This window comes from Streptomyces sp. NPDC107546 (genome assembly GCF_055639175.1).
The window spans coordinates 396,984-500,471 of sequence record NZ_JBVKBA010000002.1 but is presented as its reverse complement, the minus strand read 5'-3'; the positions used below and the strand labels follow the sequence as shown (position 1 = coordinate 500,471).

Here is a 103,488-nt window from a genome sequence, read left to right as displayed (position 1 = left end):
GGGGGTGGATGGAAGGGCCTCCCCAAGTGATGTCTCTCAGTGCTGTGGTCGTTCAAGTCGCCCCGTCCCTGCTGGTTTCCCGCCCCCTCCCCCGATGCCAGGGGTCGGAACTCTTCGGAGCTCCTACTCGCTGGGCGCCCAGTAGTCGAGCAGGGTGGCCGTGCCCGGTTCCAGCGCCTTCCAGGAGCCGTCGAAGGAGAGCACGGCGAAGGCGGCGGCCGGGAAGCCGCGTCGGCTCATCCGCTCGCGGGCATCGCCCTCGGTCGCACCGGACAGGACGTCGGCGAGGCCCTGGATGCCGGGGTTGTGACCGATCAGGACCACGTTCCGCACGTCCTCGGCGGTTTCGTTGAGCACGGCGATCAGCTCGCCGGGCGAGGCCTCGTAGAGCCGCTCCTCATAGACGGTCTTCGGCCGATGCGGCAGCTCCTGGACGGCGAGCTTCCAGGTCTCGCGGGTGCGGACGGCGGTGGAGCACAGGGCCAGGTCGAAGGGGATGCCGGTCTCGGCCAGCTTGAGTCCGGCGGCGGCCGCGTCCTGGCGGCCCCGGTCGGCGAGCGGACGCTCATGGTCGGGAACCTGCGGCCAGTCGGCCTTCGCATGCCGGAAGAGGACAATCCTGCGGGGTTCTGCGGAGCTCATGAGTCCCAGCTTCGCATGAAACAGGCCAACGAGCGCAGGGAGTTGGCAGCGCCGCGATCTGCCTGCTCACCGGCCGGATCCGCGGGAAGCGCACCGCGTACACCCGGGCGGTGTCACGACCCGGTCCGGCCGGGTCACTGCGCGTGGTGCGTCACCGCGTGCTGGACACGCTCGAGGAGGTGGCTGAGGGCCGGGTCGCCGCCGGCGCTCGCGTCCGCCGGGTTGAGTATCAGGGCCAGCAGGGCGATGAAGGCGAGCGCGGGCAGGGCGAGGGCCCACCAGGGCAGCCGGATGTCGACGCCGCCCGTGGGTGCCGGGCGGGGCCGGGTGTGCGTGCGGGCCGACATGGCTGCCTCCGTGGGTCCTCGAGTGGTCCATGGGCCGCTCTCGCGACCACATCTCGAAGGTACGGACGGGGCGGCCCTCAACCCATCCGGTGATCCACCCACTTGACCCTGACACTCTCCCCCTAGGGGATGGTGGGGCCGGCACCACCATGGGACGTCACCGGTGCGTGAACGGCGAGGCGATCGTCGCGACGACGGGGATCGTCACGGCGAGGCGATCGTCGCGACGACGGCGATGATCGCGAAGATGGCGAAGAACGCGCCGAAGACGAGCAGCATCTTCTTCTGGCCGTTCCGGGGATTCGGTTCGAGCACGGGCATACGCCCAGTTTCGCACCCCTCCCCCGCCCGGGCCGCGGCGGGGGAGGCTCGTCGCTCAGCGCGTCGCCTCGTCCTCCACGATCCGGTCGCGGCCTGCCAGGACGCCCACCGCGATCTGCGGGAGCATGAGTCCGGCCATGAGCGCGAGCGGCCGGCCCCAGCCGCCGCTGTGCTGGTAGAGGACGCCGACCAGCAGCGGCCCCGGGATGGACAGCAGATACCCCGTGCTCTGCGCGAACGCCGACAGCTTGGCCACGCCCGCGCCGGTGCGGGCCCGCATCCCCACCATGGTGAGCGCCAGCGGGAAGGCGCAGTTGGAGATGCCGAGCAGGACCGCCCATGCCCAGGCCCCGCCCGCCGGGGCCCAGTACAGGCCCGCGTATCCGGCCAGACCGCAGACACCGAGCGCGATCACGATCGGGCCCTGGTGCGGCAGCCGGGCGGCCAGCCGCGGGATGACGAAGGCGAGGGGCACGCCCATCACCATGGTGACGGCCAACAGCACACCGGCCGTGCCGGCGGGCACCCCGGCGTCGCGGAAGATCTGCGCCATCCAGCCCATCGTGATGTAGGCCGCCGTGGCCTGGAGCCCGAAGAAGACGGCCAGCGCCCACGCGGTACGGCTCCGGGTGATCCTCAGCCCGTCGGGTTCCACGCGCGCCGAGGCGGTATCACCGTCCGGGGAGGCGGTGTCGCTGTCCGCCGGACGGGCGTCGCGCGCTCGTGCGAACGGGATCCACGGCAGGACGGCAGCCGCCGCCGGCGCCGCCCACACGGCGAGCCCGGACTGCCACCGTCCGCCCAGGGCGTCGGTCATGGGCACCGTGAGGGCTGCCGCCAGGGAAGTGCCCAGGGCGAGCGCCATGGAGTACAGGCCCGTCATGGAGCCCACCCGGTCGGGGAACCAGCGCTTGACGATCACGGGCATCAGGACGTTGCTGACCGCTATGCCCATCAGGGCGAGCGCGCTCGCCGCCAGGAAGCCGGCGGTGTTCCCGGCGTACGGGCGGATCACCAGGCCGGCGGTGATCGCGGCCATTCCGGCGCACACCACGGCGCCCGGCCCGAAGCGGCGGGCGAGTCGGGGCGCCATGACGCCGAAGACGGCGAAGCAGAGGGGCGGCACGGAGGTGAGCAGGCCCGCGACACTGCCGCTCATGCCGAGCCCGTCGCGCACCTCTTCGAGGAGGGCGCCGAGGCTGGTGATGGCGGGCCGCAGGTTGAGGGCGCTGAGGACGATGCCGAGGACCAGCAGACGCGTCCGCCACGCGCGCGTGGCGGAGGCCCCGGCATCGACCCGCTTCCCCTCGGAAACGCGTATCGGTGCGGACGTCGTTGTGCCGGTCTCTTCGGGTGCCATGCGCACCATCATAGAATCATAGGATGATTATAGGTGCGGGGGGCTGCGTTACGCTCCGCTCATCCGGCCTCGCTCCCGGGCCCGCACGAAGGACGGTCATGCCGCTGAGCCACCCCCGCAGATCCGCGCTGTCCGAGCAGGTCATCGCCGAGCTGCGGAACCAGATCACCTCGGGTGAGTGGCCGGTGGGCTCCCGCATCCCCACCGAGCCGGAACTGGTCGAGCAACTGGGAGTCGCCCGCAACACGGTCCGCGAGGCCGTCCGGGCGCTCGCGCACAACGGCCTGCTGGACATCCGCCAGGGCTCCGGCACCTACGTGGCGGCGACGAGCGAACTGGCGGGCGTGATGCACCGCCGCTTCGCCGGCGCCGACCCGAACCACATCGCCGAGCTGCGGCGCACCCTGGAGTCGAGCGCCGCCCGGCTGGCGGCCGAGCGGCGCACCGAGCGGGACCTCAAGCAGCTGGACGCCCTGCTCCTGCGCCGTACGGAGGCGTGGGAGTCCGGGGACGCGGAGGCGTTCGTGACCGCGGACGCGACCTTCCACCTGGCCGTGGTGGCCGCGTCGCACAACGACGTGATGACCGCGATGTACGCGGACCTGGGCGAGGTGCTGCGGGACTGGCTGCGCGGCGACGTCGGCGAGGAGCTCACGCCGGAGGCGTACATGGACCACACGGCGCTCGTGGACGCGATCCGCGCGGGCGACGCCGACGCGGCGGGCGCGGCGGCGGCGAGCTACCCGCGCATGTGCGGTCCGGGGCACCCGGAGTCCGTCGGCCGCTGAGGCCCACTCATCTCTGGTGGGTGACCCACGCCGAGCGCACCGCCTCCCAGCACCGCCCGGTCAGCCGTACGGTCATCGCGGGCCCCGCGTCGGCCGGGGCGGTGTCGGTGTCGATGTCCCACCACTGGGCGCACTCGATGTGCAGGCTCACGTGATCGGTGTCCGGATAGGGGTTGTGGCAGTACGCGACGACATGGGCGCCGGTGACACGGACCCGGCACTCCGAGCCGAAGGGCGCCGGGTCGGCGGACTTTCCGGCGTCCTCGTGCGCGTGCGAGGCGGTGTGCTTCCCGTGCGACGGCAGGGCGTCGTACGGCAGGACCGTCACCAGGGCGAGCGAGAGGAAGGCCGGGGCGAAGCGGTGGGACAAGCGCACAAGGGAACCTCCTCGGCCGTGCGGCGTGCGGGGCGGTGCGTTGCTCCCAGCGTGGGTCCCGGGCGGCCCGGCACGCCCGGTCAGGTACTCCGAACGGGCGACGCCCCGCTCCCCGCGCGCAGCGGGAAACGGGGCGTCGGCCTCGTACGACCGGGCGATGCGGGCGCGTAAGCGATTGCGCAATCGCTTACGCGGGCCGAGAGCGCATGTTCACGCACTCCACGGCGTACCCGCGGCGCGGACTCAGGCGCCGATGGCGTGCAGTCCGCCGTCCACGTGGACGATCTCGCCGGTGGTCTTCGGGAACCAGTCGCTCAGCAGGGCGACGATGCCCCGGCCGGCCGGCTCCGGGTCCTTCAGGTCCCACTCCAGCGGGGAGCGGCTGTCCCAGACGGAGGCCAGCTGGTCGAAGCCCGGGATGGACTTGGCGGCCATGGAGCCGAGCGGGCCTGCGGAGATGAGATTGCAGCGGATGTTCTGCTTGCCCAGGTCGCGGGCGAGGTAGCGGCTGGTGGCCTCCAGGGCGGCCTTGGCCGGGCCCATCCAGTCGTACTGCGGCCAGGCGAACTGGGCGTCGAAGGTGAGGCCGACGACCGAGCCGCCGTTCTGCATCAGCGGCAGGCAGGCCATGGTCAGCGACTTCAGGGAGTACGCCGAGACGTGCATCGCGGTGGCGACCGACTCGAACGGGGTGTTGAGGAAGTTGCCGCCGAGCGCGTCCTGCGGGGCGAAGCCGATGGAGTGGACGACGCCGTCGAGGCCGCCCAGCTCCTCGCCGACGATGTCGGCGAGGCGACCGAGGTGCTCGTCGTTGGTGACGTCCAGCTCGACGACCTTGGTGGGCTTCGGCAGCTTCTTGGCGATGCGCTCGGTCAGGGTGGGCCGCGGGAACGCGGTCAGGATGACCTCGGCGCCCTGCTCCTGGGCGAGCTTCGCCGCGTGGAAGGCGATCGAGGCCTCCGTCAGCACACCGGTGATCAGGACGCGCTTGCCCTCGAGAATTCCGCTCATGGTGATCAGTGACCCATTCCCAGTCCGCCGTCAACGGGGATGACGGCTCCAGTGATGTACGAGGCGTCGTCGGAGGCGAGGAACCGCACCGTCGCGGCGATCTCCTCCGGCTGCGCGTACCGGCCGAGCGGCACCTGCGACACGATGCTCTCGCGCTGCTCGTCGGTGAGCGCCCGGGTCATGTCGGTGTCGACGAAACCAGGGGCGACGACGTTGAAGGTGATGTTGCGCGAGCCCAGCTCACGGGCGAGGGAACGCGCGAAGCCGACCAGGCCGGCCTTGGAGGCGGCGTAGTTGGCCTGCCCCGCCGAGCCGAGCAGTCCGACGACCGAGGAGATCAGCACCACGCGGCCCTTCTTGGCACGCAGCATGCCGCGGTTGGCGCGCTTGACGACACGGAAGGTGCCGGTCAGGTTGGTCTCGATGACGGAGGTGAAGTCCTCCTCGGACATCCGCATCAGAAGCTGGTCCCGGGTGACGCCGGCGTTGGCGACGAGGACCTCGACCGGGCCGTGCTGGGCCTCGATCTCCTTGTAGGCCTGCTCCACCTGCTCGGTGTCGGTGATGTCGCACTTGACCGCGAGGCAGCCCAATTCCTTCAGGGCGGCCGGCGGCTCACCCGAGCGGTACGTGATCGCGACCTTGTCGCCGGCGTCGGCGAACGCGCGGGCGATGGCGAGGCCGATGCCCCGGTTGCCTCCAGTGACGAGAACCGAGCGGCTCAACGGATCACCCTTTCGTTAGCGGTCTGGAACCCCTGCAGGACAGGCGCCTACGTCGAAAACCTATCGGTCCACCCGGCCGCGCGGACAATCGGGCACCGACAGTGGCGTAAGGGACTCACTGTCGGGTCCCTACAGAAGCGTCCGCCGCGGAGACGGTCCCGGACGGCTGGGTCCGGCCACCGGACGCAAAGGTGTGGTCCCTGCGCCCGCCCGCGCGACATGATCGGACCCGACAGGCCACGACAGCAGGGAGACCTCCGTGCCTCATTCCATCGACGAAGCCTTCACGGCACTGCCGCTGCGGGCCCTGGCGGACGCCGCGCTGGCACGCGCGCGGTCGCTCGGGGCCGAGCACGCCGACTTCCGGCTCGAGCGGGTGCGCAGTGCCGCCTGGCGGCTCAGGGACGGCAGGCCCGCCGGGTCCTCGGACACGACCGACCTGGGGTACGCGGTGCGGGTGGTGCACGGCGGGACCTGGGGGTTCGCCTCGGGTGTCGATCTGACCCAGGACGCCGCAGCCAAGGTCGCGTCGCAGGCCGTGGCGATGGCCAAGCTGTCGGCGCAGGTGATCAAGGCGGCGGGGTCCCAGGAGCGCGTCGAGCTGGCGGACGAGCCCGTGCACGCCGAGCGGACGTGGGTGTCGTCGTACGAGATCGATCCCTTCACCGTGCCCGACGAGGAGAAGACGGGTCTGCTGACCGAGTGGAGCGGGCGGCTGCTCGCGGCCGACGGCGTCAACCACGTGGACGCCTCCCTGCTCACCGTGCACGAGAACAAGTTCTACGCCGACACCGCCGGGACCGTGACCACCCAGCAGCGCGTGCGGCTGCATCCGCAGCTGACCGCCGTGTCGGTGGACGAGTCCACGGGTGAGTTCGACTCCATGCGCACCCTGGCGCCGCCGGTCGGGCGCGGGTGGGAGTACCTGACGGGCACCGGCTGGGACTGGGACGCGGAGCTGGAACAGATTCCGGGGCTGCTCGCGGAGAAGATGCGCGCGCCGAGCGTCCAGGCCGGGGTGTACGACCTGGTCGTCGACCCGTCCAACCTGTGGCTGACCATCCACGAGTCCATCGGGCACGCCACCGAACTGGACCGGGCCCTCGGCTACGAGGCCGCGTACGCCGGCACCTCCTTCGCCACCTTCGACCAGCTCGGCAAGCTCAGGTACGGCTCCGAGCTGATGAACGTCACCGGCGACCGCACCGCCGAGCACGGGCTCGCGACGATCGGGTACGACGACGAGGGCGTGCAGGCCCAGTCCTGGGACCTGGTCAAGGACGGGACGCTGGTCGGCTACCAGCTGGACCGGCGCATCGCGAGGCTCACCGGCTTCGAGCGGTCCAACGGGTGCGCGTACGCCGACTCCCCCGCGCACGTGCCGGTGCAGCGCATGGCCAATGTGTCGCTGCAGCCGGACCCGGCCGGGCTGTCGACGGAGGATCTCATCGGGGGCGTGGACCGGGGCGTCTACGTCGTCGGGGACCGCTCCTGGTCCATCGACATGCAGCGCTACAACTTCCAGTTCACCGGGCAGCGGTTCTTCAGGATCGAGAACGGGCGGATCACCGGTCAGCTGCGGGATGTCGCCTATCAGGCCACGACTACGGACTTCTGGGGCTCCATGGCGGCCGTCGGCGGCCCCCAGACGTACGTTCTCGGCGGCGCCTTCAACTGCGGCAAGGCCCAGCCGGGCCAGGTCGCGTCCGTCTCGCACGGCTGCCCGTCCGCTCTCTTCAGGGGCGTCAACATTCTGAACACCACGCAGGAGGCCGGTCGATGAGGGTCGGCTGCGGAATCGGCCGGGGGTCCGGGGGTCGCCCCCCGGGAAAGCACATTCTGAACACCACGCAGGAGGCCGGTCGATGAGGGTCGGCTGCGGAATCGGCCGGGGGTCCGGGGGTCGCCCCCCGGGAAAGCACAGTCTGAACACCACGCAGGAGGCCGGTCGATGAGTGCCCGTACGAACAAGCCGCACGAGATCGTCGAGCGTGCTCTCGAGTTGTCCCGCGCGGACGGGTGCGTCGTCATCGCCGACGAGCACTCCACCGCCAACCTGCGGTGGGCGGGCAACGCGCTGACCACGAACGGTGTCACGCGCGGGCGGACCCTCACCGTCGTCGCGACCGTCGACGGCAAGGAGGGCACGGCCTCGGGGGTCGTCTCCCGCTCGGCGGTCACCGCGGACGAGCTGGAGCCCCTGGTCCGGGCCGCGGAGGCCGCCGCGCGCGGCGCCGGGCCGGCCGAGGACGCGCAGCCGCTGGTCACGGGAGTGGCCGAGTCGCCGGACTTCACGGACGCGCCCGCCGAGACCTCCTCCGCCGTCTTCACGGACTTCGCGCCGGCGCTCGGCGAGTCGTTCGCCCGAGCCCGTGCGGGCGGGCGCGAGCTGTACGGCTTCGCCAACCACGAGCTCGTGTCGACGTACCTGGGCACGTCGACCGGGCTGCGCCTGCGCCACGACCAGCCCAACGGCACGCTGGAGCTGAACGCGAAGTCCCCGGACCGTACGCGTTCGGCATGGGCGGGGCGTTCGACCCGTGACTTCAAGGACGTCGACCCGGCGGCGCTGGACACGGAGCTGGCCCAGCGGCTGGCGTGGGCGGAGCGCAGGATCGAGCTGCCCGCGGGCCGCTACGAGACGCTGCTGCCCCCGACGGCGGTCGCGGACCTGCTGATCTACCAGCTGTGGTCGGCGTCGGCCCGGGACGCGGCCGAGGGCCGTACGGTCTTCAGCAAGCCCGGCGGCGGCACCCGCGTCGGCGAGAGGCTCTCCGAGTTGCCGCTGACCCTGCGCAGCGATCCGAACGAGCCCGGTCTGGAGACACCGCCCTTCGTGGTCGCGCACGCCTCCGGCGACGACATGTCGGTGTTCGACAACGGGCTGCCGGTGCGGGCCACCGAGTGGATCGGCGGCGGCGAGCTGAAGCACCTGACGACCACCCGGCACACCGCGGCCCTGACCGGGCTGCCGCTCGCGCCCGCGATCGGGAACCTGATCCTGGACGGGGGTGCCGACCGCTCCCTGGAGGAGATGGTCGCCGACACCGAGCGCGGGCTGCTGCTGACCTGCCTGTGGTACATCCGTGAGGTCGACCCGGCGACCCTGCTGCTCACCGGCCTGACCCGGGACGGCGTCTACCTGGTCGAGAACGGCGAGGTCGTCGGCGAGGTCAACAACTTCCGGTTCAACGAGTCCCCGGTCGGCCTGCTGGGCCGCGCCACCGAGGCCGGGCGCACGGAGAAGACCCTGCCGCGCGAGTGGAGCGACTGGTTCACCCGGGCCGCGATGCCGCCGCTGCGGGTGCCGGACTTCAACATGAGCTCGGTCAGCCAGGGAGTGTGAGCCCTGGGGCACGCAGGGCTGGAAGGAGGGGCGCTCCCGTCATGGGGCCGCCCCTTCGCCGTGCCGTCATGCCCGCTGTCTGCTGCCCCTGCGTGTCATGTACGCCATCTCGCCGACGAAGACGAGGAGGACCGCCGCGGCGAGCTGGAGGCCGTGGCGGCCCCAGTCGATGCCCGGGGTGGCGGCGATGCCGATCGCGCGGGCGACGGCGTTCCCGACGAGGCCGCCGATCGTGCCCAGGAGGGTGGTCAGCCACAACGGGCTGTGCTGCTTGCCCGGCAGGATGAGCTTGGCCAGCAGGCCCAGCACGAATCCGACGATGATCGCCCACAACCAGCCCATGGCTGCCTCCTCGAATCCTCGCACGGTTGTACGGCTCGACCTGAGACGTGAGCAGTACGCCCAGTCTCGGACCGCCCGCCGTACGGCGCACGCCGGGATCACCCGTACGCGGGGTCCGCGGCGCGTTCGCGCAGGCAGGAGATGCCCCGGTCTCGATGGCGCCCGGGGCGCGGCGTAACGTGGTGAGTGTTCGGGCTCGGGTCCTGACCGGCTACGCGGCAGGTACGGGCCGGGGAGAGTCCGAGACAGGCGGGTGGTGTGGTGTGATGCGGAAGCGGAGCGGCGGCGGCAGCGCCCAGGTGTTCCGGATCACGGGCGCCCGGCAGGGGCTCGAGGCGGACGTGCGCGGCCGGCAGCGCCGTTATGTCGTGTCGATGAGCGTCCGTACGGTGTCGGTGATCCTCGCGGCCACCCTGTGGAACGTGGAGCGGCCCGTCGCGATCGTCGCGCTGGTGCTCGGCGCTGTGCTGCCCTATATCGCCGTGGTCATCGCGAACGCCGGGCGCGAGAACGCGCCGTCGCTGCCGTCGACGTTCATCAACGTGCCGGTGCGTCCGATGATCGCGCCGCCGGCGGCGGACGCGTCGAAGGAATCCGGCCAGGACGACGCCCCGGCGGAGCCCACGGCCGGAGTCCCGGGCGAACCACGCGAGCGGACCTGACCACGTCGGATGCCGGGCAAGCGGAATCGCTCCCCGCACCAAGCTCAGGAAAAGCTCAGATCAATCATGTTGTTCCGGTGCCGGGTACTGGGTTACCCGTGACATACTTCGTACGCGCTCCGCATCCCCCGTCGGAGCGACAGACCGACGCCGGGCAGCTCCCCCCGTGGCTGCTCGGCGTCGCCTTGTTTGCCGTGGCTGTGAGACGAAGCTGTGACTGACGAAACCCCGATCTGCTCCGCCAAGGGCTGCCGTGCCGAAGCGGTGTGGGTGCTGGCGTGGAACAACCCGAAGATCCACACGCCGGAGCGCCGCAAGACGTGGCTGGCGTGCGAGGAGCACCGGGAGCACCTGTCGCAGTTCCTCGGTGTGCGGGGGTTCCTGAAGGACGTCGTCGAGCTGGAGGACTGGGAAGCGCCCGAGGGCGCCTGACACCCCGGCGGTCCTAACCTCCGATCGCCGACATCGGCCGGTCCGGCTGGACGAACGACGGGTCGTCCAGGCCTGCGCCCGCCTTCTTGCCCCACATCGCGAGCCGCCAGATGCGGGCGATCTCCTCGTCCGGAGCCCCGGAGCGGAGTGCGCCGCGCAGGTCGGTCTCCTCGGTGGCGAACAGGCAGGTGCGTATCTGGCCGTCGGCCGTCAGGCGGGTGCGGTCGCAGGCCGCGCAGAACGGGCGGGTCACTGAGGCGATGACGCCGACCCGGTGCGGACCGCCGTCGACCAGCCAGCGTTCGGCCGGGGCCGAGCCGCGCTCCTCGGCGTGCTCCGGGGTCAGCTCGAAGCGGGTGCGCAGCGAGGCGAGGATGTCCCCGGCGGTGACCATGCCCTCGCGCTTCCAGCCGTGCTGGGCGTCCAGGGGCATCTGCTCGATGAAGCGCAGCTCGTAGTCGTGCTCGATCGCCCAGGCCAGCAGGTCCGGGGCCTCGTCGGCGTTCAGGCCCGGCATCAGGACCGCGTTGACCTTGACCGGGGTCAGGCCGGCCTCCCGGGCGGCCGTCAGGCCGTGGAGGACGTCCTTGTGCCGGTCCCTGCGGGTGAGGGTCTTGAAAACGTCCGGGCGCAGGGTGTCCAGCGAGACGTTCACCCGGTCCAGGCCCGCCGCCTTCAGGGCCGCCGCCGTGCGTCCAAGGCCGATGCCGTTGGTGGTGAGGGACATCTGGGGGCGGGACCGAAGGGCCGCGACCCGCTCCACGATGCCGACCAGGCCGGGGCGCAGCAGCGGCTCGCCGCCGGTGAAGCGGACCTCCTCGATGCCCAGTGAGGTGACCGCGATGTCGATCAGGCGGACGATCTCGTCGTCCGTGAGCAGGTCGGGCTTGGCCAGCCACTGCAGGCCCTCCTCGGGCATGCAGTACGTACAGCGCAGATTGCACCGGTCGGTCAGCGAGACCCTGAGGTCGGTGGCCACCCGGCCGTAGGTGTCGATGAGCACGTGGACCCCCTCCCTCGTCGCGGATCACACATTCTGCGTCACCCGCACCATCATCTGCGAGCCTACGTGACGCCACCGACAACGACAGCGGCCCGTGCCCACGAGGGACGACGCGGCCGCGTCGCAGGACCTCACGATCCTGACGACGCGGCCGTCGGCGAGAAGCGGATCTCAGTGCGCCCCGGCGCCGGTCAGCGACCGCACCTCCAGTTCGGCGTACTTGCCGGCGTCGGGCTCCTCCTTCGACAGAAGGGTGCCGAGCCAGCCCAGCAGGAAGCCGACCGGGATGGAGATGATCCCCGGGTTCTCCAGCGGGAACCAGTGGAAGTCGGCGTCCGGGAACATCGACGTCGGCTTGCCCGAGACCACCGGCGAGAACAGCACCAGGCCGACGGCCGTGACCAGGCCGCCGTAGATCGACCACAGGGCGCCGGAGGTGGTGAACCGCTTCCAGAACAGGCTGTAGAGGATCGTCGGCAGGTTGGCGGAGGCGGCGACCGCGAAGGCCAGGGCGACCAGGCCGGCGACGTTCAGGTCACGGGCCAGGGCGCCGAGGACGATGGAGACGGCGCCGATGCCGACCGTCGCCCAGCGGGCCGCGCTCACCTCCTGCTTCTCGGTGGCGGTGCCCTTCTTGATGACGTTCGCGTAGATGTCGTGCGCGAACGACGAGGAGGAGGCCAGGGTCAGGCCGGCCACCACCGCGAGGATGGTGGCGAAGGCGACCGCGGAGATGGTGGCCAGCAGGATCGCGCCCCAGCTGGAGTCCACCCCGCCCAGGTGCAGGGCGAGCAGGGGCGCGGCGGTGTTGCCCGCCTTGTTGGAGGCGATGATCTCGTCCGGTTTGATGAGCGCGGCGGCACCGAAGCCGAGGGCGAGCGTCATCAGGTAGAAGGCGCCGATGAGGCCGATCGCCCAGTTCACGGACTTCCGGGCGGCCTTGGCGGTGGGCACGGTGTAGAAGCGGATCAGGATGTGCGGCAGGCCGGCGGTGCCGAGGACCAGGGCGATGCCGAGTGAGATGAAGTCCAGCTTGGTGGTGCCGGTGGCGCCGTACTTCAGGCCGGGCTCCAGGAAGGCGGATCCCTTGCCGCTGTTGACGGCGGCCTTGCCGAGCAGGTCGGAGATGTTGAAGTGGAACTTCAGCAGCACCAGGAAGGTGAGCAGCAGGGCGCCCGCGATCAGCAGCACCGCCTTGACCATCTGCACCCAGGTGGTGCCCTTCATGCCGCCGATGGTGACGTACACGATCATCAGCACGCCGACCAGGGCGACGATGCCGATCTTGCCGCCGTCGCTGGTGATGCCGAGCAGCAGTGAGACGAGGACACCCGCGCCCGCCATCTGTGCCAGCAGGTAGAAGATCGACACGACGATCGTGGAGGTGCCGGCGGCGGTGCGGACCGGGCGCTGGCGCATGCGGTAGGCGAGGACGTCGCCCATGGTGTAGCGGCCGGAGTTGCGCAGTGGCTCGGCGACCAGGAGGAGGGCGACCAGCCAGGCGACCAGGAAGCCGATGGAGTACAGGAAGCCGTCGTAGCCGAAGAGGGCGATGGCGCCCGCGATGCCGAGGAAGGACGCCGCGGACATGTAGTCGCCGGAGACGGCTAGGCCGTTCTGGAAGGCGGTGAACTGCCGTCCGCCCGCGTAGAAGTCGGCGGCGTCCTTGGTCTGACGGCCCGCCCAGACGGTGATGACGAGGGTCGCGGCGACGAACACCGCGAACAGGGTGATGATCAGCGGCCGGTGCTCGCTCGCCTCACCGGCGGCCAGGACGAGTGCGGGGCTCATGCGCGGCCCTCCATCCGGGACTTGATGGCCTCGGCCTTGGGGTCGAGCTGGGCGGCGGCGTGCCGCGCGTACCACCAGGCGATCAGGAACGTGGTGAGGAACTGGGCGAGGCCGAGCACCAGGGCGACGTTGACGTTGCCGAAGAGCTTGGTGCCCATGAAATCGCCCGCGTAGTTCGACAGCAGGACGTAGGCCAGGTACCAGGCGATGAACGCCACGGTCAGCGGGAAGGCGAACGAGCGGTGGGAGCGGCGCAGTTCGGCGAACTCGGCGCTCTGCTGCACCGCGCCGAACTCCTCGGCGGACGGCAGGACGTGTTCGGCCCTGGAGGGGGGAGGTGCGTCGGTGGCCACGGTGTCTCCTCGCGTTGCGGGTGGGGTGACGGCGATCACGTAACCGGTTGCGACCGTAGCGCTCCGGATAGTGATCCGACAGGGGCCCTCGGCCGTGTTCGGGCCCTCTGCCCTGGGTCACGGCGCCGCGCGGAGGCCGGTTCAACTCGCTTTTTTTCTTTCGCTTGAACTTGTTGCTGGCCGGCCGGGGCGGCGGATAGCTTCACCCTGCACCACTCGTCATGTACCTGCCGGTCGCATAACCCGTGTCCGGCAGGTTCACGTTTTCCGGATGATGTGGAGACCCCATGGCTCATCGCCGTTCGAGACGCCGCCTGGCCCTGGCCGTACCCGTCGTGCTGTCACTCACCGCCTCGCTGGGCTTCCTGCCTGGGGCCGCGTCGGCCGCCCCGCGCACCGCCGGCACCGCCCAGACCGCCGAGGGGCAGGAACTCGCCTACGTCGTCAACACCCGGACGGACCGTCACACGCTGTCGACGGTGCGGCAGGCGATAGCCGCGGCCGGTGGCACGATCGTGGTGACGTACGACAGGATCGGCGTGATCGTCGCGCACTCCGCCAATCCGGACTTCGCCCGTACCCTCCGGGCCGTCCGCGGAGTGCAGTCCGCGGGCGCGACCCGGACCGCCCCGCTGACGGCCGCCGGCACGACGGACGAGGGCGCCGCGCAGTACCTGACGACGGCGGAGGCGGCGCAGGTCACGAAGGCCTCGGCGAGCGCGGACGGCAGCGAGCCCCTCGAGGCCGACCAGTGGGACCTGCGCGCGATAGGCGCCGACAAGGCCGCGAAGATCAACCCGGGCAGCCGCAACGTCACGGTCGCCGTCATCGACACCGGCGTCGACGACACGCACCCGGACCTCGCGCCGAACTTCTCCGCGTCGCAGTCCGCGAACTGCGTCGGCGGCAAGGCGGATACCTCCTACGGCGCCTGGCGGCCGGCGAAGCCCGAGCACTACCACGGCACCCATGTCGCCGGCGAGATCGCGGCGGCCCGCAACGGCATCGGCGTCGCCGGTGTCGCCCCGAACGTCGAGGTCTCCGCCATCAAGGTGGCCGACCCGGTCAACGAGCTCTTCTACCCCGAGAGCGTCGTCTGCGCGTTCGTGTTCGCCGCCGACCACGGCGTCGAGATCACGAACAACAGCTACTACGTGGACCCGTGGCTGTACAACTGCATGGACGACCCGGACCAGCGGGCCATCGTCGACGCGGTCAACCGGGCCCAGCTGTACGCCCAGCGCAAGGGCACACTCAACGTCGCCTCGGCGGGCAATTCCAACGACGACCTCGACTCCCACGCCCTGGTCGACGACTCCAGCCCCGACGACTCGACCGCGGTGACCCGCACGGTCGACCCGCACGAGTGCTTCGACGTGCCGACCCAGCTGCCGGGCGTCGTCACGGTCAGCGCGACGGGGGTCACCAACGCCAAGTCGTACTACTCCAGTTACGGCGACGGCGTGATCGACGTCGCCGGCCCGGGCGGAGACAAGTATCAGATCCCGGACACACCGTCGAAGAACGGGCGCATCCTCTCCACGATGCCGAACGGCCAGTACGGCTTCCTGCAGGGCACGTCGATGGCGTCGCCGCACGTCGCGGGCGTGGCCGCGCTGCTGAAGTCCGCGCACCCGTGGGCGACCCCGGCCCAACTCCAGGCGCTCCTCAAGGCGCAGGCGGACAACCCGGGCTGCCCGACGGCCCCCTACGACGGCGACGGCGACGGGGTCGTGGACGCGACCTGCGTGGGCGGCAAGCGCGTGAACGGGTTCTACGGCTTCGGCATCGTCAACGCCCTGCGCGCGGTCAAGTAGTCGCCGGCAGCCAGACCGCTGAAGCCGCGCAGAAGGGGCCGGGCCTATGCACGGCCCCTTTGCGTGCCGATCCTGTCCACAGGGCATAGTGCCCACCATGACGGACACGGAAGTGGCGTGGGCGGCACTGGGCGGCGATCCCGCACTGTTGCCGAGGATCACGACGGTCGTACGCGAGGGGGCGCTGCCCTCTCGTCTGCCCGTTCGGGAGGTGGCGCGAGCCTGTGTGGGCGCGTGCGCGCTGGCCGCCGCCGAGTGGGCGGCGCGGCGGGCCGGGCCGGCGGAGGTGCCACAGGTGCGGGTCGACGACGGGGCCGTGGCGACCGCCTTCCACAGCGAGCGGCATCTGCTGGTCGACGGCCGCGAACCGATCAACTTCGCGCCGCTTTCGCGGTTCTGGCGCACGGCGGACGGTTGGGTGCGCACGCACGCGAACTATCCGCACCACCGGGAGCGTCTGCTCTCCGCTCTGGGACTGGCGGCGGACGCCTCCGTGGAGACCGTGGCCGCCGCGCTCGCCGAGCGGCCGGCCGTCGAGGTGGAGGAGAGCGTGTACGCGGCCGGCGGGCTCGCGGTCGCGCTGCGCACGCCCGGGGAGTGGGCAGCGCATGAACAGGGTCGCGCCGTCGCCGCGCACCCGCTGGTGGGCCGTGAGCGGCTGGACAAGGCGCCCGTACGCCCCCTGGTGCGGCTGGGCGGTGGCCCGCTGCTGCCCCTGGCGGGCGTCCGCGTCCTGGACCTCACCCGGGTCATCTCGGGCCCCGTGGCCACCCGCACGCTGGCGCTGCTCGGCGCGGACGTCCTGCGCATCGACAGCCCGCACCTGCCCGAACTCCCCGACCAGCACGCCGACATGGACATCGGGAAGCGGTCCGCCGCCCTGGACCTGACGGCGTCCGCGGACCGTCGGACCTTCGAGGATCTGCTGGTGGCGGCGGACGTGGTCGTCACGGGCTACCGGCCCGGCGCACTCGACCGGTTCGGCATCTCCGCCGAGCAACTGGCCGAACGCCGACCCGGCCTGGTCGTGGCGCAGTTGTCGGCGTGGGGCGCACACGGGCCGTGGGGCGGACGGCGGGGCTTCGACAGCCTGGTGCAGGTCGCCACCGGGATCGCGGCGACCGAGGGGGCGCCGGAGCGGCCGGGCGCGCTGCCCGCGCAGGCCCTCGATCACGGCACGGGGTATCTGCTGGCCGGGGCGGTCCTGCGGTCCCTGACCGAGCAGACCGAGGAGGGCGGGACCCGGGTCGTACGGCTGGCGCTGGCACGGACGGCGGCCTGGCTGACGGACGGGACCGTCCGGAACGCCGGGGGCGCGGAGGACGCCGGGGGCGGGCAGGTGTACGACGGCCCCGAGCCCTGGCTCGCCGAGGCCGACAGCCCGTTGGGCCGGCTGCGGTACGCCCTGTCGCCGGTCCGCTTCGCGGGCGGGCCGGTCGACTGGGCGCGTCCGGCGGGGCGGTGGGGGCAGGACCCGGCGCGGTGGCAGCCGGGCCCGCGCGGGAACTGAGTCACCGGTGGCCGACATCGCGCCCGTGGGCGGAATGCGTTCCCTCAGTTGATTGACTTCGGTTGCCCGGTTCTGTGGCGACTGGCGAAGATCCTGACGTGAGCTCGATACGTCCCGCTGCCCAGCCCGACGGCTCAGACTCCGGCTCCGGCTCCGGCATGACGCCCGTGCCCGCCCCGGTCGCCGTGCCCGTCCCGCGCCCCCCGGCCCGCCGGGCCGTCGCCGCGCTCGTCCTCGTGACGGCCGCCGCCCTGGTGCCGCTGCTCGGCCCCTCGGCCGCACTGCACGGCACGGGTGAGGCGGCCGCGCCGGGGGCCGGTGGCATCGGCCTGCTGCGCGCGGTGCTGTTCGCGGCGCTGTGCATACCCGTGGGCGAGCTGTTGGTCGCCCGCCTGGCGCGTCGGACGCCGGGCGCGCCCGTGGCGGAGGGGCCGCGCAGCTGGGCGCCCTGGGCGGCCGGTGCGGGTTTCGTCGCGGCGCTGGGACTCGCCTCGGTCGTCGCCACCGGCAATCTGGTCCCCGACCGGCTCGCCCGGATCGACGTCGGCGGGCTGTACCGCACCCGGGACGGCGCGCTGGCCCTGCTGGAGGTCAACGCGTTCCTCGTGGCCTGGCTGTGCGCACTGTCACGCCGAGCGGCGCTCCAGGTGTGGCCGCTGACCGCGGTGGTCGTCGCCGAGGCGCTGCGCGCCCACCCCGCCACCGAGCACTCCCCTCTGGTCGGGTCCGGCCTGACGCTGGTTCACCTCGGCTGTGCGGCGCTGTGGTCGGGCGGTCTGCTGCACGCCCTGCGGCTGCTGGCGCACTGGCGCACGGCTCCCGCGGCGGGCGCCGCTCTGCTGGGCCGCTACGCGCGCGTGGCGGCCGTTCTGCTCGCCGCGATCACCGCGACGGGCGTGTGGAGTTCGCTGCGCCGCATGCCGCCGGACACCGTCCTCGACCAGTTGACGACTACGGCGTACGGCCGCACGCTGCTCGCGAAGCTGCTGCTGGTGGCCGTCGTCGCCGTGCTCGCCCTGGCCGCCCGGCTGCGGCTGCGGCGCGCCGCCGACCCGCTCGGCGCCTGTGTGCCCGCGCGGGCGGAGCTGGTGGTGCTGGGCCTGGTGGTCGCGGTCTCGGGCCTGTTGACGGCGCTGCCGCTCCCCATCCGCTGGTCATGACCCGCCGGCTGTGGCGAGCGTCCTTGGGAGGCCGCAGGACATGGAGCGTCGGCGGCGCGGTGGCCGATGGCCGGGTCACACCCCCGCCGCCCCCAGCAACGTCCCTGCGGCATAGGTGATCCCCATCGCCAACGCGCCGCCCAGTACGTTGCGGACCACGGCCCGTCCCGGCTTCGCCGCGCCCAGGCGGGCGCTCGTCCAGCCGGTGATGACGAGCGCGGCCAGGACGGACGCGACCGTCACCAGCAGGCGCACCCCGGCCGGTGGCAGCACGATCGCCAGCAGCGGGAGCAGCGCCCCCACCGTGAACGCCAGGAAGCTCGCCCACGCCGCGTGCCAGGGGTTCGTCAGCTCGTCGGGGTCGATGCCGAGTTCCACGCGCGCGTGGGCGCGCAGGGGGTCGCGTGCCGTCAACTGCACCGCGGCCTCGCGGGCCACGTCCGGGGACAGGCCGCGCTGCTCCAGTATCTCCGCCAGTTCCTCGAGCTCGGCCTCCGGTTGCTCCTTGAGTTCCCGCCTCTCCAGGGCCAGCGCCGCCTGCTCCGAGTCCCGTTGGGTCGACACGGACACGTACTCGCCCGCCGCCATCGACATGGAGCCGGCCAGCAGCCCGGCGAGGCCGGCCGTCAGCAGCGTGCCGCGGTCCGTCGTCGCCCCGGCGACGCCGACCACCAGGCCCGCCGTGGACACGATGCCGTCGTTCGCGCCGAGCACCGCCGCCCGCAGCCAGTTCAGCCGCGCGCCGAGGGCGCCGTCGTGTGCCTCGTCGTGCGTGGGTTCCATCACACGGGGAGGATGGCACCTCTTGAGGCGGACGGCACCCCGGGCGCGCCCGTCACCGGCTCCCCTGACGGGAGCTCAGCCACGGTGTCGTCAACTGGTGCAAGGCGGCTCAAGGGTTGTGCGCCCGGCGCGATGGGACCGCGGGTCGTGGGTGGGGGCGTGGGGCTGTCAGTCGTGGCCCGTATCCTCAGTGACCATGCTCGAAGACCCTACGACCGCAGCGTCCCCGGCCGCCTGGCCGGCCGCGTACCCGGAGGGGTACGCGGTCGTCGACGTGGAGACCACCGGCCTGGCCCGGGACGACCGGATCATCTCGGCCGCCGTCTACCGGCTGGACGCTCGCGGCGAGGTCGAGGACCACTGGTACACGCTGGTCAACCCGGAGCGCGACCCGGGCCCGGTGTGGATCCACGGTCTGACGAGCGAGGCCCTCGAAGGGGCGCCCCTGTTCCAGGACATCGCCGAGGAGTTCGCGGCCCGGCTCGACGGCCGCGTGCTCGTCGCGCACAACGCGGTCTTCGACTGGCAGATGATCGCCCGGGAGTACGCGCGCGCGGAGCGCGAGGCGCCGGTCCGTCAGCGGCTGTGCACCATCGCGCTGTCGAAGGAGCTGCGCCTGCCGCTGGCCAACCACAAGCTGGAGACGCTGGCCGCACACTTCGGGGTGGTCCAGCAGCGCGCGCACCACGCGCTGGACGACGCGCGGGTGCTGGCCGAGACGTTCCGGCCCAGTCTGCACGCCGCCGCCCGGGACGGTGTACGGCTGCCACTGCTGGAGTGCCGCCCGCTGACGGAGTGGTCCGCCGCCCCCACCGTGCCCCGCCAGTCCTCCGGGGGCTACCGCCCGAGCAGTTGGCGCCCCTCCCGCAGGCGCCCCGCCTGCCCCTACCCCAACCCGGGGCGGTACGAGGAAGGCAAGCGGCTCAAGCAGGGCATGCGGGTGGCGTTCTCCGGGGACACCTCGGTCGAGCGGGAGCTGCTGGAGGACCGCGCCGTCGAGGCGGGGCTGCACGTGGCGACGAGCCTGTCCCGGCTCACCAGCCTGCTCGTCACCAACGACCCGGACTCGGGCACGTCCAAGACGGTGAAGGCGCGGCAGTACGGGACACCGGTGATCGACGAGGCCGCGTTCGGGCAACTGCTGCGGGACGTGGAGCCCGCGTCGCCGGAGTGACCCCTACCGTCGGCGGAGTGACCCGTACGGACGGGTGATTGCCGCGCGACTCGCCCGGCGCTCACTCGCCCGCGTGACGGCGACGCCCCACGCTGTGGCGCATGGCACGTTGCGAGGTCTGCGGAAACGACTACGGCATGACGTTCGAGGTGCACGCGCAGGGCGCGGTGCACGTCTTCGACTGTTTCGCCTGCGCCATCCACCGTATGGCGCCCATCTGCGAACACTGTCGCGTCCAGATCATCGGCCAGGGCGTCGACGTCGACGGCCACTGGTACTGCGGCGCGCACTGCGCCCGCGCGGAGGGGCAGGTGGGGATCGTCGACCGGGTCTGAGGCACCCCCGTGCGGGCGCGGCCCGGTCCGAGATGTACCGTCGTGGGGTGTACCGCTTCCTGTTGTCCCGGCAGTGGGTGATCCTCACCCTCGTGGCTCTCCTGCTCATCCCCACGATGATCAGGCTGGGTTTCTGGCAGCTGCACCGTCACGACCACAGGCAGTCGCTGAACAAGCTGATCAACGAATCCCTGGCGGCGCCGCCCGTGCCCGCCGAGTCGCTCACCTCGGTGGGCGGGACCGTCCGGCACGAGGACCTCTACCGCCGGGTGACCGCCAAGGGCCACTTCGACACGGCGCACGAACTGGTGGTGCGCCGTCGTACGAACTCGGACAACGAGGTCGGCTACCACGTCCTGACTCCCTTCGTGCTGAACGACGGCAGGACACTCCTCGTCAACCGGGGCTGGATCGACTCCCCCGCCTCGCAGACCGCCTTCCCGAACATCCCGGCACCCGCCCAGGGCGAGATCACGGTCACCGGTCGGCTGATGCAGGACGAGACGACGGCCGCGAGCGGCATCAAGAACCTCAAGGGGTTGCCCGACCGCCAGATCATGCTGATCAACAGCGAGCAGGTCGGCGCTTTGCTGCGCGACGCGGGCGACACCTCCGCCAAGGAGATGCTCGGCGGCTACGTGGAACTGGTCTCCCCCGCCCCGAAGGGCGGCAGCCCCCAGCTGATCCCGTCGCCCAAGGAGGACAGCAGCTGGATCGGCCTCGGCGACATCAATCTGCCGTACGCGGTCCAGTGGTGGCTGTTCGCGGCGGGCGTCCCCCTCGGCTGGGTGATCCTGGTCCGCCGCGAGGCCCGGGAGCGGGCGAAGGCGGCGCAGGAGACGAGCGAGGAGCCGACACCGGCCACGGTGTGACCCCGGCCGGTGTCGGCTCGGGTCCGGTGGCGTCGGCGATCTTCTCCGGCTTGGGCGCCACGAGCATGGACAGCGGTACGCACCACGCGGCGGCACTCCCCCGGCCCACCCCCTGATTGCCCCCTCATCCCATCGGGAACCCGCTCCCCGTGCACCCGCGGATCGAGGACTACGCACTCATCGGCGACGAGCAGACCGCCGCCCTGGTCGGCCGGGACGGCTCCATCGACTGGCTGTGCCTGCCCCGCTTCGACTCGCCCGCCTGCTTCGCCAAGCTGCTCGGCACCGAGGAGCACGGCCACTGGAGGATCGCGCCCAGGGGCGCCCACCTGTGCACGCGCCGCGCCTACCGTCCCGACACCCTCGTCCTCGACTCCGACTGGGACACCCCGGAGGGCACGGTCCGCGTCACCGACTTCATGCCCCAGCGCGACCGCGCCCCCGACGTCGTACGCGTCATCGAGGGCCTGGACGGCCGGGTCACGGTGCACGGTGAGCTCCGGCTGCGCTTCGACTACGGCTCGATCGTGCCGTGGATGCGGCGGAGCGACAGTCACCGGGTGGCCGTGGCAGGGCCGGACTCGGTGTGGTTGCGCAGTGAACCCCCCGTGCGCACCTGGGGCAAGGACTTGGCCACTCACTCCGAGTTCACGGTCGGCAAAGGGGACAAGGTCGCCTTCGTCCTGACCTGGCATCCCTCGCACGAGCCCCGCCCGGCCCTCGTCGCCCCGTTCGAGGCGCTGGACGGCAGTGTCGAGGACTGGCGCGCGTGGGCGGCGCGATGCCGTTACCGCGGCCCGCACCGGGACATCGTGGTCCGCTCCCTGATCACCCTCAAGGCGCTCACCTACGCGCCCACCGGCGGTATCGTCGCGGCCGCCACGACCTCCCTGCCGGAGTCCCTGGGCGGCGTACGCAACTGGGACTACCGCTACAGCTGGCTGCGCGACTCCACGCTCACCCTGCAGGCCCTGCTGGCGGCCGACTACCACGAGGAGGCCGAGGCATGGCGTGACTGGCTGCTGCGCGCGGTCGCCGGGAACCCGGCGGACCTGCAGATCATGTACGGCATCTCGGGCGAGCGGCGGCTGCCCGAGTACGAGCTGCCGTGGCTGCCCGGTTTCCACGGTTCGGCGCCGGTCCGGGTCGGCAACGACGCGGTGAGGCAGTTCCAGCTGGACGTGTACGGCGAGGTCATCGACTCCCTGTCGGTGGCTCGCCGCGCGGGTCTGCCCGTCAGACCGCACATGTGGCGGGTGCAGTGCGCGCTGCTGGAGTTCCTGCGGACGGCCTGGCGGCAACCGGACGCGGGACTGTGGGAGGTGCGCGGGCGGCGCCGCCATTTCGTGTACTCGAAGGTGATGGCCTGGGTGGCCGCCGACCGCGCCGTGCGCACCCTGGAGGAGCACCCGCACCTCGACGGCGACCTGGAGGGCTGGCGGGCCATGCGGCAGGAGGTGCACCGGGAGGTGTGCGAGCGGGGGTACGACCCCGAGCGGAACACGTTCACCCAGTACTACGGCTCACGGGCGCTGGACGCCTCGCTGCTGCAGATCCCGCTCGTCGGGTTCCTGCCGCCGGACGACCCGCGGGTGACCGGAACGATCGACGCGGTGCGCGCGGAGCTGTCCCGCGACGGTCTCCTGCTCCGGTACGACCCGCGGGACACGGACGTGGATCCGATGCCGGGCGAGGAGGGCGCGTTCCTCGCGTGCTCGTTCTGGCTCGCGGACGCCCTGCACCTCACCGGCCGCACGGACGAGGCCCGGGAGCTGTTCGAGCGGCTGGTCGGGCTGTGCAACGACGTCGGTCTGCTCGCCGAGGAGTACGACCCGGTGACCGGTCGGCAGCTCGGCAACTTCCCGCAGGCGTTCAGCCATCTCGGCCTGGTGGGGACCGCCCTCGCCCTGGACGGGGGCGAGAAGGCAGGATAGGGGCCATGGATCTTGGACTGAAGGACCGGGTGTACGTCGTCACCGGGGCGACCCGCGGACTGGGCAACGCGGCCGCGCGGGAACTCGTCGCCGACGGGGCGAAGGTGGTGATCACCGGCCGCGACGGGAAGCGCGCCGAGGAGGCGGCGGCGGAACTGGGCGCGAACGCCGTGGGCGTGGCCGCCGACAACTCCGACCCGCAGGCGGCGGTCCGGCTGATCGCGACGGCGCGTGAGCACTTCGGCGGCTTCGACGGCATCCTGATCAGCGTCGGCGGGCCGCCGACCGGAGGGGTCGCCGACAACACGGACGCGCAGTGGACGGCCGCGTTCGAGTCGGTGTTCCTGGGCGCGGTGCGGCTGGCGCGCGGGGCCGCCGCGGAGCTGACCGAGGGCGGCGTCGTCGGGTTCGTGCTGTCCGGTTCCGTGTACGAGCCGATCCCGGGCCTGACCATCTCCAACGGGCTGCGCCCCGGTCTCGCGGGCTTCGCCAAGTCCATCGCGGACGAGCTGGGCCCGCGCGGCATCCGGGTCGTCGGCCTGCTCCCGGCCCGCATCGACACCGACCGGGTGCGCGAGCTGGACGCCCTGTCCCCCGACCCGGAGGCGGCCCGCGCGGCCAACGAGTCCCGCATCCCGCTGCGCCGGTACGGCACCCCGGAGGAGTTCGGCCGCACGGCCGCGTTCCTGCTGTCCCCGGCGGCGTCGTACCTGACGGGCATCATGGTCCCGGTGGACGGCGGGGCGCTCCACGGCTTCTGAGCCGCGTGCGGTCGGCGCACGGACCTCGGGCCGGCGCCCGGCCCCCCTCAGCCGACCGACGGCGCCGGGTCGACGCCGAACGCGCCGCAGGCGTACCCAGGCAGGCAGAGCCACCAGGCCCGCGCCTCGCGGGCCTGGTTCGGGGTACGTCTATTCGCCGACGCCGGCCAGATCCCGCAGCCGCCGGGCCTGGGCGGCCCGTTCCGCCGCGCGCTGGGCCTCGTAGGTCCGCTCCTGCGCGCCGCGCAGCAGTGCCTTGGTCTCGATCACGGCGTCGCGGGGCGCCGCGAGCAGGGCGCTCGCCAGGTCCCCTACCGCCTCATCGAGCTGGTCGCGCGATACGGCGATGTTCGCGAGCCCGGTGGTCACGGCTTCCTCGGCCCCGACGAAACGGCCCGTCACGCAGATCTCCAGCGCGCGGGCATAGCCGACCAGGCCCACCAGCGGATGCGTGCCGGTGAGGTCCGGTACCAGGCCCAGGCTCGTCTCCCGCATGGCGAACTGCACGTCATCGGCGACGACGCGCAGGTCACAGGCGAGGGCGAGCTGGAACCCCGCTCCGATCGCATGCCCCTGGACGGCGGCGACGGACACGATGTCGCTCTGCCGCCACCAGGTGAACGCCTCCTGGTACCCGGCGATGGTGGCGTCCAGCTCCGCGTCGCCGCTGCGAGCGAGGTCGATGAAGGTCGGTTCCCCCTCGATCCCCTCGGGCGCGAACATCCGACGGTCCAGCCCGGCCGAGAACGACTGACCCTCGGCACGCAGCACGACCACGCGGACCGAACCGGGCAGCGCCCGCCCGGCCTCCGTCAGCGCCCGCCACAGAGCGGGGCTCTGCGCGTTGCGCTTGGCCGGGTTGGTCAGCGTCACCGTGGCGATCGCCTCGTCGACGGTGAGCCGTACGCCGTCCTTGTCGAGTACCGGGTCGAGCGAAGCCATGGGGCGCCTCCGATGGGTGCGGTCAGCAGCGGATGCCGTGGCACGGCATCCTAAGTGACTGCACAGTAACCACCCGGCCGGTCGCCTGACCGACCGGGTGGCCACCACCGAAGCCGATGGGCCGCCCGGCGTCAGGCCGACTGGGCCTTCTTGCCCCGCGTCGCCCCGCCACGCCCTCGGAGCGTGACGCCCGACTCGCTGAGCATCCGGTGAACGAAGCCATACGAGCGGCCGGTCTCCTCGGCCAGCGCTCGGATGCTCGCACCGGAGTCGTACTTCTTCTTCAGGTCTGCCGCGAGCTTGTCGCGCGCGGCGCCGGTCACCCGGCTGCCCTTCTTCAGAGTCTCGGCCACCCGTGCCTCCTCATGGGAAGTGCGCTCTGGTCTCCTCATGATCACCCCTCCGGGGCGCGATGGCCACCCATTCGGCAAGGTCCGTGCGACAAGGTTGTGACGACAGGAGCACATCCCCACGAGTGGAATCCGGTATTCCGCCCGGTCGCGTCCGTACACCCGAACGGGTTCATCGGGGAATCACCAGGTCAGCGCCGCGCGACGGCCGAGCCCGCCCCACGGAGCGGCTCGGCAGTCGAATAGGTGCAGGACACACCCTGGTACGAGGAGATCTCACACAGATGATGGATCACGGATCGGCCGAATGATCCATACGCAGTGGATCAGCCGTTCGATCAAGCGCCCCTGACCGCCCGGCGCGGTGCCGTCAGGCGAGCGTGACGAGGTCGGCGTAGTCCGCGCCCCACAGGTCCTCGACACCGTCCGGCAACAGGATGATCCGCTCCGGCTGGAGCGCCTCGACCGCGCCCTCGTCGTGCGTGACGAGGACCACCGCGCCCTTGTAGGTGCGCAGCGCGCCGAGGATCTCCTCGCGGCTGGCCGGGTCGAGGTTGTTGGTCGGCTCGTCGAGGAGCAGCACGTTCGCGGAGGAGACGACCAGGGTGGCGAGGGCCAGACGGGTCTTCTCGCCGCCGGACAGAACGCCGGCGGGCTTGTCGACGTCGTCACCGGAGAACAGGAACGAGCCGAGCACCTTGCGGACCTCGACCAGGTCCATGTCGGGCGCGGCGGAGCGCATGTTCTCCAGCACCGTCCGGTCCGGGTCGAGGGTCTCGTGCTCCTGCGCGTAGTAGCCGAGCTTGAGGCCGTGACCGGGGACGACCTTGCCGGTGTCGGGCTGCTCGACGCCCGCGAGCAGGCGCAGCAGGGTGGTCTTGCCCGCGCCGTTGAGGCCCAGGATCACGACCCGGGAGCCCTTGTCGATGGCCAGGTCGACGTCGGTGAAGATCTCCAGGGAGCCGTACGACTTCGACAGCCCCTCCGCCATCAACGGGGTCCTGCCGCAGGGGGCCGGCTCGGGGAAGCGGAGCTTGGCCACCTTGTCCTGCTGGCGGACCTCATCCAGGCCGGCCAGCAGCTTCTCGGCGCGGCGGGCCATGTTCTGCGCGGCGACCGTCTTGGTGGCCTTGGCGCGCATCTTGTCGGCCTGGGCGTTGAGCGCGGCGGCCTTCTTCTCGGCGTTGGCGCGCTCCCGCTTGCGGCGCTTCTCGTCGGCCTCGCGCTGCTGCTGGTAGAGCTTCCAGCCCATGTTGTATACGTCGATCTGGGCGCGGTTGGCGTCCAGGTAGAACACCTTGTTGACGACCGTCTCGACCAGGTCGACGTCGTGCGAGATGACGATGAAGCCGCCGCGGTAGGTCTTCAGGTAGTCGCGCAGCCAGATGATCGAGTCCGCGTCCAGGTGGTTGGTCGGCTCGTCGAGGAGCAGGGTGTCCGCGTCGGAGAACAGGATGCGGGCCAGCTCGATGCGGCGGCGCTGACCGCCGGAGAGCGTGTGCAGGGGCTGGCTGAGCACCCGGTCGGGCAGGTTGAGCGCGGCGGCGATGGTGGCGGCCTCGGCCTCGGCCGAGTAGCCGCCCTTGGTGAGGAACTCGGTCTCCTGGCGCTCGTACTGCCGCAGGGCCTTCTCGCGGGTGGACCCCTTGCCGGAGGCGATGCGCTGTTCGTTCTCGCGCATCTTGCGGATCAGGACGTCCAGGCCGCGCGCGGAGAGGATGCGGTCGCGCGCGAGGACGTCGAGGTCGCCGGTGCGCGGGTCCTGCGGGAGGTAGCCGACCTCGCCGGAGCGGGTGACGGTGCCCGCGGCGGGGATGCCCTCGCCGGCGAGGACCTTGGTGAGGGTGGTCTTCCCGGCGCCGTTGCGGCCGACGAGGCCGATGCGGTCGCCCTTGGTGACGCGGAAGGTGGCGTTCTCGATGAGGATGCGGGCACCGGCGCGCAGCTCGATGCCGGAGGCGGAGATCACGGACAGACTCCTGGGCGGGACGGTGGCGGGATGGGCGGCTGAGGACGTTCCCGCCGTCTAATGCGCGAGGAGAATGGCCATGGGCCCCAGTCTAACGGGGCGGTGCAAGCACTTTTTCCGCACGCGGCGTCCCGGGCTGGTGACGTCCGTCTTCGCGGCAGCGTGACGGCGGTGGTGTGAGGTTCACTACGCGGCGCGGATGGTACGCGCCGACGCGGCACACGGGGGCGCGACGCGGCCGGTCCGTCCCCCGTTGGGACCACGGCCCGGCGTCATGCGGTGGGGCGGTGCGAGGCTGGCACTCCCGGCGCCAGGCCCTGTCGTCGAACTCCCGTCGTCCGCCGCGTTGTCGGTGGCCGGTGCGAGACTGAGCGACAGGCCGGGATTCGGGCCGGACACCGGAAGGAGTGACGGCGATGGCGGGCATGGACGGCAGGCGACCGAGCATCTGCCCGACGCTGCTGTACGCGGACGCGAAGGCGGCGATCAGGCAGCTCACGGAGGCCTTCGGTTTCACGGAGCTGTCGGTCTACGAGGGCGAGGACGGATCGGTGCTGCACGCCGAGCTGGTGCAGGGCAACGGCGTGGTGATGTTGGGTTCGAAGGGCCGCGGCGGCCCCTTCGACGAGGCGATGAAGGGGTCCGGTCCCTGCGGGGTGTACGTCGTGGTGGACGACGTCGACGCACACCACCAGCGGGCCGTGGAGCACGGCGCGGAGATCCTGATGCCCCCGACCGACCAGGACTACGGATCACGGGACTACATGGCCCGGGACGCCGAGGGCAACATCTGGAGCTTTGGCACGTACGCCCCCGAGACAGCCGCCTGACGGCCACTGTTCGAGGAGGGTCAGCTGCCCCCGGTGTGGACCTGGAAGGCGGCTCGGCGCACGGCCTTGGCGAGCGCCGGGTCCGGGTGGGCCGCGGCGAGCGCGACCAGGACCTGGACGGTACGGGGGTGTCCGACCGCGCGCACCTCGTCGAGCAGCGCGGGCACGGTGGCCTGCACGGCGGACTCCAGGTGGCGGACCAGGAGCGGGGCCTCACCGTGGTCGGCGACGGCGGCGGCGGTGTCGACCCACAGCCAGGTGGCCTCCTCGCGGGTGAGCACCTCGTGGGCGTCCTCCGGGTCGGCGCCGTCGTGCTCGGCGAGCCAGAGCAGGGCGTAGGGGCGCAGCGTGGTCTCCTCGGCGGCGCGGCGCACCTCGGGCTCTGCGGGCGCGCCGACCACGCGCAGCGCCTCGAAGGCCAGCCCGCGCAGCAGGGCGTCCTCGCCGCGCGCGGCGTCGAGGAGTTCGGTGACGGCGCTGCCGACGGGGCGGGCGGCCAGCCAGGCGCGGTACTCGGCACGGGCCGCGTTCGGGCGGAGCTGGGCGCAGCCGCGGAGCATGTCCTCGGCGTTCTGCTCGATGTTCCCGGCGGGGCTCTGCGCGGCGACGCAGATCTGCTCCAGCTTGACCCACACCGCCCAGCTGCCGAGCGGGGTGAGGGTGGCCTGCCCGTCGGCGCAGGTGAGGGCGCCGACGTAGGCCAGCGCGTCGAGGGCCCAGGCGAGCAGGGGGGCCAGCTCGGACTCGTCGGCGGGGTCCGGGACCGGCGGCACGACGGGCTCGGGCTGGGGTCCGTAGGGGACCTCGCAGCGCTCGGTGCGCAGTTCGGTGACCCGCTGCTGGAGCAGGTCGAGGAGCTGCTCGACGGGGACGGGCCCGGCGGACAGCTGGAGGAAGGAGAGCACCTGGGGCATGGCCGAGACGACTTCGGCGACGGCGGCGTGCTCGCGGTCCGCCGGCTCGGGGCAGGCGAGCGACCAGGCGTCGAAGAGGGCGACCCAGCCGCGCAGTACGGCAGAGTCGTCCCGGTCCCAGGCGCGCAGCCGCCAGCCGGGGCGGGCGCTGTCGCCGTGCACCTCGACGAGGCCGGCCAGGCGCGCGGTGTCCCAGTCGGCGCGCACCTGAGCGGCGGTCAGGCCGAGGTCGGCGGCCGCCCGTTCCGCGGTGGCGTCGGACAGGGTGCCCTTGCCGTCGGGGGCCGCACCCTCGCGGCCGGGCCCGAGCGTGGCGTCGGCCCAGTGGGCGACACGGGCCGCGCCGGCCAGGCGGGCGCGGGCCATTTTCGCCAGTTCCGCGGGCGGCGGCGTGCCCTCCGGCGGCCTGGGTGCGGGGCGGCGCGTGCGGCGCTGGGTCACCGCTCGGGGGGCGGCGGCCAGCGGCCGCGGTCGGACGAGTCGGAGCCTGGAGTCGCGCGGAATACGGGACGTCACGGGTGCAGTCTTCCGGTTGACGGTCCGAAAACCCAAACGGAATGCCTCGAGGGACGCCGACGGGAGCCGGCGAGAGGGGCCTCAGAGGCGCTGGGAAGGGGGGCAGCGCTGGTCGGGTGGGCTAAGCGGAAGAGGGCGCGAAAGGGCGCCGCAGCTGTGTGCCCGTCGGCGGGGCCGTTGCGTCGGCACCGTCACATCAACGGCGTGAGGAAGCGCCGCATGGCCTCCTCGTAGGCCTCGGGGTCGGCGTTCCACATGGCGCCGTGCGGGGCGTTCTCCACCGTGTGCAGGGTGACGAGGTTCGCGCGCCGCTCGGCGAGACGGCGTGAAAGGCCCCAGGGGGCGATGGTGTCGTCGGGCCCGTGGAAGATCAGAACCGGCACCTTGAGGTGCTGCGGGTCCGCCGCCTTCCGGGTGCGGTCTCCGTGCACACCGGTGCGGCCCTGCGCGGCGCGGACGGCCAGCGGCAGCAGGGCTCCGGGGGTGCGGCGGGCTGCGGCCAGGGCGCGCAGCGTGACCTCCCAGCTGAGGACGGGTGAGTCCAGGACGAGCCCGGATACCCGCTCGCGCACCGCCGAGTGGGCGGCGGCGTGCAGCGCCATGGCGGCGCCGGTGGACCAGCCGTGCAGCACGACCCGCTCGGCCCCGGCCCGCACCGCGTGGCGGATCGCGGCGTCCACGTCGCGCCACTCGGTCTCGCCGAGATGGTTCAGACCGTCCGGCGAGCGCGGCGCCCCGGGGTCGCCGCGGTAGGCGATGTCGAGGACCGGGAAGTGGTGGCGCTGCAGGAATCCCAGGACGTTCATGGGGTGTTCCCGGGTGGTGCCGAGCCCGTGCACGGTGATCACCCAGGTGTCGCGGGCGCCCGGCAGGAACCAGGCGGGCAGGGTTCCGAGTTCGCCGGGCACCTCCACGTCGGTGTACTCGAGACCGAGGGCGGTCCCGGGGTCACCGGTGTACAGGGCGGGTGTGAGCCAGACCTTGTCACCGGGCTCGAGCGTGCCGTGCGTGACGCGTTCCAGTCGGCGTACGACCGTGTCGACGGTGTGCGGGGCGGAGTCCAGGACCGGCCCGACGACCGCGTGCGAGCCGTCACCGGTCAGCCCGTAGGTGCCGGGCCGCCGGGAGGCCAGGTCGCGGGTGAGGGCGATCCGGCCGGCCGCCAGGGAGTGCACGGTGAGGCGGGGTTCCGTGGGCAGCGGACGCCCCGGCGGTGCCTTCAGCGCGGCGTCGCTGGCGAAGCGGCCCGCGGCGACGCCGGCGGCGCCCGCGGCGATGGCTACGGTGACGGCTGCGGCCGCCGCTTTGACAGTGCGCATCCATCCAGTCTCCCGGTGCAGCCCGCCCCCGGCCAGTGGGGAGAAGGGCGTGGTGTCACCCACGGGGCGCGCCGCAAGGCGCCCCGGCCGGCCGGTCCACTAGGGGTTCGTGAACCCCTGATGCTGCCCGTACCCCCGCAACCGCTCCCCTACCTCCGCCACCTGCTCCCGGCTGAGCAGGTGCGGGGTGAGGCCCGGCACGGTCGACGCCGTCAGCCACACGCGGCACATCCACTCCAGCTGGGCCGTGCGGTCGTAGGCCTGGTCCAGCGAGGCACCGTGGGCGACGGTGCCGTGGTTCTGCAGCAGGCAGGCGCTGCGGTCGGTCAGGGCGCGGAGCATGTTCTCGGCCAACTCGGGGGTTCCGTAGGTCGCGTAGGGGGCGACCCGCACCGCACCTCCCAGCGCGGCGGCCATGTAGTGGATCAGCGGCAGCTCCCGTACGAGCGTGGAGACGGCCGTGGCGTCGGGGGCGTGGGTGTGCACGACGGCCCGGGCGTCCGTCGTGCGGTAGACGGCCAGGTGCATGGGCAGCTCGCTGGTCGGGCGCAGCGTGCCGAGCACCTGTCGTCCGTCCAGATCGACTCCGACCACGTCGCCCGGCGTCAGCCGCTCGTACGGCACTCCGGTGGGGGTGACCAGCACGGTGTCACCGACGCGTACGGAGACGTTGCCGGAGGTGCCGACGACCAGTCCGTCGGCGACCGTGCGGCGGGCCGTCGCGACGAGCTGGTCCCAGGCCCGCGCCACCTCCTCCGCCTCACCCGGCCCCCGCCCCTGCCCCTGCCGTACGGCCTCCCGGGCGTCCCCTGCGTCATGTCGCTGATCGGCCATGCCGCGATCCTGCCAGGCGGGGTCCGCGCGGGGATGGCCCGGCGCACCTGTGGGCCGGGAGCCACGGGGCCGTAAGGACGCATATACGGACGTACCTCCCCCGGGAGGCGGTACCCGACCACGGGAGCCCGGAGGGTGACCGAAATCTCTTCAACGGGCCCCGGGACCGACTGAAGCGGTTCGCGACGAGCCGACGGAGAGCCCGGCGCGGCCCCCTGAGGCACGCCAAGGCTTCCGGAGGCCTGAATTCCAGCTTCGTTCGAGGCTGCGCCCCCCGTCGGCCGACCACAAGCGGAACGCAAATACGCTGATCGGTACACCCTCCAGCCGGTCTCAGTTCATCTTCCGTTCACCCAGGTTGCCTACGGTCCAACAGCCACTGACCTCCCACAGAAGCCTGGGTAAATGGAACACATCACGCTCCTCCTCGGAATCGTGATCGTCACCGCTCTCGTGTTCGATTTCACGAACGGTTTCCACGACACAGCCAACGCGATGGCGACGACCATCTCGACCGGCGCCCTGAGGCCCAAGACGGCGGTGGCGATGTCCGCCGCGCTGAACCTCCTCGGCGCCTTCCTGTCCGTCGAGGTCGCCAAGACGATCTCCGGCGGCATCATCAACGAACAGGGCATACGCGTCGAAGTGATCTTCGCCGCCCTGGTGGGCGCCATCCTGTGGAACCTGCTGACCTGGCTCCTCGGTCTGCCCTCCAGCTCCTCCCACGCTCTCTTCGGTGGTCTGATCGGTGCCGCCGTCACCTCGGCGGGCTGGTCCGCGGTGAACGGCTCGACGATCGTCACCAAGGTCCTGATCCCCGCGGTGGCCGCGCCGCTCGTGGCGGGCCTCGCCTCGATGCTCGCCACGCGCCTGTCGTACGTGATCGGCAGCCGCGCCGACGAGAAGGCGACCGCGAAGGGCTATCGCGCCGGGTCGATCGCCTCGGCCGGGCTGGTCTCCCTGGCCCACGGCACGAACGACGCGCAGAAGACGATGGGCATCATCACGCTGGCCCTGGTCACCGGCGGTGTCCTCGCCCCCGGCTCGAACCCTCCCACCTGGGTCATCGTCTCGGCCGGCCTGGCCATCGCGCTCGGCACCTACCTGGGCGGCTGGCGCATCATCCGCACCCTCGGCAAGGGCCTGACGGACCTGGCGCCGCAGCAGGGCTTCGCCGCCCAGACCAGCGCGGCGACCGCGATCCTCGCCTCCTCGCACCTCGGCTTCTCGCTCTCCACCACCCAGGTCTGCTCCGGCGCCGTCATGGGCGCGGGCCTCGGCCGCAAGGGCGGCGTGGTCCGCTGGTCCACCGCGACCCGGATGCTGACCGCGTGGGTGCTGACGCTCCCGGCGGCCGGCCTGGTCGGCGCGGGCGCCGAACTCCTCACCAAGCAGGGCACCTGGGGCACGGTCGCCACCGGCGTGCTGCTGGTCGCCGGCGCCGGTGTCATCTGGACGCTCTCGCGCCGCAAGCCGGTCACGGTGGACAACGTCAACGACGTCGAGACGGAGCCCGCGGGCGTCGTCACCGCGGCGATCGCGGCGGTCATCCCGCCCCCGGCGGGCCCCGTCGCCGCGGCCGACGCCGCCGCGGCCGACAGCGCGGCGCCCGGCACCGCCCCGGCGGACACGGACGCCACCACCGACCTGCAGGCCACGATCCCGGCTCCGGACGCCGGCCCCTCCGCTGAGCCGGCCCCCGCCGCCACGGTTTAAGGAATCACCACTCATGAAGATCGACTGGGCAGCCCTCGGCTCCGTCTTCGGCGTCAGCCTCGGAGTCACCGTGGCCCTGGTGGCCCTGTTCACCCTGGGCGTCGTGGGCCTCACCAAGAAGGACGCGGCCCGGGGCGGCACGGCCGCCCTGGCGGCCACCGGCGCCTACGCCTGTTTCGCTGCGTGCGCGGCGGCGGTCGCGTACGGGATCCATCTGATCGTCGCCTGACGGCCGGAGCACTTCGGAATCACCCCGCAGCGCTGTCGCTGCGAGTCACCCCCGCAGCGATGTCGCTGCGGGGGTTTCCCACGTTCCCGGAGTAAAGGGGTCAAGGGGTTCGCGAGTCGCGTTGCCGGACAGCCGCCGTCGCCCGGCCCAGGACACGGAGACGCTCCGTGACCGGAGTGAGGCCCCACCACAGCCCCGCGCAGGCGGCGGCCACGAGGGTGACCACCAGCCACACGAGGGCCCGCGCCGGGGTTCCGGGCACCAGCAGCGCCGCCAGGGCACCGATGCCGACCGCGAACATCCCCGTCGTCAGGGAGAAGAGTGCCAGCGGAGCCGCCGCCGCCAGCGAGAGATGCGGCGCGTGGGGACCTCCCGCGCCTGCCGAGAATTCCTTGGCCCTGTCCCCCATGTGGGTCCCTCCCGTCCTCTGGACGGTTCGCTCGGACGCCGTCCACTGCCGGGTTTCTCGAGTTCGGCCAGCAAAGCACACCCCGCCGTACGGCGAAAGACGAGCACCGGACCGGTGCGCCGTTTCGAGTCACGCGCCGGAACGCGCGCCCCTGGACCGCCCACTTCGACCGCCACTTCACAACGAAAGGCGTGATTCGGGCAACTGACGCGATTTCAGTGGTGTGGGACTCGGCACACCGCAGCGTCGCAGGTCAAGAGCAAGTTGACGGCTGTTCTGGGCGCGTGGTGGACTGCCGGAGCCAGTACGGCGGCAGGAGAGGAAGCCGGTGCGAGTCCGGCGCGGTCCCGCCACTGTCACCGGGGAAGAACTCCCCGGGAGCCAGGAACTCTCGCCGCCGGTCTCGTCGAACCAGGGCGTGGACACCCTGAGTGAGGACATATCGCCATGCGCGGCTGCCGATTGAGGTTCTGTCACCGGGTTCTGTCCGACCGCACGGTCGGCTGAGCCGATGGGTGCCGATCGCGTCTTCGCGTACGGCGCCGCCGCCGGTCTCCTCGGTGACCACCTGCTGGGCGATCCACGCCGCGGGCATCCGGTCGCCGCGTTCGGGCGGGCCGCGGCGGCCGTGGAACGGGTGTTGTGGCGGGACCACCGCGGGTGGGGCGCGCTGCACACCGCCGTCTGCGCCGGGGGCGCCGTGACAGTGGCGGCGCTCGCCGCGTCCGCCGTACGTCCCTCCCGTACCGCCGCCACGGCCCTGACCGCCGCCGCCACCTGGGCCGTGGTCGGGGGCACGTCGCTCGCCCGGGAGGCACGCGCCATCGGGCGCGCCCTGGAGGCGGGGGACGTCGATGCCGCGCGCGCCCGGCTGCCGCATCTGTGCGGGCGCGATCCGCAGGCGCTGGACGCGGACGGGATCGCCCGGGCGGTCGTCGAGTCCGTCGCCGAGAACACCTCCGACGCCGTGGTGGGCGCGCTCACCTGGGGAGCGGTCGCCGGGGTGCCCGGTCTCGTGGGTTTCCGCGCCGTCAACACGCTCGACGCCATGGTCGGGCACAAGTCGCCCCGTTACCGGCGCTACGGATGGGCCTCGGCACGCCTCGACGACATCGCGGGATGGCCGGGGGCACGACTCACGGCCGTTCTCGCGGCAGCGGCGGGGCCCGACCCGCGGGGCGCGGTGCGGGCCTGGCGTGCCGATGCCGCGAAGCACCCGAGCCCCAACGCCGGGCCCGTGGAGGCGTCGTTCGCGGGGGCCCTGGGCGTGCGGCTGGGCGGGACGCTGTCGTACGGGGGGCGCGTGGAGCACCGGCCCGTGCTCAACACGGCGGGGCGCGCCGTCCGTACGGACGACATCGAGCGGGCCGTACGGCTCTCCCGGCGCGTGGGCGGGCTCGCGCTCGGCATCACGGTCGCCGGGCGCCTGGTGGCCCGAAGGCTTCTCGCGAAGGGACGGACGTCATGAGCGGCGGACTCCTCGTCGCCGGTACCACCTCCGACGCCGGCAAGAGCGTCGTCACCGCCGGGATCTGCCGCTGGCTCGTACGGCGGGGGGTCAAGGTCGCGCCGTTCAAGGCGCAGAACATGTCTCTGAACTCCTTCGTCACCCGAGAGGGCGCAGAGATCGGACGGGCGCAGGCCATGCAGGCCCAGGCGTGCCGCGTCGAGCCGACCGCGCTGATGAACCCCGTGCTGCTCAAGCCGGGTGGCGAGCAGAGCAGCCAGGTCGTGCTGCTGGGCAAGCCGGTCGGTGAACTGAGCGCGCGCGGGTACCACGGGGGGCGGCAGCAGCGGCTCCTCGGCACCGTGCTGGACTGCCTGGCCGAGCTGCGGGGCACGTATGACGCGGTGATCTGTGAGGGGGCCGGCAGTCCGGCGGAGATCAACCTGCGGCGCACCGACATCGTGAACATGGGCATCGCCCGCAACGCCCGGCTGCCCGTCCTCGTCGTCGGTGACATCGACCGCGGCGGCGTCTTCGCGTCCTTCTTCGGGACGGTGGCGCTGCTCTCCCCCGAGGACCAGGAACTCGTCGCCGGATTCCTGGTCAACAAGTTCCGCGGGGACGTCAGCCTGCTGGAACCGGGCCTCGACATGCTGCGGGACCTCACCGGGCGGCGCACCTACGGCGTCCTGCCGTTCCGGCACGGGCTCGGGATCGACGAGGAGGACGGGCTCAGGGTGTCCCTGCGGGGCGCGGTCCGCGAGTCCGAGGTGACCGCCCCCGTCGGCGAGGACGTGCTGCGCGTCGCCGTCTGCGCCATCCCTCTCATGTCCAACTTCACGGACGTGGACGCGCTGGCCGCCGAGCCGGGTGTGGTCGTCCGGTTCGTGGACCGGCCGGAGGAACTGGCGGACGCGGACCTCGTGGTGATCCCGGGGACCCGGGGAACCGTCCGCGCCCTGGAGTGGCTGCGCGAGCGCGGCCTCGCGGACGCCCTCGTCCGAAGGGCCGCTGAGGGGCGGCCGATCCTCGGCGTCTGCGGCGGCTTCCAGATCCTCGGCGAGCACATCGAGGACGAGGTGGAGAGCCGCAGGGGGCACGTGGACGGGCTCGGAGTGCTGCCCGTGCGGGTGCGGTTCGCCCGCGACAAGACCCTCACCCGGCCGGCGGGGGAAGCCCTCGGCGAGTCCGTGGAGGGGTACGAGATCCACCACGGGGTCGCCGACATCACCGGCGGCACACCCTTCCTCGACGGCTGCCGGGTCGGACAGACCTGGGGCACCCACTGGCACGGGTCCCTGGAGTCGGACGGCTTCCGGCGGGCCTTCCTGCGCGAGGTGGCCGCCGCCGCGGAGCGCCGCTTCGTGCCGGCCCCCGACACGTCGTTCGCCGCGCTGCGCGAGGAGCAGCTCGACCGGCTCGGCGACCTGATCGAACAGCACGCGGACACGGACGCGCTGTGGCGGCTCATCGAGTCGGGCGCGCCGCAAGGACTGCCTTTCATCCCCCCGGGAGCGCCCGCATGAGCACAGTGTTGTTGTTGTCGACCGCCGACACCGATCTGCTGGCGGCCCGTGCCTCCGGCGCGCCCTACCGGATCGGCAACCCGACCCGGGTGGACGTCGCCGAGGAGCTCCCGGGACTGATCGAGGGCGCGGACATCGTCGTCGTGCGCCTGCTCGGCGGCAAGCGCGCCTGGGAGGACGGGCTGGCCCGGCTGAAGGCGTCCGGCATCCCGACCGTGCTGCTCGGCGGGGAGGCCGTCCCCGACGCCGAGCTGATGGCCGAGTCCTCCGTACCGGCCGGTGTCGTGGCGGAGGCGCTGAAGTACCTGGTCGAGGGCGGCCCCGCCAACCTCACCGAACTCGCCCGGTTCCTGTCCGACACGGTGCTGCTGACCGGTGAGGGCTTCGACGAGCCGCGGAAGATGCCGGAGTACGGCGTACACGGCGAGCGCCCGTTCACCGAGGGCCGCCCGACCGTGGGCGTGCTCTTCTACCGGGCCCACGAACTCAGCGGCAACACCGCCTTCGTGGACACCCTGTGCGACGCGATCGAGACGCAGGGGGCCAACGCCCTCCCCGTGTTCTGCGGTTCGCTGCGCGGCGCCGACGCCGGGCTGTACGAGATCCTCGCCAAGGCCGATTCCCTGGTGGCCACGGTCCTCGCGGCCGGCGGCACGCACGCCTCGCAGGCGTCGGCCGGTGGCGACGAGGAGTCCTGGGACATCGGCGCGCTGGCCGAGATGAACGTCCCGGTGCTGCAGGGGCTGTGCCTGACCTCCTCGCGCGCCGCGTGGGAGGCGTCCGACGCCGCCCTGTCCCCCATGGACGCGGCGATGCAGGTCGCCATCCCGGAGTTCGACGGCCGTCTGATCACGGTCCCGTTCTCGTTCAAGGAGCGGATCGACGACGACGGCGCCGACGTCCCGGTGTACGTCGCCGACCCGGAGCGGGCCGCGCGGGTCGCCGGGATCGCCGTGCGCCACGCGCGGCTCAAGCACAAGCCGAACGCGGAGAAGAGGATCGCGCTCGTCTTCACCGCGTACCCGACCAAGCACTCGCGGGTCGGCAACGCGGTCGGCCTGGACACGCCCGCGTCGGCGGTACGGGTGCTGGACGCGCTGCGGGACGCGGGATACGGCCTGACCGAGTACCCGGCGGGCGGCGACGAGTTGATCCACCGCCTCATCGAGGCCGGTGGTCACGACGTGGAATGGCTGACCGAGGAGCAGTTGGCGGCCGCCCCCGCGCGCGTGCCGCTGGCCGACTACCGGGCGTGGTTCGAGAAGCTCGACCCGGAGCTGAGGGACGCCATGACCGAGGCGTGGGGTGAGCCGCCGGGCTCGCTGTACGTCGACGGCGACGACATCGTGCTCGCCTCGCTGCAGTTCGGGAACGTCGTGGTCATGATCCAGCCGCCGCGCGGCTTCGGCGAGAACCCGATCGCGATCTACCACGACCCCGACATGCCGCCGTCGCACCACTACATGGCGGCCTACCGCTGGCTGGAGAACAGTTTCGGCGCAGACGCGATCGTCCACATGGGCAAGCACGGGACGATGGAGTGGCTGCCCGGCAAGGGCCTTGGTCTCGGCAGGGGGTGCGCGCCGGACGCCGTCCTCGGCGACCTGCCCCTCATCTACCCCTTCATCGTCAACGACCCCGGCGAGGGCACCCAGGCCAAGCGGCGCGGCCACGCCACCGTGGTCGACCACCTCGTACCGCCGATGGCGCGTGCCGACACCTACGGCGACCTGGCCAAGCTGGAGCAGCTCCTCGACGAGTACGCGCTGGTCTCCGACCTGGACCCGGCGAAGGCACCGGCCGTGCGCGCCCAGATCTGGACGCTGGTCAAGGCGGCCGAGCTCCACCACGACCTGCACGTGCACGAGCAGCCCGACGACGACGAGTTCGACGAGTTCGTCATGCACATCGACGGCTATCTGTGCGAGATCAAGGACGTGCAGATCCGCGACGGCCTGCACATCCTGGGCGGCGGCCCGGTCGGCGAGCCCCGTGTCAACCTGGTGCTCGCCGTGCTGCGCGCCTCACAGGTGTGGGGCGGGCAGGCGAACGCGCTGCCCGGTCTGCGGGCCGCGCTCGCTGAGCACTTCGGCCTGGTGGAGAAGGAGCTGCTGGCGGAGCCCGGCGCTCCGGTGAAGGTGCCGGTGGAGCTGACGGACCTGGTGGAAGGCCCGTCCCGTACGGCGGCGGACGCGATCGACCTGCTGGAGCAGCTGTGCCGGCGGATCGCGGAGGGAATGGAGGCGCGCGGCTGGGCGGCCTCCGAGAGCGGTGCTCTCGTGCGGGAGGTGACGGGCACCGAACTCGCCGACGCCGTAGCGGTGCTGGAGTTCGCGTGCACGGAGGTCGTGCCGCGTCTCGCCCGCACCACCGACGAGATCGGCCACATCCTCAAGGCGCTGGACGGCGGTTACGTCCCGGCGGGCCCGTCCGGCTCCCCGACCCGCGGCCTGGTCAACGTCCTGCCGACCGGCCGCAACTTCTACTCGGTCGACCCCAAGGCGATTCCGTCCCGCCTGAGCTGGGAGGTCGGTCAGTCGCTCGCCGACTCGCTGGTCGCCCGCTACCTCCAGGACACCGGCGAGTACCCGAGGTCCGTCGGCCTGACGGTATGGGGAACCTCCGCGATGCGCACCCAGGGCGACGACATCGCCGAGATCCTGGCCCTGCTCGGCTGCCGCCCCGTCTGGGACGACGCCTCGCGCCGCGTGACCGGTTTCGAGGTGGTCCCGCTGGAGGAGCTGGGCCGCCCCCGTATCGACGTCACGGTCCGTATCTCCGGGTTCTTCCGGGACGCGTTCCCGCACGTCGTCGGGCTGATCGACGACGCGGTGCGCGCGGTGGCCGAGCTGGAGGAGCCCGCCGGGAAGAACTTCGTGAAGGCACACGCCGACGAGGACACCGCCGAGCACGGCGACCGGCGGCGCGCCACGGCCCGTGTCTTCGGCTCCAAGCCGGGTGCGTACGGCGCCGGTCTGCTGCCGCTGATCGACGCGCGCAACTGGCGCTCCGACGCCGACCTCGCCGAGGTGTACGCGGTGTGGGGCGGCTACGCGTACGGGCGCGGGCTGGACGGACGGGCGGCGCGCGGGGACATGGAGACGGCGTTCAAGCGCATCGCCGTCGCCGCGAAGAACGTCGACACCCGCGAGCACGACCTCGTCGACGCGGACGACTACTTCCAGTACCACGGCGGCATGGTCGCCATGGTGCGGCACCTCACCGGTGCGTCCCCCGAGGCGTACGTCGGTGACAGCGCCGTACCCGACCAGATCAAGACCCGCACCCTCGGTGAGGAGACCCACCGTGTCTTCCGCGCCCGCGTGGTCAACCCGCGCTGGATGGCGGCCATGCGGCGCCACGGCTACAAGGGCGCCTTCGAGATGGCGGCGACCGTCGACTACCTGTTCGGGTACGACGCCACGGCCGGGGTCGTCGACGACTGGATGTACGAGAAGCTCAGCGCGGAGTACGTCTTCGACGCCGAGAACCGCGACTTCATGAAGAAGTCCAACCCGTGGGCGCTGCGCGGCATCACGGAACGGCTCCTGGAGGCCGCCGACCGTGGCCTGTGGGCCGAGCCGGACGCGGACACGCTGGAGCGATTGCGCGCCACCTATCTGGAGCTGGAAGGCGACCTGGAGGGCGACGAGAAGTGAGTACCCCGTTTCCGTTCACGGCCGTCGTCGGGCAGGACGACCTGCGGCTCGCGCTGCTGCTGAACGCGGTCTCGCCGGCGGTCGGCGGTGTGCTGGTGCGCGGCGAGAAGGGCACCGCCAAGTCGACGGCCGTGCGCGCCCTGTCCGCGCTGCTGCCTCAGGTGGCGGTCGTCCCCGGGTGCCGTTTCTCGTGCGATCCGGCGGCGCCGGATCCGTCGTGCCCGGACGGGCCGCACGAGCCTGGGGCCGGTACAACACGTCCCGCGCGCATGGTCGAACTGCCCGTCGGGGCCTCCGAGGACCGGCTCGTGGGCGCCCTCGACATCGAGCGGGCGCTGGCGGAGGGCGTGAAGGCGTTCGAGCCGGGCCTGCTCGCGGACGCCCACCGCGGCATCCTGTACGTGGATGAGGTCAACCTCCTCCACGACCACCTGGTCGACCTGCTCCTGGACGCCGCCGCGATGGGCGCCTCGTACGTCGAGCGCGAGGGCGTCTCCGTGCGGCACGCCGCGCGTTTCCTGCTCGTCGGCACCATGAACCCCGAAGAGGGCGAGCTGCGGCCGCAGTTGCTCGACCGGTTCGGGCTGACGGTCGAGGTCGCCGCCTCCCGCGAACCCGACCAGCGCGTGGAGGTCGTCCGGCGGCGGCTCGCCTACGACGACGACCCCGCCGGTTTCGCGGCGCGCTGGGCCGAGGAGGAGGCCACCGTACGGGCCCGCATCGTGGCCGCGCGCGAGCTGCTGCCGTCCGTGCGGCTCGGGGACGGGGCGCTGCGGCAGATCGCCGCGACCTGTGCCGCGTTCGAAGTGGACGGCATGCGCGCCGACATCGTGATGGCGCGTACGGCGACCGCGCTGGCCGCCTGGGCCGGGCGGACCGACGTGCTCGCCGAGGACGTACGACAGGCAGCGCTGCTCGCGCTGCCGCACCGCAGGCGGCGGAACCCCTTCGACGCGCCGGGCCTCGACGAGGACAAGCTCGACGAGACGCTGGAGCAGTTCGGGGATTCCGGGGATTCCGGGGATTCCGGGGATTCCGGGGATTCCGGGGATTCCGGGGAGGACGACGACCCGGATCCGGACGGACCCGGCGGGGGCGGCGGCCGGCCGCCGCAGGACGGTCCGGCGGGCGACGGTGACACGCCGGCGCAGGCCGAGTCCGGTGAGAGCGGGCCGTCGCAGACCTCAGGAGCCGGTGAGCAGACTCCCGCACGCGCCTCCGATCCCTTCCGTACGAAGGTGCTGACCGTGCCCGGGCTCGGTGACGGCGCCGCCGGGCGGCGTTCGCGGGCACGGACGCAGCACGGGCGGACCACCGGGGCCCGGCGGCCCCAGGGCACGCTTACCAAGCTGCACCTGGCGGCGACCGTGCTGGCGGCGGCGCCTCATCAGCGGGCGCGCGGGCGGTCGGGGCCCGGGCTCGTGGTGCGCCGGGACGATCTGCGGCAGGCGACCCGGGAGGGGCGCGAGGGCAACCTCGTGCTGTTCGTGGTGGACGCCTCCGGGTCGATGGCGGCCCGGCAGCGGATGAGCGCGGTGAAGGGCGCCGTGCTGTCGCTGCTGCTGGACGCCTACCAGCGGCGCGACAAGGTGGGCCTCGTGACCTTCCGGGGCTCGGCGGCCGAGGTGGCGCTGCCGCCGACCTCGTCGGTGGACGCGGCGGCGGCCCGGCTGGAGTCGCTGCCCACCGGGGGCCGTACGCCGCTGGCCGCCGGGCTGCTGAAGGCGCACGACGTGTTGCGGGTGGAGCGGCTGCGGGATCCGGCGCGGCGGGCGCTCGTGCTCGTGGTGACGGACGGGCGGGCCACGGGTGGTCCTGAGCCGGTCGCGCTGGCCGGGCGGGCGGCCCGGCTGTTCGCGGCCGAGGGGGTTGCCTCGGTGGTCGTGGATTGCGAGTCGGGACCGGTGCGGCTGGGGCTCGCCGGGCTGCTCGCGGGTGAGCTGGGCGGTACGGCGGTGACGCTCGACGAGTTGCGGGCGGACTCGATCGCCGGGCTGGTGAAGGACGTACAGAGGAGGGCCGCGTAATGCCGCAGGGACAGCCGAGTGTCGTACCGGACGACGGGCTGACGACCCGTCAGCGACGCAACCGTCCCCTCGTCGTCGTGCACACGGGCGTCGGCAAGGGCAAGTCGACCGCGGCCTTCGGGCTGGCGCTGCGCGCCTGGAACCAGGGGTGGCCGATCGGGGTGTTCCAGTTCGTCAAGTCGGCGAAGTGGAAGGTCGGCGAGGAGAACGCGCTCAAGGTGCTGGGGGCGTCCGGGCAGGGCGGGACCGTGGCCTGGCACAAGATGGGCGAGGGCTGGTCCTGGGTCCAGCGGGACATCCAGGGTGACAACTCGACCAACGAGGAGAAGGCCCGCGAGGGCTGGGAACAGGTCAAGCGGGACCTGGCCGCCGAGACGTACAAGCTGTACGTGCTCGACGAGTTCGCGTACCCGATGCACTGGGGCTGGGTCGACACCGACGAGGTCGTCGACGTGCTCCGCAACCGGCCCGGCACCCAGCACGTGGTGATCACCGGGCGGAACGCACCGGAGAAGCTGGTCGACTTCGCGGACCTCGTCACCGACATGTCCAAGGTCAAGCATCCGATGGACGTGGGCCAGAAGGGCCAGAAGGGCATCGAGTGGTGACCTCGTGCTGATGTCCTCCTCCTCGTCCGTGCCCCGGCTGGTCATTGCCGCGCCTTCTTCCGGCAGCGGCAAGACCACCGTTGCCACGGGGTTGATGGCCGCGTTCGCCGGGCGGGGGCTCGCCGTGTCCCCGCACAAGGTCGGGCCGGACTACATCGACCCCGGGTACCACGCGCTCGCCACCGGGCGCGTGGGGCGCAACCTCGACGCGTACCTGTGCGGTCCGGAGCTTGTCGCTCCGCTGTTTCTGCACGGGTCGCGGGGGTGCGACCTCGCCGTCGTCGAGGGTGTGATGGGGCTGTACGACGGTGCTGCGGGCGAGGGTGAACTGGCGTCCACGGCCCAGGTGGCGAAGCTGCTGCGGGCGCCGGTGGTGCTCGTGGTCGACGCGTCGTCGCAGTCGCGGTCGGTGGCGGCGCTGGTGCACGGGTTCGCCTCGTGGGATCCGGAAGTGCGGGTCGGGGGCGTGATCCTGAACAAGGTCGGGTCCGATCGGCACGAGGAGCTTCTTCGGGAGGCGCTCGATTCGGCCGGGGTGCCGGTGCTGGGAGTGCTGCGGCGGGCTCCGCAGGTCGACACGCCGTCGCGTCATCTGGGGCTGGTGCCGGTCGCCGAGCGGCGGGCTGAGGCGGTGGAGGCGGTTGCGGCCATGGCCGCGCAGGTCTCCGACGGATGCGACCTGGATGCGCTGATGGGGCTGGCGCGGAGCGCGGGTGCCCTGTCGAGTGCGGCCTGGGATGCGGCTGAGGCCGTGTGGGGGGCGCCCCCGCCGCCCCTTCCCGTGCCCGGCCCTGGGAGGGGACCGGTAGTCGCCGTTGCCGCAGGCGCGGCCTTCACCTTCTCCTACGCCGAGAACACCGAACTGCTCACCGCCGCCGGCGCCGAGATCGTCCCCTTCGACCCCCTTCGCGACGAGCGACTGCCCGAAGGGACCCGTGGGCTGGTCATCGGGGGCGGCTTCCCCGAGGTGTACGCCTCCGAGCTGTCCGCCAACGAGCCGTTGCGCAAGGCCGTCGCCGAGCTGGCGCTCAGCGGTGCGCCCGTCGCCGCCGAGTGTGCCGGGCTGCTGTACCTGTGCCGGGATTTGGACGGGCAGCCCATGTGCGGGGTGCTCGACGCCACCGCCCGGATGACCGAGCGGCTGACCCTCGGCTACCGCGACGCCGTGGCGGTCGGTGACACCGTGCTCGCCGCGGCCGGGACCCGTGTGCGGGGCCACGAGTTCCACCGGACCGCCGTCGAGCCCGGCGCCGGGGCGGCTCCCGCCTGGGGGGTGCGCGCTCCCCGGCCGCGCTTGGAAGGTTTCGTGCAGCAAGGGGCGCACGCGAGTTATCTGCACACGCACTGGGCCGGTGCGCCCGGTGTGGCCCGTCGGTTCGTGGAGAGGTGCCGGACGTCATGAGCAGCAGGCTGATCGGAGTCGGGGTGGGCCCCGGCGACCCCGAGCTGGTGACCGTCAAGGGCGTCAACGCTCTGCGCGCCGCCGATGTCGTCGTCGTACCCGTGATGGCTGCATTTGATGGAAAGGACGGGGGTGAGCGGGGGCGCGCCGAGGCGACCGTGCTGCACTACGTGCCCGAGGAGAAGGTCGTCCGCGTCGTCTTCGCGCTGAACGAGCGGACCGACCGGGCGCGGCGCGAGGCCGCCTGGGACGCCGCCGGTGAGCGGGTCGCCCGGCTGCTCCGACGGCATGCGGCCGTCGCGTTCGCCACCATCGGCGACCCCAACGTGTACTCGACGTTCACGTACCTCGCGCAGACCGTGCAGGAGCTCGTGCCCGGGACCGTCGTCGAGACGGTGCCCGGCATCACCGCCATGCAGGACCTGGCCGCACGGTCGGGTGCCGTGCTCACCGAGGGCACCGAGCCGCTCACGCTGGTGCCCGTCACGGCCGGTTCGGGCGTGCTCAAGGAGGCGCTCGCCGGTCCCGGGACCGTTGTCGCGTACAAGTTCGGGCGGCAGGCGCGGGAGGTCGCCGAGGCGCTGCGGGAGACCGGGCGCATCGAGGACGCCGTGTGGGGGTCCGCTCTCGGGCTCCCGGAGGAGTCCATCCGCCCGGCCGCCGACCTCGACGGCGGTTCGCTGCCCTACCTCTCCACCCTCATCGCGCCCGCCCGGCGCGACGGCACCCGTGGCGGCAAGCTGTGACCGGCGGCGGATCAGCCCGCGAGGCCCACCACCAGCCAGATGAAGGCCGTGCCCGCGACCGTGCACAGCAGGGTCGAGCGGGCGGGGTGCTCATGGTGGGCCTCCGGCAGGATCTCGGCGGCGGCGAGGTAGAGCAGTACGCCGCCGAAGAGGCCGAGGTAGCCGCCGAGGAACCACTCCGGGATGGCGACGAACGCGGTCGAGGCCGCGCCCAGCACGGGCGCCAGCGCATCCGCGAACAGCATCGCGACCGCCTTGCGGCGTGCGTTGCCGTACAGGCTGGTGAGGGTGAACGTGTTGAAGCCGTCCGCGAAGTCGTGGGCGATGACGGCCAGCGCCACCGCGAGGCCCATACCGCCGCCCACCTGGAAGGCCGCACCGATCGCCACGCCGTCCATGGCGCTGTGACCCACCATGGCTGCCGCCGCCGTGAGGCCCACCTCGGGCGCGCGATGGTGATCGTGCTCCTCTGCGCCGTGCGCCGCCCGGCGTGCGGCGAGCAGCCGCTCCACCAGGTGGGCCAGCAGGAAGCCGCCCACGAACAGCAGCAGCGCCGCCGGCACGCCGAACACCTCTGTGCCCGCCGCGCGCAGTGCCTCCGGCAGCAGATCCAGGCCGACCACACCGAGCATCAGCCCGCCGGCCAGGCCCAGGACCAGATGGCGACGGTCGGTCACGCGCTGTGCCGTCCAGCCGCCGGCCAGCGTCATCAGGAACGCGCCGAGCGCGACGAAGACCGCCATGTGCCCTTGCTATCCGATCGGGCCCCCATCGCGCACATCCGGCCCCGATTCCGCCCGCACACATCGTGACATTCCGTACGAGAGGACCTGAACCCATGGCCGATGCCCCCACCGGCAAGGTGACCTTCGTCGGTGCCGGCCCCGGCGCCGCCGACCTGCTGACGTTCCGTGCCGCGCGCGCCATCGCCGAGGCCGACGTCGTGATCTGGGCGGCCAGCCTGGTCCAGGCGGAGGTCCTGGAGCACGCGCGTGCGGACGCGGAGGTCCTGGACTCGGCGACCATGTCGCTGGAGGACGTCGTCGCCGTGTACCGGCGGGCGCAGACGCAGGGGCTGAAGGTCGCCCGTATCCACTCCGGCGATCCGGCCCTGTGGGGCGGCACCCAGGAGCAGCTGGACCGGTGCGCGCAGATCGGTATCGCGACCGAGGTCGTCCCCGGCGTCTCCTCCTTCTCCGCCGTCGCCGCGCTCGCCCGGCGGGAGCTGACGATCCCCGAGGTCGCGCAGTCCGTGGTGCTCACCCGGCTCGGCGGCGGCAAGACGCCGATGCCGCCCGGCGAGGAGGTGCGCGAGTTCGCCCGGCACGGCACCACCATGGCGATCTTCCTGTCGGCGGCCCGCAGCGGGCAGCTGGTGCGGGAGCTGCTGGAGGGCGGCTACCCGACGAACACCCCGGTCGTGGTCGCCTACCAGGCGACCTGGCCGGAGGAGCTGGTCGTGAAGTGCACGATCGGCACGCTGGAGGAGACCGTCAAGGAGCACAAGCTCTGGAAGCACACCCTCTTCCTGGTCGGCCCGGCGCTCGACGCGCAGGGCACGCGCTCGCACCTCTACCACCCCGGTCACTTCCACGGCTACCGCAAGGCCGACCCCGAGGCCCGCAAGGCCCTGCGCACACGGGGTGCGAGCACGTGATCACTGTCGTCGGCACGGGCACGGGGGCGCCGCTCGACGAGGAGGTCCTCGCGGCGGCGGACCTCGTCGTGGGCGGGCGGCGGCATCTGGACGCCGCCCCGCTGCCCGAGGGCGCCGAGAGGATCGTGCTCGGACCGCTGGCGCCCGCGCTGGACGCCATCGGGCGGTACCTGGACAAGGAGCGGCGGGTCGTCGTGCTCGCCTCCGGTGATCCCGGGTTCTTCGGCATCGTGCGGGCGCTGGGCGAGCGGTTCGGGCCGGACCGGCTGGATGTGCGGCCCGGCGTGTCGTCGGTGGCCGGTGCTTTCGCGCGGCTCGGGCTGACCTGGGACGACGCGGTGGTGGTCAGTGCGCACGGACGCGAGATGCGCACCGCCGTGAACGTCTGCCGGGCGCGTGCCAAGGTCGCCGTGCTGACCGGGCCCGGAGCCGGGCCCGCCGAGCTGGGAACGGCGCTCTGCGACGGTTACGCCGACCGGGTCCTCGTCGTCGCGACCGCGCTCGGCGACCCGGAGCGTGAGCGGGTGGAGCGGGTGACGCCCGCCGAGGCGGCGGAACGCGACTGGGGGGCGGCGGTGAGCGTGGTGCTGTGCCTGGACGAGACGCGGGCGCTGGGGCCGGTGCGCACGGTCGCGGGGGCGCCCTCGGGTCCCTCCGCATGGGCCCTGAACGAGAGCGCCTTCGCGCACCGGGACTCGATGATCACCAAGTTCGAGGTGCGTGCCCTGGCCCTGGCCCGGCTCGGGCCACGGCTCGGCGATCTGGTCTGGGACGTCGGCGCGGGCTCCGGCTCGGTCGCGGTCGAGTGCGCACGGCTGGGCGCCGCCGTCACCGCCGTCGAGAAGAGTCCCGACGGGGTCGAACGGATCCGCGCCAACGCGTCCGCGCACGGCGTGGACGTGCGGGTCGTGCACGGGACCGCGCCGGACGCGCTGGACGGACTCGACGACCCCGACGCGGTGTTCGTCGGCGGCGGCGGACGCGAACTGCCCGCCATCGTCACGGCGTGCGCGCGGCGCGCCCGGCGGGCGGTGGTGGTCGCCATGGCGGCCCTGGACCGCGTACCTGCGGCGCGCGAGGCGCTCGCCGCCGCCGGGTTCTCCTGCGACGGCGTCCTGCTGCAGTCCTCGCGCCTCGCGCCGCTGCCGGGCGACGTGACCCGGCTCGCGGCGACCAACCCTGTTTTCCTGCTGTGGGGCACCAGGACCCCGGCACTGCACGAAGGAGGAGCGAAGTGATCGGCCTCATTTCCGCCACCGCGGCGGGGGCGGCTGCGCGGGACCGGCTGGCCGCGGCGTGGCCGGACCGCACGCGGGTGTACGACGGGCCCGTGAAGGACGCCGTGCGGGCCGCCTTCGCGGAGTGCGAGCAGCTCGTGTGCTTCCTGGCGACGGGGGCGGTCGTACGGCTGATCGCGCCGCTGCTGGGTGAGAAGGTCTCCGACCCGGGCGTGGTCTGCGTCGACGAGGGCGGGCGGTTCGCGGTGTCCCTCGTGGGCGGGCACGCCGGCGGCGCCAACGAACTCGCCCGCGCTGTGGGCGGGGTGCTGGGCGCGGAACCGGTCGTGACGACCGCCACGGACGCCGTGGGGCTGCCCGGGCTGGACACGCTCGGGTTCCCGGTGGAGGGCGATGTCGCCGCGGTGTCGCGGGCGTTGCTCGACGGGGAGCCGGTGGCGCTGGCGGCGGAGGTGAGTTGGCCGCTGCCGCCGCTGTCCGTCGCCGCCGAGGGGGCGTACACCATCCGGGTCACCGACCGCGCCGTCGAACCCGCCGAACGGGAGGTCGTACTGCGGCCGCCCACCCTGGTCGCGGGCGTCGGCGCGTCCAGGGGCGCCCCGGTCGAGGAGGTGCTGGGGCTCGTCGAGGGTGCGCTCCGGGACGCGGGGCTCTCCGCGGCGTCGCTCGCCGAACTCGCCACCGTCGACGCCAAGGCGGAGGAGCCCGGCATCGTCGAGGCGGCGCGGCGGCTCGGCGTTCCGCTCGTGACCTACGCCGCCGAGGAGTTGGCGAAGGTCGACGTGCCCAACCCGTCCGAGGCACCACTCGCCGCCGTCGGCACACCGTCCGTCGCGGAGGCCGCCGCGCTGGTGGGCGGGGGCGAACTCCTCGTACCCAAGCGGAAGTCGGCCATGGCCACGTGCGCGGTCGGGCGGCGACCGGGGCGCGGACGGCTCGCGGTCGTCGGGCTGGGGCCGGGCGCCCGGGACCTGCTCACACCGCGCGCGCAGCAGGAGCTGCGGCGCGCGTCGGTGCTCGTCGGTCTCGACCAGTACGTCGACCAGATCCGTGACCTGCTGCGGCCCGGCACCCGGGTCCTGGAGTCGGGGCTCGGCGCGGAGGAGGAGCGGGCGCGCACGGCGGTCGCACAGGCGCGCAAGGGGCATGCCGTCGCGCTGATCGGCAGCGGGGACGCCGGGGTGTACGCGATGGCGTCGCCCGCGCTCGCCGAGGCGTCCGACGACATCGACGTGGTCGGGGTGCCCGGCGTCACCGCGGCGCTCGCGGCCGGGGCGATCCTGGGCGCGCCGCTCGGCCACGACCATGTGTCGATCAGCCTCTCCGACCTGCACACGCCGTGGGAGGTCATCGAGCGGCGGGTACGGGCCGCCGCCGAGGCCGACCTCGTGGTCACCTTCTACAACCCCCGCTCCCGGGGCCGCGACTGGCAGCTGCCGAAGGCCCTCGCGATCCTCGCCGGACACCGGGAGCCGACGACACCGGTCGGTGTCGTACGCAACGCGTCGCGGCCGGACGAGACCAGTCGCCTCACGACCCTGGCCGAACTGGACCCTGCGACGGTCGACATGATGACGGTCGTGACCGTGGGCAACACGGCGACCCGTGAGATCGCGGGCCGCATGGTCACGCCGCGCGGATACCGCTGGCAGGAGGAGGCCAAGTGAACCGTGTGGTGCACCCGATCGAGCAGGAGTCCTTCCGGCGGCTGCGCGCCCGCCTCGACACCTCGCACTTCCCGCCGCTGACCCGGGCGGTGGTGGAGCGCGTCATCCACTCCGCCGCCGACCTCGACTACGCCACCGACCTCGTCATGGACGAGAGTGAGTTGGAGAAGGCGCACACGGCGCTGCACGCCGGGGCGCCGGTGGTGGTGGACGTGGAGATGGTCGCGGCCGGGATCACACGCCGCGAGACGGTCTGCCGCCTCAAGGACGCCAGGTCGGGCCCCGGCATGACACGTTCGGCGCACGCGATCCGGCTGGCGTACGAGGACGTCGGCCCGGGCGCCCTGTGGGTGATCGGCTGCGCGCCGACCGCCCTTGAGGAGCTGCTGAAACTGGACGCCTCCCCCGCGCTCGTCATCGGTCTGCCCGTCGGTTTCGTCGGCGCGGCCGAGTCCAAGGCCGCGCTGCGCGAGAGCGGGCTGCCCGCCGTGAGCAACGTGTCCGAGAAGGGCGGTTCGGCGGTCGCCGCCGCCGCGCTCAACGCCCTGCTGTACCACCCCGTTTCGAAGTTCGAGGAGACATCGTGACCACCCCGCCGCCCGCCCTGCTCATCGCCGGCCACGGCACCCGGGACGAGGCCGGAGCCGAGGCGTTCCGCGACTTCGTACGGGAGCTGGGGCGCCGCCACCCCGACCTGCCTGTCGGGGGCGGCTTCATCGAGCTGTCGCCGCCGCCGCTGGGCGATGCGGTGACCGAGCTGGTGGAGCGGGGGGTGCGCCGGTTCGCGGCCGTGCCGCTGATGCTGGTGTCCGCCGGACACGCGAAGGGGGACATCCCGGCGGCGCTGGCCAGGGAGAAGGAGCGACACCCGGGCATCTCGTACACCTACGGGCGCCCGCTCGGCCCGCATCCTGCGCTGCTGTCGGTGCTGGAGCGGCGCCTGGACGAGGCGATGGGCGGTGCGGCGAGCACGCCGGAGGGGCGCGCCGAGGTGACGGTGCTGCTGGTGGGCCGTGGCTCCACCGACCCCGACGCGAACGCCGAGGTGTACAAGGCGGCGCGGCTGCTGTGGGAGGGGCGCGGGTACGCGGGCGTGGAGACGGCGTTCGTGTCGCTGGCGGCGCCGGACGTGCCGAGCGGCCTCGACCGGTGCGCGAAGCTGGGTGCGAAGCGGATCGTCGTCCTGCCGTACTTCCTGTTCACGGGGATCCTGCCGGACCGGGTGCGGCAGCAGGCGGAGGACTGGGCGGCGGCGCATCCTCAGGTCGAGGTGCGGTCCGCGGACGTCATCGGGCCGGAGCCGGAGCTGCTGGACCTGGTGATGGAGCGGTACCAGGAGGCGCTGAAGGGCGACCTGCGGATGAACTGCGACTCGTGCGTGTACCGGATCGCGCTGCCCGGCTTCGAGGACAAGGTGGGGCTGCCGCAGCAGCCGCACTTCCACCCGGACGACGACGGGCACGCGCACGGTCCCGGCGACGGGCATCACCATCACGGTCATGGACACCACCACGGGGGGCACGCGCACTCCCATGCGCACTGAACGGGACGGAGCACAGCACGACCTGCGGCACCACGGGGACGCCGAGGTCCGTGACGGCGGGGCGGGACTGACCGACCTCGCGGTGAACGTGCGCGCGGACACGCCTCCGGCGTGGCTGCGGGAGGTGATCGCCGAGTCGCTGGGCGGGCTCGCGGCCTACCCCGACGGGCGGGCGGCGCGGGCGGCGGTGGCGGAGCGGCACGGGGTGCCGGCCGAGCGGGTGCTGCTGACGGCGGGGGCGGCGGAGGCGTTCGTGCTGCTCGCCCGCGCCCTGAAGGTGCGGCGGCCGGTCGTGGTGCACCCGCAGTTCACGGAGCCGGAGGCGGCGTTGCGGGCCGCCGGGCACGTGGTGGGGCGGGTGGTGCTGCGGGAGGCGGACGGTTTCCGGCTGGATCCGGCGCTGGTGCCGCAGGACGCGGATCTGGTGGTGATCGGGAATCCCACGAACCCCACGTCCGTGCTGCACCCCGCGTCGGTGATCGAGGAACTGGCCCGGCCGGGGCGGGTGTTGGTGGTCGACGAGGCGTTCATGGACGCGGTGCCCGGGGAACGGGAGGCGCTGGCGGGCCGGACGGACGTGCCGGGCCTGGTGGTCCTGCGCAGCCTGACCAAGACCTGGGGTCTGGCGGGGCTGCGCATCGGCTACGTGCTGACCGACCCCGGGACGATCGCGCAACTGGAGCGGGCGCAGCCGCTGTGGCCGGTGTCGACGCCGGCGCTCGCGGCGGCTGAGGCCTGTGTGTCGCCGCGGGCGCTGGCGGAGGCGGCGCACGCGGCGCACCGGGTGGCGGCGGACCGGGCGCATCTGGTGGCGGGGCTGCGGGAGTTCGGGCCGGACGGGCTGTATGTGGCGGAGCCCGCGGAGGGGCCGTTCGTGCTGGTCCGCCTGGCGCGGGCGGCTGCCGTGCGGCGGCACCTGCGGGACCTGGGCTTCGCGGTGCGTCGCGGGGACACGTTTCCGGGGCTGAACGAGGAGTGGCTGCGGCTGGCGGTTCGGGACCGGGTGACGGTCAACCGCTTCCTGCAGGCGCTGGACCGGGCGGTGACGCTGGCCGCGCGGTGAGGGGGTCCCCCGCCCCCGGTCAGGCGACCGCCCTGCCGTTGAGGATGACTCGGCGCGGTGCCGCCAGGACCCGTACGTCCGCTCGTGGATCCGTCTCGTACACCACCAGGTCCGCGGCCGCGCCCTCCTCCAGCCCCGGTCGGCGCAGCCAGCTGTGGGCGGCCCAGGTCGCCGCCGACAGGGCCTCCACCGGAGGCACGCCCGCCGTCACCAGTTCCGCCACCTCCGCCGCGACCAGGCCGTGCGGCAGAGTTCCCCCGGCGTCGGTGCCCACGTACACCGGGATCCCGGCGTCGTACGCCGCCCGCACCGTGTCGTAGCGCCGTTCATACAGCCGGCGCATATGGGCCGACCAGCGGGGGAACTTCGACTCGCCACCGTCCGCCAGCCTCGGGAACGTCGCGATGTTCACCAGCGTCGGCACGATCGCGACCCCCCGCTCCGCGAACAGCGGGATCGTCTCCTCCGTCAGCCCCGTCGCGTGCTCGATGCAGTCGATGCCCGCCTCGACCAGGTCCCGCAGCGAGTCCTCGGCGAAGCAGTGCGCCGTGACCCGGGCACCCAGCCGGTGGGCCTCCGCGATCGCCGCTTCCACCGCCTCCCGCGGCCAGCAGGCCGACAGGTCCCCCACCTCACGGTCGATCCAGTCGCCCACCAGCTTCACCCAGCCGTCGCCGCGCCGTGCCTCCTGGGCGACGTAGGCGACCAGGTCGTCCGGCTCGATCTCCCAGGCGTAGTTGCGGATGTAGCGGCGCGTGCGCGCGATGTGCCGGCCGGCCCGGATGATCTTCGGGAGATCGTCCCGGTCGTCGATCCAGCGGGTGTCCGAGGGGGAACCCGCGTCCCGGATCAGCAGCGTGCCCGCGTCCCTGTCCGTCAGCGCCTGCTTCTCCGAGACGTCCTCGGGGACCGGACCGTGCGCGTCGAGGCCGACGTGGCAGTGCGCGTCGACCAGGCCGGGCAGCGCCCAGCCCTCGACGGTACGGACGTCGCGGGCCGCGGCGGGGCGGTCGTACGAGATCCGGCCGTCGACCACCCACAGCTGGTCGCGGACCTCCTCGGGCCCGACGAGAACCCGTCCCCTCACATGCAGCACCGCGTGATCGCTCATGTACTGCACCTTAGTTGGCGTTCGCCCGCTACTGCTTCCCGCCCACCTGCTCGGAGGTCTCCTCCTCCACCTCGGCCCTCGCGGGGTCCAGGAGCCGGGAGAGGAAGTGCCGGGTGCGCTCGTGGCTCGGGTCGCCGATGACCTGCTCAGGGGTGCCGTCCTCGACGATCACGCCGCCGTCCATGAAGACGACCCGGTCGGCGACCTCGCGCGCGAAGGTCATCTCGTGGGTGACGACCATCATCGTCATGCCCTCCTGCGCCAGCCTGCGCATCACGGCGAGGACGTCGCCGACCAGCTCCGGGTCGAGCGCCGAGGTCGGCTCGTCGAACAGCATCACCTCGGGGCCCATGGCGAGGGCGCGGGCGATGGCGACACGCTGCTGCTGGCCGCCGGAGAGGGAGGAGGGGTAGGCGTCCGCCTTCTCGGACAGGCCGACCCGTTCCAGGTTCTCGGCGGCGATCCTCGCGGCCTCGGCCTTGTCCCGCTTGAGCACCCGGCGCTGCGGCAGCGTGAGGTTGTCGGTCACCGTGAGGTGCGGGAAGAGGTTGAACTGCTGGAACACCATGCCGATACGGCGGCGTACGGCGTCGATGTCCACATCCGGGTCGGTGACCTCGGTGCCGCCGACGAAGACCTGGCCCTTGGTGGGTTCCTCCAGGAGGTTGACGCAACGCAGCAGGGTGGACTTGCCGGAGCCGGAGGGGCCGATGACGCAGACCACCTCGCCCTGGCCGATCTCCAGGTCGATGCCGCGCAGCACCTCGTTGTCACCGAAGGACTTGTGCAGGTCGCGGATCGCGATCTCGGGGGTGCTGCTCACTTGGCGGCTCCCTGGGTCTTGGCCTCCATACGGCGGACGACGAAGCCGAGCGGGATCGTGACCAGCAGGTAGCACAGGCCGGCGACCAGGATCGGCGTGGAGTTGGCGGTCGTGCTGGCCAGGTCGCGGCCGAACTTGGACAGCTCGCGCTCCTCCAGCGTGACGCCGAGGAACAACACCAGCGAGGAGTCCTTGAAGAGCAGGACGAGTTCGTTGGTGAGCGGCGGAAGGATGATCCGGAAGGCCTGCGGGACGATGATGGAGATCATCGCGCGAGCGGGCGAGAAGCCCAGCGAACGCGCCGCCTCCATCTGACCCTTCGGCACGGCCTGGATGCCCGCGCGGATCGTCTCCGCCATGTACGCGGCCGACACCAGGCCGAGTGCGAGGGCGACCTTGCCGTACGTGCCGCCGATGATCTCCGTGCCGGGGAAGGCGAGCGGCACGGCGACACCGACGAAGATGAAGATCAGCAGGGCGGGCAGGCCGCGGAAGATCTCGATGTAGATCCCGGCGACCCAGCGGTACGGGCCGACGGACGACAGCCGCATCAGCGCGAGGAGCATGCCGAGCACCAGGCCGACGACGAAGCCGGACACGGTGTACAGCACGGTGTTCTTCAGCGCCAGCGTGAGGACGTCCGGGAACATCTGCCGGGCGATGTCCACCTGCGCGAACTGGTTCTGCAGCCGTCCCCAGTCCGCCGTGACCGCGAAGGCGATCACGGCGACGACGAAGACGGCGTACTGGACACCGCGCGACACCCTGCGCTTCTGGGTCCGGGTCAGCCCCTTCCTACGGGGCTGCGCCTCGGCCCTGGCCGTGTCCGTCGTGTCGGTCATGAGGCGGCGGGCGAGGCCACGGACGGGTTGTACGGACCGATCCACTGCTCGTACAGCTTCTTGTACGTGCCGTCGGCCTTCGCGTCCTTGATCGCCTTGTTGACGGCGGCGAGGAGCTTGGTGTTGCCCTTCTTCACCGTGAAGCCGTACTGCTCACCGGTGTTGATGTTGCCGACCAGCTTGAAGGCGTCGGCGTTGGCCTTGTCCTTGAGCCAGCCCTGGACGACCGGGTAGTCGATGACGACCGCCTGGACCTGGCCGGTGCGCAGGCCGTTGAGGACGGCGTCGGAGGACTCGAAGGAGGTCGGGTCGAAGCCCTGCTTCTTCGCGTAGTCCTCGCCGGTGGTCTGCGCCTGGGCGCCGAGCTGCTTGCCCTTGGCCTTGACGTCGGCCAGCGAGGTGATGCCGCTGTTCTTGTCGACCAGGACGGCCTGGGTGGCGTCGAAGTAGGGGTCGGAGAAGTCGACGTGCTTCTTGCGTTCGGCGGTGATGGTCATGCCGGCCGCAGCGAGGTCGCACTGGCCGGAGTTGAGGAACGCGCCGGTCTTGAAGTTCTCGAAGGGGGTGTCGACGACGGCCTGCTTCACTCCGAGGTCCTTGGCGACCAGGTCGATCATCGAGACGTCGAAGCCCTGCACCTTGCCGTTGATCTCCGACTGGAAGGGCGGGTACGGCAGGTGGGTGCAGGTGGTGAGCTGACCGGCCTTGACGAGTTCCACCCCGCCGACGGCCGACTTGCCGGCGCTGCCGCCGCTGCCGCTCGAGGTGCAGCCGGCCACGAGCAGCACGCCGGCCGTCGCGGTGGTGGCGGCCAGGATGCGGGCCCGGCGCCCGAGGAGCGTGTTCACGGAGGACCTCTCTGTGGGAAATCTCGACTTCCCCCTGTGGGGGGAGAAGCGGGTTCCGATTATAAGGAGAAGTTTGGGTTCCTCAAACCAAACCCATGGCTGCAGGGCCTTCTCGCCTCAGAAGTGAGCGGCAAACGGGCGTCACCGGCTGCCGGTTACCCTCAAGACCGTCGTCGACCCCGGCACCGAGACCGGCACCGACAGCCTCCTCGAGCGATAGAGAGCACCGCCGTGACCCACCCCCTCCTGGACCTGCCCCCGCTGAGCGCCGCCCGCTTCGCCTCGATCGAGGACCGGGTGGCCCGGCTGCTGTCCACCGAGCAGGACGTCGTGATCATGCAAGGAGAGGCGCTGCTGCCGCTGGAGGGCGCGATCCGCGGGGCGGCCGGGCCCGGCACGACGGCACTCAACGTGATCACGGGTCCGTACGGCCAGACCTTCGGCGACTGACTGCGGGACTGCGGGGCGACGGTGTACGACCTGGCCGTGCCGTTCCACACCGCGGTCACGGCGGCGCAGATCCGCGAGGCCCTTGCCGAGCACCCGGAGATCGACTTCGTGTCGCTGGTGCACGCGGAGGCGGCGAGCGGCAACACGAACCCGGTGGCGGAGATCGGGCCGGTGGTGCACGAGCACGGCGCACTGTTGTATCTGGACGCCGTGGCCTCCATCGGTGCCGAACCGGTGCTGCCGGACGCATGGGGAGTGGATCTGTGCGTGATCGGGGCCCAGAAGGCGATGGGCGGGCCGGCCGGGGTGTCGGCGGTGTCGGTGAGCGAGCGGGCGTGGGCGCGGATGGCGGCGAACCCGCATGCGCCCCGTCGGTCGTACCTCTCCCTCCTCGACTGGAAGGAGCGTTGGATCGACGGCGGACGCAGGGCTCTGCTGCACGCTCCGGCGCAGCTGGAGATGCTGGCGCTTCAGGCGTGCCTGGAGCGGATCGAGGCCGAGGGGCCGGAGACGGTGATGATCCGGCACCGGTCCGCGGCGGCGGCGACTCGGGCGGGGGCGGTCGCGCTCGGTGGCGGTCTGGAGCCCTACGTGTACGAGGCGGCGGAGGCGGCGCCGGTGGCCACGACGTTGCGGGCACCGTCCGGTGTGGTGGCGGCGGAGCTGGTCGCGCGGGCGCTGGAGCGCCACCCGGGGGTGCCGTTGGCGGCGGGCGGAGGTGCGCTGGCGAAGGAGATGATCCGGGTCAACCACTACGGGTCCGATGCGACGGCGGAGGCGGTTTCGGCGAGCCTGGCGGCGCTGGGGGCGGCGCTGGTGGAGTTCGGGGTGGATGTGCACGTGGAGCGGGCTCGGGGGGTGGTCAGGGAGGTGTGGGGCTAGCGGTGTGTGGGGGCGGGGGCCGACGGGTTCTCGCCCCAGCCGCCCACGGACCTCCCTCCAGGGGGCCCACCCAGACCCCGGCGTCGCCGGACGCCGCACAGGCCGATGTACCGCCCCGCGGCTCCGACTCACGTAGGCACCGTCGGCCAAACTCGCAGGGAACGTGTCGGCGAAGTGACCGGGACCTGAAATCCGCATTGCCCTTCAGGCTTCTTCCAGGGTAATTCTGGAATTCCATTCGAGGGTAGCTCCCCGTCTTCTTCTGCCCGCTCTTCTCCGACCTAAACGCAAAGATTCTGCGAACGTAATCCGAGGTAATTCGGGCAGATCTCGTGTGGGTTACCGGGGTGTGATCGACTCCACAAGGCAAGCGTTTCGTCCGGTAATGTCGTCATATAGGGCTTCAACCGCAACCGGTCCGCGCGTACATGCACGCCCGCGCGATATCACATCCATCCTCCGTCCGTAACCCCCTCCGGCGATGCATTTTCGAATTTCCACGGGTAAATTGAATCCGCATGACCGCCGCACAAGCAGACCTGTCAGCGGAATTCCTGGAAATGTCGGAGGGACTACGGATCGACCGTCCGGAGGTGGCGGACGGCGCCGCTCTCTGGCGTATCGCCAAGGACTCCGAGGCCCTCGATCTGAACTCCTCCTACAGCTATCTGCTGTGGTGCCGTGACTTCGCCGGCACCTCGGCTGTGGTGCGCGCCGAGCCCGGGGGGCGGCCCGTCGGGTTCCTCACCGCGTACCTGCGGCCCGAACGCCCCCGCACCCTCCTCGTGTGGCAGGTCGCCGTGGACGCCGCGTACCGAGGGCGCGGCCTCGCCGCCCGCCTGCTCGACGCGGTCGCGGCACGGGTCGCCGCCGAGCACGGCGTCACCGGCATCGAGACCACCATCACCCCGAGCAACACCGCCTCCGAACGGTTGTTCACCTCGTTCGCCGCCCGGCACGGCGCCACCGTCGAGCGTGAAGTGCTCTTCGACACGCGCCACTTCCCGGACGGGCCGCACGACCCGGAGGTCCTGTACCGCATCGGGCCACTCCAGCACACCGCCTGATCCCTCACCCCCAGTCCGACTCCCCCACCCCCAGTCCGACTCCCCCTCCCCCACACACCGAGGAGCGTTTCCGTCGTGACCATCACCCAGCCGGACCTCAGCGTCTTCGAGACCCTCGAGTCGGAGGTGCGCAGCTACTGCCGCGGCTGGCCCACCGTCTTCGACCGCGCGCAGGGCAGCCGCATGTACGACGAGGACGGGCACGAGTACCTCGACTTCTTCGCCGGCGCCGGATCACTCAACTACGGCCACAACAACCCCGTACTGAAACGGGCGTTGATCGACTATCTGGAGCGGGACGGCGTCACCCACGGACTCGACATGTCCACCGTCGCCAAGCGTTCCTTCCTGCAGACCTTCCAGGACGTGGTGCTGCGCCCGCGCGACCTGCCCTACAAGGTCATGTTCCCGGGACCGACCGGCACCAACGCCGTCGAGTCCGCCCTGAAGCTGGCGCGCAAGGTGAAGGGACGCGAGGCCATCGTGTCCTTCACCAACGCCTTCCACGGGATGTCCCTGGGGTCGCTGGCCGTCACCGGCAACGCCTTCAAGCGCGCCGGTGCCGGCATCCCGCTGGTGCACGGCACGCCGATGCCCTTCGACAACTACTTCGACGGCAGGGTCCAGGACTTCCTCTGGTTCGAGCGGCTCCTGGAGGACCAGGGGTCCGGTCTGAACAAACCCGCCGCCGTGATCGTCGAGACCGTGCAGGGCGAGGGCGGCATCAACGTCGCGCGCCCCGAGTGGCTGCGCGCCCTCGCCGAGCTGTGCGAGCGGCAGGACATGCTGCTGATCGTCGACGACATCCAGATGGGCTGCGGCCGCACCGGCGCCTTCTTCTCCTTCGAGGAGGCCGGGATCGTGCCGGACATCGTCACGGTGTCCAAGTCGATCAGCGGCTACGGGCTGCCGATGTCGCTGTGCCTGTTCAAGCCCGAGCTGGACGTCTGGGAGCCGGGCGAGCACAACGGCACCTTCCGCGGCAACAACCCGGCGTTCGTCACGGCCACCGCCGCTCTGGAGACCTACTGGAGCGACGGGTCCGCGATGGAGAAGCAGACCCGGGCGCGCGGCGAGCTGGTCGAGCGCGAGCTGGCCTCGATCGCCGACGAGAACCGCGCCGACGTGAAGGAGTACCGCGGCCGCGGGCTCGTGTGGGGCCTGGAGTTCCACGACAAGGAGCGGGCCTCGCGGATCGCGCGCCGCGCCTTCGAGCTCGGGCTGCTCGTGGAGACCTCGGGTCCCGAGAGCGAGGTCGTCAAACTGCTGCCCGCCCTCACCATCACCCCCGACGAGCTGGACGAGGGTCTGGGCATCCTCGCCCGCGCCGTCCGCGAGACCGTCTGAAAACCCCTGAAGAGGAGGCACACAGTACCGTGATCGTCCGTTCGTTCAAGGACATCGAAGGTACCGACCGGCATGTGAAAGCCGCGTCGGGCACCTGGGAGAGCAAGCGCATCGTCCTCGCCCGGGAGAAGGTCGGCTTCTCCCTGCACGAGACGATCCTGTACGCGGGCACCGAGACGTCGATGTGGTACGCGAACCACATCGAGGCGGTCGTGTGCGTCGAGGGTGAGGCGGAGCTGACCGACCACGAGACCGGGAAGACGTACACGATCACGCCCGGGACCCTGTACCTGCTGGACGGGCACGAGCGGCACACGCTGCGCGTCAAGGAGGACTTCCGCTGCCTCTGCGTCTTCAACCCGCCCGTGACCGGCCGTGAGGACCACGACGAGAACGGCGTCTACCCCCTGCTCACCGAGGAGGTGTGAATCACCGATGACCCCGACCACCAGCACAGCCGTCACCGATCTCTATCCCAGCCGCGGCGCCACCGAGGTGTCGGTCCCGCGCCAGGACCCGGTCGTGTGGGGCGCTCCCGGTACGCCGGGGCCCATGTCGCTGACCGACCTCCAGGCGTACGAGCGCGACGGCTTCCTGGCCATCGACGAGCTGATCACCGAGGACGAGGTCGCCGTCTACCGGCAGGAGCTGGAGCGGCTCGTCACCGACCCGGACATCCGCGCCGACGAGCGCTCGATCGTGGAACCGAAGTCGAAGGAGATCCGCTCCGTCTTCGAGGTGCACAGGATCAGCGAGGTGTTCGCGAATCTCGTGCGCGACGAGCGGGTCGTCGGGCGGGCGCGGCAGATCCTCGGCTCGGACGTGTACGTCCACCAGTCGCGGATCAACGTCAAGCCGGGCTTCGGTGCCAGCGGCTTCTACTGGCACTCCGACTTCGAGACCTGGCACGCGGAGGACGGTCTGCCGAACATGCGGACGGTGTCCGTCTCGATCGCACTGACCGAGAACTACGACACCAACGGCGGCCTGATGATCATGCCGGGGTCGCACAGGACGTTCCTCGGCTGCGCGGGCGCGACGCCGAAGGACAACTACAAGAAGTCGCTGCAGATGCAGGACGCTGGCACCCCGTCCGACGAGGCGCTGACGAAGATGGCCTCCGAGTACGGCATCAAGCTGTTCACGGGCAAGGCCGGTTCGGCGACCTGGTTCGACTGCAACTGCATGCACGGGTCGGGCGACAACATCACCCCGTTCCCGCGCAGCAACGTGTTCATCGTGTTCAACAGCGTGGAGAACGCGGCGGTGGAGCCGTTCGCGGCTCCGGTCCGGCGACCGGAGTTCATCGGGGCGAGGGACTTCACACCGGTGAAGTGAGCCGGACTCCGGCCGGGGGTCCGGGGGTTGTCCCCCGGAGATCACAGCATCGGGGCGAGGGACTTCACACCGGTGAAGTGAGCCAGGCCCCGGCCGGGTGCCTGGAGCCCGTCGTGCGAGGGGCTCCAGGCGCCGCCGGGTCAGCCGGACAGCACGTCCAGCAGGCGGTCGACGTCGGCGGACGTGTTGTACAGGTGGAAGGCCGCCCGCAGGTTGCCCGCGCGGTTCGAGACCTCGACGCCCGCGCGGCTCAACTCGGCCTGCCGGTGGCCGAGCCCGGGCACGGACACGATCGGTGAGCCCGGCGCGGGGACCGGTTCGTGGCCGAGTGCGTCAAGGCCCTTGAGGAACCGGTCGGCGAGGGCGAGGTCGTGGGCCCGTACCCGCTCCACGCCCACCTCCTCCAGCAGCTCCAGGGAGCGGCGGGCGCCCGCGTACGAGAACAGCGCGGGGCTCTCGTCGAACCTCCGTGCGGAACGGGCGAGTTCGGTGACCGGCCCGTAGCAGCTGTCCCAGGGCTCCTCCCCCGCGACCCAGCCGGCGAAGAGCGGGGGGAGGGAGCCCAGGTCCTCCGGGACCACCAGGAAGGCCACTCCGCGCGGGCAGAAGAGCCACTTGAAGGCGACGGCGGCGACATAGTCGTACGCGTCCGCGTCGAGGTCCAGCCAGCCGGCGGCCTGGGACGCGTCCACGTACGTACGGGCGCCGTGCTCCCGGGCTGCCGCACCGATGGCGGGCAGGTCGGCGATCCGGCCGTCGGCGGACTGCGCCGCGCTGACAGCGACGAGGGCGGTGCCGGGCCGTACGGACTCGGCGATCCGCTCCAGCGGCACGGTGCGGACCCTCAGGTCGCGGCGCACGTGGAAGGGGTTCACCACGGAGCTGAAGTCGCCCTCGGCGGTGACGACTTCGGCGCCCTCGGGCAGCGAGGCGGCGATCAGCCCGGTGTAGACGGCGACCGAGGCCCCCGCCGCCACCCGGCCGTCGGCAACCCCGGTGAGCCGGGCGAAGGCGGCGCGTGCGGCCTCCACGTCGGCGAACATGTCGGTGGGCTGCCCGACGGCGGCCGACTCCACGGCGATCCGCAGGGCCTCCACCGTGCGGGCCGGCAGCAGCCCGGTGCTCGCGGTGTTCAGGTAGGTGTTCTTCGGGGCGAACTCGGCGCGGACGAGGGTCTCGAAGGTGTCCATGGGACCACTGTGCGGCCCGTAGAAGTCCCAGTCCATCGCCTATTTGTGCGTGGTTCCATCAAGGAACCCTTATACGTCCGCCTGACCTGCGGGTCCTCAGTGCTGCGGCACCGCGCAGCCATCCGGGCCGCAGGCGTCCGCGTCACCCTCGTCGATCAGCCTGAGCGGCGGGCGGTCGCCCCAGGCCTGGGTCAGCGCCTGCGCGAAGACCTCCGCGGGCTGGGCGCCGGAGACGCCGTACTTCCGGTCGAGGACGAAGAAGGGGACCCCGTTCGCGCCCAGCTCTGCGGCCTCGCGCTCGTCGGCGCGCACGGCGTCGGCGTAGGCGGTGGGGTCGGCGAGGACCTTGCGGGCGTCCTCGGCGGCGAGTCCCGCCTGAACGGCCAGCTCCACCAGCCGCTCGTCGCCCTCGGTGAACAGAGACCGCTCCTCGGCGAAGTTCGCCCGGTACAGGATCTGGATCAGCTGATCCTGCTTGCCCTGCTCCCTGGCGAAGTGCAGCAGGCGGTGCATGTCGAAGGTGTTGCCGTGGTCGCGGCCCGTGGTGCGGTACGCGAGGCCCTCGGCGGCGGCCTGGGCGCCCAGGTTCTCCTCACCGGCCTGGGCCTGTGCCTCGCTCATCCCGTACTTCTTGGCGAGCATCGTGAGGACCGGCTGCACGTCGTCCTTGGCGCGGTGGGGGTCCAGCTCGAAGGAGCGGTGCACCACCTCGACCTCGTCCCGGTGCGGGAAGGCCTGGAGCGCCTTCTCGAAGCGGGCCTTTCCGACGTAGCACCAGGGGCAGGCGATGTCGGACCAGATCTCCACGCGCATGTCTTCGGCTTCTCTCCAGGTCGTACGGGTACGGAGCCTCCCTCCGCAAGCTGTGTGAACGTTCAAGCGCTCCGTTCTGTTCCCTGGGACACCAGGGACGGTGTACCGGAGGTGGAGGTGGTGGGCGCCCTGGGCAGGCGGGTTCTCCGGATCGGGGACCCAGCCGTGGCGGGCGGAGAAGGCCTGGGCGCGCCGGTGGCAGGCAACGGAGGACGTGGCAGCGGCCGGGGCGGTTCCGGGGCGACTGAGCCGGGCGCGGTGGGCGCTCGGGGTCAGGCCCGTACGACGGACGAGGTGGGTGCGCGGCGGGGCCGGCTCGTCATGAACCGTCCCGCAGGTCCTGCGGCCAGTGCGGGCGGTACTCGATCCCGTCGTACGTCACCACACAGCCCTCGCCCAGCGGCGACTGGGCCATGAAGCCGACCAGCGCCGCCTCCGTCTCCTTCTCGTCGCCCAAGGTGAACAACCGGACGAACGTCCACCGCTTCCCGTCTCGCGAGGCGTGGAAGGCGAACGCGCGACCGGTCCGGCTGATCCGGAGCCAGACGGAACTGCCCTCCACCGTGAAGGAGTTGGCGTCGTCGGAGTGTCCCCGTGTCACCACGGTGCACACGGTGGGCAGGTCCGGCGAGTACTCCAGGCACAGCTTCGCCCACGCCCGCTCGCCGACGTGGACGTAGAGCACACCGGCGTCGAAGGCCGCGGCGAAGCCGACGGTGACGCGGGCGATCAGCTGGAAGTCCCCTTCCGGCGCCCCGAGCAGCCGGGGCGCGTCGGAGGCGGCGTCCAGGGACTCACCGGTGGGCGGCACGAAACGATCCTGCCGGGCCCCGGCCCAGCCGGTGAGCACCCCGTCCTCGTACGACCAGTGACCTTCGGGCCCGTACGTACGGAGGAGGAAAGGGAGTTCGGGGAGTTCGAGGTCCATTGGCAGAGTGTCCCAGGTACCGAGGTAGCGGGCAGTGCTTTTCGGGGGCGTGGGGATGTGACGCCTCGCGCGGCTTGGCCACGCGGGCGCGACCGACCGCAGAGGCGCCGCACCCCGCAACGCCCCTACGGCGCGAGCCGCGATGAGACGGTCACCGCTCCAGACGGCCGTTGAACCGTCGCGGCAGACCCAGCGGGTTGTCGTCCCGCAGCTCCGGCGGAAGCAGGGCCTCCGGAGCGTTCTGGTACGCCACGGGACGCAGCCACCGCTCGATCGCCGTACCACCGACCGACGTGGAGGTGGACGTGGTCGCCGGGTAGGGACCACCGTGGTGCTGAGCGGGCGCCACCGCCACCCCGGTGGGCCAGCCGTTGACGAGCACGCGCCCGGCCAGCGGGGTCAGCTCCTGCAGAATCTCCGCGCCGCGCCCCTCCCCCGCCGCCTCCTCGCTCGACAGGTGCACCGTCGCGGTGAGGTTGCCGGGCAGCCGGCCCAGGACGCGCTTGGCCTCGTCCTCGTCCTCGTAGCGGGCGACGACCGTGATCGGGCCGAAGCACTCCTCCAGGAGCAGGTCGTGGTCGCCGTCCGTGGTGAGCTTCTCGGCCGGGACGGTGAGGAAGCCCGCGCTCACGGTGTGCTCGCCGCCGGGGCCTGCGGTCACCGGGGACTCCACATCGGGGAGGGCCGCGCGCTCGGCGACCCCGGCGATGAAGTTGTCGCGCATACGGTGGTCGAGCAGGACGCCGGCGTCGGTGTCGCTGACCGCCTCGGTCAGCGACTTCACCAGGCGGTCGCCCGCCGCTCCCGTGGGCGCCAGGACGAGCCCGGGCTTGACGCAGAACTGGCCGACGCCCAGCGTCATCGAGCCCGCGAGACCCGCGCCGATCGTCTCGGCGCGCTCGGCGGCGGCGGCCTCGGTGACGACCACCGGGTTGAGCGAGCCGAGTTCACCGTGGAACGGGATCGGGACGGGGCGGGCGGCCGCCGCGTCGAAGAGGGCGCGGCCGCCGCGGATGGAGCCGGTGAACCCGGCGGCGGCGACCAGCGGGTGCTTGATCAGCTCGATGCCCGCCTGGAAGCCGTGGACGAGACCGAGCACGCCCTTCGGGATGTCGTGCCGCTCGGCGGCGCGGCGCAGGGCCGCCGCGACCAGTTCGGACAGGGCCGGGTGGTCGGGGTGGGCCTTGACGACGACGGGGCAGCCCGCGGCGAGCGCGCTCGCGGTGTCGCCGCCGGCCACCGAGAAGGCGAAGGGGAAGTTGGAGGCCGAGTACACGGCGACGACGCCCAGCGGGACCTTGTAGCGGCGCAGGTCGGGGATGGGCGGGGTCGCCGTGTCGTCGGGGTGGTTGATCACGACGTCGAGGAAGGCGCCCTCGTCGACGATGTCCGCGAAGGCACGCAGCTGGTAGCAGGTGCGGGCGAGCTCGCCGCCCAGCCGGACCGGACCGAGGGCGGTCTCCGCGTCCGCCGCCTCGACGAGGTGGTCCTTGGCCGCCTCCAGCTCGTCGGCGGCGGTGCGCAGGAACGCCGAGCGGACCGTGCGGTCGGCGAGGGAACCACGCGCGTCGTGGGCGGCCCGTACGGCGGCGTCCACCTCCTCAGCTGTGGCCTCCACCGCAACCTGTTCACCCTGCTTCCCGGTTCGGGGGTCGACACTCCAGACTGGTGCTGCTGCCACCGCGGGTCCCTCCAGATGTCATGCCGCAGTTCGTACGTCATCCATCAGGGGCGTTCGATATACTGAACACTGTCTCTGATGATGAATATGCTGCTCGGAGACTATTTCCCGGCGAACGAAGGGGTCAAGGGCGATGTCGGCAGGCGAGACAGGCGGCGGAGCGCAGGTCAAGTCCGCGGTGCGGACGGTCGAATTGCTCGAGTACTTCGCCGGCCGTCCCGGCATGCACTCGCTGGCCTCCGTGCAGGAGGCCGTCGGATACCCCAAGTCCAGCCTGTACATGCTGCTGCGCACGCTCGTGGAGCTGGGCTGGGTGGAGACGGACGCGACGGGCACGCGGTACGGCATCGGGGTGCGGGCGCTGCTGGTCGGCACGTCGTACATCGACGGCGACGAGGTGGTGGCGGCTGCCCGCCCGACCCTGGACCGGCTGTCGGACGACACGACGGAGACGATCCACCTGGCGCGCCTCGACGGCACGAACGTGGTGTACCTGGCGACCCGCCAGTCGCAGCACTACCTGCGGCCCTTCACGCGGGTGGGGCGCCGGCTGCCCGCGCACTCGACGTCGCTGGGCAAGGCGCTGCTGAGCACGTACACGGACGAGCAGGTCCGCAAGATGCTCCCGGAGACGCTCCCGGCGCTGACCGAACACACCATCACGGACCGTGAGAAGCTGATCGAGGAGCTGCACCAGGTCCGGGAGCAGGGCTTCGCCGTGGACCGGGAGGAGAACACGCTGGGGCTGCGCTGCTTCGGGGTCGCGATCCCCTACCGCACCCCGGCCCGCGACGCGATCAGCTGCTCGGTCCCGGTGGCCCGCCTGACCCCGGCCCACGAACAGATGATCAAGGACGCCCTCTTCGACGCGAGGGACCGTCTGACGCTCGCCACACGGAGGCTGTGAACCATGGAGGTCGTGCTCCGCGAGGTCCACGACAGCGACCTGCCGGTCTTCTACCGGCAGATGAGCGATCCCGAGGCGGTCCGGATGGCCGCGTTCACCCCTGGGGATCCGGCCGACCCGGACGTCTTCGACGCCCACTGGAAGAAGATACGGTCCTCGTCCGACGTCCTCGCCCGCACGGTCCTGGCGGACGGCGACGTGGTGGGGAGCGCGGCGGTCTACGGGGAGCCGGGCGAGCGCGAGGTGACGTACTGGATCGACCGCGCGTACTGGGGGCGGGGCGTGGCGACGGCCGCGCTGCGGGGGCTGCTGGCTCAGGTGCCGGAACGCCCGCTGTACGCACGGGCGGCGGCGGACAACGCGGGGTCGCTGCGCGTGCTGGAGAAGTGCGGCTTCCGCGAGGCCGCACGGGCCAGGGGGTATGCGCACGCCAGGGAGGAGGAGATCGACGAGGTGGTGTTGACGCTGGAAGGGGGACGCCGGGCTGGTGCGGTCCGGCCGGAATCATGAGCGCCGGATGAGAAAAAAGTCTCCGCCGCCCTGGCCAACCGCGGTGAGCTGGTCGGCCCACACATGGTGTCGCAGATCACCGACAGCGGCGGGGACGTGCTGAAGAACTACGACAACGACACGTCCACGAAGCGGATCGTCAGCTCCTCGACCGCCGCCCAGCTGGAGTCCGCCATGCAGACGGTCGTGGAGAAGGGCACGGGTACGAACGCGCAGGCACCGGGCGTCACCGTGGGCGGCAAGACCGGTACCGCACAACACGGCGAGAACAACGGTCAGGTGCCGTACGCCTGGTTCACGGCGTACGGCAAGTCCGAGGCGACGGGCAAGGAGGTCGCGGTCGCGGTGGTGGTCGAGCAGTCGGACGCGGCACGTTCCGAGGTGAGCGGCAACGGGCTGGCGGCGCCGGTGGCCAAGGCCATGATGCAGGCCGCGCTCAAGAGGTAGGCCCTCCGGGGGCAGCCCCGCGACGGGCCGCCCCCTCGCCTCACTTGACTCCGAGGATCTGCTCCACCGGGTCGATCGCGAAGTAGACCAGGAACAGCGCCGACACGCCCCACAGCAGCCAGTTGACCTCCCTGGCCTTGCCGAGGACCGTCTTGATGACGACGTAGGACAGGAAGCCGGCGCCGATGCCGTCGGTGATCGAGTACGTGAACGGCATGGCGGCGATGGTGAGGAACGCCGGGATGGCGATCTCGTACCGGTCCCAGTCGATGTGCTTGACGTGCGTCAGCATCAGGAAGCCGACCGCGATCAGGGCGGGCGCCGCCGCCTGGAGCGGCACGATGGTCAACAGCGGCGTGAGGAACAGCGCGAGGCCGAACAGGCCGCCGGTGATCAGGTTGGCGAAGCCGGTGCGCGCGCCCTCGCCGACGCCGGCGGCGGACTCGATGTACGCGGTGTTGGAGGAGGCGGAGCCCACGCCGCCGGCGATCGCGGCGGCGCCGTCGATGAACAGCACCCGGCCGATGCCCGGCACCTGGCCCTGCTCGTCGAGCAGCCCGGCCTCCGCGCTGATGCCGACGATGGTGCCCATGGCGTCGAAGAAGTCCGACAGGATCAGCGTGAAGATCAGCAGGACGACCGTGATGGCGCTCGTTTCACCGAAGGCGCCGAACAGGCTGAAGTGACCGACGAGCCCGAAGTCGGGAGCCGCCACGACCTTGTCGGGGACCTTCGGGGTGGTCAGGCCCCAGCTCTTGATGTCGGCGACGGCGTTGATGACGATCGCGACGACCGTCATGGTCACGATGCTGATCAGGATGGCGCCCTTCACCCTGCGGGCGAGCAGCGCGATGGTCAGCAGCACCCCGAGGCAGAAGACCAGGACGGGCCAGCCGGTCAGGCGTCCCACGGCGCCCAGCTGCACCGGCACGGTGGTGTTCGCGACGTCCGGAATGCGGCTGACGAACCCGGCGTCGACGAAGCCGATGAAGGCGATGAACAGGCCGATGCCGACGCCGATGGCCTGCTTCAGCTGGTGCGGGATCGCGTTCATGATGGCTTCGCGCAGTCCGGTGAGCACCAGGACGCAGATCAGGACGCCTTCGATGACGACGAGGCCCATGGCGTCGGACCAGCTCATCAACGGGGCGAGCTGGAAGGCGACGACGGCGTTGAGGCCGAGGCCGGCGGCGATGGCGAGCGGCAGGTTGCCGCCGACGCCCATGATGATCGTCATCACACACGCCACCAGGGCGGTGGCCGTGACCAGTTGTCCCGCGTCCAGTTGGTGGCCGAACTTGTCCTTGGCGCTGCCCAGAATGATCGGATTCAGTACAAGGATGTAGGCCATCGTGAAGAACGTGGCGAAACCGCCGCGTATCTCACGACCGAAGGTGGAGCCCCGTTCGGAGATCCTGAAGTACCGGTCGAGGCCGTTCACCGCCGGGGGCGCGGAACTTGACCGGCCGGCCACCTTCTGTGCGTCGGACATGGAGAGACTCCTTGTTGCCTGTTGAACCAGTGCGGGATGCTGGCTGGATTGTTCCCGTGGTGAACCCGTTTCAGGTTTTCTCCGTGTTACGGAATCGGAGAATTCGGCCCGTCATACGGCGTTCGAAGTCCCGTACGAACGCTGCTACGCTTCCGGGTCTCACCCCAGAACGCACTCCGGACGTCCACATGGCATCTACATGACATGCACGGGCGCCCGAAGAGGTGCCGGAGCCACAGCGAGGAGAGGTCGCCCGTGGGCACTGTCGTCGACGACGACGCCGCGGTGGAGTTCCATGCCTTCTTCGAACGCCACTACGCCGAACTCGCACGGCTAGCCCACCTGTTGACCGGTGAGGCGGACGCCGCCGACGATCTGGCCGCCGACGCGCTGCTCGCGCTGTGGCACCGCTGGGACCGGGTGCGCGCCGCCGACCACCCGGTGGCGTACGCGCGCGGCGTGGTCGCCAACCTGGCCCGCACCCGGATCCGCAGCGCGGTGCGCGAACGCCGGCGGATCACCCTCTTCTGGTCGCAGCGCGAGGAGAAGACCGAGAACCCGGACGTGCCGGCCGTCGTCGACGTCCAGGAGGCCCTGCGCCGTCTGCCGTTCCGCAAGCGGGCCTGCGTGGTGCTGCGGCACGCCTTCGACCTCTCCGAGAAGGACACGGCGCTCGCGCTGGGCATCTCGGTGGGTACGGTGAAGAGCCAGACGTCGAAGGGGATGGCCGAAATGCAGCGGCTCCTGGGCACCGCCGAGACCCCTCGGCGCGTTCCCGCCGCGGTGGTGCGCACCGGTGGAGCTGGAGGAAGGAACCGATGACTACGCCGCGGGACGTGCCCGACGAGCTGCGCGCCAGGCTGCACTCGGCGGCCGAGGCGCACGAGCCCGATCGCGCGCGCATCCTGGCCCGCGTCGAGCGCGGGATGGCCGCGCAGTCCCGTCCGAGCCGCCGGGCGACGCGTCCGCCGCTGTGGGGCTGGGCGCGGGTGGTGGGGGCCACGGCCGGAGTCGCGGGCGTCCTCGCGGTGGGCGGCTACGCGGTCGCCTCGGCGGTGAAGGGCGACACCCCCGCCCAGCAGACGGTCGCGGTCTCCCCCACACCGGCCCCGTCCCCGGCCGCGACGAGCCGCGCCCCGGTCCGCCCGGCCGAGCCGGCACCGACCACAGGCTCGCACGTCTCCGGGGAACCCGGCACGTCGGCCTCGAAGACCCCGAAAGCCTCAGCCACCGCCACCGCCCCGCCGGCCGTCTCCGGCGTCCAGGACGGCCCGCTGTGGTCGCAAGGCTCGGTGGACCCGCACAGCAACGACTTCTGGGCCCAGAGCAACCTGGCCCTGAAGACCAGCGAGAAACTCACCTCGCTCACCGTCGAGTTGAAGGTCGCGCAGACCGGCGGCGTGTCCTCGACGGGCGCCTGGCGGTCCCTGCCGGAGGACGACTTCACCTTCACGGTCGGCGAGAAGGACGGCTTCCTCGTCTACACCTGGGTGCTCAAGCAGGGCCGTTCGGTGCCGGTGGGCCGGTGGGTGTTCGCGGGACAGTACGACCACGACCGCGGCGGCCGGGACGTCAGGGGCGACAGCTACACGATGACGGCGACGGCGGGTGGTGAACACCTCGCGGTGAAGGGCGACTTCGCCGCGCACGGCGACGGCGCCGGCGCCGGCGGCGACTCGTAGCAAGCGGCGACCAGGAGGCGTACGAGGACGCCCCCGCCGGTTCCGGTCGGCGAGGGCGATCCCTGGTCGCCGCCGTGGCCCAAGAGGGTTGCCGCGCCGGGCAACGAAAGCGATCGAAATTTTCGGTCCCCCGCACCCCTCACGCACCGATTGACGTTCTGTCCCTCACTGTTGACACTCCGATGGCAGTGCAGCCAACAGAATCCATCAGACTCCCACAGGATGTGTCATGCGACCCCGCACCGCCCGCACGCTCCTGGTCCCCCTCCTCGCCCTCCTGCTGGGCCTTCTCGCCGCGCCGCCCAGCCCCGCACACTCCGGAGCACCGCCCGTGAACCACCCCAAGTACGCCGGCTACCTCTTCGCCTACTTCACCGGCGAGGGCACCGCCGACGGCGAGCAGATCCGCTACGCGCTCAGCCGCGGCAACGACCCGCTGCACTGGCGGGAGCTGAATGGCGGCAAGCCGGTGCTGACGTCCACGATCGGCGAGAAGGGCCTGCGCGACCCGTTCGTCATCCGCTCCCCCAAGGGCGACAAGTTCTACCTGATCGCCACCGACCTCAGGATGTACAAGAACAGCAGCGGCAGCTGGGACTACGTCCAGCGGCACGGCAGCAAGTCCGTCATGATCTGGGAATCCACCGACCTGGTCCACTGGACCGACCAGCGCCTGGTTAAGGTCGCGCCCGACAACGCGGGCAACACCTGGGCGCCGGAGGCCTACTGGGACGACTCGCTCGGTGAGTACGTGGTCTTCTGGGCGTCGAAGCTGTACGCAGACGGCGACCCGGACCACACGGGCTCGACGTACAACAAGATGCTCTACGCGACGACGAAGGACTTCCGCACCTTCAGCGCGCCCAAGGTCTGGGACGACCCCGGCTACTCGGTGATCGACTCCACGGTGGTCAAGTACAAGGACACCTACTACCGCTACACCAAGGACGAACGGGACCCGTCCTCCAGCTCCCCCTGCTCGAAGTTCGTCACCGCGGAGAAGTCGACGTCGCTGACCTCGACGAAGTACGACTTCGTCGCCGACTGCATCGGCAGCGGTGCGATGGACCGCGGCGAGGGTCCGACGGTTTTCAAGTCCAACACCGAGAAGAAGTGGTACCTGTTCATCGACGAGTACGGCGGCCGGGGCTACGTCCCGTTCGAGACGACCGACCTGGACTCGGGCAAGTGGACCCCGTCCACGAACTACCAGCTGCCCGCGAGCCCGCGGCACGGCACGGTGCTCCCGGTGACGCAGGCCGAGTACGACCGGCTGCTGGCCGCCTACCCGGCTACCGGCACCTCGGTGGTGGACGCGACGGCGCACGGCCAGAAGGGGTACGCGGTCGTCACCGAGGCGTCGAGCAAGGTGGTCCTGCCGATGGACCCGGACGCGGACCTGCGCCACCTCGCGCCCAAGCTGTGGGTCGGCGAGGGCGCGACGGTCACCCCGTCCTCCGGCACCCGGCGTGACTTCCGCACCCCGCAGACGTACAGCGTGACGGCCGCCGACGGCACGAAGCGCACCTGGACGGTGGAGGCGGTGCCGACCCGCAGTCCGGTCCTGCCCGGCCTGAACGCCGACCCCGACGTCGCCTACCTGGACGGCCGCTACTGGATCTACCCGACGAGCGACGGCTACAACGGCTGGAGCGGCACCAGCTTCAAGGCGTACTCGTCGAAGGACCTGGTCCACTGGAAGGACCACGGGGTGATCCTTGACCTGGGCCCGGACGTGACGTGGGCGGACAAGTACGCGTGGGCGCCGGCGATCGCCGAGAAGAACGGCAAGTACTACTTCTACTTCTGCGCCGAGCAGCAGATCGGCGTGGCGGTGGCCGACTCGCCCGCGGGCCCGTTCAAGGACGCACTGGGCAAGCCGCTGGTCGCCAGGGGCGGGAGTCTGAAGGGCCAGATGATCGACCCGGCGGTCTTCACGGACGACGACGGCCAGTCGTATCTGTACTGGGGCAACGGCCACGCGTACGTCGTCCCGCTGAACGCGGACATGACGTCGTACGACGCCTCCAAGGTGAAGGACATCACCACGGACAACTTCCGTGAGGGGTCCTTCGTGATCAAGCGCAACGGCACGTACTACTTCATGTGGTCCGAGGACGACACCCGCAGCGAGAACTACCACGTCGCCTACGCCACCGGCCCGTCCCCGCTCGGCCCGTGGACCAAGCGGGGCACCATCCTGTCCAAGCGCCCCGAGTACGGCATCCTCGGCACGGGCCACCACTCCGTGGTGAACGTGCCCGGCACCGACGACTGGTACATCGTCTACCACCGGTTCGCTCTGAACGGCCCCGGCAAGGCGGGCGGGGACGGCATGCACCGGGAGACGACCGTCGACCGCATGGAGTTCGCGGCCGACGGCACGATCAAGCCGGTGGTACCGACCCTGCAGTCGGTACCACCGATGCGGCCTAGCTGACGAAGTACGTCGGGTTGGGCAGCTTGTACGTCCGGTCGGCGTATCCGCCGTCGAGGTCGGAGTACTGGTCGCCGAAGTTGGCGACGATGTCGTACCCCAGGTCCTCGATGTGCTCGCGGGTGCCGGACTTGTACTGGACGGTGGTGCACTTCCAGGCACCCGGGGCGGCGCAGCCGCTCAGGTAGGACGGCGGGTTGGCCGCGTCCTTGAGGAACATGTGTTCGGCGTCGAGGTTCACATCGGCGCCGACCTTCTTCAGGTTCTCCACGGCGGCGGAGCGCTGTGCCTCGCTCAGACCCGAGTTGTAGAAGACCTCGACGCCCTTGGACGCGGCGTACCGGACGAGTTCGGGGCTGCCGAAGACGGCCGGACGGTCGGCCTTGTTCACGTACGCGGCCCAGGTCGCCGAGTTGTACGTGTAGTTGTAGCGCTTCTCGTAGTCGAGGCTGAGCAGCAGCGTGTCGTCGATGTCGAAGACGACGGCCGGCTTCTCGCCCCGGTGGTGCGCCTTGCGGGCGGCCTTGTCGATGTAGCGCCGGGCGTCCGCGTCGATGCGCGCGAGGTCCTTGGCGTACGGGCTCTCCGGTGACGCCTGGTAGACGCCGTTGGCGTCGGCCGTGGTGCCGTAGTAGGCGTCGATGTCCTTCACCAGGAGCCCGATGTTGTAGGGCTCGTGGGTGGAGTTCGCCGTCGACTGACCGGCGGTGGCCGCGCCGGCGCCATAGAGGGCCCCGCCGGCGACGGCACAGGCGGCGACGAGGGCCGCGATACGAAGTGGCTTATGCATGACAGGTTTTCTACGCGCGTCACCACCGTGAGCGCGAGGCCCGTTGCCCGATCGATACCTTTCCGACCGGCCAACGGGCCCAAGGCGGTGACCTCCCGGGTCAGTTCATGGTCGCGCCGATGGTGGTGCCGCCCGTGGTCAGGAAGGTGGTGTCGGGCAGGGAGCCGTCGGACTTGCGGGCGTTGTACGTGGTCGACGCCGCGGCCGTGTCCGCGGGCCCCGGCGAGTACGACGGGCAGTGCGGCTGCGGCTTGGGCCATGGCTGTTCTCCGTTCGCAATGGGGCGAGTACAGAGGATGCAGGAAGCGCTTGCTATCCACACATGGTTCAAGCGCTTCGACAGGTGATCGACGTGGTGGTGCGCTCAGCCCGGGGTCCTGCGGTGGCGCGCGCGAAGGCCCGGGGGTCGTGCGGTGCGTCAGCCGGCGTACGGGTCCGGGACCTGGCCGGGCCGGGCCAGGAACTCAAAGTCGCAGCCGGTGTCTGCCTGGGTGATCTGGGAGTTGTAGAGCACGCCGTAGCCGCGCTCGTACCGCACGGGCGGCGGCGTCCACTCCGCCCTGCGGCGCCTGAGCTCCGCGTCGTCCACGTTGAGCTGGAGGGTGCGGGCCTCGATGTCGAGGGTGATGCCGTCCCCGGTGCGCACCAGGGCCAGTGGTCCGCCGATGTACGACTCGGGCGCCACGTGCAGCACGCACGCGCCGTAACTCGTGCCGCTCATCCGGGCGTCGGAGATCCGCACCATGTCCCGCACGCCCTGCTTGAGCAGGTGGTCCGGGATCGGCAGCATCCCGTACTCGGGCATCCCGGGGCCGCCCTTGGGTCCTGCGTTGCGCAGCACCAGCACGCTGTCGGCGGTGACGCCGAGGTCCGGGTCGTCGATGGTGCGCTGCATGGTCCGGTAGTCGTCGAAGACGACCGCGGGACCGGTGTGCTTGAGCAGGTGCGGTTCCGCCGCGATGTGCTTGATGACGGCGCCGTCCGGGCAGAGGTTGCCGCGCAGGACGGCGACGCCGCCCTCGCGGGCGACCGGGTTGTCGCGGGGCCGGATGACGTCGTCGTTGTGGACCTGCGCGCCCGCGATCTGCTCGCGCAGGGTGTCGTGGGAGACCGTCGGCCGGTCCAGGTGCAGCAGGTCCGGGATCCGGGAGAGGAACCCGGGCAGGCCACCGGCGAAGTGGAAGTCCTCCATCAGGTACCGCTCGCCGCCGGGCCGGACGTTGGCGAGCACGGGGACCGTGCGCGCGATGCGGTCGAAGTCGTCGAGCGTGAGCTTGACCCCGGCCCGTCCGGCCATGGCGATCAGGTGGATGACGGCATTGGTGGAGCCGCCGAGCCCGAGGACCGTCGTCACCGCGTCCTCGAACGCCTCAGGGGTGAGGATGTCGGACAGCTTCCGGTCCTGGTGGACCAGTTCGACGATCCTCAGACCCGCAGCGGCGGCCATCCGGTCGTGCCCCGAGTCGACGGCGGGGATGCTGGACGCACCCGGGATCGTGACACCGAGCGCTTCGGCGGCGGCCGTCAGCGTGGACGCCGTCCCCATCGTCATGCAGTGCCCGGGCGACCGGGCGAGGCCGCTCTCCAGCTCCTGCATCTCGCAGTCACCGATGAGGCCGGCGCGCTTGTCGTCCCAGTACTTCCACATGTCGGTGCCGGAACCGAGGACCTCGCCCCGCCAGTGGCCCGGCAGCATCGGCCCCGCGGGCACGAAGATCGTGGGCAGGTCGACGCTCGCGGCCCCCATGAGCAGCGCGGGCGTGGACTTGTCGCAGCCGCCCATCAGCACGGCCCCGTCGACCGGGTAGGACCGCAGCAGTTCCTCGGTCTCCATCGAGAGCAGGTTGCGGTAGAGCATCGGGGTCGGCTTCTGGTAGGTCTCGCTGAGCGTGGAGACCGGGAACTCCAGCGGGAAGCCGCCCGCCTGCCACACGCCCCGCTTCACGGCCTGCGCGCGATCCCTCAGATGCACATGGCAGGGGTTGATGTCGGACCAGGTGTTCAGGATGGCGATGACGGGCTTGCCCAGGTGCTCCTCGGGCAGATAGCCGAGCTGTCGCGTGCGGGCCCGGTGGCTGAAGGAGCGCAGCCCGTCGGTGCCGTACCACTGGTGGCTTCTGAGCTGTTCCGGCTTCTTCATACGGACCACCCGGCGGCTATGGCGGCGACCTCCGCACGCTCCTCCTCGGGCAGCGCCCTGCTCGGCGGGCGCACGTCCCGGCGGCACAGTCCGAGGGAGGCGAGGGCCTCCTTGACGACGGTGACGTTGTCGGCGGAGCCGTTCGCGGCGCGCAGCTCCTCGAAGCGGCGGACCTGTTCCCACACCTTCATGGCGGCCGGGTAGTCACCCGATCGAAGCGCTTCGATCATGTTCAGCGAGACGGACGGGGCGACGTTCACGAGCCCGGAGGTGAAGCCCGTGGCGCCCGCCGAGAAGTAGGAGGGTGCGTACGGTTCGGCGAGGCCCGCCACCCATACGAACCGGTCCAGGCCGGCGTCGCGGGCGAAGGCCGCGAACTCGGCGGCGTCCGGGACGGCGTACTTCACCCCGACGACGTTCGGGCAGTGGTCGGCGAGCTCGGCGAGCCGCCCGCCGGGCAACTGGGCGTTGCGGATATAGGGCACGACGCCCAGTTCGGGCACCGCATCGGCGATCGCGCGGTGGTAGTCGACCCAGCCTGCGGCCGAGACGTACGGGTGGACGGGCTGGTGGACCATGACCATCCGGGCGCCCAGCTCGCGGGCGTGCCGCGCGGAGGCGACCGCGGTGGGCACGTCGTGTCCCACCCCGACCAGGATCGCGGCCCGCTCCCCCGCCTCCTGGACGGTCAGTTCGGTGACGAGGCGCCGTTCCTCGGGAGTGAGGGCGTAGAACTCGCCGGTGTTGCCATTGGGCGTCAGGGTCCTCACCCCGCCGTCGAGCAGGCGACGCAGCAGGGCCCGGTGGGCGTCCTGGTCCACGCGACCGTCCTCGGTGAACGGGGTCACCGGGATCGCCACCACGTCGGCGAGGGCCGCCCGCTGGGTCTCGAACGTCGTTGTCATGCCTGACCGTCCTCTCCCTGGGCCTCCGGCTCCGCTGCTTCGCTCGCGGGGAAGGCCCGTCGCACGAACGACGCGATGTGGGCGTGGAGGGCGCTCGCCGCACCGTCGGCGTCGCCTCCGAGGGCGAGCCGCAGGATCTCCCGGTGCTCGGTGGCCTCCCGCTCCCAGGAGGGGTCGGCGGCCCAGGCGACGGCGGAGACGAGGGCGGCCTGGTCGCGGACCTCGTCGAGCATCCGGCCGAGCAGCGGGTTGCCGCACGGCAGGTACAGGGCGCGGTGGAACTCCCGGTTGGCCAGGGAGCGTTCGGCGGTGTCGTTCGCCTCGTCGGCCCGCTGCAGCGCGTCACGCGCGGCGTCCAGGGAGGCACCGCGCCGCACCGAGCGCCGCAGCGCCTCCGGCTCCAGGAGCAGCCGGACGTCGTAGACCTCGCGCGCCATGTCCGCGTCCACCATGCGCACCGTGACGCCCTTGTACTGGCTCATCACGACGAGCCCGGTCCCGGCCAGGGTCTTGAGCGCCTCGCGCACGGGGGTCTTCGACACCCCGAACTGTGCGGCGAGTTCGGTCTCCACCAGGGCCTGGCCGGGCGTCAGCTGCCCGGTGAGGATGCGGTGTTTGATCCCCTCCAGCACGTACTGCGTGCGGGAGGGGATCGGCGTGGGCACAGAGGTCATGCGCGCCTCTCGGATGTCGCGTATGCGATGTCGCGTATCTGATCTCGCGTATCTGATCTCGCGTATCGCGTCTCATATATGACGTACGAAGTACGACGCGTCGAAGGTAGGAGCGGCTCTGTGTTTCGTCAATGCTTCGAGCAAAGGGAGTTGCAGGAAGAACTTGCGCGTGACGGGTGGTCACTCGCCGCGTTAACAGCTCGTTGAAGGCGGCTCAACGTCCGTCCCGGGGCCGCGGGAGAACGACTTGACGGCCGGGAAACGCCTGGCACACGGCGATGCAAGACCACGGGCGGAGCCTGGGGTCATGTTGGAATCCACCGCCCCGGAGCCCGCCGCGCCTGCGGCGGAGACCACCGTCTTCGAACGGATCGGCGGCGAGACCGCCGTCGCAGCCGTGGTCGACATCTTCTACGACAAGGTGCTCGCCGACCCCGAGTTGGCAGCCTGGTTCGGCGGCGTCGACATGGACCGCCTGAAGCGACACCAGCGCCTGTTCGTCGGCCAGGCGCTCGGCGCGAAGCGCCCGTACCCGGGCCGCGCGATGCGCGCGGCGCACGCGGGCCTGGCGATCACCGACGCCGCGTTCGACAAGGTCGTCCAGCACCTGGCCGCCTCGCTGGCCGAGGCGGGGGTGGACGCGCCCACGATCGACACCATCGCGGCGGTACTGCTGCCGCTGAAGGAGGAGATCGTCACGGCCTGACGGCGCAGACCGCGAGGGGCGGGGTGGTTCGCACCGCCGCCCCTCGTCACCGCCACGTCCCGGTCAGGCGGCCGCCGGTTCGTGGGCGTGCGCGGACCGCCCGCCGCGCAGCAGCTCACGCGGTGAGCGCCCGTCCCCCAGGCACCACAGCGCGATCACCGGTTCGCAGATCGCGCAGCCCGGCGACGAGTTGTGGCCGAAAGGGACGATGGGGTTGCCTTTGAGGTGGTGTACGACGTCCCACGCGGTGTGCAGCAGCCAGCCGATGCCGATCCACGTCCGCGACCCGGTGACGCTGGTGTGCAGCGCGGCCATCGGTGCCGGACTGCCGTGTGTCCTGATCGTGGCGTTCACCGTGGTGCAGCGCGAGACGCCGGGCCCGCTGCTGGGCCGTGCGGCCACCACGGCGAACACGCTGCTGTTCGGGCCGAAGGCGGTCGGGCCGGCCGTCGGGGCGGGGGCTCGTCGAACTGGTCGGCCACCGGCCGGCGCTGGTGGTGCGGGGCCTGGCCGCGCCGGTGGCGACGGCGCCGCTGCTTCAGAGCCCCGCGAGAGCCTCCCGCACGGCATCGAGGTCGCCGTCGGACGCCAACCCCGCGTGATAAAGCCGCAGTTCGGTCGCTCCCAGCTCGGCAGCGCCCCGGGCGTCCCGGGCGAGTGTCCCCGGGCTGCCGCCCATGCCGGAGACCACGGTGAAGTTGGCCGCGAGGACGGCACCCGTCCGGTTCTGTTCGGCGAACGGGGTCAGCAGGCCGGCGCCGCCCGTGCAGGGCACCACCACACCGTCCGCCACGGACAGGATGTGCGCGGGGTCGACGCCCGCGTTGGCGCCGCAGTGGTACGAGACCGGGTCCGCGTGCAGCAGCACCTGGAAGCCGTCGGGCGCGGCCGCCCGGACCGCTGCCACGGCCTCCTCCTGGAGCGTGCGGGCGGTGGTGTCGCGCCACGCGCGCGTGGCGGCCGCTTTCGACTCACCGAGAAGCTTCCCGACGCCCGCCCAGCCCCCGTCGGAGGGCGCTCCGCGCCACACCGGTTCCAGTGCCGCCCGTACCGCCGCGGCCAGTTCGTCGGCATCCGGTCCGTGCCGTCCGTAGCCCTCACGGCAGCTCGGGCAGAAGCACAGGGACATGAGGTACTGCCCTGCGTCCCCGAGCGGCATGCCGCCGATCTTGTCGTGGGCGTGCAGGTGCGCCAGTCCGTACCAGCCGAGCGACTCGAGCTCGGTGCCGCGCGCGCCGGGCCGTACGGCCGCCTCCGCCGCCAGGTCGACGAGGTACGCGCGCGTGGCGGGCTGTGCGATGCACGGCGCCCAGGGGTAGCGGTCGCCGTAGGCGTTGACCACACAGGTGCCGGGATGCTCCTCGCCCAGGCGGGAGTTGTGCGCCAGCACCACCCAGGTGTGCACCTCCAGCCCGGCCGCGGTGAGCGCGCGGGCCGCCTCGCCGAAGGCGTCGCCCGGGGCCCAGTCGCCGGCCGGGAAGGGGCGCAGGGAGCGGCCCTCCCAGCGCGCGTCCGCCGGGTAGAGCACGGCCGCGTGGCGGGCGGTCACGATGCGGTGGCGCGGGTGCCGGGGCGTGAGGGCGCGTGTGGAGTGGTACGCCGAGGCGAGGGTCGCCTGCCGGACGCCCAGCGCGGCGATGCGGTCCGGGGCCTTGGGGTCCCCGTTGACATCCCAGGGGTAGACGAACGCCGACGCCTTCACATGCCCTCCTCGAGCAGCGCGTATCCGCGGTCGATCAGCGCGGCGAGCTGTTTGACGTGGTCCTCGGACGGCTCGTGCAGGGGCGGCCGCACCTCGCCGACATCGAGGCCACGCAGCCGTACGGCCGCCTTGACGAGGGACACGGCGTAACCGCGGCCGCGGGAGCGCAGTTCGACGAACGGGCGGTAGAAACCGTCGAGGAGCCGGTTCACGGTGGCGTCGTCGCCCGAGGCGAGCGCGCGGTGGAAGGCGAGGGCGATCTCCGGGGCGAAGCAGAACACGGCGGACGAGTACAGCGTGACGCCGATGCCGCGGTAGGCGAGCTGCGTCTGCTCGGCGGTCGGCAGGCCGTTGAAGTAGAGGAAGTCGCCGGGGACCTCGCTGCGCACGGCGCTGACGATGCGCTGCATCAGGTCCAGGTCGCCGAGCCCGTCCTTGAGGCCGATGACACCGTCCGTACGGGCGAGTTCCACCACCGTCCGGGGCGTGAACACGGCGTTGTCACGCTGGTAGACGACGGTCGGCAGCGAGGTCGCGGCGGCCAGCTCCCGGTAGTGCCGCAGCAGCCCCTCCTGGCCCGCGACCACCAGGTAGGGGGGCATGGCGAGCAGCCCGTCCGCCCCGGCGCCCTCCGCGAGCTTCGCGTAGCGCACGGCGAGCGCGGTCCCGTAACCCGCGCCCGCCACGACCGGAACCCGTCCGTCCGTGGCCTCGACGGCCGCCCGTACGCAGGCCTCGAACTCCTCGGGCGTGAGCGCGTGGAACTCACCCGTGCCGCAGCACGCGAACACGGCGGCGGCGCCCGCCTCCACGCCCCTGCGCACATGGGCGCGGTAGACGTCGAGCGCGAGGGAGCCGTCGGGCCCGTACGCGGTGACGGGGAAGAACAGCGGCCCGCTCGGGACGCTGAGTCGAGCGGCGAGAGGGGCTGACGTCACGGGCTCTCCCTTGAACAGGCGCTCCTACGCGGACCGACGCGCGCTCCCGAGTGGACCACACCCCGGATAGGTGCACGTTTATGATCCGTGTCCATATCTCTGAACGAATCCACGCTATGGGGCCACCTCAGGGCGGGTCAAGCGTGCATTCGGGCAAGTCAGGGGTGGATTCCGTACTTCCGCGCCACACTTGACGGGCCGGGTGGACACTCCCTAGCGTGTCCATGAATGTGAATCCTGTGCACGAATGCGGCCGTTGATCTCAAGGAGACCGAGGATGCCCGCTCCCCGCACCGTTCTGCTCACCGGCGCCGCCGGCGGACTCGGCACCCTGATGCGGGGACTGCTGCCCCAGTACGGCTACGAGCTGCGCCTCCTCGACCTGCGGCCGATCGAGGGCGAGCCGGAGGCGATCACCGCGGACCTCGCGGACAAGGACGCCGTGCGCGAGGCCGTACGGGGCGTCGACGCGATCATCCACCTCGCGGGCATCTCCCTTGAGTCCACGTTCGAGAAGATCCTCAAGGCGAACATCGAGGGCACGTACAACGTGTACGAGGCGGGGCGCGAGGAAGGCGTAGGCCGGATCGTGTTCGCCTCCTCCAACCACGCGGTCGGCTTCACCCCGCGCCCCCAGGGCGAGGACCCGCTGATCCCGATCGACACCCCCCGCCGTCCCGACACCTTCTACGGACTGTCCAAGTCCTTCGGCGAGGACCTGGCCCAGTTCTACTGGGACAAGCACGGCCTGGAGACCGTGTCGGTGCGCATCGGCTCCTGCTTCCCCGAGCCCACCAGTGTCCGCATGCTCTCCGTCTGGATGAGCCCCGAGGACGGCGCCCGCCTCTTCCATGCGGCCCTGACCGCCGAGGACGTCGGACACACCGTCGTCTACGGCTCCTCGGCCAACACCCGCCTGTGGTGGGACCTGACCACCGCCCGGGCCCTCGGTTACGAGCCGCAGGACGACTCCGAGCCGTACGCCGAGAAGCTCCTCGCCGAGCAGGGCGAGCTGGACCCGGGCAATCCGGCGCACGCGCACCTGGGCGGCCACTTCGTCACGGACCCGCCCATCTGGCCGTACTGAGACGACCGACTCCAAGGGCGGGCACCGAACGGGCCCGCCCGCGCCGCTTTTCGGGCACGGCGGCTGCCCGATCCCACCGGCCGCCCCACTTCACCGCAGGTACGGGACGGGCACGCTTTCCGCCAAGCGGGCCGGATCGGGCACACTCGATCGCGCAACAGACCTGGTCAGCGCCGCACACCCGCTGTAGAAAATCTCCCATGGGCCCCACCGGGCCCGAACGGGCACACCTGAGCGGAGGCGGGAGGCGCGATGACGGCCAGGACCGCGGAAGAACGGCAGCGTGAGATCGTCAAGGCCGCCCGTCGCACGGGCTCGGTCGACGTCACCACGCTCGCCGCCGAACTGGGCGTCGCCAAGGAGACCGTACGACGCGATCTGCGCGCCCTGGAGGACCACGGGCTGGTCCGCCGCACCCACGGCGGCGCCTACCCCGTGGAGAGCGCCGGCTTCGAGACGACCCTCGCCTTCCGCGCCACCAGCCACGTACCCGAGAAGCGGCGGATCGCGGCCGCCGCGTCCGAGCTGCTCGGGGACGCCGAGACGGTCTTCGTCGACGAGGGCTTCACCCCCCAGCTCATCGCCGAGGGGCTGCCCCGGGACCGGCCGCTGACCGTGGTCACCGCGTCCCTGGCCACCGCGGGCGCGCTCGCCGAGGCCGAGAACACCACCGTCCTGCTGCTGGGCGGCCGGGTGCGGCACGGCACGCTCGCCACCGTCGACCACTGGACGACGAAGATGCTCGCCGGTTTCGTCATCGACCTGGCGTACATCGGCGCCAACGGCATCTCCCGCGAACACGGCCTGACCACCCCGGACCCGGCGGTCAGCGAGGTCAAGGCACAGGCGATCCGCGCCTCCCGCCGCACGGTGTTCGCGGGGGTGCACACCAAGTTCGGCGCGGTCAGCTTCTGCCGGTTCGCGGAGATCGGCGCGCTGGAGGCGATCGTCACGAGCACGCTCCTGCCGACGACCGAGGCGCACCGCTACTCACTACTGGGCCCGCAGGTCATCCGGGTCTGAACCGACCGAGAACATCTGAAGGCCCAACCCCCTCCCCAGGGACGTTCACGCCCCAACGCGCCCCTTATCTCCCCCTAAGTCCAGGAGCGATCCATGCGCACCCAGAGCCGACGGAGGCCGCGAGCCATGCTCGCCATGGCCGCCGCAGGGACGCTGCTCGCCCCGCTGCTTTCCGGCTGCTGGGTCGGAGCAGGCGGGTCCGGTTCCGGCGGCAACTCCATCAACGTCCTGATGGTCAACAACCCGCAGATGGTGGAGTTGCAGAAGCTCACCGCCGCACACTTCACCAAGGACACCGGCATCAAGGTGAACTTCACCGTGCTGCCGGAGAACGACGTCCGCGACAAGATCAGCCAGGACTTCGCCAACCAGGCGGGCCAGTACGACGTCGCCACCCTCAGCAACTACGAGATACCGATCTACGCCCGCAACGGCTGGCTGCAGGACATGGACGCGTATGTGGCCAAGGACCGCGTCTACGACGAGCAGGACGTCCTGGCGCCCATGCGCCAGTCGCTGACCGGTGACGACGGCAAGCTGTACGGACAGCCGTTCTACGGCGAGTCGTCCTTCCTCATGTACCGCAAGGACGTCTTCGCCGAGAAGGGCCTGACGATGCCCGCCCACCCCACCTGGCAGCAGGTCGCCGACCTCGCCGCCAAGGTGGACGGCGCGAAGCCGGGGATGCGGGGCATCTGTCTGCGCGGCCTGCCCGGCTGGGGCGAGCTCATGGCGCCGCTGACGACGGTCGTGAACACTTTCGGCGGCACCTGGTTCGACAAGCACTGGAAGGCGCACCTGGACTCCCCCGAGTTCGCGAAGGCGACGAAGTTCTACGTCGACCTCGTCCGCACGCACGGGGAGTCGGGCGCCGCGCAGTCCGGGTTCGCCGAGTGCCTCAACAACATGACCCAGGGCAAGGTCGCCATGTGGTACGACGCCACCTCCGCGGCCGGCTCCCTGGAGGCCTCCGGCTCCCCCGTCAAGGGCAAGCTCGGCTACGCGCCCGCCCCCGTGGAGGAGACCAGGTCCTCCGGGTGGCTCTACACCTGGGCCTGGGGCATCCAGAAGACGTCCCGCAACCCCGACAAGGCCTGGAAGTTCGTCTCCTGGGCGTCCAGCAAGCAGTACGAACAACTCGTCGGCGCCACCAGCGGCTGGGCCGACGTTCCGGCGGGCAAACGCGCCTCCACCTACGAGAACGCCGACTACCGCAAGGCCGCCGCCTCCTTCCAGGAGATGACCCGCGAGGCCATCGAGGGCGCACGGCCCCGCGACCCCGGCGTGCAGCCGCGCCCCGCGCCCGGCATCCAGTTCGTCGGCATCCCCGAGTTCACCGACCTCGGCACCAAGGTCTCCCAGGAGATCAGCGCGGCCATAGCCGGACGTCAGTCCGTCGAGTCGGCCCTGAAGAAGTCCCAGAAGCTCGCCGAGCAGATCTCCAAGGAGTACGAGGGACGATGACCGCCACGACCACGGCCCCCGTGGCCGCCACTCCCGTACGCACCGCGCACCAACCGTCGGCCCGGCTGCGAGCCTGGGCCACGCGGGCCCCGCTGCTGCCCGCCCTGATCTTCATGATCGTCGTGACCCAGCTGCCGTTCGTGGCGACGCTGGTGATCTCCTTCTTCGACTGGAACGCCCTCTACCCCAAGGCCCGCCACTTCGCCGGCGTCGACAACTACCGTCAGGTCCTCACCGATCCGGACCTGCGCCACTCGGTGTGGACGACGGTCCTGCTGACGGTCGCGGTGGTGCTGGTCAGCCTGGTCCTGGGCCTCGCGCTGGCGCTGCTCCTGGACCGGAAGTTCCGCGGCCGGGGCATGGTGCGCACCCTGCTGATCGCACCCTTCCTGGTGGTCCCCGTGGCGGCGGCCCTGCTCTGGAAGCATGTGCTCTACAACCCTGAATACGGCCTGTTCAACGGGTTGCTGCACTATGTGGGCGGCCCCCAGCCGGACTGGATCTCGGGCACCCCGCTGCTCGCGGTCGAGGCCTCCCTCGTCTGGCAGTGGACACCGTTCATGATGCTGATCCTGCTGGCCGGTCTGCAGAGCCGCGACCACCAGCAGATCGAGGCCGCGCGGGTGGACGGCGCGAGCGACTGGCAGATCTTCCGTCACCTGACGCTCCCGCACCTGCGCCGCTATCTGGAACTCGGCGCACTGCTGGGCTCGATCTACATCGTCCAGAACTTCGACGCGGTCTTCACGCTCACCTCGGGCGGCCTGGGCACCGCGAACCTCCCCTACACCGTCTACCAGACCTTCTACCAGGCCCATGAGAACGGCCTCGCCTCGGCCGCCGGCGTCCTGGTCGTCATCGGTTCGATCATCATCGCGACCTTCGCCCTGCGCGTGGTGTCGTCCCTGTTCCGCGAGGAGGTGTCCCGCGCATGAGCGCCGTCGCCGCACACACCGCCACCGTACGCCCCCGCCGTCGCCGCGGAGTCGGGCTCGGCCTGCTGGCCTGGCTGGCCGGTCTGCTGTTCTTCCTGCCCATCGCCTGGATGGCCCTGACGTCGTTCCACTCGGAGGCGGACGCGGCCACGAATCCCCCGTCCTTCGGGGCCGCCCTGACCCTGGACGGCTACCGCGACTTCTTCGGCGTGGGAGGCGGCGCGAGCCCCTGGCCCGCCCTGATCAACTCGACGGTGGCGTCGTTGGTGTCGACGCTGTGCGTGCTGTTGCTGGCGCTGCCCGCGGCCTACGCGCTCTCCATCAGCCGGGTGAGGAAGTGGACTGACGTCCTGTTCTTCTTCCTGTCCACCAAGATGCTGCCGGTGGTGGCGGGCCTGCTGCCGATCTACCTGTTCGCGAAGAACGCCGGGATGCTCGACAACATCTGGCTGCTCGTCATCCTCTACACGTCCATGAACCTGCCGATCGCGGTGTGGATGATGCAGTCGTTCCTCGCCGAGGTGCCGGTCGCGGTGATCGAGGCGGCTCGGGTGGACGGCGCGCGCCTGCCGACGGTCCTGGCGCGGGTGGTGGCCCCGATCGCGCTGCCGGGCATCGCGGCAACCGCGTTGATCTGCTTCATCTTCAGCTGGAACGAGTTGCTCTTCGCCCGGGTGCTCACCGGCGTGGTGGCCGAGACGGCCCCCGTCTTCCTGACCGGCTTCATCACCAGCCAGGGCCTGTTCCTGGCGAAGGTGTGCGCCGCGTCGCTCGTCATCTCCCTGCCGGTGCTCGCCGCTGGGTTCGCCGCCCAGGACAAACTGGTCCAGGGCCTGTCGTTGGGAGCCGTGAAATGAAGGCCGCCGTCATCGAGTCCGTGGGCCGCGCCGTCGTCTGCGAGGTCCCGGACCCGACGCCCGGACCGCGCGAGGTCGTCGTCGAGGTCGCGGCCTGCGGACTGTGCGGCACCGACCTGCACATCCTCCAGGGCGAGTTCGCGCCCAAGCTGCCGATCGTACCCGGGCACGAGTTCGCGGGCGAGGTCGTCGGGGTGGGTACGCAGGTCACGGAGCTGGCGGTCGGCGACCGGGTCGCCGTGGACCCGTCCCTGTACTGCTACGAGTGCCGGTACTGCCGTACGGGCCACAACAACCTGTGCGAGCGGTGGGCGGCGATCGGGGTGACGACGGCCGGCGGTGCCGCGCAGTACGCGGTGGCGCCGGTGGCGAACTGCGTGAAACTCCCGGAGCATGTCCGCACCCAGGACGCGGCGTTGGTGGAGCCCCTGTCGTGCGCGGTGCGCGGCTACGACGTCCTGCGGTCCCGTCTCGGGGCACACGTCCTGATCTACGGCTCGGGAACGATGGGCCTGATGATGCTGGAGCTGGCGAAGCGGACGGGTGCGGCGAGCGTGGACATGGTGGACGTCAACCCGGCGCGACTGGAGACGGCACGGCGGCTGGGTGTCTCGGGCTCGGCGGCGAACGCGGACGAACTGGACCGCCCGCAGGGCTGGGATGTGGTGGTGGACGCCACAGGGAACGCGGCGGCGATCCAGGACGGCCTGGGGCGGGTGGCGAAGGCGGGGACGTTTCTGCAGTTCGGGGTGGCGGACTACGCGACGCGGGTGACGATCGACCCGTACCGCATTTACAACCAGGAGATCACCATCACGGGCTCGATGGCGGTGCTGCACAGCTTCGAACGGGCGGCCGAGCTGTTCGCGAACGGGGTGTTGAACCCTGAGGTGTTCATCAGCGACCGCCTGCCTCTGGAGCGGTATCCGCAGGCGCTGGAGCAGTTCGCGGCGGGGGTGGGACGCAAGATCGTGGTGGTGCCTTAGCGGATGCGGCGTGGATGGTTTGCGCCGGCGCCGCCCCCGCCCTTCCCGTCCCCGGTGGCCGGCCACCGGGGACGGGAAGGCCGGCGTCGGGGTTGAAGGGGCGGAGCCCCTGGAGGTGGGACGGGCAGGGGCGGCGAGGGCGAGGACCACGCGGAGGCGCATCGGGTAAGGGAACGGTAAAGCGACCTCGCTCGTTACCCCTGGCATGACAGCTATGACCCCCGGCTCGAACCTCCCCCTCGGCGTCCCACGCGTGACCGTCGACGTCGCCGCCCCGGTGCGGCTCGACGTGTCCGCCCTGCTGCTCACCGCCGACGGCAAGGTGCGCTCCGACGACGACTTCATCTTCTACAACCAGCCGATGGGCCCGGGTGTCACCTACCGCTCCGGCGGCGGCACGAGCCCCGACTCGATCACCGTCGACACCGCCTCCGTACCCCCGGGCATCGAGAAGATCGTGGTCACCGCGAGCCCGGACACCGCCGGACAGACCTTCCAGGGCATCGAGCCGACGGCCACGCTCCGCAACGCGGACGACAACAGCGTGCTGGCCACCTTCACGCCGCCGCAGCTCGGCACCGAGACGGCACTGGCGGTCATGGAGATCTATCTGCGGGGCGGCGCGTGGAAGGCCCGCGCCGTCGGCCAGGGGTACGCCAACGGCCTCGCGGGCATCGCGACCGACTTCGGCGTCACGGTGGAGGAACCGGCCGCGCCCCCACAGTCCGTCGCCCCGCCGCAGACCGTTCCCCCGGCACCCGTCGCTCCGCCGCAGACCGTTCCCCCGGCACCCGTCGCTCCGCCGGAGCCGCCCACCCCGCTCCCCGGCGCCGGAAAGATCAACCTCGACAAGGGCCGCGTCAGCCTCCAGAAGAACCAGACCGTGTCCCTCGTCAAGGGCGGCCGCCCGCTGCTCTCCCAGGTCAGGATGGGCCTCGGCTGGGAGCCCGCCTTCCAGGGCAAGGACATCGACCTGGACGCGTCCGTCATCGCCTACGGCCCGCAGCGCAACCACATCGACAGCTGCTACTTCGGCAAGCTGACCATCCTCAACGGCGCGATCAAGCACTCCGGGGACAACCTCACGGGCGAGGGCGGAGGCGACGACGAGGTCATCGCCGTCGACCTCGGGCGCCTGCCCCAGGAGGTCACGGGCCTGGTCTTCACCGTGAACTCGTTCTCCGGCCAGAAGTTCACGGAGGTCGCCAAGGCGTACTGCCGCCTCGTGGACGCCGCCACCGACCAGGAGCTGGTGCGTTTCGACCTCACGAGTGCGGAGTCGCAGACGGGCGTGATGATGGCCAAGCTCGTCCGCCAGTTCTCCGGCGAGTGGGACATGACCGCGATGGGCGACTTCGTCAAGGCCCGCACGGTACGGAACATGGTCAAGCCGGCGGCGGAGGCGCTGTAGACGGTCGTACGGCAGCCACCACACTCGCGGGTACCCTTCGGCGGGGCGCCCGCGGGCGCGGCAGCCGGGGGTCTACGGCCGCAACCCCTCCGTCAGCAGCGACAGGTAGCGACGGATGTAGGCGCCCTGACCGTTCGCCAGTTCCGAGGCGACGGCGATGCCGTGGGCCAGCCGCAGCACCTCGATCGGCTCGATGTCGGCCCGCAGGGTCCCCTCCCGCTGCGCCGCCTCCACCAGTCGTGACGCCGCCTCCTTCATCGAGGTGCCGCACGCGGTGACCGCGGCGGAACTGCCGTCCGTGACGGCCGAGCCCAGCAGGGCCTTCATTCCCCGGACCTGGATGGTCCCGACACACAGCTCGTTCAGCCACTCCACCAGCGCCTCGCCCGGCGGAAGCTCCTTCGCGAGCTCGTCGGCCCGGGTCGCGATCGCCTCGATCCGGTCGACGTACGCGGCCTCCAGCAGCGCCTGGCGGTTCGGGAAGTGCCGGTACAGCGTGCCCGACCCGACCCCCGCCCGCTTCGCGATGTCGTCGAGCGACGCGTTCTCGCCATGCTCGGCGAAAGCCTCGGCCGCCACCTTCAGCAACCGCTCGTAGTTGCGCCGCGCGTCCGCTCGCATGGGCCTGACCTGCGCCATCCAGACACTCCTTGCGAACCGGGGGCTCTCTCCGTATTTTATCCGACACTTGAACCGGAGACAGTCCCCGGTTACCTCGGCCGAGTGAACGGAGCCCCACGGTATGCCCCCCGCCGCCCCCGCCGCCCTCGGCCCCCGAGACCTTCTCCCCCGCTACCGACGAGCCATGGTCGACAAGTCGGCAGACGACCTGGCCGACCTGTACTCGGTCGATGCCGTCCATGAGTTTCCGTTCCTCTTCCCGGGCATGCCCGCGCGCTATCAGGGACGCGAAGAGGTGCGCGCGGGGTACGGGGCCGCCCCTCGTGAAGGCACGGGCCACGATCGTCGAGCGGCGGTCAGACCGCCGCCCACGGCCAGTCGGCGTCCCGGGCGGCTTCCAGCAGCGGCACCATCCGGAAGGCCGCGTCCGACAGGCCGCCGAAGGTGTGCCTGCTGCCCGTTCCGGACGGGCCGTGACCCACCCGGTATCCGGCCAGGTTCCAGGTGTAGACCGGGATGTGCGCCGGGACCTGCTGGGTCGGGTCGCCGTGCCGGTTGTAGCCGTACTGCTCGTCGGTGACGATCAGCACCCGGTCCTGCCCCCGGTAATGCGCGCGGATCGCGCTGGTGGTGTCGGTACCGCCCAGGTCGCCGAAGCGGCCGAGGACCTTCAGCACCGACTCGCCCTTGCGGAACGTCAGCCGCTTGCTGGTCGTGCCGAACTCGACGAGGTCCGCCTCCGCCGCCCGCAGCGCGAGCGCCGTACCGAAGATCGCAGCCGCGTCGGCGCGGTTCAGCTCCGAGCGGTCCGAAAGCCGGGAGCAGAACATCGAACCCGATCGGTCCACGAGCACCAGCGTGCGGCCGGGCAGCGCGGGCACGTTGGCCAGCGAGTGGCCGAGCGCCTGCTCCAGCGGGTACGACCAGCGCAGCGACGGCGCGTGCCGGTACGCGGCGAGGTACCGGAAGGGGAACTGCCGCGAGCGCGCGACCTCGGCCGGGTCGCTGATCCGGGCCGCGACCTGCGCCGCGACCTCGTCCGAGACTCCGGCCGCGTCGAAGTTCCGCAGATTGCGCACCAGCGCCATCGCACCCATGGACGGGATCACGGCTTCCCAGGCCGCCTTGTCCATCGGTCCCTGCAGCCAGCCGGCCAGCGCCTCCCACGTCATCCCGGCCGCTGCAAGCCGCTCGGCGCCACCGGGCCCGGTGACGACCGCTCGCCGCCGCTCGACGGGCAGCGACATCAGCTCGCGGTGCGCGGTGAGTACGCGGGCCGAGGCGGGCGGCACCGCGGTGTCCGGGCTGTGTCGGCGGTCCAGCGCGTAGTGGAACAGGTCGCCCTGCCACGGCTTGCCGGGGTCCGGCGCGGCGTGCACCAGGTTGAGGATGTCGCCGAAGCGGTAGCCCTTCGAGGCGGTGTCGTACTTCAGCAGCGCCTTGCCCGTGTAGAGGCGTCGCACGGCGTCGGCGATGCCGCGCTTGACCGGCTTGGGGACGGCGCGGCCGTACAGGGCGGTCCAGTAGGCGAGCAGCTCGCCGGGCTCGTCGGGGCGCTGGAGGACGGAGTTCACGACCTGGCGGTTCGACGGGCCGTCGGTGACTCCCGCGTCGAGCCGCGCCTTCACGTACTCGGCGGCGCCCACGATCGAGGCCGTCCGCAGGTTGCCCTCGCCACGCAGCCAGCCGAGCAGGCCGGCGGTCCACGAGGGGTCGGTGACGGCGAGTTCGCGCACGAGCTTCGCGAACCGGTCGTCGCGGTCGGCGCCGGACTCGTAGAAGGTCTGCTGCGAGACGAAGTTCGAGACCGAGAGCAGAAACAGCTCGGAGCGTGCGTCTCGCTCACGGCCTCGGCCGCCCTGGTACGTACGGAGCACACGTCCCGTGGACGTCACCCGCGAAGTGGGCTGCGCCTTTGCGGCTCTCGTGTTGAATCGCGCCATGGTGAATTCCCCCGAATTCCTGACTGTTTCGGAGGGAGGCGCAGCAAAAGGGAAGTGCCCGAGTTCAGGGGTCGGCGACGGGACTGTTCATCAGGCGCGTCTTCCATTTCCGCCACACCGACCCCGAGTCGATGACGGGATTCGAACCCGCAACATACCTGATCCCGAAGTATCCGCTGCCTGCGCACCGGGCACTCACCATGTGCTGCGCCTCCCGAGATCAAGTCGGCGGCGGCATCGGATTCTTTGTAGAGAAGAAGTAGCCGCAGCCCGCGCACCGGGAGGTGCGTGAAGTTGTGGTGTCCAGAGATCGAGGTCGGCGGAACCGACAAGGTGCTCTAACCCCTGAGCTACACCGGCTCGCGGTACCGGTGGCGGGACTCGAACCCGCGGCCGCCCCATTATCAGTGGAAGTAGGTCCTGCCTTCGCACCTGGACGTGCATCACTCTAGGAGGCGTACCGCGGGCCGGGCGAACGAATTAATTGTCGCCGGAAGTCGCCGGCGTTCAGTCGCGCTTCTGCCGCTTCCAGGGCCCCGTGATCGCCAGCATGATGCCGGGCTCCTGGATGTTGGCGTACAGGGTCCTGCCGTCGGGCGAGAAGGTGACGCCGGTGAATTCGCTGTACTCCGGCTCGTCCTCGGTGCCGATGTTCAGTTCGTTGCGGGCGATGGGGTACGTGCGGCCGCCGTCGGTGGCGCCGAAGAGGTGCTGGACGCCCTCGCCGTCCTCGGCGATGACCAGGCCGCCGTACGGGGAGACGGTGATGTTGTCGGGGCCGTCGAAGTTGCCGTCCTCGGCCGGGTCCGGGTTCACGCCGAGCAGGACCTTCAGGGTGAGGGTGCGGCGCTTGGGGTCGTAGAACCAGACCTGGCCGTCGTGCTGGACGGGGCTCTCCTCGCGGGCGTAGGAGGAGACGATGTACCCGCCGCCGTCACCCCACCACATGCCCTCCAGCTTGCGGGCGCGGGTGCTCTCGCCGTCGGCGAACTGCTTGCGCACCGGGACCGTCTTCGCGTCGCGGTCCGGGACGTCGATCCAGTCGACGCCGTAGACGGTGCCGGTCTTCGTGGCACGGGAGAGGTCGTCGACGAACCTGCCGCCGGAGTCGAAGCACTTGAAGGCCTGCAGGCGACCCGCGTCGTCCGCGAGGGCGCGCAGCTTGCCGCGGCCGTGCTCGAAGCCCTCCGGCGGGGTCCAGCGGTACAGCAGGCCGTTGGGACCGGAGGCGTCCTCGGTCAGGTAGAGGTGGCCGCGCTTCGGGTCGACGACGACGGCCTCGTGGGCGTAGCGGCCGAGCGCCTTGATGGGCTTGGGGTCACGGTTGGCGCGCCGGTCGGCGGGGTCCACCTCGAAGACGTAGCCGTGGTCCTTGGTCATGCCGTTCTGGCCGGCCTTGTCCTCGGTCTCCTCACAGGTCAGCCAGGTCCCCCAGGGTGTGTTGCCGCCGGCGCAGTTGGTGGAGGTCCCCGCGATGCCGACCCACTCGGCGACGTGGTCGTGGCGGACCTCGACGACGGTGCAGCCGCCGGACGCGGCCGGGTCGTAGACGAGGCCCTCGGTGAGCGGTACCGGGTACTTCCACTTGGCGCGGGGGCCCTTGAGCTCGTGGTTGTTGACGAGGAGGGTGGCGCCGCGGGGGCCGGGGAAGGTGGAGGTGCCGTCGTGGTTGGACGGGGTGAACTCGCCTGATTCCAGCTTGGTCCTGCCGCTGTAGGTGATGACGCGGTACGAGAAACCGGCGGGCAGGGCGAGGATGCCGTTCGGGTCGGGGACGAGCGGTCCGTAGCCCACGCCGTCGTGCCGCTGCTCCTCGTGGCCGTCCGTGGTCCCACTGTCGGTGGACGCGAGGGCGTTCGGAGCGGTGGCGAGGGCGCCGACACTGCCGGCCAGGGCGATGCCGGCACCGGTGAGCGCGGACTGCCTGGCGAAATCCCTGCGGTTGAGCGACATGCTGTCTCCTGTGGGAGGGGAGGGAGTCGGTCGGGGGGTGGTTGCGGCGGACCTCCACTGGGCGCACACGCTCGCGCTCGCTCCTGAACTCCCGTTGAACGGCGGCCGACGGCTGGGCACGCTTTTCCATGAATCCGCAAAGCACAGCCCTGGCGGGACGGCGCGCACACCAATGCCGGGCAATGCCACGGCAACGTCCCGCCCCGTCACGCACCAAGCAGGGCCACGGCGCCGACGGTCAACCCCCCTGCTGCGACCGCGCCTTGAACGCCGCCTTCCTCGCCTCCTTCGCCACCTTCTTGTCCGGGTGCAGGCGCCCCATCGCCTCCAGGACGTCCGCAGTCGCCGGATGGTCCACCCGCCAGGCCGTGGCGAAGAAGCCGCCGTGCTGGGCCGCCAGGCCCTCCACCAGGCCCTGCAGTTCCTCCGAGTTGCCCTCGGCCGCCAGTTGCGCGGCCAGCGTGTCGATGGTCAGCCAGAACACCATCGACTCCGGCGGTGCCGGCACCTCCGCCGCTCCGCGCTCGGTGAGCCACACCCGTGCCAGGCCGCCCAGTTCCGCGTCGTCCAGCACCTCACGCAGCGCGGGCTCCGCCTGGAGTCCGACGAGGGACAGCGCCTGCTGGCAGCGGAGCCGGCGCAGGGGCGCTCCGGCGTCCGAGCCCCGCGCCGCGGCCAGCAGCTCCCGCGCCGCCGTCAGCGGTTCCCGGCGTGCCAGCCACTGCTCCGTCTCCGCCTGCGCGGCCGCCGGCGGAAACCCCGACGTGCCGTCGAGCAGGGCGTCCGCGCCCTTGTCGGCCAGCTCCCCCACCGCGGGCGCCGTCATCCCGGCCTCCTGCAGCCGGATCCGCATCCCGTACAGCCCGAGCGGCGTCAGCCGTACCATCCCGTACCGGCTGACGTCCGTCACGTCGACGGCCGCCGTGGACTCGTCCTCGGCGTCGGTCATCAGCGCCTCGTCGACCGGCTGGAAGTCGACGAGCCCGATGGGCTCAAGGATCCGGAACTGGTCGTCCAGCCGCATCATGGCGTCCGAGACCTGCTCCAGGACGTCGTTGGTGGGTTCGCCCATGTCGTCGGGCACGATCATCGACGCGGCGAGGGCGGGCAGCGGCACCGCGCTCTCGCCGGGCCCCTCCTCACTGACCGTCAGCACGTAGAGGTTGCCGAGCACTCCGTCGAGGAACTCGGCCTCCGCCTCCGGGTCCCAGTCGAGGGAGGACAGGTCGATCCCGCCGTCCTCCCCCATGGCGTCGACGAGCCCGTCCAGCTCGGGCACGCTCGCGTCGGCGAGCACGGCCTCGAGCGCGCCCAGCCACACGCCGAGCACGTCGGCCGGGCTGCCGGAGGTGAGCAGTGCGAGGTCGGCGCCGGTGGCGACCGTCCCCTCCTCCTGGTCGACGACCTGGACGAGGCCGGCGTCGACGGCGACCCGCCAGGCCTCGCTCGCGCCGGCGGCGGCCTCCTCACCGGTCAGCCCGAGGACCTCGGCCGCGGCGGGCAGCTGCTCCTCGACCAGCTCGCCCCCGGGGCCGACGCGCGTGTCCGGTCCGGCCCAGCGGGCGAGCCGGGCGGCGCGGGAGAGCAGGGGTGTGGCGAGCGCGTCCCGTGCGAGCTCCGCCTCGGAACGCAGCCGGACCGGCGGCAGGAGGGAGCTGTGTGACATTCGCTGGGTCTCCTTGGGGACGTACGTGGGGCCGAGGGGCGCCCCGAAACACACTGCTCAGCCTAGACGGATTTCCACCCATGCCGCCCGGTTCATCTCCTCGCCGGCTGCCGTACATGGCCGAAACCTTGACAACTGGCCTGAGAACACAGGAGATTGACGCGCGTAGAAGTCGGGGGACAGCTGTTCACTGAGGTTCGGTGCCGTCCGTCGCCCGCTACGCGCGTCGCCACCGCCCCACCGGTCGCGGCCCCCGGTTCCACGCTCCACTTCGTCCCGGCGCCCACGTATCTCCCCGGAGGGATTCCGTTGCCGAGCAAGTCTTCTTCGCGGCTCGCCGCGCTCACCGTCGCCGCAGTGTGCTCCGCCGTGTCCGGTGTGGTCCTCACCTCTCCCGCGCACGCGGACACCGTACGCATCCACGACATCCAGGGCACCACCCGGATATCACCGCTCGCGGGCCAGAAGGTCACGGACGTGGCCGGAATCGTCACGGGTGTGCGGACCTACGGCTCGTCGAGAGGGTTCTGGATGCAGGACCCGAACCCGGACGACGACCCGGCCACCAGTGAGGGCGTCTTCGTCTTCACCAGCTCCACCCCGAAGGTCGCGGTCGGCGACGCGGTGACGGTGACGGGCACGGTCTCGGAGTACGTCCCGGGCGGCACCTCGTCCGGGAACCAGTCGGTCACGGAGATCACCAAGCCGACGGTGACGGTCCGTTCCGGGGGCAACGCCGTCCCGGCGCCGGTCGTGATCGACGAGGACTCCGTGCCGGACCAGTACACCCCGGCGGGCGACCCGGCCGCGAACGGCTCGATCAACGGCCTGACGCTTCGGCCGTCGACGTACGCCCTGGACTACTACGAGTCCCTGGAGGGCATGAACGTCCAGGTCGCCGACGCCCGCGTGGTGACCGCCACCGACCCGTACAGCGAGCTGTGGGTCACGGTGAAGCCGCACGAGCACGCGAGCCGACGCGGCGGCACGGTCTACGGCTCCTACGACTCCCAGAACACCGGCCGGCTACAGATCCAGTCCCTCGGCTCGACCGCCGACTTCCCGGAGGCGAACGTCGGTGACACGCTCGCCGGCACCACGACCGGGCCGCTGGACTACAACCAGTTCGGGGGTTACACCCTGGTCGCCGGCCGGCTCGGCACGCTCGAGAGCGGCGGGCTGCAGCGGGAGACCACGCGCAAGCAGGAGCGCGGCGAGCTGGCCGTGGCGACCTACAACGTGGAGAACCTGGACCCGTCGGACCCCACGTTCGCGGCCCACGCCTCCGCGATCGTGAACAACCTGCAGTCGCCGGACATCGTGTCCCTGGAGGAGATCCAGGACGACAACGGCGCCAAGGACGACGGCACGGTCGACGCGAGCCAGACGGTGAACAAGCTGATCGACGCGATCGTCGCGGCGGGCGGCCCGAAGTACGACTGGCGTTCGATCGACCCGGTCAACGACCAGGACGGCGGCGAGCCCGGCGGCAACATCCGCCAGGTCTTCCTGTTCAACCCGGAGCGGGTCTCCTTCACCGACCGGCCGGGCGGCGACTCCACGACGGCCGTGGGTGTCACCAAGGTGCACGGCAAGGCGCAGCTGACGGTGTCGCCCGGTCGTATCGACCCGGCCAGCGGCGCCTGGAAGTCCAGCCGCAAGCCGCTGGTCGGCGAGTTCGTCTTCCGCGGCAGGACGGTCTTCGTGATCGCCAACCACCTCACCTCCAAGGGCGGCGACCAGTCGCTGCACGCGCAGTACCAGCCGCCGACCCGCAGCTCGGAGGTTCAGCGCCACCTGCAGGCCACCGAGGTGAGCACCTTCGTGAAGGACATCCTCGACACGCAGAAGAACGCCGACGTCATCGCGCTCGGCGACATGAACGACTTCGAGTTCTCCGACACCACGAAGATCCTCGAGGGTGACGGCGAGCTGTGGTCGGCGATCAAGTCGCTGCCGAAGAGCGAGCGGTACACGTACGACTACCAGGGCAACGAGCAGGTCCTGGACCAGATCCTGGTCAGCCCGTCGATCCGCCGCGGCTGCGACCTGGACTACGACAGCGTGCACATCAACTCGGAGTTCCACGACCAGATCAGCGACCACGACCCGCAGGTGCTGCGGTTCCGGCCGTAGCCGTCCCCCGGGTTCAGGGCCGGCTGAACACCCCGTCCAGCCAGCCCTGCCAGGCGGCCTCGTTCGCCTTGGCGTCGGCGTCCGGTGCGAAGTCGTGGACGCTGACGCCGACCGGCGCGCCCCAGTGGTTGCGGCCGAAGAAGCGGACGAGGGCGTCGTCGGTGCGCAGTCCGATGAAGTACGGGTTGCGGAAGTCGAGTACCGCGTCGAGGAGTTGGCCCTCCGGGCCGCGGGCCTGGACGCGCGCACCCTCGGGGGTGTCGTCGGTGAGTCCCAGGGCTCGCCCGACGGCGGTGAAGGCGTCGGGCGCGGTGGACGCGTCCGGCCCGTTCAGGGTCGCGAAGGCGACCGGGCGGGGCGCGAAGTGGGTCAGGTACTCGCGCAGGGTGTGCAGGTAGAAGTCGGTGTGCTTGCTCGCGCCGTCGTACTGGTTGTCCCAGTCGTCGGTGAAGATGCCGCTGTGCACGTACCGCACCCAGGCGCGGCGGCCCTCGTCACGCGGCTCGATGGTGTGGTCGAGCTGGTTGACCGACTGGACCGGGAAGCCGACGTCCTCGCTGCGGTTGGTGTAGCGGTGCGGCGGGTCCCAGGCGGTGACCGTGGATCCGAAGGGCCCGCTGCCTCCCACACGGGGCTCGGGCGGGTCCATCGGCCACAGATAACCGCCTGTGCCGGTGGTGATCGCCTCCCACACCTCCTCGGGCGTGGCGTCGACCTCGAACTCGCGGACGATCTCGAATTCCTTGGATTCCTTCGACATGACGGGGCTCCTGCTCACTGGGATTCTTGCGGAGAGTCGAGTTCCGGGGCGATCCCGGTGCGGTCCTTGACCGTGGGGTGGACGGCCACGACGATCCGGTGGTCGCGGCCGCCCTCGGCGTCCGGGGCGTCGTACTTGCGGATCAGGGCGCTGACGCCCGCCGTCAGCTCCTGCGCGAACGCGGCGCGGTCGGCGGCCGAGGCGAAGCGGACCTCGCCGTCGAGGGCGTACGTCGCGAGCCGTTTGCGGGCCTTGGCCGCGCCGGTGACGAGCGAGCCGACGTCGCGCACCAGCCGTGCGCCGAGGGCGAGCAGCCAGCGCGCCGAGAGCTGGTCACGGAAGCGGTCCGGGTCGGGCTGCACGGAGGCGAGCGCCAGCGGACTGATCACGTACGACGCCGCGGTGGCCCGCATCAGCCGCTCGGTGACGTTGCCCTTGCGGCGCTCGCCGGCCAGCTCGACCAGGCCGTGCCGCTCCAGGGCCTTGAGGTGGTAGTTCACCTTCTGCCGGGGCAGCCCGACCTTTCCGGCCAGCATGGTGGCCGACGCGGGCCCCGCCGCCAGCTCGGCGAGCAGCCTGGCGCGGACGGGGTCCAGCGAGACGGCCGCGGCCTCGGGGTCCTCGATCACGGTGACGTCCAACATGGCTCCACCCTCTCACCGAAAACTTTTTTTGTCCAGACGAGGAGACTTTTCGGTGAGAGCGGCGGGCCGGAGGTGGGCGAGGCCGTGAGGGACCGACCGGGAGGGCCGCAGGCTGTCCCGGGTGTCAGTCCGGCAGGAGTCCGAGCGCGTAGTCGTAACGGCTGACGGTGGTGCTCTTGAGTCCCGGCCACGTCTGCACGCGCCTCCACAGCGCCGTGCCGGAACCGATGCCGTCGCCGGGCGCGGCGAGCGCGTCCAGGTGGGCCTGGGCGCTCTCCCACTCGGCGTAGTTGAGGACCCGGGTGCCGTCCGTGCTGAGATGGAAGTGGGCGGAGATGCCGCCGGGATGCGGGTTCGGCTCGCTCCGAAGCGCCTCGACGACGGCGTCGACCCAGGCACGCTGTCGCTGGGGGTCGGGCCCGTCGAACTCGATGTCGACGATCACGATGCACCCGGGCTCGCGCCCCGCCCGGTCGGCCGGACCGTGGCTGCGATAGTGCCGGTAGCGGCCGAGCCGGAGCCGTTCGATGCCCGGTACCGCGGTGTCGATCTCGTCGACGCGTGCCTGCCGCTGCGTCTTGACGTAGGCCTCAAAGGCCTGCTCGTCCACCCAGCGCGAGTGGTGCAACAGGGTGGCGGTGTCGTGCCCGGTGTAGACGTGGTAGCCGAGCAGCCCGTCGGCGGGCCAGGGCCGGCGCTCCCAGGTCTCGGCGATCGCCTCGACCGTCTGCCGCTGCCGCAACGGCGTGCCCACCCTCCAGGTGCTGAAGAAGGGCGCCTGCGCCCTGGAATCCGTGAAGTCGGGGTGCGCGGTGGTACGACGGGTCATGAAAGGCCTCCGTGGTCGGTGCTGCCGCATGCACCGACCACGTTCCGACCTCGACCAAGCTTGAGGTCAAGCCCGGCCCCTCGAGCCCGGCCCTCAGACCCGGCCCCTCAAGCCCGGGTCACCGCTTGGGTCCGCCGTTCTCCAGGCGCGCCAGCCGGCTCTGGAACCAGTCGAGCCGGGCCTGGAGCAGGGCCGCCTCGGCGACCAGTTCGGACACGCCGAGATCGGCCGGCGGGGCCTCGGCGCCCGACGCGGCCCGTACCCGCAGCCCCTCCCCCGCGAGCCCGGCGAACGCCGCGAGCGACAGGGACGTACGGCCGCGTACGCACCCGGCGCACGACGCCTGCACGACGCGCCAGCCCGGCCGCCCCCAGCCGGCGTCGGCCAGCGCCGCGGCCGGCGCTCCGCACGCGCAAGTGCCGACCGTCATCGTCCGCACCCGCTGGCGCGCGTAGCGGAAGCCGCGTTCGAAGCGGATGTACGCGCCGAGGACCGAGACCTCGAGCAGCACCGCCGCCCGGTGTTCCCCGGTGCACAGCAGCGCCTCCGCCTCGGCACGGTCGTGGACGCAGTGGAAGCCGCAGTCGCAGCGGCGGTGCGGCGCGCGGTGCCGCAGGCCGTAGACGCACCCGGCCTCGTCGAGGACCGCGTAGGGCAGCGCGCCGCCCAGCGACACACCGGTGAACCCGGCCCGGGTGCCGTCCTGGGACAGCACCGGGTGGGCGATCTTGTATCCGGTCGGCGGCTCCGTCGGTCGTTCCTCGGGGAGCCGCAGTCTCATCGCGCGACCGGGACCTCTTCGGGGGCGGGCGCCTGCTCGACGGGCTCCGCGATGTCGGCGACGTCGGCGACCCGGAGGTCGGCCTGTTCCTCGTGCACCTGCGGGCGCTCCTCGGCGACCCCGGTGGCGAGTGCCTTGCCCAGCTTCATGACGCCTCCCGGCTGTTGGTTACCGTCCCGGCCATGGTGACCCACGCGGCCCGTTTTGGCACCAGTGCCTGGTCGCCGACGTCCCCGCACCGCGCGCTCCGCGCGCCCCTCACCGCGCCTCCCGCTCTCGGCTCACCGCACCCCGAGCGCCTCCGCAACCGCTCCGCGACCTGGCGCCACGAGGGCTCGATCCGCTGGATGCCCCTCAACACGCAAGATCACACAAGCATCCCTAATCAATACCCTGTAGGGGAATTAAGTGGAGCTTCATGGTTTCGCTGCCGAGACTACTCCCATGACGACCACACCCCTCACCGCCCGTCCCTTCGGCCGCGCGCTGTGCGCCATGATCACACCCTTCACCGAGGCCGGCGCGCTCGACCTCGACGGCACACAGCGGCTCGCCGACCTGCTCGTGAGCGAGGGTTGCGACGGTCTGGTGCTGTCGGGCACCACGGGAGAGTCCCCGACCACCACCGACGCCGAGAAGGCCGCGCTGGTGCGCGCGGTACGGGAGGCGGTCGGCGAGCGGGCGTCCATCGTCGCGGGCGTCGGCACCTCGGACACCCGGCACACCGTGGAGCTGGCACTGGCGGCCGAGAAGGCGGGTGCCGACGGGCTGTTGGTGGTCACGCCGTACTACAGCCGGCCCCCGCAGGACGCGGTCGAGGCCCACTTCCGTGAGGTCGCCGACGCCTCGGGCCTGCCGCTCATGCTCTACGACATCCCGGGCCGCACCGGCACCCGTATCGAACCGGAGACGATGATCCGGCTCGCGGAGCATCCGCGGATAGTGGCGGTCAAGGACTGTGCGTACGACTTCCTCGGCACCCAGAAGGTACTGGCGCGGACCGGGTTGGCGTACTACGCGGGCTGCGACGAGCACAACCTCGCCCTGTACGCGGTCGGCGCCGCCGGTTACGTCAGCACGGTCGCGAACGCCGTCCCGCGCCGGCTCCGGTCGGTCCTGGACGCGTTCGACGCGGGGGAGACGGCTCGTGCGGCCCGGTTGCAGCAACAGGCCACCCCGCTGATCGACCTGATGATGTCCGCCGGCCTGCCCGGCACGGTCACCGCCAAGGGCCTGCTGGGGGCACTCGGCCTGCCTGCGGGCCCGGTCCGCGCGCCGCTGCGGCCCGCCAGCAGTGAGACGGTCGACGGGTTGCTGGCGGAGTACGAGCGGCTGGTCACGGCGTGATCACCGCGGCGCGTTCCGCAGCAGGTCTCGACGGCGTGCCGATCGCCGCCGCCGGTGGCGGCGCCCCGCCTGGTACAGGTCACAAGCCTGCCCGATTCGCGGGCCGGCGTAGTCGGCTTGGCGGTGGCGATCGTCGGCATAGCCATCGCGGGCTGACAGCGACAACGGCGAACCACCGCGGATCCCAGCGCAAGAGTCCCAGGTCAGAGACTACGCAGGTGAGCGGCCGCCACCCATAGGCGACGACCTCCGGTCAGCTGCTGGTGATGCAGAAGGGATGTCCAGCCGGATCGGTGAGAACCCGCGCCCTGGCAGCCTCATGAGGCTGGTGATCCGGCTTGCCCGCGCCCAGCTCCAGCAGGCGGGCTTCGGCTTCGTCCAAGTCGTCCTCGACCTTGAAGCAGATGTGAAGCTGCTGGGGAACGGTTTGTTCAGGCCAGCGCGGAGCCCGGTAGTCGTCGACCCGTTGAAAACCGATGAAGAGTCCGTCTTCACCGTTGAGACCGGCGAAGTCGGCGTCCGACTTCGGGTGGGGTTCGAGACCGGTGGCCTGCTGATAGAAGGCCGCCAAAGCCAGCGGATCAGGGCAGTCGAGGGTTATAGCAACCAACTTCATCTGCAGGGGCACGGCATCTCCCGACCGATCGGTGGACTTCCGCGATGAACAACCTAGGGGCGATCGCAGGTCAGAACCTCGTCCCGCCCACTGCCATCCGGGACAGGACACGAGCGCCCTCCCGGGCCGTCCCCGGGCCGTGGAAGGGCGCTCAACGATGACCAACGCCGACGACTGCCGGCAGCTCGGCAGCAGGTCAGGGCGTTGATCGATGAGGCGGCCGCAGGTCACGCCCGCCGTTGCCGTTGTCAGTTGTGGCTGTGCAGGATCTCGTTCAGACCGCCCCAGACCGCGTTGTTCGGGCGGGCCTCGACCTTGCCGGTGACGGAGTTGCGGCGGAAGAGGATGTTGGAGGCGCCGTTGAGCTCGCGGGCCTTGACGATCTGGCCGTCGGGCAGGGTGACCCGGGTGCCGGCGGTGACGTACAGGCCGGCCTCGACGACGCACTCGTCGCCGAGGGCGATGCCGACGCCCGCCTCCGCGCCGATCAGGCAGCGCTCGCCGATGGAGATGATCACGTTGCCGCCGCCGGACAGCGTGCCCATGGTGGACGCGCCGCCGCCGATGTCCGAGCCGTCGCCGACCACGACGCCCGCGGAGATGCGGCCCTCGACCATGGAGGTGCCGAGCGTGCCGGCGTTGAAGTTCACGAAGCCCTCGTGCATGACCGTGGTGCCCTCGGCGAGGTGCGCGCCGAGGCGGACCCGGTCGGCGTCGGCGATGCGGACGCCCTTGGGGGCCACGTAGTCCGTCATGCGCGGGAACTTGTCGATGGAGGTCACCTGCAGGTGCAGGCCCTCGGCCCGGGCGTTCAGGCGCACCTTCTCCACGTCGTCGACGGCGACCGGGCCGAGCGAGGTCCAGGCGACGTTGGCCAGGAGGCCGAAGATGCCCTCCAGGTTCTGGCCGTGCGGCTTGACCAGGCGGTGGGAGAGCAGGTGGAGGCGCAGATAGACGTCGTGCGTGTCGATCGGCTTCTCGTCCAGCGAGGTGATGACCGTGCGCACCGCGACCACCTCGACGCCCCGGCGCGCGTCCGGGCCGATCGCCTTGGCGGCGCCTTCGCCGAGCAGCTCCACTGCCTTCTCGGCGGACAGCCGCTCGGTGCCGGACGGGCCGGGCTCGTCGGCCAGCTCGGGCGCGGGGAACCAGGTGTCGAGAACGGTGCCGTCGGCGGCGACGGTGGCGAGGCCGGCGGCCACGGCACCGGTGGTACGGGGAGCAGTCGTGTCGGTCATAGGGGAAACCTAACGTGGCCGGGCGCGCAGGGGCGAACCGGTGCGCGGACGTCTCAGGTGCCGGTCAGCCTCGTCGCCGGAGTCG

The 103,488-nt window shown here is 71.6% G+C and carries 97 protein-coding genes, 2 pseudogenes and 1 riboswitch; of the genes and pseudogenes, 50 read left to right on the top strand and 49 right to left on the bottom strand.

Going from position 1 to position 103,488, the window contains the following annotated elements:
• Positions 1-123 precede the first annotated feature (123 nt).
• The 4 genes from ACZ7L1_RS04845 to ACZ7L1_RS04830 form a co-directional block, all read right to left on the bottom strand.
• Positions 124-642, bottom strand: a complete 519-nt coding sequence (locus ACZ7L1_RS04845; RefSeq protein ID WP_471434209.1) for a SixA phosphatase family protein — start codon at positions 640-642, stop codon at positions 124-126.
• A 134-nt stretch (positions 643-776) separates the two neighbouring features.
• Positions 777-989 (bottom strand): hypothetical protein, encoded by a 213-nt coding sequence (locus ACZ7L1_RS04840; RefSeq protein ID WP_471434208.1) that lies wholly within the window; start codon positions 987-989, stop codon positions 777-779.
• Between the two features lie 204 nt (positions 990-1,193).
• The gene (locus ACZ7L1_RS04835; RefSeq protein WP_471434206.1) at positions 1,194-1,310 is read right to left on the bottom strand and encodes an SGM_5486 family transporter-associated protein; all 117 of its coding nucleotides are present in this window, start codon (positions 1,308-1,310) and stop codon (positions 1,194-1,196) included.
• 55 nt (positions 1,311-1,365) lie between these two features.
• The gene (locus tag ACZ7L1_RS04830; RefSeq protein WP_471434204.1) at positions 1,366-2,682 is read right to left on the bottom strand and encodes a CynX/NimT family MFS transporter; all 1,317 of its coding nucleotides are present in this window, start codon (positions 2,680-2,682) and stop codon (positions 1,366-1,368) included.
• Positions 2,683-2,768: 86 nt separating this feature from the next.
• On the opposite strand from ACZ7L1_RS04830, the gene ACZ7L1_RS04825 reads away from it, so the two are divergent.
• Positions 2,769-3,458: a FadR/GntR family transcriptional regulator gene (locus tag ACZ7L1_RS04825; RefSeq protein WP_471434202.1), complete on the top strand. Its 690-nt coding sequence runs from the start codon at positions 2,769-2,771 to the stop codon at positions 3,456-3,458.
• A gap of 7 nt (positions 3,459-3,465) precedes the next feature.
• Here ACZ7L1_RS04825 and ACZ7L1_RS04820 read toward each other — a convergent pair whose 3' ends face one another.
• The 3 genes from ACZ7L1_RS04820 to fabG form a co-directional block, all read right to left on the bottom strand.
• Positions 3,466-3,834, bottom strand: coding sequence for a hypothetical protein (locus tag ACZ7L1_RS04820; protein ID WP_471434201.1), 369 nt, complete (start codon positions 3,832-3,834; stop codon positions 3,466-3,468).
• 243 nt (positions 3,835-4,077) lie between these two features.
• Positions 4,078-4,845: an enoyl-ACP reductase FabI gene (gene fabI / locus ACZ7L1_RS04815; RefSeq protein WP_471434200.1), complete on the bottom strand. Its 768-nt coding sequence runs from the start codon at positions 4,843-4,845 to the stop codon at positions 4,078-4,080.
• A gap of 5 nt (positions 4,846-4,850) precedes the next feature.
• The gene (gene fabG, locus ACZ7L1_RS04810) at positions 4,851-5,570 is read right to left on the bottom strand and encodes a 3-oxoacyl-[acyl-carrier-protein] reductase (RefSeq protein ID WP_471434198.1); all 720 of its coding nucleotides are present in this window, start codon (positions 5,568-5,570) and stop codon (positions 4,851-4,853) included.
• Between the two features lie 259 nt (positions 5,571-5,829).
• Between fabG and ACZ7L1_RS04805 the strand changes: the two genes are divergently transcribed.
• Both ACZ7L1_RS04805 and ACZ7L1_RS04800 read left to right on the top strand, forming a co-directional pair.
• On the top strand, positions 5,830-7,353 hold the full coding sequence (locus ACZ7L1_RS04805) for a TldD/PmbA family protein (protein ID WP_471434196.1): 1,524 nt from the start codon (positions 5,830-5,832) through the stop codon (positions 7,351-7,353).
• 168 nt (positions 7,354-7,521) lie between these two features.
• Positions 7,522-8,916, top strand: a complete 1,395-nt coding sequence (locus tag ACZ7L1_RS04800) for a metallopeptidase TldD-related protein (RefSeq protein ID WP_471434194.1) — start codon at positions 7,522-7,524, stop codon at positions 8,914-8,916.
• Between the two features lie 66 nt (positions 8,917-8,982).
• Here ACZ7L1_RS04800 and ACZ7L1_RS04795 read toward each other — a convergent pair whose 3' ends face one another.
• Entirely contained in the window at positions 8,983-9,258 is a 276-nt protein-coding gene (locus ACZ7L1_RS04795) for a GlsB/YeaQ/YmgE family stress response membrane protein (protein WP_471434193.1), read from the bottom strand.
• Positions 9,259-9,524: 266 nt separating this feature from the next.
• Between ACZ7L1_RS04795 and ACZ7L1_RS04790 the strand changes: the two genes are divergently transcribed.
• Both ACZ7L1_RS04790 and ACZ7L1_RS04785 read left to right on the top strand, forming a co-directional pair.
• A complete protein-coding gene (locus tag ACZ7L1_RS04790; protein WP_471434191.1) occupies positions 9,525-9,920 on the top strand; it encodes a DUF3099 domain-containing protein in 396 nt (131 codons plus the stop codon).
• A 213-nt stretch (positions 9,921-10,133) separates the two neighbouring features.
• Positions 10,134-10,352 (top strand): hypothetical protein, encoded by a 219-nt coding sequence (locus ACZ7L1_RS04785; protein WP_471434190.1) that lies wholly within the window; start codon positions 10,134-10,136, stop codon positions 10,350-10,352.
• A gap of 13 nt (positions 10,353-10,365) precedes the next feature.
• Here the strand turns inward: ACZ7L1_RS04785 and moaA are convergent, their stop codons facing one another.
• The 3 genes from moaA to ACZ7L1_RS04770 form a co-directional block, all read right to left on the bottom strand.
• Complete coding sequence (gene moaA, locus ACZ7L1_RS04780) at positions 10,366-11,355, bottom strand: GTP 3',8-cyclase MoaA (protein WP_471434189.1); 990 nt, start codon at positions 11,353-11,355, stop codon at positions 10,366-10,368.
• Between the two features lie 171 nt (positions 11,356-11,526).
• Entirely contained in the window at positions 11,527-13,146 is a 1,620-nt protein-coding gene (locus ACZ7L1_RS04775) for a solute symporter family protein (protein ID WP_471434187.1), read from the bottom strand.
• Positions 13,143-13,499, bottom strand: coding sequence for a DUF485 domain-containing protein (locus ACZ7L1_RS04770; protein WP_471434185.1), 357 nt, complete (start codon positions 13,497-13,499; stop codon positions 13,143-13,145). The genes ACZ7L1_RS04775 and ACZ7L1_RS04770 overlap by 4 nt, the downstream gene beginning before the upstream one ends.
• Before the next feature lie 287 nt (positions 13,500-13,786).
• On the opposite strand from ACZ7L1_RS04770, the gene ACZ7L1_RS04765 reads away from it, so the two are divergent.
• The 3 genes from ACZ7L1_RS04765 (at position 13,787) to ACZ7L1_RS04755 (ending at position 17,986) form a co-directional block, all read left to right on the top strand.
• A complete protein-coding gene (locus tag ACZ7L1_RS04765) occupies positions 13,787-15,316 on the top strand; it encodes a S8 family serine peptidase (protein WP_471434184.1) in 1,530 nt (509 codons plus the stop codon).
• 97 nt (positions 15,317-15,413) lie between these two features.
• Positions 15,414-16,826: a CoA transferase gene (locus tag ACZ7L1_RS04760; RefSeq protein ID WP_471434183.1), complete on the top strand. Its 1,413-nt coding sequence runs from the start codon at positions 15,414-15,416 to the stop codon at positions 16,824-16,826.
• A gap of 158 nt (positions 16,827-16,984) precedes the next feature.
• Positions 16,985-17,986, top strand: coding sequence for a CopD family protein (locus ACZ7L1_RS04755; RefSeq protein ID WP_471434235.1), 1,002 nt, complete (start codon positions 16,985-16,987; stop codon positions 17,984-17,986).
• Between the two features lie 75 nt (positions 17,987-18,061).
• On the opposite strand, the gene ACZ7L1_RS04750 is transcribed toward ACZ7L1_RS04755, so the two are convergent.
• A complete protein-coding gene (locus tag ACZ7L1_RS04750; protein ID WP_471434181.1) occupies positions 18,062-18,772 on the bottom strand; it encodes a VIT1/CCC1 transporter family protein in 711 nt (236 codons plus the stop codon).
• Between the two features lie 193 nt (positions 18,773-18,965).
• Between ACZ7L1_RS04750 and ACZ7L1_RS04745 the strand changes: the two genes are divergently transcribed.
• From ACZ7L1_RS04745 to ACZ7L1_RS04725, 5 genes are all read left to right on the top strand, one after another.
• Positions 18,966-19,943 (top strand): DEDDh family exonuclease, encoded by a 978-nt coding sequence (locus ACZ7L1_RS04745; RefSeq protein ID WP_471434179.1) that lies wholly within the window; start codon positions 18,966-18,968, stop codon positions 19,941-19,943.
• Positions 19,944-20,044: 101 nt separating this feature from the next.
• The gene (locus ACZ7L1_RS04740) at positions 20,045-20,278 is read left to right on the top strand and encodes a hypothetical protein (protein ID WP_103845200.1); all 234 of its coding nucleotides are present in this window, start codon (positions 20,045-20,047) and stop codon (positions 20,276-20,278) included.
• 47 nt (positions 20,279-20,325) lie between these two features.
• Positions 20,326-21,150, top strand: a complete 825-nt coding sequence (locus ACZ7L1_RS04735; RefSeq protein WP_471434177.1) for an SURF1 family cytochrome oxidase biogenesis protein — start codon at positions 20,326-20,328, stop codon at positions 21,148-21,150.
• Positions 21,151-21,299: 149 nt separating this feature from the next.
• The gene (locus tag ACZ7L1_RS04730) at positions 21,300-23,084 is read left to right on the top strand and encodes a glycoside hydrolase family 15 protein (protein ID WP_471434176.1); all 1,785 of its coding nucleotides are present in this window, start codon (positions 21,300-21,302) and stop codon (positions 23,082-23,084) included.
• A 5-nt stretch (positions 23,085-23,089) separates the two neighbouring features.
• On the top strand, positions 23,090-23,845 hold the full coding sequence (locus tag ACZ7L1_RS04725) for an SDR family oxidoreductase (RefSeq protein ID WP_471434175.1): 756 nt from the start codon (positions 23,090-23,092) through the stop codon (positions 23,843-23,845).
• Between the two features lie 150 nt (positions 23,846-23,995).
• Here the strand turns inward: ACZ7L1_RS04725 and ACZ7L1_RS04720 are convergent, their stop codons facing one another.
• From ACZ7L1_RS04720 to abc-f, 3 genes are all read right to left on the bottom strand, one after another.
• Positions 23,996-24,787: an enoyl-CoA hydratase/isomerase family protein gene (locus ACZ7L1_RS04720; protein WP_471434174.1), complete on the bottom strand. Its 792-nt coding sequence runs from the start codon at positions 24,785-24,787 to the stop codon at positions 23,996-23,998.
• A 131-nt stretch (positions 24,788-24,918) separates the two neighbouring features.
• Positions 24,919-25,140 (bottom strand): helix-turn-helix domain-containing protein, encoded by a 222-nt coding sequence (locus tag ACZ7L1_RS04715; RefSeq protein ID WP_030578326.1) that lies wholly within the window; start codon positions 25,138-25,140, stop codon positions 24,919-24,921.
• A 367-nt stretch (positions 25,141-25,507) separates the two neighbouring features.
• The gene (gene abc-f / locus ACZ7L1_RS04710; RefSeq protein ID WP_471434173.1) at positions 25,508-27,106 is read right to left on the bottom strand and encodes a ribosomal protection-like ABC-F family protein; all 1,599 of its coding nucleotides are present in this window, start codon (positions 27,104-27,106) and stop codon (positions 25,508-25,510) included.
• A 416-nt stretch (positions 27,107-27,522) separates the two neighbouring features.
• On the opposite strand from abc-f, the gene ACZ7L1_RS04705 reads away from it, so the two are divergent.
• Positions 27,523-27,936: a VOC family protein gene (locus tag ACZ7L1_RS04705; RefSeq protein ID WP_471434171.1), complete on the top strand. Its 414-nt coding sequence runs from the start codon at positions 27,523-27,525 to the stop codon at positions 27,934-27,936.
• Positions 27,937-27,956: 20 nt separating this feature from the next.
• Here the strand turns inward: ACZ7L1_RS04705 and ACZ7L1_RS04700 are convergent, their stop codons facing one another.
• The 3 genes from ACZ7L1_RS04700 to ACZ7L1_RS04690 form a co-directional block, all read right to left on the bottom strand.
• Positions 27,957-29,366 (bottom strand): hypothetical protein, encoded by a 1,410-nt coding sequence (locus ACZ7L1_RS04700; protein ID WP_471434170.1) that lies wholly within the window; start codon positions 29,364-29,366, stop codon positions 27,957-27,959.
• Between the two features lie 191 nt (positions 29,367-29,557).
• Positions 29,558-30,685 carry an alpha/beta hydrolase gene (locus tag ACZ7L1_RS04695; RefSeq protein WP_471434168.1) on the bottom strand — a complete coding sequence of 376 codons (1,128 nt, stop codon included), beginning with the start codon at positions 30,683-30,685 and terminating at the stop codon, positions 29,558-29,560.
• A 99-nt stretch (positions 30,686-30,784) separates the two neighbouring features.
• Positions 30,785-31,519: a class II aldolase/adducin family protein gene (locus ACZ7L1_RS04690; protein ID WP_471434166.1), complete on the bottom strand. Its 735-nt coding sequence runs from the start codon at positions 31,517-31,519 to the stop codon at positions 30,785-30,787.
• A gap of 405 nt (positions 31,520-31,924) precedes the next feature.
• Between ACZ7L1_RS04690 and ACZ7L1_RS04685 the strand changes: the two genes are divergently transcribed.
• Together ACZ7L1_RS04685 and ACZ7L1_RS04680 are read left to right on the top strand one after the other, a co-directional pair.
• On the top strand, positions 31,925-33,235 hold the full coding sequence (locus ACZ7L1_RS04685) for an inorganic phosphate transporter (RefSeq protein ID WP_471434164.1): 1,311 nt from the start codon (positions 31,925-31,927) through the stop codon (positions 33,233-33,235).
• A 13-nt stretch (positions 33,236-33,248) separates the two neighbouring features.
• Positions 33,249-33,464, top strand: a complete 216-nt coding sequence (locus ACZ7L1_RS04680; protein ID WP_471434163.1) for a hypothetical protein — start codon at positions 33,249-33,251, stop codon at positions 33,462-33,464.
• Positions 33,465-33,564: 100 nt separating this feature from the next.
• Here ACZ7L1_RS04680 and ACZ7L1_RS04675 read toward each other — a convergent pair whose 3' ends face one another.
• Both ACZ7L1_RS04675 and ACZ7L1_RS04670 read right to left on the bottom strand, forming a co-directional pair.
• Entirely contained in the window at positions 33,565-33,873 is a 309-nt protein-coding gene (locus ACZ7L1_RS04675) for a hypothetical protein (protein ID WP_471434161.1), read from the bottom strand.
• Positions 33,774-34,037: a DUF397 domain-containing protein gene (locus ACZ7L1_RS04670; RefSeq protein ID WP_471434233.1), complete on the bottom strand. Its 264-nt coding sequence runs from the start codon at positions 34,035-34,037 to the stop codon at positions 33,774-33,776. Before ACZ7L1_RS04670 ends, ACZ7L1_RS04675 begins: the two co-directional genes overlap by 100 nt.
• A gap of 106 nt (positions 34,038-34,143) precedes the next feature.
• A riboswitch (cobalamin riboswitch) is annotated at positions 34,144-34,284 on the top strand.
• A gap of 100 nt (positions 34,285-34,384) precedes the next feature.
• On the opposite strand from ACZ7L1_RS04670, the gene ACZ7L1_RS04665 reads away from it, so the two are divergent.
• The 7 genes from ACZ7L1_RS04665 to cobI are packed head-to-tail and all read left to right on the top strand — an operon-like array spanning position 34,385 to position 45,288.
• Positions 34,385-35,341 carry a cobalamin biosynthesis protein gene (locus ACZ7L1_RS04665; RefSeq protein WP_471434160.1) on the top strand — a complete coding sequence of 319 codons (957 nt, stop codon included), beginning with the start codon at positions 34,385-34,387 and terminating at the stop codon, positions 35,339-35,341.
• The gene (locus ACZ7L1_RS04660; RefSeq protein ID WP_471434159.1) at positions 35,338-36,846 is read left to right on the top strand and encodes a cobyric acid synthase; all 1,509 of its coding nucleotides are present in this window, start codon (positions 35,338-35,340) and stop codon (positions 36,844-36,846) included. Before ACZ7L1_RS04665 ends, ACZ7L1_RS04660 begins: the two co-directional genes overlap by 4 nt.
• On the top strand, positions 36,843-40,505 hold the full coding sequence (cobN, locus tag ACZ7L1_RS04655; RefSeq protein WP_471434157.1) for a cobaltochelatase subunit CobN: 3,663 nt from the start codon (positions 36,843-36,845) through the stop codon (positions 40,503-40,505). The genes ACZ7L1_RS04660 and cobN overlap by 4 nt, the downstream gene beginning before the upstream one ends.
• On the top strand, positions 40,502-42,532 hold the full coding sequence (locus tag ACZ7L1_RS04650) for a putative cobaltochelatase (RefSeq protein ID WP_471434155.1): 2,031 nt from the start codon (positions 40,502-40,504) through the stop codon (positions 42,530-42,532). The genes cobN and ACZ7L1_RS04650 overlap by 4 nt, the downstream gene beginning before the upstream one ends.
• Complete coding sequence (gene cobO, locus ACZ7L1_RS04645; RefSeq protein ID WP_471434154.1) at positions 42,532-43,140, top strand: cob(I)yrinic acid a,c-diamide adenosyltransferase; 609 nt, start codon at positions 42,532-42,534, stop codon at positions 43,138-43,140. The genes ACZ7L1_RS04650 and cobO overlap by 1 nt, the downstream gene beginning before the upstream one ends.
• Before the next feature lie 10 nt (positions 43,141-43,150).
• Positions 43,151-44,542 carry a cobyrinate a,c-diamide synthase gene (locus tag ACZ7L1_RS04640; protein ID WP_471434152.1) on the top strand — a complete coding sequence of 464 codons (1,392 nt, stop codon included), beginning with the start codon at positions 43,151-43,153 and terminating at the stop codon, positions 44,540-44,542.
• On the top strand, positions 44,539-45,288 hold the full coding sequence (cobI, locus tag ACZ7L1_RS04635) for a precorrin-2 C(20)-methyltransferase (RefSeq protein WP_471434150.1): 750 nt from the start codon (positions 44,539-44,541) through the stop codon (positions 45,286-45,288). The genes ACZ7L1_RS04640 and cobI overlap by 4 nt, the downstream gene beginning before the upstream one ends.
• An 11-nt stretch (positions 45,289-45,299) precedes the next feature.
• Here cobI and ACZ7L1_RS04630 read toward each other — a convergent pair whose 3' ends face one another.
• Positions 45,300-46,031 carry a ZIP family metal transporter gene (locus ACZ7L1_RS04630; protein ID WP_471434148.1) on the bottom strand — a complete coding sequence of 244 codons (732 nt, stop codon included), beginning with the start codon at positions 46,029-46,031 and terminating at the stop codon, positions 45,300-45,302.
• A 95-nt stretch (positions 46,032-46,126) separates the two neighbouring features.
• Between ACZ7L1_RS04630 and cobM the strand changes: the two genes are divergently transcribed.
• From cobM to cobC, 6 genes are read left to right on the top strand one after another with little or no spacing between them, the layout of a single operon-like run.
• Complete coding sequence (gene cobM / locus ACZ7L1_RS04625; protein ID WP_471434147.1) at positions 46,127-46,945, top strand: precorrin-4 C(11)-methyltransferase; 819 nt, start codon at positions 46,127-46,129, stop codon at positions 46,943-46,945.
• Entirely contained in the window at positions 46,942-48,183 is a 1,242-nt protein-coding gene (gene cbiE, locus ACZ7L1_RS04620) for a precorrin-6y C5,15-methyltransferase (decarboxylating) subunit CbiE (RefSeq protein WP_471434146.1), read from the top strand. The genes cobM and cbiE overlap by 4 nt, the downstream gene beginning before the upstream one ends.
• The gene (cobJ, locus tag ACZ7L1_RS04615; RefSeq protein WP_471434144.1) at positions 48,180-49,850 is read left to right on the top strand and encodes a precorrin-3B C(17)-methyltransferase; all 1,671 of its coding nucleotides are present in this window, start codon (positions 48,180-48,182) and stop codon (positions 49,848-49,850) included. The genes cbiE and cobJ overlap by 4 nt, the downstream gene beginning before the upstream one ends.
• Positions 49,847-50,437: a precorrin-8X methylmutase gene (locus tag ACZ7L1_RS04610; RefSeq protein ID WP_471434142.1), complete on the top strand. Its 591-nt coding sequence runs from the start codon at positions 49,847-49,849 to the stop codon at positions 50,435-50,437. The genes cobJ and ACZ7L1_RS04610 overlap by 4 nt, the downstream gene beginning before the upstream one ends.
• Positions 50,434-51,393: a sirohydrochlorin chelatase gene (locus ACZ7L1_RS04605; protein WP_471434140.1), complete on the top strand. Its 960-nt coding sequence runs from the start codon at positions 50,434-50,436 to the stop codon at positions 51,391-51,393. Before ACZ7L1_RS04610 ends, ACZ7L1_RS04605 begins: the two co-directional genes overlap by 4 nt.
• Entirely contained in the window at positions 51,350-52,456 is a 1,107-nt protein-coding gene (gene cobC, locus ACZ7L1_RS04600) for an Rv2231c family pyridoxal phosphate-dependent protein CobC (RefSeq protein ID WP_471434138.1), read from the top strand. Before ACZ7L1_RS04605 ends, cobC begins: the two co-directional genes overlap by 44 nt.
• 19 nt (positions 52,457-52,475) lie before the next feature.
• Here the strand turns inward: cobC and ACZ7L1_RS04595 are convergent, their stop codons facing one another.
• The 4 genes from ACZ7L1_RS04595 to ACZ7L1_RS04580 are packed head-to-tail and all read right to left on the bottom strand — an operon-like array spanning position 52,476 to position 56,080.
• Positions 52,476-53,567, bottom strand: coding sequence for an amidohydrolase family protein (locus tag ACZ7L1_RS04595; protein ID WP_471434136.1), 1,092 nt, complete (start codon positions 53,565-53,567; stop codon positions 52,476-52,478).
• 28 nt (positions 53,568-53,595) lie between these two features.
• Positions 53,596-54,390, bottom strand: a complete 795-nt coding sequence (locus ACZ7L1_RS04590) for an amino acid ABC transporter ATP-binding protein (RefSeq protein WP_471434134.1) — start codon at positions 54,388-54,390, stop codon at positions 53,596-53,598.
• Positions 54,387-55,232: an amino acid ABC transporter permease gene (locus tag ACZ7L1_RS04585; protein ID WP_471434132.1), complete on the bottom strand. Its 846-nt coding sequence runs from the start codon at positions 55,230-55,232 to the stop codon at positions 54,387-54,389. The genes ACZ7L1_RS04590 and ACZ7L1_RS04585 overlap by 4 nt, the downstream gene beginning before the upstream one ends.
• Complete coding sequence (locus ACZ7L1_RS04580) at positions 55,229-56,080, bottom strand: transporter substrate-binding domain-containing protein (protein WP_471434131.1); 852 nt, start codon at positions 56,078-56,080, stop codon at positions 55,229-55,231. The genes ACZ7L1_RS04585 and ACZ7L1_RS04580 overlap by 4 nt, the downstream gene beginning before the upstream one ends.
• Positions 56,081-56,311: 231 nt before the next feature.
• Here ACZ7L1_RS04580 and ACZ7L1_RS04575 point away from each other — a divergent pair.
• From ACZ7L1_RS04575 to thpD, 5 genes and pseudogenes are all read left to right on the top strand, one after another.
• Positions 56,312-57,412, top strand: a pseudogene (locus ACZ7L1_RS04575) (pyridoxal-phosphate-dependent aminotransferase family protein).
• A gap of 518 nt (positions 57,413-57,930) precedes the next feature.
• Positions 57,931-58,479, top strand: coding sequence for a diaminobutyrate acetyltransferase (gene ectA, locus ACZ7L1_RS04570; RefSeq protein ID WP_471434129.1), 549 nt, complete (start codon positions 57,931-57,933; stop codon positions 58,477-58,479).
• Between the two features lie 75 nt (positions 58,480-58,554).
• A complete protein-coding gene (gene ectB, locus ACZ7L1_RS04565; protein ID WP_471434128.1) occupies positions 58,555-59,826 on the top strand; it encodes a diaminobutyrate--2-oxoglutarate transaminase in 1,272 nt (423 codons plus the stop codon).
• Between the two features lie 29 nt (positions 59,827-59,855).
• Complete coding sequence (locus ACZ7L1_RS04560) at positions 59,856-60,254, top strand: ectoine synthase (RefSeq protein ID WP_471434127.1); 399 nt, start codon at positions 59,856-59,858, stop codon at positions 60,252-60,254.
• Between the two features lie 7 nt (positions 60,255-60,261).
• Positions 60,262-61,164, top strand: coding sequence for an ectoine hydroxylase (gene thpD, locus ACZ7L1_RS04555; RefSeq protein WP_471434125.1), 903 nt, complete (start codon positions 60,262-60,264; stop codon positions 61,162-61,164).
• A 140-nt stretch (positions 61,165-61,304) separates the two neighbouring features.
• On the opposite strand, the gene ACZ7L1_RS04550 is transcribed toward thpD, so the two are convergent.
• From ACZ7L1_RS04550 to ACZ7L1_RS04535, 4 genes are all read right to left on the bottom strand, one after another.
• Positions 61,305-62,354, bottom strand: coding sequence for an aminotransferase class V-fold PLP-dependent enzyme (locus ACZ7L1_RS04550; protein WP_471434123.1), 1,050 nt, complete (start codon positions 62,352-62,354; stop codon positions 61,305-61,307).
• Positions 62,355-62,450: 96 nt separating this feature from the next.
• A complete protein-coding gene (locus ACZ7L1_RS04545) occupies positions 62,451-63,167 on the bottom strand; it encodes a DsbA family oxidoreductase (RefSeq protein WP_471434121.1) in 717 nt (238 codons plus the stop codon).
• Positions 63,168-63,486: 319 nt separating this feature from the next.
• Positions 63,487-64,095, bottom strand: a complete 609-nt coding sequence (locus ACZ7L1_RS04540; protein ID WP_471434119.1) for a DUF1349 domain-containing protein — start codon at positions 64,093-64,095, stop codon at positions 63,487-63,489.
• A 151-nt stretch (positions 64,096-64,246) separates the two neighbouring features.
• A complete protein-coding gene (locus tag ACZ7L1_RS04535) occupies positions 64,247-65,776 on the bottom strand; it encodes an aldehyde dehydrogenase (NADP(+)) (RefSeq protein ID WP_471434117.1) in 1,530 nt (509 codons plus the stop codon).
• Between the two features lie 133 nt (positions 65,777-65,909).
• Between ACZ7L1_RS04535 and ACZ7L1_RS04530 the strand changes: the two genes are divergently transcribed.
• The 3 genes and pseudogenes from ACZ7L1_RS04530 to ACZ7L1_RS04520 form a co-directional block, all read left to right on the top strand.
• Complete coding sequence (locus ACZ7L1_RS04530) at positions 65,910-66,683, top strand: IclR family transcriptional regulator (RefSeq protein ID WP_200423233.1); 774 nt, start codon at positions 65,910-65,912, stop codon at positions 66,681-66,683.
• Positions 66,684-66,686: 3 nt separating this feature from the next.
• On the top strand, positions 66,687-67,193 hold the full coding sequence (locus ACZ7L1_RS04525; RefSeq protein WP_471434115.1) for a GNAT family N-acetyltransferase: 507 nt from the start codon (positions 66,687-66,689) through the stop codon (positions 67,191-67,193).
• A gap of 18 nt (positions 67,194-67,211) precedes the next feature.
• A pseudogene (locus ACZ7L1_RS04520) lies at positions 67,212-67,640 on the top strand (penicillin-binding transpeptidase domain-containing protein); the annotation flags it as partial.
• Positions 67,641-67,680: 40 nt separating this feature from the next.
• Here the strand turns inward: ACZ7L1_RS04520 and ACZ7L1_RS04515 are convergent.
• Positions 67,681-69,132: an NCS2 family permease gene (locus tag ACZ7L1_RS04515; protein WP_471434113.1), complete on the bottom strand. Its 1,452-nt coding sequence runs from the start codon at positions 69,130-69,132 to the stop codon at positions 67,681-67,683.
• 255 nt (positions 69,133-69,387) lie between these two features.
• Between ACZ7L1_RS04515 and ACZ7L1_RS04510 the strand changes: the two genes are divergently transcribed.
• The 3 genes from ACZ7L1_RS04510 to ACZ7L1_RS04500 all read left to right on the top strand — a co-directional run bounded on the left by ACZ7L1_RS04510 (position 69,388) and on the right by ACZ7L1_RS04500 (position 73,254).
• Positions 69,388-69,954: a SigE family RNA polymerase sigma factor gene (locus tag ACZ7L1_RS04510; RefSeq protein ID WP_471434111.1), complete on the top strand. Its 567-nt coding sequence runs from the start codon at positions 69,388-69,390 to the stop codon at positions 69,952-69,954.
• Complete coding sequence (locus ACZ7L1_RS04505) at positions 69,951-70,814, top strand: hypothetical protein (protein ID WP_471434109.1); 864 nt, start codon at positions 69,951-69,953, stop codon at positions 70,812-70,814. The genes ACZ7L1_RS04510 and ACZ7L1_RS04505 overlap by 4 nt, the downstream gene beginning before the upstream one ends.
• Positions 70,815-71,043: 229 nt before the next feature.
• Positions 71,044-73,254, top strand: coding sequence for a glycoside hydrolase family 43 protein (locus ACZ7L1_RS04500; protein WP_471434108.1), 2,211 nt, complete (start codon positions 71,044-71,046; stop codon positions 73,252-73,254).
• Here the strand turns inward: ACZ7L1_RS04500 and ACZ7L1_RS04495 are convergent.
• The 5 genes from ACZ7L1_RS04495 to ACZ7L1_RS04475 form a co-directional block, all read right to left on the bottom strand.
• Positions 73,247-74,041: an HAD family acid phosphatase gene (locus ACZ7L1_RS04495; RefSeq protein WP_471434106.1), complete on the bottom strand. Its 795-nt coding sequence runs from the start codon at positions 74,039-74,041 to the stop codon at positions 73,247-73,249. The two genes, ACZ7L1_RS04500 and ACZ7L1_RS04495, sit on opposite strands and share 8 nt — an antisense overlap.
• Before the next feature lie 100 nt (positions 74,042-74,141).
• Positions 74,142-74,372: a hypothetical protein gene (locus tag ACZ7L1_RS04490; RefSeq protein WP_471434238.1), complete on the bottom strand. Its 231-nt coding sequence runs from the start codon at positions 74,370-74,372 to the stop codon at positions 74,142-74,144.
• Positions 74,373-74,459: 87 nt separating this feature from the next.
• Positions 74,460-76,181: an L-arabinonate dehydratase gene (gene araD / locus ACZ7L1_RS04485; RefSeq protein WP_471434104.1), complete on the bottom strand. Its 1,722-nt coding sequence runs from the start codon at positions 76,179-76,181 to the stop codon at positions 74,460-74,462.
• Positions 76,178-77,086: a dihydrodipicolinate synthase family protein gene (locus ACZ7L1_RS04480; protein ID WP_471434102.1), complete on the bottom strand. Its 909-nt coding sequence runs from the start codon at positions 77,084-77,086 to the stop codon at positions 76,178-76,180. The genes araD and ACZ7L1_RS04480 overlap by 4 nt, the downstream gene beginning before the upstream one ends.
• A complete protein-coding gene (locus tag ACZ7L1_RS04475; protein ID WP_471434100.1) occupies positions 77,083-77,760 on the bottom strand; it encodes a GntR family transcriptional regulator in 678 nt (225 codons plus the stop codon). Before ACZ7L1_RS04475 ends, ACZ7L1_RS04480 begins: the two co-directional genes overlap by 4 nt.
• A gap of 307 nt (positions 77,761-78,067) precedes the next feature.
• On the opposite strand from ACZ7L1_RS04475, the gene ACZ7L1_RS04470 reads away from it, so the two are divergent.
• Positions 78,068-78,466, top strand: coding sequence for a group I truncated hemoglobin (locus ACZ7L1_RS04470; RefSeq protein WP_471434098.1), 399 nt, complete (start codon positions 78,068-78,070; stop codon positions 78,464-78,466).
• Positions 78,467-78,529: 63 nt separating this feature from the next.
• Here ACZ7L1_RS04470 and ACZ7L1_RS04465 read toward each other — a convergent pair whose 3' ends face one another.
• The 3 genes from ACZ7L1_RS04465 to ACZ7L1_RS04455 form a co-directional block, all read right to left on the bottom strand.
• Positions 78,530-78,871, bottom strand: coding sequence for a DUF6010 family protein (locus tag ACZ7L1_RS04465; RefSeq protein WP_471434096.1), 342 nt, complete (start codon positions 78,869-78,871; stop codon positions 78,530-78,532).
• 133 nt (positions 78,872-79,004) lie between these two features.
• Positions 79,005-80,168: a hypothetical protein gene (locus ACZ7L1_RS04460; protein ID WP_471434095.1), complete on the bottom strand. Its 1,164-nt coding sequence runs from the start codon at positions 80,166-80,168 to the stop codon at positions 79,005-79,007.
• Positions 80,165-81,106 (bottom strand): 5-dehydro-4-deoxyglucarate dehydratase, encoded by a 942-nt coding sequence (locus ACZ7L1_RS04455; RefSeq protein WP_471434093.1) that lies wholly within the window; start codon positions 81,104-81,106, stop codon positions 80,165-80,167. Before ACZ7L1_RS04455 ends, ACZ7L1_RS04460 begins: the two co-directional genes overlap by 4 nt.
• Positions 81,107-81,383: 277 nt before the next feature.
• Between ACZ7L1_RS04455 and ACZ7L1_RS04450 the strand changes: the two genes are divergently transcribed.
• The 7 genes from ACZ7L1_RS04450 (at position 81,384) to ACZ7L1_RS04420 (ending at position 88,869) form a co-directional block, all read left to right on the top strand.
• On the top strand, positions 81,384-82,193 hold the full coding sequence (locus tag ACZ7L1_RS04450; RefSeq protein ID WP_471434091.1) for an NAD-dependent epimerase/dehydratase family protein: 810 nt from the start codon (positions 81,384-81,386) through the stop codon (positions 82,191-82,193).
• A gap of 252 nt (positions 82,194-82,445) precedes the next feature.
• Positions 82,446-83,216: a DeoR/GlpR family DNA-binding transcription regulator gene (locus tag ACZ7L1_RS04445; protein ID WP_471434089.1), complete on the top strand. Its 771-nt coding sequence runs from the start codon at positions 82,446-82,448 to the stop codon at positions 83,214-83,216.
• A gap of 93 nt (positions 83,217-83,309) precedes the next feature.
• A complete protein-coding gene (locus tag ACZ7L1_RS04440) occupies positions 83,310-84,680 on the top strand; it encodes an ABC transporter substrate-binding protein (RefSeq protein ID WP_471434088.1) in 1,371 nt (456 codons plus the stop codon).
• On the top strand, positions 84,677-85,615 hold the full coding sequence (locus tag ACZ7L1_RS04435) for a carbohydrate ABC transporter permease (RefSeq protein ID WP_471434086.1): 939 nt from the start codon (positions 84,677-84,679) through the stop codon (positions 85,613-85,615). Before ACZ7L1_RS04440 ends, ACZ7L1_RS04435 begins: the two co-directional genes overlap by 4 nt.
• Positions 85,612-86,472, top strand: coding sequence for a carbohydrate ABC transporter permease (locus ACZ7L1_RS04430; RefSeq protein ID WP_471434084.1), 861 nt, complete (start codon positions 85,612-85,614; stop codon positions 86,470-86,472). Before ACZ7L1_RS04435 ends, ACZ7L1_RS04430 begins: the two co-directional genes overlap by 4 nt.
• The gene (locus tag ACZ7L1_RS04425) at positions 86,469-87,458 is read left to right on the top strand and encodes a zinc-dependent alcohol dehydrogenase family protein (protein WP_471434082.1); all 990 of its coding nucleotides are present in this window, start codon (positions 86,469-86,471) and stop codon (positions 87,456-87,458) included. Before ACZ7L1_RS04430 ends, ACZ7L1_RS04425 begins: the two co-directional genes overlap by 4 nt.
• 214 nt (positions 87,459-87,672) lie before the next feature.
• Positions 87,673-88,869 (top strand): TerD family protein, encoded by a 1,197-nt coding sequence (locus tag ACZ7L1_RS04420; RefSeq protein WP_471434232.1) that lies wholly within the window; start codon positions 87,673-87,675, stop codon positions 88,867-88,869.
• Positions 88,870-88,941: 72 nt separating this feature from the next.
• On the opposite strand, the gene ACZ7L1_RS04415 is transcribed toward ACZ7L1_RS04420, so the two are convergent.
• The 4 genes from ACZ7L1_RS04415 to ACZ7L1_RS04400 form a co-directional block, all read right to left on the bottom strand.
• A complete protein-coding gene (locus ACZ7L1_RS04415) occupies positions 88,942-89,508 on the bottom strand; it encodes a TetR/AcrR family transcriptional regulator (protein WP_471434081.1) in 567 nt (188 codons plus the stop codon).
• A gap of 338 nt (positions 89,509-89,846) precedes the next feature.
• The gene (locus ACZ7L1_RS04410) at positions 89,847-91,433 is read right to left on the bottom strand and encodes a TROVE domain-containing protein (RefSeq protein WP_471434079.1); all 1,587 of its coding nucleotides are present in this window, start codon (positions 91,431-91,433) and stop codon (positions 89,847-89,849) included.
• Positions 91,434-91,940: 507 nt separating this feature from the next.
• Complete coding sequence (locus ACZ7L1_RS04405; RefSeq protein ID WP_471434078.1) at positions 91,941-93,386, bottom strand: alkaline phosphatase PhoX; 1,446 nt, start codon at positions 93,384-93,386, stop codon at positions 91,941-91,943.
• A 238-nt stretch (positions 93,387-93,624) separates the two neighbouring features.
• The gene (locus ACZ7L1_RS04400; RefSeq protein WP_471434076.1) at positions 93,625-95,052 is read right to left on the bottom strand and encodes a hypothetical protein; all 1,428 of its coding nucleotides are present in this window, start codon (positions 95,050-95,052) and stop codon (positions 93,625-93,627) included.
• A 309-nt stretch (positions 95,053-95,361) separates the two neighbouring features.
• Between ACZ7L1_RS04400 and ACZ7L1_RS04395 the strand changes: the two genes are divergently transcribed.
• A complete protein-coding gene (locus ACZ7L1_RS04395) occupies positions 95,362-97,188 on the top strand; it encodes an endonuclease/exonuclease/phosphatase family protein (protein WP_471434074.1) in 1,827 nt (608 codons plus the stop codon).
• Between the two features lie 13 nt (positions 97,189-97,201).
• On the opposite strand, the gene ACZ7L1_RS04390 is transcribed toward ACZ7L1_RS04395, so the two are convergent.
• The 5 genes from ACZ7L1_RS04390 to ACZ7L1_RS04370 all read right to left on the bottom strand — a co-directional run bounded on the left by ACZ7L1_RS04390 (position 97,202) and on the right by ACZ7L1_RS04370 (position 100,351).
• Entirely contained in the window at positions 97,202-97,948 is a 747-nt protein-coding gene (locus ACZ7L1_RS04390; RefSeq protein ID WP_471434072.1) for an SRPBCC family protein, read from the bottom strand.
• A 14-nt stretch (positions 97,949-97,962) separates the two neighbouring features.
• Positions 97,963-98,592, bottom strand: a complete 630-nt coding sequence (locus tag ACZ7L1_RS04385) for an ArsR/SmtB family transcription factor (protein ID WP_471434070.1) — start codon at positions 98,590-98,592, stop codon at positions 97,963-97,965.
• A 124-nt stretch (positions 98,593-98,716) separates the two neighbouring features.
• Positions 98,717-99,421 carry an antibiotic biosynthesis monooxygenase gene (locus ACZ7L1_RS04380; protein WP_471434068.1) on the bottom strand — a complete coding sequence of 235 codons (705 nt, stop codon included), beginning with the start codon at positions 99,419-99,421 and terminating at the stop codon, positions 98,717-98,719.
• Between the two features lie 118 nt (positions 99,422-99,539).
• Complete coding sequence (locus ACZ7L1_RS04375) at positions 99,540-100,202, bottom strand: hypothetical protein (RefSeq protein ID WP_471434066.1); 663 nt, start codon at positions 100,200-100,202, stop codon at positions 99,540-99,542.
• Positions 100,199-100,351, bottom strand: a complete 153-nt coding sequence (locus ACZ7L1_RS04370; protein WP_471434064.1) for a hypothetical protein — start codon at positions 100,349-100,351, stop codon at positions 100,199-100,201. Before ACZ7L1_RS04370 ends, ACZ7L1_RS04375 begins: the two co-directional genes overlap by 4 nt.
• Positions 100,352-100,646: 295 nt before the next feature.
• On the opposite strand from ACZ7L1_RS04370, the gene dapA reads away from it, so the two are divergent.
• Entirely contained in the window at positions 100,647-101,549 is a 903-nt protein-coding gene (gene dapA, locus ACZ7L1_RS04365; protein WP_471434063.1) for a 4-hydroxy-tetrahydrodipicolinate synthase, read from the top strand.
• Between the two features lie 253 nt (positions 101,550-101,802).
• Here the strand turns inward: dapA and ACZ7L1_RS04360 are convergent, their stop codons facing one another.
• Positions 101,803-102,177, bottom strand: a complete 375-nt coding sequence (locus ACZ7L1_RS04360; protein ID WP_471434061.1) for a VOC family protein — start codon at positions 102,175-102,177, stop codon at positions 101,803-101,805.
• Between the two features lie 236 nt (positions 102,178-102,413).
• A complete protein-coding gene (gene dapD / locus ACZ7L1_RS04355) occupies positions 102,414-103,403 on the bottom strand; it encodes a 2,3,4,5-tetrahydropyridine-2,6-dicarboxylate N-succinyltransferase (RefSeq protein WP_471434059.1) in 990 nt (329 codons plus the stop codon).
• Positions 103,404-103,488 lie beyond the last annotated feature (85 nt).

Bases quoted from the DNA above. Each gene is read 5' to 3' on its own strand.
- ACZ7L1_RS04425 (WP_471434082.1), top strand. From the start codon at position 86,469: ATGAAGGCCGCCGTCATCGAGTCCGTGGGCCGCGCCGTCGTCTGCGAG.
- ACZ7L1_RS04795 (WP_471434193.1), bottom strand. From the start codon at position 9,258: ATGGGCTGGTTGTGGGCGATCATCGTCGGATTCGTGCTGGGCCTGCTG.
- ACZ7L1_RS04550 (WP_471434123.1), bottom strand. From the start codon at position 62,354: ATGGACACCTTCGAGACCCTCGTCCGCGCCGAGTTCGCCCCGAAGAAC.
- ACZ7L1_RS04745 (WP_471434179.1), top strand. From the start codon at position 18,966: ATGCTCGAAGACCCTACGACCGCAGCGTCCCCGGCCGCCTGGCCGGCC.
- ACZ7L1_RS04495 (WP_471434106.1), bottom strand. From the start codon at position 74,041: ATGCATAAGCCACTTCGTATCGCGGCCCTCGTCGCCGCCTGTGCCGTC.
- ACZ7L1_RS04405 (WP_471434078.1), bottom strand. From the start codon at position 93,386: ATGTCGCTCAACCGCAGGGATTTCGCCAGGCAGTCCGCGCTCACCGGT.
- ACZ7L1_RS04400 (WP_471434076.1), bottom strand. From the start codon at position 95,052: ATGTCACACAGCTCCCTCCTGCCGCCGGTCCGGCTGCGTTCCGAGGCG.
- ACZ7L1_RS04500 (WP_471434108.1), top strand. From the start codon at position 71,044: ATGCGACCCCGCACCGCCCGCACGCTCCTGGTCCCCCTCCTCGCCCTC.
- ACZ7L1_RS04725 (WP_471434175.1), top strand. From the start codon at position 23,090: ATGGATCTTGGACTGAAGGACCGGGTGTACGTCGTCACCGGGGCGACC.
- ACZ7L1_RS04375 (WP_471434066.1), bottom strand. From the start codon at position 100,202: ATGAGACTGCGGCTCCCCGAGGAACGACCGACGGAGCCGCCGACCGGA.
- ACZ7L1_RS04840 (WP_471434208.1), bottom strand. From the start codon at position 989: ATGTCGGCCCGCACGCACACCCGGCCCCGCCCGGCACCCACGGGCGGC.
- cobN (WP_471434157.1), top strand. From the start codon at position 36,843: ATGAGCACAGTGTTGTTGTTGTCGACCGCCGACACCGATCTGCTGGCG.
- ACZ7L1_RS04765 (WP_471434184.1), top strand. From the start codon at position 13,787: ATGGCTCATCGCCGTTCGAGACGCCGCCTGGCCCTGGCCGTACCCGTC.
- ACZ7L1_RS04675 (WP_471434161.1), bottom strand. From the start codon at position 33,873: ATGGGGGACAGGGCCAAGGAATTCTCGGCAGGCGCGGGAGGTCCCCAC.
- ACZ7L1_RS04385 (WP_471434070.1), bottom strand. From the start codon at position 98,592: ATGTTGGACGTCACCGTGATCGAGGACCCCGAGGCCGCGGCCGTCTCG.
- ACZ7L1_RS04390 (WP_471434072.1), bottom strand. From the start codon at position 97,948: ATGTCGAAGGAATCCAAGGAATTCGAGATCGTCCGCGAGTTCGAGGTC.
- ACZ7L1_RS04530 (WP_200423233.1), top strand. From the start codon at position 65,910: ATGTCGGCAGGCGAGACAGGCGGCGGAGCGCAGGTCAAGTCCGCGGTG.
- cobI (WP_471434150.1), top strand. From the start codon at position 44,539: ATGAGCAGCAGGCTGATCGGAGTCGGGGTGGGCCCCGGCGACCCCGAG.
- ACZ7L1_RS04435 (WP_471434086.1), top strand. From the start codon at position 84,677: ATGACCGCCACGACCACGGCCCCCGTGGCCGCCACTCCCGTACGCACC.
- araD (WP_471434104.1), bottom strand. From the start codon at position 76,181: ATGAAGAAGCCGGAACAGCTCAGAAGCCACCAGTGGTACGGCACCGAC.
- cobC (WP_471434138.1), top strand. From the start codon at position 51,350: ATGGACACCACCACGGGGGGCACGCGCACTCCCATGCGCACTGAACGG.
- ACZ7L1_RS04775 (WP_471434187.1), bottom strand. From the start codon at position 13,146: ATGAGCCCCGCACTCGTCCTGGCCGCCGGTGAGGCGAGCGAGCACCGG.
- ACZ7L1_RS04680 (WP_471434163.1), top strand. From the start codon at position 33,249: ATGAAGATCGACTGGGCAGCCCTCGGCTCCGTCTTCGGCGTCAGCCTC.
- ACZ7L1_RS04370 (WP_471434064.1), bottom strand. From the start codon at position 100,351: ATGAAGCTGGGCAAGGCACTCGCCACCGGGGTCGCCGAGGAGCGCCCG.
- ACZ7L1_RS04595 (WP_471434136.1), bottom strand. From the start codon at position 53,567: ATGAGCGATCACGCGGTGCTGCATGTGAGGGGACGGGTTCTCGTCGGG.
- ACZ7L1_RS04695 (WP_471434168.1), bottom strand. From the start codon at position 30,685: ATGCGCACTGTCAAAGCGGCGGCCGCAGCCGTCACCGTAGCCATCGCC.
- ACZ7L1_RS04545 (WP_471434121.1), bottom strand. From the start codon at position 63,167: ATGCGCGTGGAGATCTGGTCCGACATCGCCTGCCCCTGGTGCTACGTC.
- ACZ7L1_RS04755 (WP_471434235.1), top strand. From the start codon at position 16,985: ATGACGCCCGTGCCCGCCCCGGTCGCCGTGCCCGTCCCGCGCCCCCCG.
- ACZ7L1_RS04480 (WP_471434102.1), bottom strand. From the start codon at position 77,086: ATGACAACGACGTTCGAGACCCAGCGGGCGGCCCTCGCCGACGTGGTG.
- ectA (WP_471434129.1), top strand. From the start codon at position 57,931: ATGACCGCCGCACAAGCAGACCTGTCAGCGGAATTCCTGGAAATGTCG.
- ACZ7L1_RS04420 (WP_471434232.1), top strand. From the start codon at position 87,673: ATGACCCCCGGCTCGAACCTCCCCCTCGGCGTCCCACGCGTGACCGTC.
- ACZ7L1_RS04825 (WP_471434202.1), top strand. From the start codon at position 2,769: ATGCCGCTGAGCCACCCCCGCAGATCCGCGCTGTCCGAGCAGGTCATC.
- ACZ7L1_RS04630 (WP_471434148.1), bottom strand. From the start codon at position 46,031: ATGGCGGTCTTCGTCGCGCTCGGCGCGTTCCTGATGACGCTGGCCGGC.
- ACZ7L1_RS04410 (WP_471434079.1), bottom strand. From the start codon at position 91,433: ATGGCGCGATTCAACACGAGAGCCGCAAAGGCGCAGCCCACTTCGCGG.
- ACZ7L1_RS04835 (WP_471434206.1), bottom strand. From the start codon at position 1,310: ATGCCCGTGCTCGAACCGAATCCCCGGAACGGCCAGAAGAAGATGCTG.
- ACZ7L1_RS04660 (WP_471434159.1), top strand. From the start codon at position 35,338: ATGAGCGGCGGACTCCTCGTCGCCGGTACCACCTCCGACGCCGGCAAG.
- ACZ7L1_RS04525 (WP_471434115.1), top strand. From the start codon at position 66,687: ATGGAGGTCGTGCTCCGCGAGGTCCACGACAGCGACCTGCCGGTCTTC.
- ACZ7L1_RS04685 (WP_471434164.1), top strand. From the start codon at position 31,925: ATGGAACACATCACGCTCCTCCTCGGAATCGTGATCGTCACCGCTCTC.
- dapD (WP_471434059.1), bottom strand. From the start codon at position 103,403: ATGACCGACACGACTGCTCCCCGTACCACCGGTGCCGTGGCCGCCGGC.
- cobM (WP_471434147.1), top strand. From the start codon at position 46,127: ATGGCCGATGCCCCCACCGGCAAGGTGACCTTCGTCGGTGCCGGCCCC.
- ACZ7L1_RS04440 (WP_471434088.1), top strand. From the start codon at position 83,310: ATGCGCACCCAGAGCCGACGGAGGCCGCGAGCCATGCTCGCCATGGCC.
- ACZ7L1_RS04705 (WP_471434171.1), top strand. From the start codon at position 27,523: ATGGCGGGCATGGACGGCAGGCGACCGAGCATCTGCCCGACGCTGCTG.
- ACZ7L1_RS04760 (WP_471434183.1), top strand. From the start codon at position 15,414: ATGACGGACACGGAAGTGGCGTGGGCGGCACTGGGCGGCGATCCCGCA.
- ACZ7L1_RS04515 (WP_471434113.1), bottom strand. From the start codon at position 69,132: ATGTCCGACGCACAGAAGGTGGCCGGCCGGTCAAGTTCCGCGCCCCCG.
- ACZ7L1_RS04540 (WP_471434119.1), bottom strand. From the start codon at position 64,095: ATGGACCTCGAACTCCCCGAACTCCCTTTCCTCCTCCGTACGTACGGG.
- thpD (WP_471434125.1), top strand. From the start codon at position 60,262: ATGACCCCGACCACCAGCACAGCCGTCACCGATCTCTATCCCAGCCGC.
- ACZ7L1_RS04720 (WP_471434174.1), bottom strand. From the start codon at position 24,787: ATGGCTTCGCTCGACCCGGTACTCGACAAGGACGGCGTACGGCTCACC.
- ACZ7L1_RS04740 (WP_103845200.1), top strand. From the start codon at position 20,045: ATGGCACGTTGCGAGGTCTGCGGAAACGACTACGGCATGACGTTCGAG.
- ACZ7L1_RS04430 (WP_471434084.1), top strand. From the start codon at position 85,612: ATGAGCGCCGTCGCCGCACACACCGCCACCGTACGCCCCCGCCGTCGC.
- ACZ7L1_RS04640 (WP_471434152.1), top strand. From the start codon at position 43,151: ATGTCCTCCTCCTCGTCCGTGCCCCGGCTGGTCATTGCCGCGCCTTCT.
- ACZ7L1_RS04470 (WP_471434098.1), top strand. From the start codon at position 78,068: ATGTTGGAATCCACCGCCCCGGAGCCCGCCGCGCCTGCGGCGGAGACC.
- ACZ7L1_RS04445 (WP_471434089.1), top strand. From the start codon at position 82,446: ATGACGGCCAGGACCGCGGAAGAACGGCAGCGTGAGATCGTCAAGGCC.
- ACZ7L1_RS04830 (WP_471434204.1), bottom strand. From the start codon at position 2,682: ATGATGGTGCGCATGGCACCCGAAGAGACCGGCACAACGACGTCCGCA.
- ACZ7L1_RS04450 (WP_471434091.1), top strand. From the start codon at position 81,384: ATGCCCGCTCCCCGCACCGTTCTGCTCACCGGCGCCGCCGGCGGACTC.
- ACZ7L1_RS04690 (WP_471434166.1), bottom strand. From the start codon at position 31,519: ATGGCCGATCAGCGACATGACGCAGGGGACGCCCGGGAGGCCGTACGG.
- ACZ7L1_RS04585 (WP_471434132.1), bottom strand. From the start codon at position 55,232: ATGACCGACACGACGGACACGGCCAGGGCCGAGGCGCAGCCCCGTAGG.
- ACZ7L1_RS04845 (WP_471434209.1), bottom strand. From the start codon at position 642: ATGAGCTCCGCAGAACCCCGCAGGATTGTCCTCTTCCGGCATGCGAAG.
- dapA (WP_471434063.1), top strand. From the start codon at position 100,647: ATGACGACCACACCCCTCACCGCCCGTCCCTTCGGCCGCGCGCTGTGC.
- ACZ7L1_RS04380 (WP_471434068.1), bottom strand. From the start codon at position 99,421: ATGACCCGTCGTACCACCGCGCACCCCGACTTCACGGATTCCAGGGCG.
- cobO (WP_471434154.1), top strand. From the start codon at position 42,532: ATGCCGCAGGGACAGCCGAGTGTCGTACCGGACGACGGGCTGACGACC.
- ACZ7L1_RS04415 (WP_471434081.1), bottom strand. From the start codon at position 89,508: ATGGCGCAGGTCAGGCCCATGCGAGCGGACGCGCGGCGCAACTACGAG.
- ACZ7L1_RS04665 (WP_471434160.1), top strand. From the start codon at position 34,385: ATGGGTGCCGATCGCGTCTTCGCGTACGGCGCCGCCGCCGGTCTCCTC.
- ACZ7L1_RS04505 (WP_471434109.1), top strand. From the start codon at position 69,951: ATGACTACGCCGCGGGACGTGCCCGACGAGCTGCGCGCCAGGCTGCAC.
- ACZ7L1_RS04790 (WP_471434191.1), top strand. From the start codon at position 9,525: ATGCGGAAGCGGAGCGGCGGCGGCAGCGCCCAGGTGTTCCGGATCACG.
- fabI (WP_471434200.1), bottom strand. From the start codon at position 4,845: ATGAGCGGAATTCTCGAGGGCAAGCGCGTCCTGATCACCGGTGTGCTG.
- ACZ7L1_RS04475 (WP_471434100.1), bottom strand. From the start codon at position 77,760: ATGACCTCTGTGCCCACGCCGATCCCCTCCCGCACGCAGTACGTGCTG.
- ACZ7L1_RS04800 (WP_471434194.1), top strand. From the start codon at position 7,522: ATGAGTGCCCGTACGAACAAGCCGCACGAGATCGTCGAGCGTGCTCTC.